The organism is Paenibacillus sp. FSL W8-0186 (genome assembly GCF_037969765.1).
Lineage (GTDB): Bacteria > Bacillota > Bacilli > Paenibacillales > Paenibacillaceae > Fontibacillus > Fontibacillus woosongensis.
This window is the reverse complement of record NZ_CP150207.1, coordinates 4,055,913-4,171,255: the sequence shown is the minus strand read 5'-3', so window position 1 is coordinate 4,171,255 and position 115,343 is coordinate 4,055,913. Positions and strand designations below refer to the sequence as shown.

Annotated in this window: 86 protein-coding genes (2 of these 86 cut by a window edge); 66 read left to right on the top strand and 20 right to left on the bottom strand. The window is 51.6% G+C overall.

Annotation, left to right across the window (positions count from 1 at the left end; genetic code table 11):
* From mltG to MKX50_RS18565, 8 genes are all read left to right on the top strand, one after another.
* Nucleotides 1-199, top strand: the 3' portion of a protein-coding gene (gene mltG / locus MKX50_RS18600) for an endolytic transglycosylase MltG (protein WP_339157561.1). 854 nt of this gene lie to the left of the window's left edge; only the last 199 of its 1,053 coding nucleotides appear in the window; its start codon lies beyond the left edge, outside the window; the stop codon is at nucleotides 197-199.
* Nucleotides 200-214: 15 nt separating this feature from the next.
* Entirely contained in the window at nucleotides 215-1,153 is a 939-nt protein-coding gene (locus MKX50_RS18595; RefSeq protein WP_213589618.1) for a peptidase U32 family protein, read from the top strand.
* A gap of 22 nt (nucleotides 1,154-1,175) precedes the next feature.
* Nucleotides 1,176-2,510: a U32 family peptidase gene (locus MKX50_RS18590; protein WP_339157560.1), complete on the top strand. Its 1,335-nt coding sequence runs from the start codon at nucleotides 1,176-1,178 to the stop codon at nucleotides 2,508-2,510.
* A gap of 353 nt (nucleotides 2,511-2,863) precedes the next feature.
* Nucleotides 2,864-5,035, top strand: coding sequence for a methyl-accepting chemotaxis protein (locus MKX50_RS18585; RefSeq protein ID WP_339157559.1), 2,172 nt, complete (start codon nucleotides 2,864-2,866; stop codon nucleotides 5,033-5,035).
* 88 nt (nucleotides 5,036-5,123) lie between these two features.
* Complete coding sequence (locus MKX50_RS18580) at nucleotides 5,124-5,864, top strand: Bax inhibitor-1/YccA family protein (protein WP_339157558.1); 741 nt, start codon at nucleotides 5,124-5,126, stop codon at nucleotides 5,862-5,864.
* Nucleotides 5,865-6,079: 215 nt separating this feature from the next.
* Nucleotides 6,080-7,138 carry an HD domain-containing phosphohydrolase gene (locus MKX50_RS18575; RefSeq protein ID WP_339157557.1) on the top strand — a complete coding sequence of 353 codons (1,059 nt, stop codon included), beginning with the start codon at nucleotides 6,080-6,082 and terminating at the stop codon, nucleotides 7,136-7,138.
* 185 nt (nucleotides 7,139-7,323) lie between these two features.
* The gene (locus tag MKX50_RS18570) at nucleotides 7,324-9,111 is read left to right on the top strand and encodes a penicillin-binding transpeptidase domain-containing protein (protein ID WP_339157556.1); all 1,788 of its coding nucleotides are present in this window, start codon (nucleotides 7,324-7,326) and stop codon (nucleotides 9,109-9,111) included.
* Between the two features lie 101 nt (nucleotides 9,112-9,212).
* Nucleotides 9,213-10,664, top strand: a complete 1,452-nt coding sequence (locus MKX50_RS18565) for a polysaccharide deacetylase family protein (protein WP_213589643.1) — start codon at nucleotides 9,213-9,215, stop codon at nucleotides 10,662-10,664.
* Between the two features lie 73 nt (nucleotides 10,665-10,737).
* Here the strand turns inward: MKX50_RS18565 and ilvD are convergent, their stop codons facing one another.
* The 3 genes from ilvD to MKX50_RS18550 all read right to left on the bottom strand — a co-directional run bounded on the left by ilvD (nucleotide 10,738) and on the right by MKX50_RS18550 (nucleotide 14,082).
* Nucleotides 10,738-12,423 carry a dihydroxy-acid dehydratase gene (gene ilvD / locus MKX50_RS18560; protein WP_339157555.1) on the bottom strand — a complete coding sequence of 562 codons (1,686 nt, stop codon included), beginning with the start codon at nucleotides 12,421-12,423 and terminating at the stop codon, nucleotides 10,738-10,740.
* A 192-nt stretch (nucleotides 12,424-12,615) separates the two neighbouring features.
* A complete protein-coding gene (locus MKX50_RS18555; protein WP_213589646.1) occupies nucleotides 12,616-12,879 on the bottom strand; it encodes a general stress protein in 264 nt (87 codons plus the stop codon).
* 144 nt (nucleotides 12,880-13,023) lie between these two features.
* Entirely contained in the window at nucleotides 13,024-14,082 is a 1,059-nt protein-coding gene (locus MKX50_RS18550) for an acyltransferase family protein (protein WP_339157554.1), read from the bottom strand.
* A gap of 225 nt (nucleotides 14,083-14,307) precedes the next feature.
* Between MKX50_RS18550 and MKX50_RS18545 the strand changes: the two genes are divergently transcribed.
* The 3 genes from MKX50_RS18545 to mgrA all read left to right on the top strand — a co-directional run bounded on the left by MKX50_RS18545 (nucleotide 14,308) and on the right by mgrA (nucleotide 16,954).
* Nucleotides 14,308-15,081, top strand: coding sequence for an HAD family hydrolase (locus MKX50_RS18545; protein ID WP_213589650.1), 774 nt, complete (start codon nucleotides 14,308-14,310; stop codon nucleotides 15,079-15,081).
* 5 nt (nucleotides 15,082-15,086) lie between these two features.
* A complete protein-coding gene (locus MKX50_RS18540) occupies nucleotides 15,087-15,842 on the top strand; it encodes an NAD-dependent protein deacylase (protein WP_339157553.1) in 756 nt (251 codons plus the stop codon).
* Nucleotides 15,843-15,949: 107 nt separating this feature from the next.
* Nucleotides 15,950-16,954, top strand: coding sequence for an L-glyceraldehyde 3-phosphate reductase (mgrA, locus tag MKX50_RS18535; protein WP_213589654.1), 1,005 nt, complete (start codon nucleotides 15,950-15,952; stop codon nucleotides 16,952-16,954).
* 58 nt (nucleotides 16,955-17,012) lie between these two features.
* On the opposite strand, the gene MKX50_RS18530 is transcribed toward mgrA, so the two are convergent.
* Nucleotides 17,013-17,864 (bottom strand): AraC family transcriptional regulator, encoded by an 852-nt coding sequence (locus MKX50_RS18530; protein ID WP_213589656.1) that lies wholly within the window; start codon nucleotides 17,862-17,864, stop codon nucleotides 17,013-17,015.
* A gap of 166 nt (nucleotides 17,865-18,030) precedes the next feature.
* Here MKX50_RS18530 and MKX50_RS18525 point away from each other — a divergent pair, with 166 nt between their 5' ends.
* The 16 genes from MKX50_RS18525 (at nucleotide 18,031) to MKX50_RS18450 (ending at nucleotide 43,178) form a co-directional block, all read left to right on the top strand.
* Nucleotides 18,031-19,209 carry a galactokinase gene (locus MKX50_RS18525; RefSeq protein ID WP_339160189.1) on the top strand — a complete coding sequence of 393 codons (1,179 nt, stop codon included), beginning with the start codon at nucleotides 18,031-18,033 and terminating at the stop codon, nucleotides 19,207-19,209.
* A 1-nt stretch (nucleotide 19,210) separates the two neighbouring features.
* Nucleotides 19,211-20,203, top strand: coding sequence for a UDP-glucose 4-epimerase GalE (gene galE, locus MKX50_RS18520; RefSeq protein ID WP_213589658.1), 993 nt, complete (start codon nucleotides 19,211-19,213; stop codon nucleotides 20,201-20,203).
* Nucleotides 20,204-20,238: 35 nt separating this feature from the next.
* Entirely contained in the window at nucleotides 20,239-21,795 is a 1,557-nt protein-coding gene (locus MKX50_RS18515) for a UDP-glucose--hexose-1-phosphate uridylyltransferase (RefSeq protein WP_339160186.1), read from the top strand.
* A gap of 205 nt (nucleotides 21,796-22,000) precedes the next feature.
* Complete coding sequence (locus MKX50_RS18510; protein ID WP_213589660.1) at nucleotides 22,001-23,164, top strand: iron-containing alcohol dehydrogenase; 1,164 nt, start codon at nucleotides 22,001-22,003, stop codon at nucleotides 23,162-23,164.
* A 218-nt stretch (nucleotides 23,165-23,382) separates the two neighbouring features.
* Nucleotides 23,383-23,925 (top strand): protease, encoded by a 543-nt coding sequence (locus MKX50_RS18505; RefSeq protein ID WP_339157552.1) that lies wholly within the window; start codon nucleotides 23,383-23,385, stop codon nucleotides 23,923-23,925.
* A 14-nt stretch (nucleotides 23,926-23,939) separates the two neighbouring features.
* The gene (locus MKX50_RS18500) at nucleotides 23,940-25,529 is read left to right on the top strand and encodes a flotillin family protein (RefSeq protein ID WP_339160183.1); all 1,590 of its coding nucleotides are present in this window, start codon (nucleotides 23,940-23,942) and stop codon (nucleotides 25,527-25,529) included.
* A 173-nt stretch (nucleotides 25,530-25,702) separates the two neighbouring features.
* Nucleotides 25,703-26,545: a PRD domain-containing protein gene (locus MKX50_RS18495; RefSeq protein WP_330163338.1), complete on the top strand. Its 843-nt coding sequence runs from the start codon at nucleotides 25,703-25,705 to the stop codon at nucleotides 26,543-26,545.
* A gap of 236 nt (nucleotides 26,546-26,781) precedes the next feature.
* On the top strand, nucleotides 26,782-28,842 hold the full coding sequence (gene ptsG, locus MKX50_RS18490; protein ID WP_213589665.1) for a glucose-specific PTS transporter subunit IIBC: 2,061 nt from the start codon (nucleotides 26,782-26,784) through the stop codon (nucleotides 28,840-28,842).
* Between the two features lie 85 nt (nucleotides 28,843-28,927).
* The gene (locus tag MKX50_RS18485; protein ID WP_155610719.1) at nucleotides 28,928-29,203 is read left to right on the top strand and encodes an HPr family phosphocarrier protein; all 276 of its coding nucleotides are present in this window, start codon (nucleotides 28,928-28,930) and stop codon (nucleotides 29,201-29,203) included.
* The gene (gene ptsP / locus MKX50_RS18480) at nucleotides 29,196-30,908 is read left to right on the top strand and encodes a phosphoenolpyruvate--protein phosphotransferase (protein WP_339157551.1); all 1,713 of its coding nucleotides are present in this window, start codon (nucleotides 29,196-29,198) and stop codon (nucleotides 30,906-30,908) included. Before MKX50_RS18485 ends, ptsP begins: the two co-directional genes overlap by 8 nt.
* Nucleotides 30,909-31,137: 229 nt before the next feature.
* On the top strand, nucleotides 31,138-31,779 hold the full coding sequence (locus MKX50_RS18475; RefSeq protein WP_339157550.1) for a 50S ribosomal protein L25: 642 nt from the start codon (nucleotides 31,138-31,140) through the stop codon (nucleotides 31,777-31,779).
* 240 nt (nucleotides 31,780-32,019) lie between these two features.
* Nucleotides 32,020-32,733: a thioredoxin domain-containing protein gene (locus MKX50_RS18470; protein ID WP_213589671.1), complete on the top strand. Its 714-nt coding sequence runs from the start codon at nucleotides 32,020-32,022 to the stop codon at nucleotides 32,731-32,733.
* A gap of 1 nt (nucleotide 32,734) precedes the next feature.
* Nucleotides 32,735-33,175 carry a disulfide oxidoreductase gene (locus tag MKX50_RS18465; RefSeq protein WP_213589673.1) on the top strand — a complete coding sequence of 147 codons (441 nt, stop codon included), beginning with the start codon at nucleotides 32,735-32,737 and terminating at the stop codon, nucleotides 33,173-33,175.
* Between the two features lie 158 nt (nucleotides 33,176-33,333).
* The gene (locus MKX50_RS18460; protein ID WP_339157549.1) at nucleotides 33,334-34,206 is read left to right on the top strand and encodes a hypothetical protein; all 873 of its coding nucleotides are present in this window, start codon (nucleotides 33,334-33,336) and stop codon (nucleotides 34,204-34,206) included.
* A gap of 160 nt (nucleotides 34,207-34,366) precedes the next feature.
* On the top strand, nucleotides 34,367-41,746 hold the full coding sequence (locus MKX50_RS18455) for a WIAG-tail domain (protein ID WP_339157548.1): 7,380 nt from the start codon (nucleotides 34,367-34,369) through the stop codon (nucleotides 41,744-41,746).
* A gap of 418 nt (nucleotides 41,747-42,164) precedes the next feature.
* Nucleotides 42,165-43,178, top strand: a complete 1,014-nt coding sequence (locus MKX50_RS18450; protein WP_213589677.1) for a LacI family DNA-binding transcriptional regulator — start codon at nucleotides 42,165-42,167, stop codon at nucleotides 43,176-43,178.
* Between the two features lie 57 nt (nucleotides 43,179-43,235).
* Here the strand turns inward: MKX50_RS18450 and MKX50_RS18445 are convergent, their stop codons facing one another.
* Nucleotides 43,236-44,180: a sugar kinase gene (locus MKX50_RS18445; RefSeq protein WP_213589678.1), complete on the bottom strand. Its 945-nt coding sequence runs from the start codon at nucleotides 44,178-44,180 to the stop codon at nucleotides 43,236-43,238.
* A 286-nt stretch (nucleotides 44,181-44,466) separates the two neighbouring features.
* On the opposite strand from MKX50_RS18445, the gene MKX50_RS18440 reads away from it, so the two are divergent.
* A complete protein-coding gene (locus MKX50_RS18440; protein WP_213589679.1) occupies nucleotides 44,467-45,105 on the top strand; it encodes a bifunctional 4-hydroxy-2-oxoglutarate aldolase/2-dehydro-3-deoxy-phosphogluconate aldolase in 639 nt (212 codons plus the stop codon).
* Between the two features lie 103 nt (nucleotides 45,106-45,208).
* Here the strand turns inward: MKX50_RS18440 and MKX50_RS18435 are convergent, their stop codons facing one another.
* From MKX50_RS18435 to MKX50_RS18420, 4 genes are all read right to left on the bottom strand, one after another.
* Nucleotides 45,209-46,312: a Gfo/Idh/MocA family oxidoreductase gene (locus MKX50_RS18435; RefSeq protein ID WP_213589680.1), complete on the bottom strand. Its 1,104-nt coding sequence runs from the start codon at nucleotides 46,310-46,312 to the stop codon at nucleotides 45,209-45,211.
* A 34-nt stretch (nucleotides 46,313-46,346) separates the two neighbouring features.
* Nucleotides 46,347-47,081 (bottom strand): ThuA domain-containing protein, encoded by a 735-nt coding sequence (locus MKX50_RS18430; protein WP_339157547.1) that lies wholly within the window; start codon nucleotides 47,079-47,081, stop codon nucleotides 46,347-46,349.
* A 15-nt stretch (nucleotides 47,082-47,096) separates the two neighbouring features.
* A complete protein-coding gene (locus MKX50_RS18425) occupies nucleotides 47,097-48,257 on the bottom strand; it encodes a Gfo/Idh/MocA family oxidoreductase (RefSeq protein WP_155610708.1) in 1,161 nt (386 codons plus the stop codon).
* Between the two features lie 160 nt (nucleotides 48,258-48,417).
* Nucleotides 48,418-49,242, bottom strand: a complete 825-nt coding sequence (locus MKX50_RS18420; protein ID WP_213589682.1) for an AraC family transcriptional regulator — start codon at nucleotides 49,240-49,242, stop codon at nucleotides 48,418-48,420.
* Nucleotides 49,243-49,418: 176 nt separating this feature from the next.
* Here MKX50_RS18420 and MKX50_RS18415 point away from each other — a divergent pair, with 176 nt between their 5' ends.
* From MKX50_RS18415 to MKX50_RS18390, 6 genes are all read left to right on the top strand, one after another.
* Complete coding sequence (locus tag MKX50_RS18415) at nucleotides 49,419-50,147, top strand: alpha/beta fold hydrolase (protein WP_213589683.1); 729 nt, start codon at nucleotides 49,419-49,421, stop codon at nucleotides 50,145-50,147.
* Between the two features lie 289 nt (nucleotides 50,148-50,436).
* Nucleotides 50,437-51,054 (top strand): helix-turn-helix transcriptional regulator, encoded by a 618-nt coding sequence (locus MKX50_RS18410; RefSeq protein WP_155610705.1) that lies wholly within the window; start codon nucleotides 50,437-50,439, stop codon nucleotides 51,052-51,054.
* A 13-nt stretch (nucleotides 51,055-51,067) separates the two neighbouring features.
* Nucleotides 51,068-51,865, top strand: a complete 798-nt coding sequence (locus MKX50_RS18405) for a pyruvate, water dikinase regulatory protein (protein WP_155610704.1) — start codon at nucleotides 51,068-51,070, stop codon at nucleotides 51,863-51,865.
* A 261-nt stretch (nucleotides 51,866-52,126) separates the two neighbouring features.
* Entirely contained in the window at nucleotides 52,127-53,101 is a 975-nt protein-coding gene (gene glpX / locus MKX50_RS18400) for a class II fructose-bisphosphatase (RefSeq protein WP_155610703.1), read from the top strand.
* Between the two features lie 298 nt (nucleotides 53,102-53,399).
* Entirely contained in the window at nucleotides 53,400-54,347 is a 948-nt protein-coding gene (locus tag MKX50_RS18395; protein WP_244996386.1) for a pectate lyase, read from the top strand.
* 164 nt (nucleotides 54,348-54,511) lie between these two features.
* Complete coding sequence (locus MKX50_RS18390; RefSeq protein ID WP_213589686.1) at nucleotides 54,512-55,477, top strand: radical SAM protein; 966 nt, start codon at nucleotides 54,512-54,514, stop codon at nucleotides 55,475-55,477.
* A gap of 675 nt (nucleotides 55,478-56,152) precedes the next feature.
* On the opposite strand, the gene MKX50_RS18385 is transcribed toward MKX50_RS18390, so the two are convergent.
* From MKX50_RS18385 to MKX50_RS18375, 3 genes are read right to left on the bottom strand one after another with little or no spacing between them, the layout of a single operon-like run.
* Entirely contained in the window at nucleotides 56,153-57,277 is a 1,125-nt protein-coding gene (locus tag MKX50_RS18385) for an ABC transporter permease (protein ID WP_339157546.1), read from the bottom strand.
* Nucleotides 57,237-58,271, bottom strand: coding sequence for an ABC transporter ATP-binding protein (locus MKX50_RS18380; RefSeq protein WP_339157545.1), 1,035 nt, complete (start codon nucleotides 58,269-58,271; stop codon nucleotides 57,237-57,239). Before MKX50_RS18380 ends, MKX50_RS18385 begins: the two co-directional genes overlap by 41 nt.
* A 2-nt stretch (nucleotides 58,272-58,273) precedes the next feature.
* A complete protein-coding gene (locus MKX50_RS18375; protein ID WP_339157544.1) occupies nucleotides 58,274-59,434 on the bottom strand; it encodes an NEW3 domain-containing protein in 1,161 nt (386 codons plus the stop codon).
* Nucleotides 59,435-59,663: 229 nt separating this feature from the next.
* Between MKX50_RS18375 and MKX50_RS18370 the strand changes: the two genes are divergently transcribed.
* From MKX50_RS18370 to MKX50_RS18320, 11 genes are all read left to right on the top strand, one after another.
* Nucleotides 59,664-60,278, top strand: coding sequence for a sigma-70 family RNA polymerase sigma factor (locus MKX50_RS18370; protein WP_213589694.1), 615 nt, complete (start codon nucleotides 59,664-59,666; stop codon nucleotides 60,276-60,278).
* Nucleotides 60,253-61,116 (top strand): anti-sigma factor, encoded by an 864-nt coding sequence (locus tag MKX50_RS18365; protein ID WP_213589702.1) that lies wholly within the window; start codon nucleotides 60,253-60,255, stop codon nucleotides 61,114-61,116. Before MKX50_RS18370 ends, MKX50_RS18365 begins: the two co-directional genes overlap by 26 nt.
* A gap of 215 nt (nucleotides 61,117-61,331) precedes the next feature.
* Nucleotides 61,332-61,562 (top strand): hypothetical protein, encoded by a 231-nt coding sequence (locus MKX50_RS18360; protein WP_339157543.1) that lies wholly within the window; start codon nucleotides 61,332-61,334, stop codon nucleotides 61,560-61,562.
* 101 nt (nucleotides 61,563-61,663) lie between these two features.
* Entirely contained in the window at nucleotides 61,664-62,707 is a 1,044-nt protein-coding gene (locus MKX50_RS18355) for an NDP-sugar synthase (protein ID WP_339157542.1), read from the top strand.
* Nucleotides 62,704-63,918, top strand: a complete 1,215-nt coding sequence (locus MKX50_RS18350; RefSeq protein ID WP_213589708.1) for a glycosyltransferase — start codon at nucleotides 62,704-62,706, stop codon at nucleotides 63,916-63,918. Before MKX50_RS18355 ends, MKX50_RS18350 begins: the two co-directional genes overlap by 4 nt.
* On the top strand, nucleotides 63,918-65,030 hold the full coding sequence (locus MKX50_RS18345; protein WP_339157541.1) for a glycosyl transferase: 1,113 nt from the start codon (nucleotides 63,918-63,920) through the stop codon (nucleotides 65,028-65,030). The genes MKX50_RS18350 and MKX50_RS18345 overlap by 1 nt, the downstream gene beginning before the upstream one ends.
* Before the next feature lie 302 nt (nucleotides 65,031-65,332).
* Nucleotides 65,333-67,105 carry a sensor histidine kinase gene (locus tag MKX50_RS18340; RefSeq protein WP_213589717.1) on the top strand — a complete coding sequence of 591 codons (1,773 nt, stop codon included), beginning with the start codon at nucleotides 65,333-65,335 and terminating at the stop codon, nucleotides 67,103-67,105.
* 32 nt (nucleotides 67,106-67,137) lie between these two features.
* Nucleotides 67,138-68,712: a response regulator gene (locus MKX50_RS18335; RefSeq protein WP_055107172.1), complete on the top strand. Its 1,575-nt coding sequence runs from the start codon at nucleotides 67,138-67,140 to the stop codon at nucleotides 68,710-68,712.
* A gap of 210 nt (nucleotides 68,713-68,922) precedes the next feature.
* On the top strand, nucleotides 68,923-69,843 hold the full coding sequence (locus MKX50_RS18330) for an ABC transporter permease subunit (RefSeq protein ID WP_055107173.1): 921 nt from the start codon (nucleotides 68,923-68,925) through the stop codon (nucleotides 69,841-69,843).
* Between the two features lie 19 nt (nucleotides 69,844-69,862).
* Nucleotides 69,863-70,807, top strand: coding sequence for a carbohydrate ABC transporter permease (locus tag MKX50_RS18325; RefSeq protein WP_083484907.1), 945 nt, complete (start codon nucleotides 69,863-69,865; stop codon nucleotides 70,805-70,807).
* A gap of 71 nt (nucleotides 70,808-70,878) precedes the next feature.
* Nucleotides 70,879-72,459 (top strand): ABC transporter substrate-binding protein, encoded by a 1,581-nt coding sequence (locus MKX50_RS18320; RefSeq protein ID WP_055107174.1) that lies wholly within the window; start codon nucleotides 70,879-70,881, stop codon nucleotides 72,457-72,459.
* A gap of 52 nt (nucleotides 72,460-72,511) precedes the next feature.
* Here the strand turns inward: MKX50_RS18320 and MKX50_RS18315 are convergent, their stop codons facing one another.
* On the bottom strand, nucleotides 72,512-73,351 hold the full coding sequence (locus MKX50_RS18315) for an AraC family transcriptional regulator (RefSeq protein WP_339157540.1): 840 nt from the start codon (nucleotides 73,349-73,351) through the stop codon (nucleotides 72,512-72,514).
* A gap of 148 nt (nucleotides 73,352-73,499) precedes the next feature.
* On the opposite strand from MKX50_RS18315, the gene MKX50_RS18310 reads away from it, so the two are divergent.
* The 4 genes from MKX50_RS18310 to MKX50_RS18295 all read left to right on the top strand — a co-directional run bounded on the left by MKX50_RS18310 (nucleotide 73,500) and on the right by MKX50_RS18295 (nucleotide 80,638).
* Entirely contained in the window at nucleotides 73,500-75,557 is a 2,058-nt protein-coding gene (locus MKX50_RS18310; RefSeq protein WP_339157539.1) for a beta-galactosidase, read from the top strand.
* Between the two features lie 122 nt (nucleotides 75,558-75,679).
* Nucleotides 75,680-78,100 (top strand): beta-galactosidase, encoded by a 2,421-nt coding sequence (locus tag MKX50_RS18305; RefSeq protein WP_339157538.1) that lies wholly within the window; start codon nucleotides 75,680-75,682, stop codon nucleotides 78,098-78,100.
* A 28-nt stretch (nucleotides 78,101-78,128) separates the two neighbouring features.
* Nucleotides 78,129-79,418 carry a galactokinase family protein gene (locus MKX50_RS18300; protein WP_339157537.1) on the top strand — a complete coding sequence of 430 codons (1,290 nt, stop codon included), beginning with the start codon at nucleotides 78,129-78,131 and terminating at the stop codon, nucleotides 79,416-79,418.
* A gap of 281 nt (nucleotides 79,419-79,699) precedes the next feature.
* On the top strand, nucleotides 79,700-80,638 hold the full coding sequence (locus tag MKX50_RS18295) for a glycoside hydrolase family 43 protein (RefSeq protein ID WP_213589721.1): 939 nt from the start codon (nucleotides 79,700-79,702) through the stop codon (nucleotides 80,636-80,638).
* A gap of 800 nt (nucleotides 80,639-81,438) precedes the next feature.
* Here the strand turns inward: MKX50_RS18295 and MKX50_RS18290 are convergent.
* Both MKX50_RS18290 and MKX50_RS18285 read right to left on the bottom strand, forming a co-directional pair.
* Nucleotides 81,439-83,205, bottom strand: coding sequence for a histidine kinase (locus tag MKX50_RS18290; protein WP_213589722.1), 1,767 nt, complete (start codon nucleotides 83,203-83,205; stop codon nucleotides 81,439-81,441).
* 16 nt (nucleotides 83,206-83,221) lie between these two features.
* Nucleotides 83,222-84,787, bottom strand: a complete 1,566-nt coding sequence (locus MKX50_RS18285; protein WP_213589724.1) for a response regulator transcription factor — start codon at nucleotides 84,785-84,787, stop codon at nucleotides 83,222-83,224.
* A gap of 268 nt (nucleotides 84,788-85,055) precedes the next feature.
* Here MKX50_RS18285 and MKX50_RS18280 point away from each other — a divergent pair, with 268 nt between their 5' ends.
* Genes MKX50_RS18280 through MKX50_RS18270 form a run of 3 tightly spaced genes read left to right on the top strand, consistent with a single transcriptional unit; the run spans nucleotide 85,056 to nucleotide 88,067 of the window.
* Complete coding sequence (locus MKX50_RS18280) at nucleotides 85,056-86,363, top strand: extracellular solute-binding protein (protein ID WP_213589725.1); 1,308 nt, start codon at nucleotides 85,056-85,058, stop codon at nucleotides 86,361-86,363.
* Between the two features lie 25 nt (nucleotides 86,364-86,388).
* Complete coding sequence (locus MKX50_RS18275; protein WP_213589727.1) at nucleotides 86,389-87,264, top strand: sugar ABC transporter permease; 876 nt, start codon at nucleotides 86,389-86,391, stop codon at nucleotides 87,262-87,264.
* Complete coding sequence (locus MKX50_RS18270) at nucleotides 87,261-88,067, top strand: carbohydrate ABC transporter permease (RefSeq protein WP_213589729.1); 807 nt, start codon at nucleotides 87,261-87,263, stop codon at nucleotides 88,065-88,067. The genes MKX50_RS18275 and MKX50_RS18270 overlap by 4 nt, the downstream gene beginning before the upstream one ends.
* Before the next feature lie 110 nt (nucleotides 88,068-88,177).
* On the opposite strand, the gene MKX50_RS18265 is transcribed toward MKX50_RS18270, so the two are convergent.
* Both MKX50_RS18265 and MKX50_RS18260 read right to left on the bottom strand, forming a co-directional pair.
* The gene (locus MKX50_RS18265; RefSeq protein ID WP_213589731.1) at nucleotides 88,178-89,698 is read right to left on the bottom strand and encodes a response regulator; all 1,521 of its coding nucleotides are present in this window, start codon (nucleotides 89,696-89,698) and stop codon (nucleotides 88,178-88,180) included.
* Nucleotides 89,695-91,476: a histidine kinase gene (locus tag MKX50_RS18260; protein ID WP_244996387.1), complete on the bottom strand. Its 1,782-nt coding sequence runs from the start codon at nucleotides 91,474-91,476 to the stop codon at nucleotides 89,695-89,697. Before MKX50_RS18260 ends, MKX50_RS18265 begins: the two co-directional genes overlap by 4 nt.
* A 281-nt stretch (nucleotides 91,477-91,757) precedes the next feature.
* Here MKX50_RS18260 and MKX50_RS18255 point away from each other — a divergent pair, with 281 nt between their 5' ends.
* The 6 genes from MKX50_RS18255 (at nucleotide 91,758) to MKX50_RS18230 (ending at nucleotide 99,196) form a co-directional block, all read left to right on the top strand.
* The gene (locus MKX50_RS18255) at nucleotides 91,758-93,122 is read left to right on the top strand and encodes an extracellular solute-binding protein (protein ID WP_339157536.1); all 1,365 of its coding nucleotides are present in this window, start codon (nucleotides 91,758-91,760) and stop codon (nucleotides 93,120-93,122) included.
* Between the two features lie 83 nt (nucleotides 93,123-93,205).
* Nucleotides 93,206-94,099, top strand: a complete 894-nt coding sequence (locus MKX50_RS18250) for a sugar ABC transporter permease (protein WP_055107188.1) — start codon at nucleotides 93,206-93,208, stop codon at nucleotides 94,097-94,099.
* Nucleotides 94,100-94,102: 3 nt separating this feature from the next.
* A complete protein-coding gene (locus MKX50_RS18245) occupies nucleotides 94,103-94,942 on the top strand; it encodes a carbohydrate ABC transporter permease (RefSeq protein ID WP_213589737.1) in 840 nt (279 codons plus the stop codon).
* A 55-nt stretch (nucleotides 94,943-94,997) separates the two neighbouring features.
* Nucleotides 94,998-97,514 (top strand): sugar-binding domain-containing protein, encoded by a 2,517-nt coding sequence (locus MKX50_RS18240; protein ID WP_339157535.1) that lies wholly within the window; start codon nucleotides 94,998-95,000, stop codon nucleotides 97,512-97,514.
* Nucleotides 97,515-97,569: 55 nt separating this feature from the next.
* The gene (locus tag MKX50_RS18235; protein ID WP_339157534.1) at nucleotides 97,570-98,118 is read left to right on the top strand and encodes a D-lyxose/D-mannose family sugar isomerase; all 549 of its coding nucleotides are present in this window, start codon (nucleotides 97,570-97,572) and stop codon (nucleotides 98,116-98,118) included.
* A 37-nt stretch (nucleotides 98,119-98,155) separates the two neighbouring features.
* On the top strand, nucleotides 98,156-99,196 hold the full coding sequence (locus MKX50_RS18230) for an NAD(P)-dependent alcohol dehydrogenase (RefSeq protein WP_339157533.1): 1,041 nt from the start codon (nucleotides 98,156-98,158) through the stop codon (nucleotides 99,194-99,196).
* 1,107 nt (nucleotides 99,197-100,303) lie between these two features.
* On the opposite strand, the gene MKX50_RS18225 is transcribed toward MKX50_RS18230, so the two are convergent.
* Nucleotides 100,304-101,257, bottom strand: a complete 954-nt coding sequence (locus tag MKX50_RS18225; protein ID WP_213589752.1) for an AraC family transcriptional regulator — start codon at nucleotides 101,255-101,257, stop codon at nucleotides 100,304-100,306.
* A 194-nt stretch (nucleotides 101,258-101,451) separates the two neighbouring features.
* Here MKX50_RS18225 and MKX50_RS18220 point away from each other — a divergent pair, with 194 nt between their 5' ends.
* The 8 genes from MKX50_RS18220 (at nucleotide 101,452) to MKX50_RS18185 (ending at nucleotide 113,986) form a co-directional block, all read left to right on the top strand.
* A complete protein-coding gene (locus MKX50_RS18220; RefSeq protein ID WP_213589754.1) occupies nucleotides 101,452-103,590 on the top strand; it encodes a glycoside hydrolase family 52 protein in 2,139 nt (712 codons plus the stop codon).
* An 88-nt stretch (nucleotides 103,591-103,678) separates the two neighbouring features.
* Nucleotides 103,679-105,439 (top strand): histidine kinase, encoded by a 1,761-nt coding sequence (locus tag MKX50_RS18215; protein WP_339157532.1) that lies wholly within the window; start codon nucleotides 103,679-103,681, stop codon nucleotides 105,437-105,439.
* The gene (locus tag MKX50_RS18210; RefSeq protein ID WP_339157531.1) at nucleotides 105,411-107,078 is read left to right on the top strand and encodes a helix-turn-helix domain-containing protein; all 1,668 of its coding nucleotides are present in this window, start codon (nucleotides 105,411-105,413) and stop codon (nucleotides 107,076-107,078) included. Before MKX50_RS18215 ends, MKX50_RS18210 begins: the two co-directional genes overlap by 29 nt.
* A gap of 107 nt (nucleotides 107,079-107,185) precedes the next feature.
* Entirely contained in the window at nucleotides 107,186-108,844 is a 1,659-nt protein-coding gene (locus MKX50_RS18205; RefSeq protein ID WP_339157530.1) for an extracellular solute-binding protein, read from the top strand.
* A 101-nt stretch (nucleotides 108,845-108,945) separates the two neighbouring features.
* Nucleotides 108,946-109,845 (top strand): ABC transporter permease subunit, encoded by a 900-nt coding sequence (locus tag MKX50_RS18200; RefSeq protein WP_055107198.1) that lies wholly within the window; start codon nucleotides 108,946-108,948, stop codon nucleotides 109,843-109,845.
* A 12-nt stretch (nucleotides 109,846-109,857) separates the two neighbouring features.
* On the top strand, nucleotides 109,858-110,739 hold the full coding sequence (locus tag MKX50_RS18195) for a carbohydrate ABC transporter permease (protein WP_339157529.1): 882 nt from the start codon (nucleotides 109,858-109,860) through the stop codon (nucleotides 110,737-110,739).
* Between the two features lie 42 nt (nucleotides 110,740-110,781).
* Nucleotides 110,782-112,272, top strand: coding sequence for a glycoside hydrolase 43 family protein (locus MKX50_RS18190; RefSeq protein ID WP_339160178.1), 1,491 nt, complete (start codon nucleotides 110,782-110,784; stop codon nucleotides 112,270-112,272).
* Nucleotides 112,273-112,315: 43 nt separating this feature from the next.
* On the top strand, nucleotides 112,316-113,986 hold the full coding sequence (locus MKX50_RS18185) for a hypothetical protein (RefSeq protein ID WP_339157528.1): 1,671 nt from the start codon (nucleotides 112,316-112,318) through the stop codon (nucleotides 113,984-113,986).
* Between the two features lie 74 nt (nucleotides 113,987-114,060).
* On the opposite strand, the gene MKX50_RS18180 is transcribed toward MKX50_RS18185, so the two are convergent.
* Together MKX50_RS18180 and MKX50_RS18175 are read right to left on the bottom strand one after the other, a co-directional pair.
* Nucleotides 114,061-114,873, bottom strand: a complete 813-nt coding sequence (locus tag MKX50_RS18180; protein WP_339157527.1) for an NPCBM/NEW2 domain-containing protein — start codon at nucleotides 114,871-114,873, stop codon at nucleotides 114,061-114,063.
* Between the two features lie 167 nt (nucleotides 114,874-115,040).
* Nucleotides 115,041-115,343 carry the 3' end of a bile acid:sodium symporter family protein gene (locus MKX50_RS18175; RefSeq protein WP_339157526.1) on the bottom strand. It continues 669 nt past the right edge of the window, so only the last 303 of its 972 coding nucleotides appear in the window; its start codon lies beyond the right edge, outside the window; the stop codon is at nucleotides 115,041-115,043.

The following is a 115,343-nucleotide window of genomic DNA, read 5'->3' as shown; positions in this document are numbered from 1 at the left end:
TACCTATATGTACAAGGGGCTTCCTCCGGGGCCGATCGCGGCACCCAGCTTGAAATCGATCGAAGCCGCGCTGGAGCCGGAGAAATCGGATTATTTATTTTATGTCACCAAAAAAGACGGCAGCGGCGAGCATTTATTTGCGAAGACGTATGCGGAGCATCTGCAGAATATTAAAAAAAGCAAAGAAACAGCTAAATAACGAAGGTGGTTGAATATGGGAAACAAACCGGAGCTGCTGGTCCCGGCAGGTTCTTTGGCGGAGCTGGAAGGCTATCTGGAAGCCGGAGCCAACGCTGCGTTAATCGGGGAAGAGAAATACGGAATGAGGCTGCCCGGCATTATGGCCGTAGATGAAATCGCAGAGGCCGTGAAGCTGGCTCACGCCCGCAGCGCTAAAATTTATGCCAGCGTAACAAATATTATTAGCAATGAGCTGCTGGCGGAGCTTCCGCTCTATTTGCAGCGGCTGGAACAGGCCGGAGTAGATGGCATCCAATTCGGGGATCCTGCGGTACTGCAGGCGGTAAGATCCATGGGGTTGAATTTAAAGCTCCACTGGAATGCGGAGATGACCTCCACGAACTATGCAACGGCGAATTATTGGGGGAGCAAAGGGGCATCGCGCGTCGTGCTGGCCCGCGAGCTCAATATGGATGAAATCACGGAAATGCAGCCTCACCTCAAACTTGATTCCGAGGTACAGGTTCACGGCATGACGAATATTTATCATTCCAAACGCCGTCTGGTGGACAGTTATTTGAAGCATCAGGGAAGAACGCTGGAGCATGGCAAAGACGAATTGGGCAAAGAGCGGGGATTGTTCCTTGTCGAAGCGGAGCGTCCTGGAGAGAAATTTCCGATTTTTGAGGATACGAATGGCACGCATATTATGAGCTCGGATGATATTTGCATATTGGAGGACCTGCATCATCTAATGGCTGCGGGTGTGAACAGCTTCAAAATTGAAACTTTGCTGAAAGACGTCAATTACAATACGACGGTTATTAAGGCTTACCGGAAGGCGGTCGACAGCTATTTTAGCAATCCGGACGACTATGAATTCAATGAAGAATGGCTGGATGCAATTCGGGAAGTTCAGGATCCCGAGCGTGAGCTTTCATTTGGCTTCTTCTACAAAGAGCAAGTATATTAATAAAGGCAAGAGGTGAACGAGGATGCAAACGGCACAGAAACATCAGCCGAAATATACCGGGAAACGCTATCGCTTGGATAAGCCTGAGCTGCTGGCTCCGGCAGGAAACTTGGAGAAGCTGAAATTTGCCATCCATTATGGAGCGGACGCAGTATATATCGGGGGACAGAAATACGGTCTTCGTTCGAACGCGGATAATTTCAGTTTTGAAGAGATGCGCGAGGGCGTGGAGTTCGCAAAGAAATACGGAGCTAAGGTATTTGTGGCTACGAATATTTATGCGCATAATGAGGATATCGAGGGAATCGAAGAGTATTTGCGCAACCTGGAAGCTGCAGGAATCAGCGCGATCATTGCTGCTGACCCGATCATTATTGATACGGCGCGCCGTGTAGCTCCGGGACTAGAGGTGCATCTTAGCACCCAGCAATCTACGATCAACTGGCAGGCGGTGAAGTTTTGGAAGGAAGAGGGTTTGCCGCGGGTCGTATTGGGCCGGGAAACCAGCATGGAAGAAATCCAGGAAATCAAGAAGCATGTGGACATCGAGATTGAATCCTTCATCCATGGAGCCATGTGTTCATCCTTTTCCGGAAGATGTGTATTGTCCAACCATTTCACGGACCGGGACTCCAACCGCGGAGGCTGCTGCCAGTCCTGCCGCTGGAAATACGATTTGTTCGAGGATGGACCGGGCGAGGAAGTTTGGGCATCGGAAGAGGAATTGGCTATGGCACAGGCAGGGCAGACGCCCAAGACAGGGGTTAAACCGCTTCCGCTCTTCCAGGAGGAGGATAATCCATTTACGATGGGCTCTAAAGATATGTGCATGATTGCCCACATTCCTGACCTGATCGATGTCGGCATCGACAGCTTTAAGATCGAAGGGCGAATGAAGTCGATCCATTACGTGGCCACCGTAGTCAACGTCTATCGCCAGGCGATCGACTCGTATATGGCCGACCCGGATAACTATGTATTAAAACCGGAATGGCTGGAGGAAATCAATAAAGCGGCAAATCGTCCGCTGAATACGGGCTTCTTCTACGATACGCCGGATCACGAGGATCATATTTACGAGCCGGAGGAGAAGGCGGTGCCGTACGACTTCGCTGGACTTGTCATGGAATATGATCCGGCTGAAGGCACGGCAGTTATCCAGCAGCGCAACTACTTCAAGCCAGGCCAGGAAGTCGAATTCTTCGGTCCGAACGGAACCTTCTTCAAGCAAACCGTCGGAACGATTTGGGACGAGGAAGGCAACGAGCTCGATGCGGCACGCCACCCGCTGCAAAGAATCAAAATGAAAGTAGATCACCCTGTAGCCTATTTCGATATGATGAGAAAAAGGAAATAGTGGGATAAAATATCAAAAAAAGAGTCTTTGTCCGAGTAGGACTAAAGACTCTTTTTTTGGTGTTCAGAAGCATAGATTTCAGTGGCTTGAGAACCTGAAAATGCAAGAAAAGCGGTAAACAACCGCAGTCTGGTCCCTTTGGGCAAGACCTCGGTAAGACGTTTTCCTTACTGTCATTTTAACTTTTTTGGCAGAACGTTAAACTCATAGGAGATTTTTACCGATAATAAAAAGGAAAAGGTGGTTTTTTGTCGAATATTAACAAGCAACAGAGGAAAAATTTATGAGGTTTGTAGCATGACCTCGAGTCCTACTTTCGTGGGGTTAATTATTATGAGCGGTGGGTGATCAACATGAAATTGGTTCCAAAGAAGGAGAACCAAGCTAAAGACAACAAGAAAGAGACAAAGAAAGGTACGGATGCAGCACAGCCTAAAAATAAAGCAGGCGGGGGCTGGAAGAAGAAATTCAGTTCTGCAATCGAGAACCTTCCGAAAGACTTCAATCCGTCAAGATCGGTAGGCATCCGTTTGTTTCTTATTTTCTTCATTGCCATTATGTCCTTTGTACTTGCGATAGGAATTCTATCCTATACAATGGCCAAAAACACGATTGAGAAGAATGCTGAAACAGCAAGCCAACAAACCATCGTGCAAACTTCGCAGAAGCTGGATATCATTTTCCAGAAATACGAAGAGACTTTGCAGCAGGTATTCCTTGACGATGAAATGCAGAAAGCAATCCGGGATGCCTCGCTTACTACTACATCAGATTATGACCGCTTCACAACTTCTAACCAAATGAGAAACCGTCTGAACTCCATGACCTTCTCAAGCAAAGGCGTTGTTGCGGTATACATGGTTCCAGGGGAAGAGGATCTGATCGGCCCGGTAACGTCGGGAAGTGCGGACAACAATTTCATCAACAATATTCGCAGCGAATCCTGGTTCGAGGACATGGCGAATACGTCTCAGGTGAAATGGATTACGGCTTCCAATGAGAATGCAAGCGGAACGCAGATCTTCAGATTGGTCAGATCCGTGCAAAGCGTAAGCAGCATGAAACGATTCATTCTCGTGGCGGATATTAACCTGGAAATTCTAAACGGATATTTGCAGGAGCTTAACCTTGGCAACGGCTCTAAAGTCCAAATGCTCACGGCTGATAACATGATCGTTGGTTCTTCGGCTGAAGGAGAGAACGGACAGCAATCCGAATTTACTATTCAGAAGAAGGAAGACGGAGCCCCAGGAAGCACACGCATCAAAAATGCGCAGGGCAGAACGGTGCTGGCCGTGTACAATACACAGCAAAATTCAGGCTGGACGCTGATGGGCGTGCTGCCTACGGATCAACTTACCAAGGATGCCAGAGGTATTCTGGTGACTACGTTCATCTCGCTGGCTGTCGTAGCTGCCATTGCGATCCTGATTGGCATGTGGATGGTCAGAATGATCGGCCGTCCGCTGGTTGAGCTTAAGAATTTGATGGAGGAAGGCGCGAAAGGGAACCTGAATGTCCGGATGAAGCCGAAATCCAAGGATGAAATCGGGATGCTGACCGCGAGCTTCAACGTCATGATGGAGCAGATTACAGAGCTGGTCAAGCAAACGAACAGCTCCGCACAGGATGTGCTGGATACAGCGGCTGAACTAACGCAGGCTTCGAATAAAACGGCTATTTCCGCTAAAGAAATCGCAATTGCAACTGAGGAAATTGCCAATGGGGCAACAAGCCTGGCCAATGAAGCAGAGCGGGGCAATGAGCTGACGGAGAACATTTCGCGGCAAATGGAGCATGTTATCTCCGCGAATAAAGAGATGGAAACGTCCGCACGTCAGGTGGAAAGATCCAGCCAGCAGGGTACGGAGTACTTGAACGAGCTGCTGCAGAAGACAAGCGTTACGGGTGAAATGGTCAATGCGCTAACCGAGAAGGTCGAAGCGCTGAAATCCAGTACATCCTCCGTGATGAAGGTACTCGATGTTATGCAGAACATTACGCAGCAAACGAACATCCTGTCTCTGAACGCCACGATTGAAGCGGCCCGGGCCGGAGCTGCAGGGCGCGGATTTATGGTTGTAGCAGACGAAATCCGCCAGCTGGCTGATCAGTCCAGACAATCCATCACGATGGTAGGGGAAATCACAGACAACATTCAGAAGGAAATGAACGAGACTGTCGAGGCCTTGTCGGAAGCAAGCCCGCTGTTCCAGGATCAAATCAAATCTGTGAAGGAAACAAGCCAAATCTTTGTATCCGTTCAGGAGCAAATGGAAGGTTTCGTGCAGCATCTGGATTCGGTAACAGCATCGATCGACGAGTTGAATCAATCGCAATCCGTATTGTCTGAGGCGATGAGCAACGTCAGCGCGGTAGCGCAGCAATCGTCCGCGACTTCGGAGGAGGTTGCTTCCTTAAGTAGCGAGCAGCAGAACGTCGGCGATCAACTTGTCAACCTGTCCGGCAAACTTGAGAATGTATCCACTGGCTTGAAGGAATCCTTGTCGAAGTTTACGGTATAACCTAAAGAAAAATATAGGCGTACTAATATGGACAAAATTGGAGTATATGTTAGTATGATTATAAAATCTTATCTGAGGTGATTGTAGGTTGATAGGTCGCAGCGGCAATCCGACATTGAATGACAAAACATTCGATCAAATCGGATATCATTCCGGACAGGATGCAATGACGATTGAAGGTACGGTCAACAAAGTATTTATTACACTTGCGGTACTCTTAGGTGGCGCATTTGCATCCTGGTCCATGCATTTCAACGGGCAGAACGTGATGCCTTACGCTATCGGCGGGGCGATAGGGGGCCTCGTTCTGGCTCTTATCATTAGCTTCAAGCCGACGACAGCTCCGTTTCTCGTACCGATTTATGGCGTTCTCGAAGGGTTGTTTCTAGGCGCGATTTCTGCGATTTTCGAAAATGTGCAGCGCGGGATCACGTTGCAGGCCGCACTGCTGACGATGGGCGTCTTTGTCGCCTTGCTGCTGGCTTACAAATCAAGGCTGATTAAAGCGACGGAGAACTTCAAGCTGGGCGTGTTTGCGGCTACAGGCGGCATTGCGCTTGTATATTTGCTGAGCTTTGTCCTAGGGTTTTTTGGAATATCGATTCCTTATCTGCATGAGAGCAATTGGATCGGAATCGGAATATCCGTCGTTATCGTTATCGTGGCCGCTCTGAATCTCGTACTTGATTTCGATTTCATCGAGAATGGCGCTAATCAAGGCGCTCCAAAATATATGGAATGGTACGCTGCGTTCGGATTAATGGTTACCTTAGTATGGCTTTATATCGAGATCGTTCGGCTGTTGGCAAAACTGGCGAGCCGGGATTAACGGACCGTGTTTCAAGATTGAGGTGGAGAGAAATCTCCGCCTCTTTTTTATTTTAAAATTTAGATAATGATCCAAAAGGCCTAGATCATGGTTAGGCTATAGTATTATAACAATTGCTTTTTGATATAGCCCTTAGCACTATTTAATTAATGACTTTAGCTTTCGATATTATAAATAAGGTGTAACAGATTAGATACGAAGGGAGGGTCTTTTCTATGAAAACTCATGTTATGGAGCTTAAGGCCGGAGACAGATTAAGGGAAGATACTTTTAATGGCGCTGGGCTTCACATATTGCCTAAAGGTACGGTTATCCAAACCGAGGAAATTGCCTTATTAATTCGCCAGAGCATTGATTATGTCGACATCGATCCGCGTGACAGGGGGAGCGAAGAGGCTTACTCTTCAAATGTCGCAGACAGTATAGGATTCAGCCAGGAATTGCGAAAAAACTTCGATAAGACGATTCAAGCTTTTCAGGCCATTTTCCTTGAAGCGTTAACGACGGGTAAATTCAATCAATCCATGGTTGACGAACAACTGCTGCCGACTTTGGAGGCGCTGGATGACCGCAAAAATATTACAACTCTGCTGTACATGCTCAGCAATGACGACGTGAACATTTATAATCATTCCCTGCAGGTTGGACTGCTGTCTTATTACATAGCTACCTGGCTCGGATACTCCAGAGAAGAGTGCCATGAGATCAGTAAAGCAGGATATTTGCACGATATCGGCAAAAGCCGTGTGCGCCAATCTATAAAAAACAAAACCGAGTTGCAGGGCGAAGAACTGGAGGAAATGAGGCGCCATACCCACTATGGCTACGAAATTATCCGGGAATCGATCAAGGACAATAAGACGATTGCACTTGCTGCTCTCCAGCATCACGAATATGAAGACGGCTCCGGATACCCAATGGGAACCGGAAGAACTGAAATACATCCATATTCGCAAATTGTAGCCGTTGCCAACGCATATGTCGAAATGACGACTTCGCCTAGGCGGCAACCGCATGATAGTTTAATCACTGTGCTGCGGAAAGTGTATGAGCTTGGATTCGGAAAACTAAACGAAAGGGCAGTCCAAGCCTTGACTCAAAACCTTCTGCCAAACTTTATTGGCAAGCGGGTGCAATTAAGCAATGGGGAAAATGCAACGATTGTGTATAATAACCCCACCGATATTTTTAAACCTCTTGTTAAGGTGGATGATTTCTTCAGAGACTTGGCACGGGAGAGAGATATTGAGATCGTCGAAATATTTTTTGAATAACTAATGTGAACAAGCCCGACTGAACCCTTTGACTCAGTTGGGTTTTTAGTTGTCCGTTTATAACGCCGCATGGCGTTTTTTTTCATTTCATGGCGAAATTCTATCAGCTCACCAAGCCAGATTACCCTGAAAGTGTGAATCTGCTTTTCCCAGGAAATAATGTGAAGACGGAAAGGTGGAGGACGATGACATTACTTCGCAAAAGACGCATATTTTATATTCTAATAGGTTTTATGCTGATGCTTCTTATATATGCAGTTCGCATGGTCTGGATTCAGATCGCTTCGGCCAATAAGGCCATTAGCGCGTCTGGGATGACGATGAATGAATTGGCCGTGCGCCAGCGGGAGGAAGGAATAGAATTGGATCCAGGAAGAGGACAATTCTTGGATCGGCATGGCGAACCACTGACAGGGAAGACGGTTTGGGTTCCCGTCTTATTTCCGCTCAAACACTTGCCGGATACAAGTCAAATACATGGTGTGGCTGACTTGCTTGGGGTTACGGCGGCTGAGTTGGAAGGGAAATGGAGCAGGCTTCAATATCCGTTCATATGGAAAAGCCCGGAAGGGCAAGCACCGCTCGTGCTGGCTGAGCATGAGGCGGAGCGATGGAGCCAGGTTAGCGGGTTTAGGATTCTCCCTTACATGCAGCGCTATTTGGAAGATAAATCGGGAAAACAATGGCTCGGATATGTTTCGCAGCGACCGGATTATATCCGCAGTCTCTATGGGCAAACGAATAGCCGGGGGCTTCCTTTATCGCTGCAGGTTGGAGCGTCGGGACTGGAACGCACCTTTGACCAGTTTCTGCGCGGCGTCGGATCTACCCGGGCCGCCTATACCGTAGATGGACAGAAAAGACCGATATCCGGTCTGGGAATGCGTTTAACAACGGCTAATGACCGTTATTATCCGCTGTCTGTCCGCACGACTGTGGATCGGACGATTCAGCAGCATTTAGAAGATTTGACCGAGCAGATGGGAATCCGTGAAGGAGCAATCGTTGTCCTGGATGCGGCGCAGGGAGATGTCGTGGCTATGGTATCGCGTCCTTTTTTTAATCCCCGGCAAATCGATTTGGAGCAGGGCAGTTGGAGCAACCATGCGGTGAAGGCTGCGGTACCGGGTTCGATCTTTAAGACGGTCATCGCTGCAGCGGCGTTGGAAGAGGGGGTAGCTTCACCGGGAGAAAAATTTCATTGTACGGGACATTACGGCAAATACGGTCTTTCTTGCTGGAAGGAAGGAGGGCATGGCATGATTACGCTCAAGGAAGCTTTTGCCCAATCTTGCAATATCGTGTTTGCCGAGTTAGGCGAGAGATTGACGGCCGACAGCATCGGACGTACCGCGGACAAATTGGGGCTCGGACGCATGGTCGGTTGGCAGAGCCCTTCTTTTCGCGAAGGTCTGGCGTTAAGGCAGATCGATCAAGAAGAGGCTGGAGTCGTGTTCGCCAAAGGGGGTAGTCCTGATGGGGGAACGAGGGCACAAACAGCTTTAGGTCAACGCGATGTGCTGGTGTCACCTTTGCAGGCTGCCAACCTGGTGGTAACCTTGCTCCATGATGGGAAAGTCGCGGCGCCGCGGCTAGTCCAGGATATTTATTTTAAAAATGGCGTCCGAATGCTTGAACTTCCTCCCCAGTCCGCTCCATCCAAATACGGGGCTATTTCCCCGGCTACGGCAAGAATACTCCGCGGCTGGATGAAGGAAGTCGTAAGTCATGGGACAGGGCAAGCCTTGCAGAATGCCCAGTGGCATCTGGCCGGCAAGTCAGGAACTGCGCAAACTGTCTCAGCCGGGAGGCCGGCCAATCATCAGTGGTTTATCGGATACGGGCCGGCCAAGCAGCCCCGTTACGCAGTGGCTGTTCTTGTGGAGAATCGAAGCCCAGGCGCGCCACATCAAGCTACTGAACTGTTCCGCAGAGTGATGGATCTACTGGCAGCAAGAATTCATGAAATTTAAGACCCTAAATTTGGAGTTAATATGATAAAATAAAAGGGATACACTAAAAGCCTTAGGGCCCGCCAAAGTCAGTGAATGAGATAGAAAAGTGGGGAAAAAACATGGAGACTTTGCTGCTGTGGTTATTTTATATTTCAACACTATACGCTTTTATACCCGGTTTGATTACGCGGTTGTTCGGTTTTCGCGTATTCAGGCGAGGGATCGGGATGAATGAGTTTGCTCTAACCTTCGATGACGGTCCGGACCCGGTATATACGTCGCAGCTGCTTGATTTGCTAAAGAAATACGGAGCGAAAGCCACTTTTTTTGTTGTCGGCTCGAATGCGGAGAAGTACCCGCATTTGATCAAGCGAATGCATGAAGAAGGCCATTTGATTGGCATTCATAATTATGTTCATAAGACGAACTGGCTAATGGGACCGGCAGCGGTTAAGAAGCAGATTCAACGAACGAATAAAATTATCCATGACATTATCGGCAGTAATACGCATTACTACCGTCCGCCTTGGGGAATCGTCAATTTGTTCGACTTCGCCAGACGCAACGAGACGCAGATTGTGCTCTGGTCGTCGATGTTTGGCGATTGGCGCCAGCGCCTGGGTGCAGATCGATTAACGGAGCGCATGCTGAAGAAGCTGAGGGGCGGCGAAGTATTTCTGCTGCATGATTGCGGAAATACGCTCGGAGCGAATGCGCAAGCCCCTATGGAAATGCTGAAAGCGCTGGAAAGAGTACTGCAGGTAGCCGAGAAGCAGGGAATCGGCACGATCCGGATTGACGATATGATCCAGCGGAGCGAAGCGGTGAAACGCGAGTCCCGCGGTCAAAAAAGCATGGCAGCCGCGCCAAAGGAAACTTCGAAGCAGAAGGCAAGCCTTTCCTTCGGTAAACGTATTGTTGTCTCGTTATGGCTGCTGTGGGAGAGACTTTTTCATTTTGTCTTCCAGCTGAGAACAACAAATAAGGAAGAACCGATCTTTCATTTCCGCATTCGCCCATACCGGGGAGAGCCGGTGATGATGAATGGCGATATAGAGCTTGCAAACGGCGATCGGGTATTGGAGCTTCATTTCGACAATAAGCGGCTGTTCGAAATTGGCTCTCGCTCGAGAACGTCCGTACAAATCGCCATCCAAATGATCCGCGGCGTCGAGAAGACGCTTCCCGAGCTTGCGCAATATGTTCAGACCCATCCGGAATTAATGGATGTCAAGGCCCTGTATGGCGTAAGCATGATCAACCGCGGGCCGGAGCAGTTCGGGTTTACGGTAACCGATCTGCCGGACAGCTTCTTCGCCCGCTCGACGCGCCTGTACTTGAAATTTCTGATGAGCGTCATTCATCCTTCCGGCGGGGATCGCCTCAAGCAGCGTTCCTCCCATGAACTGATACCTAAGCTTATCGTAATGCCAATGGAGCTCTTGCTTGATAAATACTCTGAGGATGGGTCGCATCGCCGTTTCTCTGGCAAAGAGAGCGGTGAGATCGCCTCCGACCAGGAGAGCGCGGAGCCCGAGGAGACTGCTTTAAGCGCAACGCAGCCGTGTTAGTCCTAACACTAAAGGGCGGTTCCACATGAAGATGTGGAACCGCCCCTTTCTATGCATATGAAGATGATTTCAATTAAATTTTCATAACTCCGCCGTTGCTCGCGTTGGTAACGAGCTTGGAATAGCGGGCAAGGTAACCAGTCTTCACCTTCGGCTCGAAGCCTTTCCAGTTCGCACGGCGACGGGCCATTTCCTCATCGGAAACATGAAGCTCGATTTTGCGGTTATTCAGATCCAGCTCGATGATATCTCCATCTTCTACGAAAGCGATTGGTCCGCCTTCGGCTGCTTCCGGAGAAATATGGCCGATACTGATGCCGCGGGAAGCTCCAGAGAAGCGGCCGTCCGTAATGAGGCCGACTTTTGCGCCAAGGCCCATACCGGCAATTTGCGAGGTTGGAGCAAGCATTTCCGGCATACCTGGTCCGCCTTTTGGCCCTTCATAGCGAATGACGACGACATGGCCTTCCTTGACCTTGCCATTTGCGATGCCTTCCAGCGCTTGCTCCTGCGAGTCGAAGCAGATGGCAGGGCCTTTATGGTATCCGCCAACCGAAGGATCAACCGCACCGACCTTGATTACGGAACCTTCAGGTGCAAGGTTGCCGTACAGAATGGCGAGGCCGCCTTTCTCGGAATGCGGGTTGTCGATGGAACGGATAACTTCACGGTCATGGACCTCGCTGCCGGCCACGTTCTCGGCAAGCGTCTTGCCCGTTACGGTCATTTGGCCGCCATGGATCGCTCCAGGCTTCTTCAACAGCTCGTTGATTACGGCACTTACGCCGCCAGCCCGGTGAACGTCTTCGATGAAGTGGTCGGATGCCGGAGCCAGCTTCGAAATATGAGGGACACGGTTGGCCACCTCGTTGATACGCTCCAGCGGGTAATCGATGCCTGCTTCCTGAGCCAAAGCCAAGGTGTGCAGCACTGTATTGGTTGATCCACCCATAGCCATATCAAGCGCGAAGGCGTTGTCGATCGATTCTTTCGTTACGATATCACGTGGTTTAAGATCAAGCTTGATCAGCTCCATCAATTGACGGGCGGATTGTCTTACGAAATCCTTCCGCGCTTCGTCAACCGCGAGAATCGTACCGTTGCCCGGCATGGCCAGTCCCAGCGCTTCGGCGAGACAGTTCATAGAGTTGGCCGTGAACATACCGGAGCAGGAGCCGCAAGTCGGACAGCCGTATTGTTCAAGCTCAAGCAGGTCAGCATCGTCGATCTTGCCCGCTTGATAAGCCCCTACGCCTTCGAAGACAGAAGTCAAGGACAGTTTGCGTCCTTTGCTGTCTACGCCGGCTTTCATCGGTCCGCCGCTGACGAATACAGTCGGGATGTTCACGCGAAGCGCGCCCATCATCATCCCTGGCGTGATCTTGTCACAGTTCGGGATGCAGACCATTCCGTCGAACCAGTGGGCGGAAACAACGGTTTCCAGGGAGTCGGCAATGATTTCCCGGCTCGGCAGGGAATAACGCATCCCGATGTGCCCCATCGCAATACCATCATCGACACCGATGGTGTTGAATTCAAAAGGTACGCCGCCAGCTTCGCGGATCGCTTCTTTGACGATTTTACCGAATTCCTGCAAATGCACATGGCCAGGAACGATATCAATATAGGAGTTACATACGGCGATGAACGGTTTACCGAAATCCTCGTCCTTTACGCCTGCAGCCCGCAGCAAACTGCGGTGAGGCGCGCGGTCGAAGCCTTTTTTGATCATATCTGAACGCATTTTCTTGGCAGTCATGGTTGCCTATCCCCCCATAAAATGTATATTGTGATTTTGGAACTTTACACCGCTAAAGGTTTTCTCTAAAGTCTATCATATGTATTCGGCTTTTTCTAGCGCTTGATAAGGATTGGAAGAAAGGTTTTTGATTAAAAAAAGAGCCCCAGTCTAATCTGGAACTCTTCCTTGCAAACGGATGGTTTTCCATCCTTATTTATTGTTAATGTTGTTACGGGCTTCCCCGCCCATGCGTCCTATACGGCGGTAGAACTCCTTATCGTGCTTCTCGGAGGTGGCTTCTCCGCCCTTTTGGCCGATCTCTTGATAGAATTCCTTGCTGTGGCTTCTGGAAGTAGCTTCTCCGCCTTTTTGCCCGATTTCCTGGTAGAACTCCTTGCCGTGGTTTTTGGAGGTGGCCTGTCCTCCCAAGCGACCGGCTTCTTGACGGCTCATTTTGCCGTTTCCGCGTGCCATTTCCAATCAACTCCTTATGCGAAAAATATTGTTTTGCGTATGATTTATTTACCACAGTCAGTTAGTTTGAAACGCCAGAAACCAAAAAAAGAGCCAAATGGCTCTAAAATTGGCAATATTCTTCAATGCTGCTGATTCGGCTGGTCAATGCTTGCTGACTGTACGGAAGGGGCGGAATGCCCGGCGCTCCAACTTCAGCAGCCATTGCACCGGCGGTTCAATGACCGGCGACGTCCATTTGCGTACAAGGGGATGGCTGAGCACAAGGGTCAGGAAGATAGCCCCGACAATAAGCATGGCGGAAGCTGCCGTATTCGTAATGCGATCATATAAAGGAGAGGCTGCCGCAAAGCGGATAATGAATCCATGCAGGAGGAACACATACAAGGTGCGCCGTCCCAGATCGGTCAGCCTGCTCACCCGCAAGGGCACGAAAGACAGAAAGGCGATTCCTGCCAGCAGCTGCAGGGCGTAAAGAGCCAGCCGGTAGGCCCCGGCATACCATTCGTCATGACCGAGCTGCCCGTACGTCATGCTGCCGTACAGCCATCCGGCATCGATGAGCTGCCCCCATAAAACGACGGCGACCAGCATAACACCGGCAAATGACATAATAATCGCACGGGCCAAAGGAGTGAAGAATTTCTCCAAATAGGCAAATGAAAAATGATAACCGGCAATAAAGAAAGGCAAGTACACAAAGGTCCGCGACAAGCTGAGCCATACTCCATCTACTTGCAAATATCCAACGAGCACGCCCAGAGCAAGCGATACCGCCAGCTGCTGGCGGGGCATCCATTTGTTCATGACGGTCAGCAGTACGCGCCAGCACAGATGACTGGCTAGGAACCAGAGCAGCAGGTACGGGGCAAAGAAGGAATGGTGGATGTTCTGTACCTTAAATACGGCAACGTCCAGTATCGAATACAGGCTTTGAAAGATCACGTACTGGAGGCTGATTTGCAGCATCAGCCTGCGGCCGGGCAGGCCGAGCAGATTGGTTTTGGCGAAGTAACCGGTGACGAATACGAACAGCGGCATATGAAAAGTAAAAATCCATACATATAGAGCATGCATGGCGTCTATGTCTTGGATCAGCGGCTCGATGGCATTGCCGATGAAGACGCAAATGATCAGTAAAAAGCGCAGGTTGAGAAAAAATGCCTCTCCGCGCGGATTCGATGGGATGATGTTCGTCTTCATGCTGACAGCCTCCTCAAGCCTTTCAATCATTCAAAATTTTAAGTATACGGTCTCTGTAATAAAGGTACTCTTTTTGAAGATCAGCACACGTGATAATTATCACAATAGAAAACGCTGTCAGTCCGCGCATTTGTGGCAAAGTATTGAATCATATACAATAGCGGTAATGTGAGTAAGCTGTACGAGGGCTGCATAAAGCGAACGATGAAACCGGGAGGAATGACTATGGCGATTGTTCAGGCAGGCGGACGCAGGGTGCCATGCCAGGCGATATTATTCGATAAGGACGGAACCTTGCTGGATTTCATGGCCCTCTGGGGAGAATGGGCGATGACGCTGCTGGATTTGCTGGACAGCCATTTGGAATTGCTGGGGGCGCGGCGGATCGACAGCAGAGCAGCGCTGCTGGGGCTCAAGCTGGATGAGCGGCAGCAGATCGAGGATTATGATAAGACCGGGCCGCTGGCGATGGGGAGCGAGGAAGAGGTCACCGCGCTGCTCGCCTGGCAGCTGTATGCGGCGGGAGTTCCCTGGAACGAAGCGCTGATTCAGGTTAGGCAGTTCAGCTCGTCGGCGATGATTGAGCTGAGAAAGCGCAGAAACGCCAGACCGATGCCAGGGCTCGCAGCTTTACTGGAGGCTTGCCAATCGCAGGGAATACGACTTGCTGTTGTCACGTCAGATACGACGGAGGCGGCGAGCGAGCATTTGAGCTGGATGGGAATCGAGCGGTATTTCGACGTTATTGTCGGCAGGGATCGGGTGAGCCTTGGCAAACCTTTTCCCGAAATGGCTGTGCTTGCTTGCCGCGAGCTTGGCGTATCCCCTGAGCATGCGGTCGTCGTGGGCGACAGCAACGGGGATATGCAGATGGGCAAGCAGGCTGGGGTGCGGATGACGGTTGGATTAGCTCCGGACGGCGGAGGAGAATCGTATCTGCTGGATGCAGATGCGGTTATCCGCAGTTTTATGGAAATGAAAGTGCTGGAGGAGGCATGAAAGCAATGACATTAAGCAAAATCGAGAAGCTCGCGTCCTGGGTGAAGGAGGGGCGGAGAATCGTATTTTTTGGCGGGGCGGGCATTTCTACAGAAAGCGGAATACCCGATTTTCGTTCTGCAGCGGGCATTTATCAGCAGGAGAAAGCTTCGCCGTATTCCCCGGAGGAAATTTTGAGCCGGCCGTTTTTTGACCGCCATCCGGAGGTATTCTATGATTTTTACAAAACGAAGATGATCCATCTGCATGCCGAGCCGAATCAGGCTCATCGTTGCTTGGCCTGGCTGGAGGACGAAGGCAAGCTGGATGCGGTTATTACCCAAAATATCGACGGCCTGCATCAAAAGGCAGGCAGCCGCAGCGTGCTGGAGCTGCACGGTTCCATCCACCGGAACTATTGCATGGACTGCGGGAGGTTCCATAGCCTGGAGGAAGTGATGAGTACGGGCGATCCTGTGCCCAAATGCGAGACTTGCGGCGGGACTGTCAAACCCGATGTTGTATTGTACGGGGAGAACCTGGATACGCAGGTGATCGAAAGGACAGTTGAGGCAATTAGCGAAGCGGATCTGCTGCTGATCGGCGGCACTTCACTGACCGTTCAGCCGGCGGCTCACCTGGTCACGTATTTTCGGGGACAACGGACAGTGCTGTTGAATGCATCGCCGACAGCTTACGATAACCAGGCCGATTTGCTGATTGCCGAGCCGATTGGCGCGGTGCTCGGGCAGGTGGAATCGCTGCTTAAAGCCGGGAGCTGAAGGGTTTGCCACGATGCCGAAAACGGTTTCTTCCTTCTTGCCAAAGGGTTTTGAACGAGATATGATATTTTTCGAAAGAAAATTACAGCAGGAAGGTAGGGAACTAAATGGCATATATTGCTAGTGAAGACCGGTACGAGTCAATGATATATAACCGTGTGGGTCGTTCGGGCCTTAAGCTTCCGGCCATATCGCTTGGATTATGGCATAACTTCGGTGGTGTAGATACGTTTGAGAACGGACGCGAGATGATTCGCAGAGCTTTTGATTTGGGCATTACCCATTTTGATTTGGCCAACAATTACGGCCCGCCCCCGGGTTCGGCGGAAGAAATGTTCGGTACTGTGCTCAAGAAAGACCTGGCACCCTATCGGGATGAATTGGTGATCTCCTCCAAAGCCGGCTACTATATGTGGCCAGGACCTTATGGGGAGTGGGGATCCCGCAAATACTTAATTTCCAGCCTCGATCAAAGCCTGAAGCGGATGGGCCTTGATTATGTAGATATTTTCTATTCCCATCGCTTTGATCCGGAGACCCCGCTAGAGGAGACGATGATGGCGCTGGATCACATCGTTCGCTCCGGTAAGGCGCTGTACGTGGGCATATCGAGCTATTCAGCGGAGCAGACGAAGGAAGCGGTCTCCATCCTCAAGCAGCTGGGCACGCCGCTGCTCATCCACCAGCCGAATTATTCGCTGCTGGATCGCTGGATCGAGAATGGCCTGCAGGACGTTCTGGAGGAGAATGGGGTTGGCAGCATCGCCTTTTGTCCATTGGCTCAGGGGCTGCTCACAAACAAATATTTGAACGGCATTCCGGAGGATTCCCGTGCGAAGAACCCAACCGGCGCTCTGCAGGAGTCGCAAATCACGCCTGAGATGCTGCGTAAAGTACGCGCACTGAATCAGATGGCGGCAGCACGGGGGCAGAGCCTCGCCCAATTTGCACTCGCATGGGTGCTCCGCGGAGGCAAGGTCACATCTGCGCTGATCGGCGCAAGCCGGGTGAGTCAAATTGAAGAGAACGTTCAGGCGCTAAGCAAGCTTGAGTTCACCGACGAGGAATTGAACCGGATCGAAACGATCCTTCATAACCACGGCGAGCATTAATTTTGTCCGTACCTATAGAAAGAGCCCGTTTCCCTGCTTATAGGGAAGCGGGCTCCGGTTATTTTCCAGAGGCGTTTCTCCGGTACTCGCTTGGCGATTGTCCGTAAAACCGGCGGAACTGCCGCGAGAAGTAGAGCGCATCGTTAAGGCCGACAGAGGAAGAAATCTGTTCGATGGACAGCTCAGGCCGCTCGCGCAGCAGCTGCCGCGATTTGTCGATTCTGAGCTTCAGCAAATAGGTAACGGGGGTCAGCCCGGTCTCTTTCTTGAAAACGCGTGAGAGATAAGCGCGGTTATATCCCAGGCTTGCGCACATTTCTTCAATGGATACATGATGGGCATATTGGCTTGAAATATAGTAAATCATCTGCTTGACGATTTTTTGCACGGCCGACTCGCCGGAGGGAAGCGTTGATTCCTTAAGATAAGAGTCCTCCGCCTCGGCCATTATTAAATACAGGCAGCCAAGAGAGTGCAAATGCGAGCTCGGCTTCTTGCTGCGGAATTCCTGCAGCACGGACGTGAGCAGCTCGGGAATACGGCTGTCCGCCGGGGCGTGAATGACGGGATGCTTGGGCGTTAAACCCGCACGCTCCAGGAGCGAGGGTACCTTTGCCCCCGTAAAAGCGATCCAGCGGTAACGCCATGGTGTCACCGTATCGGATGAATAGCTAACCAACTGATTCGGATGAATGAGAAAGCCGTCTCCGGGCTGGAGCTCGTATATGGAATACTCCGTTTGGAAGGTTCCGTTGCCCTCCTCGACAAAATGGAGCAGATAATAGTCATAAACTTTCGGCCCGACGCGGTGATCCGGTCTGGTCTGGCTCTCGCCAGCAAACAAAATGTGCAGGTCACTCTCATCAAATACTTCGGGGTTAGCAGCAGCGCTGTAGGTTTCTAGCAGCATTGGGGAGCCTCCTTCTTGCTTGGCGGATCATTTCATTCTATTTATATTCTACTTGGGAAGGTCATATTTATCCATACAAACCTCGCATACATACATTATCAAAATGGCGCGAAGTCTTTATACTGAGAGCAAGAACCGAATATTCCATGAAGATGGGGTGTGCATGTTGAACAAACAGGAAATGGAACAAATGTTCCTCTCCCGGAAAGGGAGCAGCCAAGAGAGCATATTTGTATTCAATGCGCCGGGACGCGTGAACCTGATCGGCGAGCATATTGATTATAACGGGGGTTACGTTCTGCCGGCAGCGCTGGAATTCGGAACGACGCTGGCGATCCGCCGCCGTCCTGACCAGAAAGTAACCTTTGCTTCCGCAAATTTTCCTTATGCCGCGGAGTTCGAGGCGAATGAGCTAGGGCAATCCAAAACAGGGGAATGGGTCGACTACCCGATGGGGGTCATTGCGGAGCTGGGCAAGCTAGGCACGACGCTGACTAGCGGTTATGACCTGCTGTTCCATGGAGAAATACCGAACGGCGCGGGTCTGTCCTCTTCCGCTTCGATCGAAGTCGTCACTGCATTTGCGCTGCTGACCATGGAGGGCAAAGAGACGGATACCGTGGAAATTGCCCGCCTGTCCCAGCGCGCGGAAAATCTTTATGTCGGTGTAAACAGCGGCATCATGGACCAGTTCGCCGTAGCGAACGGCGCCAAGGATCATGCGATTCTGCTCATGTGTGATACGCTGGAATATCAGCGGGTACCGTTCCGTACTGGAGCCTACAAGCTGGTGATCGGGAACACGAACAAACGAAGAGGTCTGGTTGACTCCAAATACAATGAACGCCGCTCGCAATGCGATGAAGCGCTGCGTCAACTGCAAGCTCATGAGCCGGGGCTGGAATACCTGGCGCATTTGAAGCCGGAGCGCCTGGGGGAGCTGGAGACGATATTTACGGACCAGGTGCTGCTGGACCGTGCCAAGCACGTCGTGTTGGAGAACGCTCGTGTGCTGGAATCCGTAGAAGCGCTAACCAACAACGATCTCCAGCATTTCGGCAAGCTCATGAATGCGTCGCATGATTCTCTGCGTGATTTGTATGAGGTGAGCTGCATGGAGCTGGATGTCCTGGTAGAGGAAGCGCGACGCATTGAAGGGACATTGGGGTCGCGGATGACTGGAGCGGGCTTCGGCGGCTGTACGGTATCCCTTGTACATGAAGATGCCGTAGATGACTTCGTCAAGCAGGTTGGCGAGGCTTATCAGCGCCGTACCGGTCTAGAAGCTGAATTTTATGTTTGTGGAGTAGGGCAGGGAGTACATGAAATGAAGGAGGAGAACTAAAATGGCTATTTTGGTTACTGGCGGAGCAGGGTATATCGGATCACATACGGTGGCAGAATTGCTGGACCGTGGAAAAGATGTCGTCGTCCTCGACAATCTGCAATCGGGCCACCGCGAAGCGCTGCTAGGCGGCAAGCTGTATGAGGGGGATCTGCGGGACAAGGCGCTGCTGGCTAAGCTGTTCGCCGAGAACGAAATCGAAGCGGTCATTCACTTCGCGGCTAACTCGCTGGTCGGAGAGAGCATGCAGAAGCCAGTGAAATATTATGACAACAACGTATACGGTACGCTTTGCCTGCTGGAAGCTATGGATGCAGCCAATGTGCGGCGCATCGTATTCTCTTCCACGGCCGCTACTTACGGGGAGCCTGAGAAGGTACCCATCGAGGAGTCGGACTTGACGCAACCAACGAACGTGTACGGAGAGACGAAGCTGATGATGGAGCGGATGATCGACTGGTTCGATAAGGTGCTTGGCATTAAATACGTGTCCCTTCGTTATTTCAACGCGGCGGGCGCGCACGATAGCGGACGAATCGGGGAAGACCACAGACCGGAGAGTCATCTCATCCCGCTGATTTTGCAGACTGCGCTTGGACAGCGGCCTTCGATTTCCGTCTTCGGCGACGATTACAATACGCCGGACGGCACATGCGTCCGCGATTATATCCATGTCAGCGATCTGGCGGACGCGCATTTGCTTGCGGTAGAGCATCTGATCGCAGGCGGAGAGAGCAACATCTTCAACCTGGGGAATGGACAAGGCTTCTCGGTTAAGGAAGTGATCGAACAGGTTCGTGAAGTGACCGGCCGCGACTTCGAGGTCGTCATGAGCCCGCGCCGCGCCGGAGATCCGGGCGTGCTGATCGCTTCATCAGATAAGGCGAGATCCGTTCTAAAATGGCAGCCGACGCGAAGCAGCCTGGATAACATCATTCGCAGCGCTTGGGCTTGGCACAGTGCGCATCCGGGCGGTTATGACGATTTCAAGTAAGGAGTGGGTGGACTGTGGCAGCGAAAGAAAGAACTATGCAAGAAGCGCAGCAAGCGATAGAGCGGCTGCTGCAATATGGGCTTGGGCATCGATTGTTTGATGATTGGGATCTGGATTATACGCGCAACCGCTTGCTAGAGCTGTTCGGGCTGGAGGAGCCATGGATAACGGAATTGGAGGAGCCTGCTGGCGGCGAGCTTCGCGAGCCGCTGGATATCTTGATCGATTATGGCTATGCGGTTGGCCTTATTCCGGATGAATCCGACACGTATCGCGACTTGCTTGACGCTAGAATCATGGGCCAGCTGATGGCCCGGCCTTCAGAGACGATCGCTGCGTTCAAGAAGACCGCGCGCGAGGAAGGCATCGAGGCGGCAACCCGAAATTTCTATGCCCTTGCAGTGGACAGCAACTACATTCGCATGGACCGGGTTGCGAACAATATTTACTGGAATCAGGCCACGCCTTACGGCGAGATGGAAATTACGATCAACTTATCGAAGCCGGAGAAAAGCCCGAAGGAGATTGCCATGGCCAAGCTGCTGCCTCCTCCGGTCTATCCGAAATGCCAGCTATGCCGTGAGAATGTGGGTTATGCCGGGCGGGTCAATCATCCGGCAAGGCAAAACCTGCGGGTCATTCCGCTTGAGCTGAACGATGAGCCGTGGCTGTTCCAGTATTCGCCTTACGTATACTACAACGAGCACTGCATCGTCTTCCATCATGATCATGTGCCGATGAAGCTGACGCGGAATACCTTCAAGCGCCTGCTGGATTTCACGGCGGAATTTCCTCATTATTTCATCGGTTCCAATGCGGATTTGCCGATCGTCGGCGGATCGATTCTGACGCATGACCATTTCCAGGGGGGCAGGCATACGTTCCCGCTGGAGAAGGCTCCGGCCGAAGCGGCATTCCGGCATGAAGCGTTCGAAGGCGTCACGGCTTCCATCGTGAAATGGCCGATGACCGTGCTGAGATTGAACAGCCACCAGCCTGATTTGCTGCTGGATGCTGCCGATGATTTGTATGAAAAATGGCAAAGCTATAGCGATCCGGAAGCCGAGGTGCTGGCATTCACCGAAGAGAACGGGCAAACCGTCCCGCATAACACGGTTACGCCGATCGTACGCCGCGGCGCGGACGGCAGCTATGAAATGGATATCGTGCTGCGCAATAACCGGACGAATGAGCAGTATCCGGAAGGGATATTCCATCCGCACCGGGAAATGCACCACATCAAGAAGGAGAACATCGGTCTGATCGAGGTGATGGGACTGGCGATTCTTCCTGGACGGCTAAAGGAGGAGCTTGGCCGCATCGCGGAAATTCTAAGCGGGAACCAAGGTTTGTATGAAGAAGTTCTTGCAGGACGTGAGGCTGCGCTTGCAGTTCACACCGAATGGATCCGGGAGCTTGTTGCCGCGCATGGGCACGGCATGAGCCCGGAAGAAGCCGAGGCGCTGCTCCGTAATGAGGTAGGGCTGAAATTCTCCGCTATTCTGGAGCATGCCGGTGTGTTCAAGACTACGCCGGCCGGACGCGAGGCCTTCCGCAGATTCGTTAGCGCGGCTGGGTATCGCGAAGCGTAGCATGATTTAGATTAAGACTGTCTTTCATTCGATGAATGGAAGGCAGTCTTTTTCATAAGAAAGCATGGCGTTCTTCTCCAAAGGAAATGGTCACTCGAAGCCGCTCCGCTCACTTTAAGCATGCCGATTGTTTCCTAAAAGGGGGAAGAGTATAATTTAGAGTGCAGTACATAATTTAAGGGATAAACTAAGGGAGGCATGTTGCATGAACTCTTTTCAATTTCATAACCCGACGAGGCTCATTTTTGGCAAAGGGCAAATCACAGCACTGAAGACGGAGGTTCCCAAATACGGCAAAAAAGTGCTGATGGTATACGGCGGCGGGAGTATTAAGCGGAGCGGGCTGTATGATCAGGTGATTGTCCAGCTTAAAGAAATCGGGGCAGAAGTAACCGAGCTGGCCGGTGTGGAGCCAAATCCTCGCTTGTCCACCGTTCACCGGGGAGTGGATCTATGCAAGACTAAGGAGATCGAACTGGTTCTAGCAGTAGGCGGAGGCAGTGTGCTGGACTGCGCCAAAGCGATTGCGGCAGGAGCCAAATACGACGGGGATATGTGGGATTTTGCCGAGCACAAGGCGGTTCCGAAGGCTGCGCTTCCGCTAGGAACCGTGCTGACGATGGCCGCTACCGGCTCGGAAATGAACGGTAATTCGGTCATATCCAACGAAGCGACCGAGGAGAAGCTGGGCTGGGGCAGCCCGCTCGTGTATCCTGTTTTCTCGATCCTGGATCCGGAGAACACCTTTACTTTGCCGAAGGACCAGACGGTGTACGGCATTGTTGACATTATGTCGCATGTGTTCGAGCATTATTTTCACAAGGAAACCAACACCTTGCTGCAGGACGAATTCTGCGAGGCGCTGCTTCGTACCGTAATTGAGACGGCACCTAAGCTGATCGAGGATTTAGAGAGCTTCGACCATCGGGAGACGATTCTCCTCTGCGGCACGATGGCTCTGAACGGAGTGCTGAATATGGGGCTTTCCGGCGACTGGGCAACGCATAACATCGAGCATGCCGTATCCGCCGTATATGATATTCCGCATGGAGGCGGCCTGGCGATTCTGTTCCCGAACTGGATGAGTCATAATCTGCCTCATGACGTAGCCCGCTTCAAGCGTCTCGCGGAGAAGGTGTTCGGGATCGATCCAATCGGCAAAAGTGACCAGCAGGTGGCCGAGGAAGGAATCGCCGCCCTGCGCGCGTTCTGGAACTCGATCGGCGCGCCAAGCAGGCTTGCTGACTACGATATCGATGGCAGCAAGCTGGAGCTGATGGCCGACAAAGCGATGCGGTTCGGACCGTTCGGCAATTTTGCGAAGCTGCAGAAAGAGGACGTTCTGGCCATTTACCGCCGTTCCCTATAACGCAGCGGTCAAGTAAGTGTACTATCGTGTACTGGCCGCTGCACAACATCAGGGCGGCCAAAATCCGAGATATATAAGCCGAGCAGGGACCCGCGGGTACCTTGCTCGGCTTTTGCGGTTCACCGCGATTCCTGCTAATCCTGCTAAATGAGCGAAACGAAACCACTTCCTGTAACGTATTACTAAATATATACACATCCAGAAAGGAGGGGCTGCAGATGGAGGCCATGTTCTGGAGCTGTCTGCTCGGCGGAGCCGTATTCGCTTTGCTCAGCGTCATCGTGGGGGATATCGTCGGCAGCTGGCTGGACGGGGTATTCGACATTTTAAACGTCGATTTTCTAAAGCCGATTATTCTGGCTTCCGCGGTGACTACGTTCGGGGGTGCCGGCGTATTGCTCGTTCGCTACACCAGTCTTAGTACTGTGGCCGTCATTGTATTTTCGATTCTAATCGCGTTGTTGATGTCGGTGATCATTTATTTTGCTTACGTTAAGCCGATGGAGAACAGCGAGAACTCGACAGGCTTCTCTGCAGCCGAGCTTCCGGGCAAGCTGGGTGAAGTGACCGTGCCAATCCCAAAGGCGGGGTTCGGGGAGATCATGGTCAATTTTGTGGCTGGCAACACGCTACATATTGCATCAAGCTGGGACAATACGGAAATTCCGGCAGGCACACTCGTCGTCGTTATTGATTCCAAGGACGGCGTCGTGCAGGTATCGCGGCTTTATGAGAATGGACAGGAAAGGGAGATGGTGTGATGTTATTTGAAGGGATGCCTGATTTTTTGTTAATTCCGTTAATCATTATTGCGGTCATTGTTGTGCTTGGCTTAGCGTTTTGGGCTCGGTATAAGACGGTAAGTCCGGATGAGGCGATGATTGTTACGGGTTCCTTCCTAGGCAGCAAAAATATTTCTGATGATGAAACGGGCCGCAAAATCAAAATCGTCCGCGGCGGCGGGGCTTTCATTTGGCCCATATTTCAAAAGGCGGAGTTCATGTCCTTGCTGTCGCATAAGCTGGACGTGATGACTCCGGAGGTCTATACCGAGCAAGGCGTGCCGGTATCGGCTGACGGGGTTGCCATTATCAAGGTGGGCAGCTCGGTAGAAGACGTGGCTACAGCGGCGGAGCAGTTTATGGGCAAGCCGATTGAATCGCTTAAAGGAGAAGCGCAAGAAGTTCTCGAGGGGCATCTTCGCTCAATTCTCGGATCGATGACCGTAGAGGAAGTATACCGCAACCGGGACAAATTCGCCCAGGAGGTTCAAGGCGTCGCTGCCCGGGATCTCAAGAAGATGGGGCTGCAGATTGTCTCCTTCACGATTAAAGATGTACGTGATAAGCACGGCTATCTAGAGGCGCTTGGTAAGCCGCGTATTGCCGCGGTAAAACGGGACGCCGAGATTGCTGAAGCCGAGGCGGTACGGGACTCGCGAATTCAAAAGGCGCTCGCAGAGGAGTCCGGTCAGAAGGCCGAACTGCTCCGCGATACGAATATCGCCGAGGCCTCCAAGGAGAAGGAACTGAAGGTCGCTTCCTTTAAAAAGGAGCAAGACACGGCGAAAGCAGAAGCTGACCAGGCTTATCATATCCAGGAAGCGCGTGCAAAGCAGACGATGGTGGAAGAGCAAATGAAGGTTGAGCTCGTGCGCAAAGAACGCGAAATTGACCTGCAGGATAAGGAAATTATGGTACGGCAGAAGCAATATGACGCCGAGGTGAAGAAGAAAGCCGACGCCGACCGTTATGCGGTAGAGCAGGCAGCAGAAGCTGAGAAGGCCCGAAAGATGCGGGAGGCCGACGCGCTGCAATACTCCATCGAGACCCAGGCTAAGGCTTCTGCTGAGCAGAAACGCCTCGAAGGTCTTGCGATCGCGGATGCTGAAAGGGCAAAGGGGACGGCCGACGCCGAGATTATCCGGCTGCGGGGGCTTGCTGAAGCCGAAGCGAAGGAGAAGCTGGCCGAAGCGTTCCAGAAGTTCGGCGAGGCCGCGATTCTGGATATCGTGGTGAAAATGCTGCCTGAGCTTGCGGAGAAAATCGCTGGTCCAATCTCGTCCATCGATAAGCTTACCGTTGTGGACACCGGCAAAGGCGAAGGCGCTGCCCGGGTGAGCAATTACGTGACCGAGCTCATGGCTACGGCGCCGGAAATGCTCAAAAGCGTATCCGGCATCGAGCTGGATCGTTTGATTAAAGGCCTGACCCAAGGCAAAGCCCTGCCGGCAGCTTCTTCTGCCCAGGTTCCGGCTGCAGCCTCCGCAGGGGCGGCTCATAGCTCGCCTTCTCCGCTGCAGACAGGGTCAGTCAAACCGCCTGTCGTACAGGAAAGCGCAGCTTCCTCGGAGCAGGATTCCTGATTTCATGGCGTGATTTGCTTGATAACAGGAAGTAATTATTGACATTTGTGCATAAGCTCGTTGTAAAGCGTCTCGCCGAAAGGCGAGGCGCTTTTATATTGCGCCGTACTATGGTAGAATTTAATATTCGTAAGCATGGAATTTTGTATTTTGGAGGCAAGTGAGGTGCAACTGTGAGCAGGCTGCATGTAGCCAAAGCGCTGAATAACAATGTAATCATTGCGAATCATCCTGGACATGGCGAGGTCGTTGTCATTGGCAAGGGCATCGGATTTAACCGCAGGCAGGGCGACTTGATTCCACTGGATGCGGTAGAGAAGATGTTCATTCTGAAGAACCAGCAGGAGCAGGAGCAGTATAAACAGCTTGTTCCCCAGGTCGATGAACATCTGATCGAAGTCATTGGGGAAATCATTATGTATATATCCCAGAAGACGAATCAAGAGTTGAATGAACATATTCACATTGCATTGACTGACCATCTTTCGTTTGCAATCAAACGGGCGGAGCAGGATATGGCCATCCATAACCCCTTTCTGTTCGAGACCAGAGAGATCTATCCTATGGAATACGAGCTGGCTGAGTATGCAATCGAGCTTATTCATGAAAGATTGGGCGTAGATTTAGGCCAGGACGAGATCGGCTTTGTCGCCCTCCACATCAACAGCGCGATGACCAATCGGCATGTCAGCGAGGTACGCGAGCACACGCAGCTGATCGCAGACCTTGTGAATATGGTAGAGGAGGAGCTGAGGATGAGAATATTGCGCCATTCCTTGGATTACTCACGCCTCTTGACTCATTTAAGGTTCGCGATTGAGCGCGTAAAGCGTGGCGAGAAAGTGGCCGTCGTCGAGAAGTTGGAAGCGCTGCTAAGTCAGGAATATCCGGAGCTGTACAAGCTGGCCGGGAAATTGACGAAAGTGATGGAGGCCAGGCTGAACAAGCCGGTATACCAGGCTGAAATCAGCTATCTGACCATGCATCTGCATCGTCTGACCGTCCATCATCGATAGAGGCTTGACACTGAATTGACCTTCTTGCTATACTCTAGTCGATAAACAACAATAGCATATGACAATGTGTTACTGATTCGATCAGGCATGAGTTGATTAAAGTACTTTGATTGCATTTCTATAATGCGGGGTATTATAACCGTAGGAGATGTGAGCCAGAAGTACCTTTTATTAGCTTATGCCTTTTTTGCTGTTGTTGGGCAGTTATATAGAGAAAAGCTTACAGGAGGATGGATATGTTTAAACGCTTTTTTGGCGTGCTGCAGCGGGTAGGTAAGGCCTTGATGCTGCCTGTAGCGCTGCTGCCTGCGGCTGGATTGCTGCTTGGTATTGGAAACATGCTGATCAATCCGGATTTCTTGAACCTCGTGCCGGCTCTGGATAACGCTACAGTAAATGCAATCGCTACGGTGATGATGAATGCTGGCGATATCGTCTTTACGAATCTGGCATTGCTGTTTGCCGTCGGTGTGGCGGTAGGGCTTGCTGGCGGAGATGGAGTTGCGGGACTTGCCGCGATCATCGGTTATTTGGTCATGAACGTGACCATGGGAACGGTGATCGGGGTCACGCCTTCCATGATTGGAGAAGATCCAGCCTATGCTAGCGTACTGGGTATCCCGACACTGGGGACAGGCGTATTCGGGGGGATTATTGTAGGGGTTCTCGCAGCCTCGATGTACAAGCGATTCTTTAAGATCGAGCTGCCGTCCTATCTTGGCTTCTTTGCAGGTAAACGCTTTGTGCCAATTATGACGGCTGCTACATCTTTGCTGCTAGGCTTGGCTATGGTCATCATTTGGCCGCCGATTCAGGGGGGGCTTAACACCGTATCCCACTTTATGCTGGAGCAGAACCGCACGCTTTCTGCCTTTATATTCGGCGTCATCGAGCGGGGACTTATTCCATTTGGTCTTCACCATATTTTCTATTCGCCGTTCTGGTTCGAGTTCGGAGAGTACGTAAACAATGCGGGACAAATCGTTCGCGGAGACCAGAAAATCTTTATGGCGCAGCTTCGCGATGGCGTAGGGTTTACTGCAGGTACGTTCATGACCGGTAAATTCCCGTTTATGATGTTCGGTTTGCCGGCTGCCGCGCTGGCGATCTATCACGAATCCAAGCCGCAGCACAGAAAGTATGTTGCCGGGATTATGGGTTCGGCCGCGCTGACTTCTTTTTTGACGGGGATTACAGAACCGCTTGAATTCTCGTTCCTGTTCGTGGCACCGCTGCTGTTTGTCGTACACTGCGTATTTGCGGGCTTGTCGTTCATGACGATGCATCTGCTCGATGTGAAAATCGGGATGACATTCTCCGGCGGATTGATCGACTTCCTGATTTTTGGAGTAATTCCGGGGCGTACGCCTTGGTGGAACGTCATTATCGTCGGCTTAATTCTGGCCGTTATTTACTATTTTGGCTTCCGCTTCGTTATCCGCAAATTCAACCTGAAGACGCCAGGCCGTGAGGATGACTCCGCTCAACAAGACGGCGGGGAACAAAGAGGGCAGACCACACAGGATGAGCTGCCGCAGAACATTCTTGCCGCATTGGGCGGCCAGGGCAACATCGTCCATCTCGATGCCTGCATTACCCGGCTTCGGGTCGAAGTGAAGGAGAAAGCAGATGTAGACAAAAACCGCCTTAAAGCGCTTGGGGCTTCTGGAGTTCTGGAAGTTGGCAACAACATTCAAGCCATTTTTGGCACAAGATCTGATACGATTAAGACCCAAATTGGGGATATAATGAGTGGTAAGACCCCAGTTATTTCGCCTGCTGCTGCGGCGGAGAAACCTGCCGAGGTAGAGCAGCAAGCAGCTCAGGACGGGAAAGCGATTATCGACGAGGATATCGTAATGCCGGCTAGTGGCGAGTTGATGGATATTACGAACGTTCCTGATCCTGTTTTTTCCGAAAAAATGACGGGTGACGGATTTGCGGTGCTGCCGGAGGAAGGGACGATTTGTTCCCCGGTTTATGGTAAAGTGTTTAATGTATTCCCTAGCAAGCATGCGATCGGCATCCTGTCCGATGGCGGCAAGGAAGTGCTGGTGCATATCGGCGTTAACACCGTAAAGCTGAAGGGCCAAGGCTTCAAAGTGCTTGTTGAGGAAGGCGACCTCGTAGCTGCAGGGCAGCCGATTATGGAAGTGGATATCGCTTATGTGAAGGAGAATGCGAAGTCGTTGATTTCGCCGATTATTTTCTCCAACCTTCCAGAAGGCTCTACGGTGGAGCTGAACAAAACGGGCAAGCTGAAAGCTGGAGAAGGCAACATTATTACGATAAAATAAGCACGGCCTGGGGTTACAGCATCCCTCATCTGGAGATGAGGGGTTCAAATAAACTAAACTTTAACAGAAAGCGAGTGTACTTATTATGGAAAAAGTATTCAGAATCACGGATGAAGATGGTATTCATGCACGCCCAGCCACAGCGCTGGTAAATACAGCAAACAAATTCAGCGGAGCTGAAGTATTCGCGGAAGCTAACGGCAAAAAAGTGACCTTGAAGTCCATTCTTGGCGTACTTTCCCTAGGGCTTGAAAAAGGCGATCTCATTACGTTGACTGTCGATGGAGACAATGCCGCAGAAGCGCTTCAAGCGCTCACTGACGTAATGGTTAATGAAGGGTTAGGCGAAGTAAATGCTTAACATCAATGGGATTGCTGCATCAGCAGGTGTAGCGATTGCTCCGGTTTTCAAGCTGGAGCACCCTGATTATACGGTAAAGCGCCGGGAGATCGAGGATCCTGCGGCAGAGAACGCTCGCCTGGATGAAGCTTTATCGAAGTCGCAGCAAGAGCTTGAGGCGATTAAAGCACGCACGCATCAAGAGCTGGGGGAGAAGAAGGCGGAGATTTTCGAATCGCATCTGCTCATTCTGAACGACCCTGAGCTGCTTACCCCTGTACGGGACAAAATCAATACGGAAAAAGTCAGCGCCGAATTTGCACTGAACGAAACCGCCCAGCAGTTCATCTCCATGTTTGAGAACATGAAGAGCGACTATCTCAAGGAGCGTGCGGCGGATATGAGGGACGTTACGAAGCGCGTGCTGACTCATCTGCTTGGTCTGAATTACGTAAATCCCGCTGAGATCAGCGAGGAGGTTATCGTTGTAGCGGAAGACTTGACGCCTTCGGATACGGCGCAGCTTAACCGCAAATATGTAAAAGGCTTTACAACGAATATCGGCGGCCGTACTTCGCATTCGGCCATTATGGCGCGTTCCCTGGAAATTCCGGCTGTCGTTGGAACGAAGGATGTGCTGAGCCAGGTAAACAACGGTGATCTGCTGATCGTCGATGGACTGGACGGAACCGTCATCGTAAATCCTTCGCCTGAGGTTGTTGAGCAGTATATAGCGAAGCGTGACCAGCATCTGCAGCAAATCGAAGAGTGGAAGAAGCTGCGTGAGGTGCCGACGGTTTCCCGCGACGGGGTTCATGTGGAGCTGGCGGCCAACATTGGAACGCCAAACGATGTGGCTGGCGTACTGGAGAACGGCGGCGAAGGCGTAGGGCTGTACCGTACCGAGTTCCTTTATATGGGCCGGACGGAGCTTCCTTCGGAGGAAGTGCAATTCAACGCCTACAAAACGGTGCTTGAGAAAATGGAAGGCAAGCCGGTAGTCGTCAGGACGCTGGATATCGGCGGCGACAAAGAGCTGCCATATTTGGACTTGCCGAAGGAAATGAATCCATTCCTCGGTTTTCGGGCCGTACGTCTCTGTCTGGAGCGGACGGATATTTTCCGGACACAGCTTCGAGCTTTACTGCGGGCGAGCATTTACGGGAATTTGCGGATCATGTTCCCGATGATCGCTACGCTGGATGAATTCCGTCAGGCAAAAGCCCTGCTGCTGGAGGAGAAGGATAAACTAGCGGCTGAAGGCGTCACCGTATCGGAGGACATCCAGATCGGGATTATGGTGGAAATTCCGGCAACGGCGGTGCTGGCTGATCAGTTTGCCAAAGAGGTTGACTTCTTCAGCATCGGCACGAATGATCTTATCCAATATACGATGGCTGCCGACCGGATGAACGAGCGCGTTTCCTATTTGTATCAGCCATACAATCCGGCGATTTTGCGCTTGGTGAAAATGGTTATCGATGCCGCTCACAAAGAAGGGCGCTGGGCAGGCATGTGCGGAGAGATGGCGGGAGATTCTACAGCAATTCCGCTGCTGCTTGGGCTTGGATTGGATGAGTTCAGCATGAGCGCCACTTCGATTCTGCCTGCGCGTTCGCAAATCGCCAAGCTCTCCAAGGCAGAAATGCAGGAGCTGGCGGCCAAAGCGCTGCAGCTAAGCACGGCCGAGGAAGTCGTGGAGCTTGTCAGAGGCATCCAACAATAAAGCGCTATTCTAAAGCTTATCAGGTATACTTTTCAGGTTTCAGCTTTTCCAACAATATATTTGGGTTTCTTTCCAGCCGGCGCATCTGCGCCGGTTTTTTTCGTATCTGCGTATTTAGCACATTTAGCGAATAAGGAATTATAAGGTGGTAACGTTAGGAATAGCGGAGAATTGGGTAAAATAACAATGTGGTTTCAGCCATGGCATTACAATGAGGAGGGTGTTACGTATGACTGCGAGTACGAATCAACGAACCCAGTACTTAGACGTCTCAAAGAGGACGGAGTTTACCCGCTCTTCACTTCACCAATTAAGGAAAAATGGGGGCATTCCCGCTAGCGTGTACGGAGGCGGAACGGAAGCCCAGTCTATTTACGTGGACGAGAAACAACTGGCCAGAGTAGCTCGTACGGGACGCACCGAATTTTTTGAGCTGCGGATCGACGGTGCGCAGGGCATTCCGGTATTGATAAAGGATGTTCAGCAGCGAGGCGGCAAAGTACTTCATGTCGATTTTCAGAAGGTGTCGAAAAATAAACCGATACGTGTTAAGGTGCCGCTGATTTACAACGGGACGGCCGAAGGAACTAAGGTTGGCGGAGTTCTGCAAATTCAAGCGACGGAGCTTGAAATCGAAGGTTTGCCGGATGACCTGCCGTCCGGGCTCGAGGTGGATGTGACTCCGCTTGGCACCGGAGACAAGCTGGTTGCCGCTGATGTCCAGCTCCCTGAGGGCATTTCATTGATTGCCCTGGAGGATGAGCTGCTGGCTTCTGTCGTACTCCCGCGTGTAGCAGAGCCCGAGGCAGAGGCGGAAGGCGACGCCAGAGCGGAGCCGGATGCTGCTGACGGAGCCGGGGAAAAAGAATAATTTCCAGTTTGTCTGTGTCAGGAAAGGCGGTCTATCGGGCCGTCTTTTTTTAGGTTTTGTCTTAAATTTAGATTTATCGAATCTAGCATTATGTCGTTAGATGTTTTTTCATAATGATAGTATAATATATTCATGTTATGTATTATAATTCCAATATAACAAAGCGAAAACATTCCTTTGTAACAAGGTTGGTTACACTGTATAATGTGAATATGCAAATTTAAAGAAAGAGGGGATGACATGCCGCCGAAAAAGCAAACTAATGCGTTGGCGCAGCGCAAATCGGAACAGATGAAGCAGCAGCAAAAACAGAAGACAAGACGGGTGATTTGGTTTTCCACGGTGGGGGTGCTGTTGGCGCTCTGTATTATTGTTTTACTGATCCCGACGAAACCCAAAGCAGAGGCGTTTGAATATGCTGGCCTTCCGGTATTGGGAGATCCGAACGCTCCTATTAAAATTGTGGAATTTGGAGATTATAAATGCCCGGCATGCAGCATTTTCAATGAACTTGTCAAGCCGCAAATCCAAAGCGATTATGTAGATCAGGGCAAGGCAGCCTTTTATTTTATGAACTATCCTTTTCTAGGACCTGATTCAGATACGGCTGCATTGGCAGCGCAGGCTGTATACCATCAAAGCAACGAAGCATTCTGGGCTTATTTTGATGCCTTGTACACAAATCAAGGGAACGAGAACGAGCAGTGGGCGACGGTCGATTATCTGGTCGAGCTGGCGCAGAAGGAGAACATTGGCATCGACTACGATCTTCTCCGCAAGGATATCGAAGAGAAGACGTACCAGAACGAAGTGGACGAGCACCGAAACAAAGCGAATCAGCTCAGAGTTCAGGGAACACCTACGATATTCATTAACGGCAAGCAGTATAACGGAAACTTTGGAGACTACACCGAGATCAAGAAAGCGATAGAAAACGAATTGAAGGGTGAGTAGGATGGTCCAAGGCCCGGTACGCTCTTTTTTTAGGGAATATGGCATTTATCTTGCTTGGCTCGTATCGATGGTAGCTGCCGCAGGAAGCCTGTATTTAAGTGAAGTGCTGTACTATGAGCCCTGCAAGCTGTGCTGGTTTCAGCGCATATTCATGTATCCGCTCGTGATTATGCTCGGCATGGCCGCGTTTCGCAACGACCGCAGAATGATTGGATATGCCCTTCCGCTCAGCATCATCGGAGGATCTATCTCGATCTATCATTACGCCCAGCAGAAAATTCCCGGTTTGGCGGAGCTGCTGCCCTGCAAAGTAGGGATTCCGTGTAATATCGATTATTTGAATTGGTGGGGATTCATCACGATTCCTTTTATGGCATTAATTGCATTTTTATTAATTACCGTATGTCTGTTCCTCGCCAGAACGGCCTCAAACAATGAATAAGCTTTAACCAGGCGCCCTCAGCCATAAAATGGCTAAGGGCGTCTTTTTGCTTGAACGAAGGCGGGATGGCTTATCGACTAGCTGCAGACGGCGAATTCGGGTAATAAATAGTGCAACATTTCTAGAGCTTGAAACGTTATCGTAGGTGGAGGTGCATAATGAATAAGAGCAGAAAAGTATTAACATTATTGGCGGCAGTGGTGTTAACGTTGTCTTTGTCGCTAACCGCGTGCAGCAAGACGGGAACGAACCAGCCGGGAAACTCGAATAACGGGAATGGCCAGATACAAGATGAGACCAAACCTCCCGAAGATGCCGGAAATGAGGTAACAAAACAGGGAACAGGCCGGTTTATAGGATTGATGGATAATCATTCGCTAGAAATAGAGGTAAACGGGGAACCGACGCCATTTCAGATGGATGCCTCGATTTCCGCCATCGCTGAAGGATTGATACCCAGTGACCTGGTCGAATTTGAATACGTAGAAAAGGCGGTCCCCGGGGATGATCCGCTGAAACAGCTGGTTCTTACACGACTGGAGAAGGCTGAGGCGCCCCGGGCGTCAGGAGAGCTGCCCGCGACCAAGGAGCTTGAGGTTGAGCTTGAAGGAATGAAGGAAGAACGGACTGCCAATTTGGCTGAGGGCCAGGGATATGCGCTCTATGTGTTTGATATTTTTGACTTTGATTCGCAATCGGATACTTTGAGCATGAAATACGACTCGAATTACAAGGTGAAAATTACTAAGCTCCCTTCCGATTACAACACGGATGACCTGCGGAGTGAAGCGAAGGAAAGGTTGTCAAAGACAGGCAATGTCGAGGAAGTTACAGGCGAAGTCATGAACAGGTTTATGCCGGATACTTCCGTGTTTTTGCAGGCTGCCGGAAATGATCTGAGCCAGCAATATATTGTCAAGGAAATTGGCGGACAGGGGTATGCGTTCGAAGTGAATATCCCGCAAGGCGAGCCGTCAGAAGGCTTTGTGCCGCTTGCCTATGCTTCCTTGAATTCTATCGTAACTCAATAAATTGAAACGGAAATAGCCTTAGCGAGAAGATCTTGCTAGGGCTATTTGCATGGTGCTGCGTTGAATCGGTCGGCTGCAGAGAATGCAGCTGTGACAAGTGCCTAGCCGTTCGCATATGATGCCACAGACGATTTAATTACTGGGCAAAGGAGAGAACGGCTTGAAGAAGAACAAACCCCCGAGAAGCGGTAAGAAGAAAAAGTCGCTTTATTACGTGGATAATCCGGATATTAATGAGCTTAAACTGCTGGAGACGGAAATAAGCGAGCGGCGAACCGAGCCGAAGGATATGAGGATCCATCAGTCTGCTGCGCCTGCAATATTTTCACCTGATGATGATTTGATGGCGGACGATTTTTTTATCGAGGAGGATGAGTTAGCCGATACAGCGGAGGCGGCTGAGTCAGTAGCGACGGAAAACGCCGAGCATACGGATGATGAAGCATCGTCACCCAACCTGGATTTGGCGGCACATCTGGCGGAGAAGAAGACACCTCTTGCTGACGAAGGGATCGTCTATACGAACGATTTGAGGGATGCCGCCGTAACAGGGCCGAAAATCGCTCCTTATACGATCGATGCATCGAGGATCAAGTATGGGACGATCGGCACGGCCTGGCTAGCCGATTATGCCGTCCAAGGCATCAAGATTGCCGATGGGGCGGTAACCTCATCCAAAATTGCACCTGAATCGATTACAGGTGAGCATCTGGTAGAGGGCTCCATCGAAGGAAGAACGATCAGGAATCGTTCCATTGGGGGGGAGAAGCTTCAGGAAGGCAGCATTACTTCAGATAAGCTGGCTGACGGCATCATCGTAGCTGACAAACTGGCCGATCATTCGATTCAGAGCCGCCACTTGAGCGATTGGATTGTGACCACGGATTTACTGCAGGATCAAGCCGTGACCTCGGATAAAATTATGAGCGGCAGTATTCAAACGATCAATTTGGCCAACGGTGTCATCGATAACTCCAAGCTTGCTGACCAGTCCATCACATCTTCCAAGCTTCGCGACGGCGCTGTGACTGGGGGGAAAATTCAAGACGGGGCTATTCAAAGCCGCCATTTGGCCGAGGATGCGATTAATGTGCGCAATTTGGCTCCCGGTTTGATTGGGAAAGAACAGCTGGCCTACTCTAGCGTCGGAACAGAGCAATTGGAGAACAAGATCATCTCATCGCAGCATATTAAGGAGAACGCTGTCCAATCGGAGCATCTCGCGCCGGAATCGATTGACCGGGTTCATATTCGTGCAAGCAGCATTGGCGAAGAGCATATCGGGGCAGGGCAAATCAAAGGCAAGCATCTGGCCGATCGCAGCATTCTTTCGACAAAGTTGTCTGATCAATCGGTAGGCACGATGCAAATCGTCGAGCAGGCAGTCACCTCATCGAAAATCGCCGACCAAAGCATTTTACCGCAAAAAATAGCGGATGAAGCTGTATTGACCAGGCATCTTGCCCCCGGTTCGATTCAATCAACACAGCTTGCCCCCGGCGCGGTGAAGTCTCCGAACATCGCGGCTGAATCCGTACAGGGAGGACATATCATGTCCTATGCCATTGAGGAGTGGCATATCGCAGAAGATGCTGTGACCGGAGATAAGATTGGTGAAGGTGAAGTTGGGGATCGGCATTTGGCGCAAAACTCCGTTTCAACGCCCCATATTCAGAAGGGGGCAATTATCTCCGAGAAACTGAAGGATGGGAGCATCACTGGAAGTAAGATTGCTGACGGAGCTGTCACAGCAAAGGCTATCGATGCCGGGGCAATCCATTCTTACCATCTGGCTCAAGGAGTTGTTCATGCCCCTCATATAGCACCGGAGAGCGTCGGAGGGATTCAACTGCAGCCAGGAGCCGTTGAAGAGGAGCATATTAATCATGGAGCCGTATTTACCCACCATTTACAGGATCATTCTATCACTTCGCTGAAACTGTCTCCCGAATGCGTTACAAGCGACAAAATTAATGATTTGGCTGTAACGGTATCCAAGCTTGCTGAAGGAAGCGTAGTCTCCTCCAAGCTTGCTCCTGCTTCTATCCTGACCCGGCATATATCAAGAGAGGCCGTCCAAAGCGACGCGCTGGCACCGGGAGCCGTATTGTCCGAGCATGTTGCAACAGAAGCTGTAACTAGCAGGCATCTCGGTACGGGCGTATTGAAGGGTCACCATTTCTCAGATGGTTCGGTATCGGAAAAGGCGTTGAATGATGGAGCGGTTACGGCTGCCAAGCTAAGAGAGAACGCTGTGCAGGATCGGCATTTGGGCGAGGAAGCCATTAAGGGTCGGCATATCGGCAACGCAGTGCTAGAATCGCGGCATATAAGCCCTGAATCGATTACAGGTGATCATTTAGCACCTGAATTACGCCGTGACGGATTGCTTCCCGAGGGCGGAGTCAGCGGAGATGACTTGATGCCGGGCTCAGTAGGCCGAGAACATCTTCAGCCTCGATCCGTTGATGGAGCCGTGCTGCAAACCGGAGTAGTCGGTTCTCTGCATATGATGCCAGATTCCATACAACGCCAACATATTAGTGTAGAATCTGTGCTTAGTCAGCATTTGACCGACAGCGTGATACAATCCCGCCACGTATCGGAAGGGGCTGTCGGCGGACAGCATATTGCTGCCGAAGCGGTCGAGGCATGGCATATCCGGCAGCAAGCTGTGCAGAAGGGGAATTTGTCCGCCGAGCTGCAGCAGCGGGGACTTCTGCCGGAGGACGGAGTCTCTGGGGCCGATATTGCGCCGGGAGCAATTGAACGAATACATCTGCAGGCAGGCATTGTGGATGGCGATGTATTACAGAACGATGCCGTACAATCGGTTCATTTGCAGGCTGATGCGGTGCAGAGCAATCATCTGGCACAGCAATCCGTTCACGGCGGGCATCTCGCGAATGGAGCGGTAGCGGGGCAGCATATAGCTTTGGGCTCCATAGATGGACAGCATATCGCCGATGCTTCGCTGGGATCCCGCCATCTTCAGCCGAAGGCGGTGGAGGTTGAGCACTTATCTGCCGAGCTGCGGGAGGAAGGGCTGCTTCCGGCGACAGGAATTGCGGGAAAGGACATTATGCAGGGCGCGATCAGCCGGGTTCATTTGCAGGAAGGGGCGGTAGACAGCGATGTATTGCAACGGGAATCCGTAAGCTCGTCGAAATTGCAGCCGCGTTCGGTGCTGCCCCATCATTTGAGCGATGAGTCGGTTAACGGACAGCATTTGACGGAAGCCGCAATTGAAGCCCGACACTTAACAGAAGGCAGCGTGGAGGAGAAGCATCTTGCCGATTCTTCGGTTGATGCCCGGCATATTCGTCCACATGCAGTGCAATTAGAGCATTTGTCGTCTGATTTGCATCGCGAAGGATTGCTTCCAGAGGGAGGAATTGTCAGCAAAGATGTGGCAGCAGGCGTGATTGGGCGCATTCATTTGCAGTCAGGCGTTGTGGATAGTGATGTTCTGCTAGGGGAGAGCGTAAATTCTTCGCATATTCAGAGCGAGGCGGTGCAGGGCCATCACTTGGCGGAGGGAGCGGTACAGAGCCGCCATTTGTCGCCTGGTTCGGTGAAGATGGAGCATCTATGTGAAAATAGCGTGAACGGCAGACACCTCGCGGATTCCTCCGTCGAATCGAGGCAGATTTCTCCTCAAGCCGTTCAAGTAAAGCATTTATCTATTGACCTGCAGCGGAATGGATTGCTGCCGGAGGCCGGCGTAAGGGGAAGCGATTTAGCAGCAGGCTCGGTCAGCCGTGCTCATCTGCATCCTGGGGCGGTAGACAGCGTTGTGCTCCAAGAAGAGTCCGTCGGGGCAGCGCATCTTCAGGCAGGAGCCGTTCAGAGCTATCACTTGGCAGAACAACTGATCCAAAGCCAACATCTGGCATCGGGTCAAGTGGAATCCCGCCATTTGAGCGAAGGCATTGTATCAGCCAGCCATATTGCGGAAAGAGTGGTGAGCTCCCGTCATATTGATGCCGGCACGTTGAAGGCTGAACACTTATCTGTCGAGCTGCGGCAGGAAGGATTATTGCCAGAGGACGGTGTGAAAGGAAGCGACTTGGCAGCAGGGTCGGTCAGTCGTGTGCATCTGCAGCCGGACGCGGTGGACAGCGCAGTGCTCCAGGAAGAGTCCGTAGGGACGGCACATCTGCAGGCAGAGGCAATTCAGAGCTATCATCTGGCGGATGAATTAATCCAAAGCCAACATCTGGCGGCAGGTCAGGTGGAATCCCGCCATCTGAGCGAAGGCATTGTATTAGCCAGCCATATTGCGGAAGGCGCGGTGAGCTCCCGTCATATTGATGCTGGCACGTTGAAGGCTGAGCATTTATCCGCCGAGCTGCGGCAGGAAGGATTATTGCCAGAGGGCGGTGTGAAGGGAAGCGACTTGGCAGCAGGTTCGGTCAGCCGTGCTCACTTGCAGCCAGGCGTGGTAGATGGCGAGGTGCTCCAAGAAGAGTCCGTGGGGACGGCACATTTGCAGGCAGGAGCGGTGCAGAGTTATCATCTGGCGGATGAATTGATCCAAAGCCATCATCTGGCGGCAGGTCAAGTGGAATCCCATCATTTGAGCGAAGATAGCGTGTTAGAAAGCCATATTGGGGAAGGCGCGGTGAGCTCCCGCCATATCAGCGCTGGCACGTTGAAGGCTGAACACTTATCTGCCGATCTGCGGCAGGAAGGATTGCTGCCAGAGGGCGGTGTGAAGGGAAGCGATCTGGCAGCAGGTTCGGTCAGCCGTGCTCACTTGCAGCCAGGCGTGGTAGATGGCGAGGTGCTCCAGGAAGAGTCCGTGGGGACGGCACATTTGCAGGCAGGAGCGGTGCAGAGTTATCATCTGGCGGATGAATTGATCCAAAGCCAACATCTGGCGGCAGGTCAAGTGGAATCTCGCCATTTGAGCGAAGGTATCGTCTTAGAAAACCATATTATGGAAGGCGCGGTGAGCTCCCGCCATATCAGCGCTGGCACGTTGAAGGCTGAACACTTATCTGCCGATCTGCGGCAGGAAGGATTGCTGCCAGAGGGCGGTGTGAAGGGAAGCGATCTGGCAGCAGGTTCGGTCAGCCGCGCACATTTGCAGTCAGGTGTAGTAGATAGCGAGGTGCTTCAAGAAGAGTCCGTCGAGGCAGCGCATCTTCAGGCAGGAGCCGTTCAGAGCTATCATCTGGCGGATGACCTGATTCAAAGCCAACATCTGGCTGCTGGTCAGGTGGAATCCCGTCATTTGAGCGAAGGCCTCATCTCAGAGAGCCATATTGCGGAAGGCGCGGTGAGCTCCCGTCATATCGGTGCTGGCACGTTGAAGGCTGAACACTTATCTGCCGATCTGCGGCAGGAAGGATTGCTGCCAGAGGGCGGTGTGAAGGGAAGCGATCTGGCAGCAGGTTCGGTCAGCCGTGCTCACTTGCAGCCAGGCGTGGTAGATGGCGAGGTGCTCCAGGAAGAGTCCGTGGGCGCATCACATCTTCAGGCAGAGGCGATTCAGAGCCACCATCTGGCGGATGACCTGATTCAAAGCCAACATCTGGCTGCTGGTCAGGTGGAATCTCGCCATCTGAGCGAAGGCCTCATTTCAGAGAGCCATATTGCGGAAGGCGCGGTGAGTTCCCGCCATATCAGCGCTGGCACGTTGAAGGCTGAGCACTTGTCTGCCGATCTGCGGGAGGAAGGATTACTGCCAGAGGGCGGCGTGAAGGGAAGCGATCTGGCAGCAGGTTCGGTCAACCGTGCGCATCTGCAGCCGGGCGTAGTAGATGGAGAGGTGCTCCAGGAAGAGTCCGTGGGCGCATCACATCTTCAGGCAGAGGCGATTCAGAGCCACCATCTGGCGGATGAATTGATCCAAAGCCAGCATCTGGCTGCTGGTCAGGTGGAATCTCGCCATCTGAGCGAAGGCCTCATTTCAGAGAGCCATATTGCGGAAGGCGCGGTGAGTTCCCGCCATATCAGCGCTGGCACGTTGAAGGCTGAGCACTTGTCTGCCGATCTGCGGGAGGAAGGATTGCTGCCAGAGGGCGGCGTGAAGGGAAGCGATCTGGCAGCAGGTTCGGTCAGCCGAGCTCACTTGCAGCCGGGCGTAGTAGATGGAGAGGTGCTCCAGGAAGAGTCCGTGGGCGCATCACATCTTCAGGCAGAGGCGATTCAGAGCCACCATCTGGCGGATGATCTGATTCAAAGCCAACATCTGGCTGCTGGTCAAGTGGAATCCCATCATTTGAGCGAAGGCCTCGTGTCAGAAAGCCATATTGCGGAAGGCGCGGTGAGTTCCCGCCATATCGGTGCCGGCACGGTGAAGGCTGAGCACTTGTCTGCCGATCTGCGGCAGGAAGGATTGCTGCCAGAGGGCGGCGTGAAGGGAAGCGATTTGGCAGCAGGTTCGGTCAGCCGTGCTCACTTGCAGCCAGGCGTAGTAGATGGCGAGGTGCTCCAGGAAGATTCCGTGGGGGCGTCACATCTGCAGGCAGAGGCAATTCAGAGCTATCATCTGGCGGATGATCTGATTCAAAGCCATCATCTGGCGGCAGGTCAAGTGGAATCCCATCATTTGAGCGAAGGCCTCGTGTCAGAAAGCCATATTGCGGAAGGCGCAGTGAGTTCCCGCCATATTGGTGCCGGCACGTTGAAGGCTGAGCACTTGTCTGCCGATCTGCGGCAGGAAGGATTGCTGCCAGAGGGCGGTGTGAAGGGAAGCGATCTGGCGGCAGGCTCGGTCAGCCGAGCTCACTTGCAGCCAGGCGTAGTAGATGGCGAGGTGCTCCAGGAAGAGTCCGTGGGCACGCCGCATCTGCAGGCAGAGGCAATTCAGAGCTATCATCTGGCGGATGATCTGATTCAAAGCCATCATCTGGCGGCAGGTCAAGTGGAATCCCATCATTTGAGCGAAGGCCTCGTGTCAGAAAGCCATATTGCGGAAGGCGCGGTGAGTTCCCGCCATATCGGTGCCGGCACGGTGAAGGCTGAGCACTTGTCTGCCGATCTGCGACAGGAAGGACTATTGCCAGAAGGCGGTGTAAAGGGAAGTGATCTGGCAGCAGGTTCGGTCAGCCGAGCTCACTTGCAGCTCAGTGCAGTAGACGGAGCCGTACTGCAGGAAGAGTCCGTGGGGGCGTCACATCTGCAGGCAGGAGCTGTTCAGGGCAATCATTTGGCGGATGCAGTCATACAAAGCCAACATTTGTCCGCCGGAGCGATCGAGAGCCCGCATATTAAGCAGGGTGCGGTTCAATTGGAGCATTTGTCGGTAACACCTGTGGTTGCCATACGCGATCAACCAACGATGCAGCAGTTTGGAATGGCAGCATTTCTTCTTCAGAATCACGAAGAATCGACAGAAGTGATGGTGTTGCTTGAGGAGCCCTTTGCCCATGCGCATTATGTCATCGTAGCGATGGCGAACAATCCGGGGTATTACGTCTCGTTGAAATCGCAGGCGCCTGACTCAGCAATTCTTGAAATCTCGAGGCTGAAGCCCAGCTCTAGAAATTATGGATTCGTCACATGGATCGCTATTGGCAGTCTGAACTAGCCGTAAATTTGGGATATCAGGTATAAGGATAGGATCAGAGGGACATCTCTTTTGTATGAAAATCGCGGGTTGCAGCCTGCAATTTTAGTACGGAGGCAGATGTCTCTTTTGCTTGGAATTATATCGTATCTGCCGTCTAGTCAACAGACTAGAGAATTGAGGGGAATACCCAGAGCAGGCAATCACCACAAGCTATCTATAGAAATGGGCTTATGGGTCACTCGTCATCTTGCCGAGCCGCTCAGAGGGAAAATGGCCAAGCAGAAAAATTTGCAGCAGGTAATTAGATGCAGGTGAACCATAGCTATAGATTATTTACTAAAAGATAGGTATACTTTTTTAGTAATATAGATGAATTGAGTGACGATATCCGATTAGTATTGTTCCTCACGGGTTGGACAAGGAGCGGAGAAGGTTGATGAAAAAACCGACAATCGAAGATGTGGCCAAAAGAGCCGGGGTTTCCAAAAGCACGGTCTCCCAGTATTTAAACGAACGATATCAATACATGAGCGAGGATACAAGAAGGCGGATCAGCGAGGTTATCGAGGACCTCAAATATCAGCCGAACGGGCTTGCCCGTAGCCTGAAGCAGAACCGAACCTTCATGGTTGGCATCATTGTGGCCAATATCGATTACTCGTTATCGATCAAATGCATACGCGCCATCGAAAATGAGCTGCAGCAGCATAAAACGCAGGTGATTATATGCAACGCCGATGAGAGTCCGGAGAAGGAGCGCGAATATATCGAAATGCTGGCAGCTCGCCAGGTCGACGGCCTGATCGTGTTCCCGTCCGGGAACGGTAACAGTTCCTATCGCAGGGTGATGGAGATGAAGCTCCCGCTTGTATTTCTGGATCGGCTCGTTGAGGGAGTAACGACGCAAAGCTTGCTGCTTGATAACGAAGCTGCGGCAAAAATCGCGATTCAGGAACTGGCCGAGCATGGACATAAACGGATTGCGATTCTGTCGCTTCCGCTTGGCGATTACGCCATTACACCCCGCAAGGAGCGGATCAGCGGGTATAAAAAAGCGATGGAAGAGCTCGGCCTTCCGACCGACGAAGCCTATATTTGCCATGCACCAAAAGAAAATATAGCCGAGGTGCTGGAAAGGCTGCTGGCACTGCCCGAACCGCCAACAGCGCTGCTGGCAGGCAATGATATTGTGCTGGCGGAAATTTTGAAGTTCGCCAATCAGACAGGCCTGCGGATTCCCGATCAGCTGTCCGTGATTGGCATCGATGATGCCGAGTTTGCGCATATCTATAATCCGGTCATTACAACGATATCTCAGCCTGCTTACGACATGGGGACACAGGCTGCAAAAATATTGCTCTCTTCGATCGAACAGAAGGGGACGGAGCTGCCGATTACATACCGTTTCCCGCCGATGCTGCAGCAAGGGCAATCCGTACGGACAATATAAAAAAAGAACATGCTCCCGTTAGCGATGGGACATGTTCTTTTTTTATCATATCAAGATTTATTGCTTCATGAATTTCTGCAGCTTCTCCTGGTCAGGCAAACCGTCCATGTCCCCCGGAGACATGACATTGATGGCACCGATCGCATTGCCGCGCCGGACGGCCTCCTGCAGCGGCAGCTGCTCCAGCAATCCGCTGATGACGCCTACGGCAAAGCCGTCTCCTGCTCCAACGGTGTCCACGACTTCTTTGACCTTGAAGCCCGGAACATATCCTTCCCCGTCTGATGATTTGAAATAAGCGCCTTCCGGTCCAAGCTTGATCACCACGAGCGAAACGCCGCGCGCCAGATAGAAATCGGCGATGGCTTCCGGCTTATCATGCCCCGTAAGCAGCTTGCCTTCGCTAATCCCCGGGAATACCCAGTTGGCGCGGGCGGCCAGGCCGTTAATCGCTTTCACCATCGTATCTGTATCCGGCCATAGGGAAGGGCGCAGGTTTGGATCGAAGGATACGGTTTTTCCCTGGGACCGCATGAAATCGACAGCGTGAAGAGCAAATTCATGACAGGATTTCGAAACCGCCGGGAAAATGCCAGTTACATGCATATGCTTCGCGGATGCGAAATAATCACCGTCAAAATCGGATAAGCTGATTGTAGAGGCGGCTGAATTTTTGCGAAAATATTCAACGACAGGATCTCCTGTCAGTACTTTCGATTTGACCAGCATACCCGTTCTATATTCATTCGTAAATTTTACGTTGGAGGTGTCGATGTTCTCCTTGTTCAGGGTATCGGTAATAAAATGGCCGAAGTTATCCTCCCCGAGCTTGGTGACCAGACCGACGGAGTGGCCCAAACGGGATAATCCGACGGAGACGTTGCATTCGGCGCCGGCCATCCCCTTGGAGAAAGAAAGCGCTTTATGCAATTCCCCGGGTTCATTGGCGTAAAACATCGCCATCGGTTCGCCGAAAGTGACTACGTCAAGCTTCTTGTTCATTTATGCTTCCTCCTAAATCTAATTGTGAGATATGAACTTATTTAGCATATTCAAAATAATCGGTTATCTTGAAATTAACACATAAATCGGTTTTGTACAATAAAGGAATTAAGGAATCGTGCTTTGACACAGATCCTCCATAAGAATCCGTAGAATTTAGCGAATAAACGATAATTATTCAAGAAATATAGTGCATTTAAAGCAGAGTTGTTGTTTAATATGATGTAGATAATCATAAATAGCAAGGTAAATAAGATAAAAAAGTTTAGTTGAGAGGGAGATGGCGATGAAGAAAATAAAAGTGCTGCAAAATATTACAGAGTTGGGCGTCGTCGCGGTAATCCGCGGAGACGATGCGGAGTCCGCCTATCAAATGTCCAAGGCTTGCATCGAAGGCGGTTTGAATAATATTGAGGTTACTTTTACGACGCCGGACGCCGACGAGGTTATCAAACGCCTGATTAAAGAATACGAAGGGCAGGCTGTGATTGGTGCGGGAACGGTGCTGGATCCGATCACCGCGAGAATCGCCATTTTGGCAGGAGCCGAATTCGTTGTAAGTCCTTCCTTTGATGAGGAGACAGGCAAGCTGTGCAATCTGTACAGCATACCTTACATGCCTGGCTGCATGACGCTTAATGAGATGAAGGAAGCGTTGAAGCTCGGCGTGGATGTGCTGAAGCTGTTCCCGGGCAATAACTTTAATCCGGGTTATATCAAGGCTGTCAAAGGCCCGATGCCGCATGTGAACATCATGCCAACCGGCGGCGTCGATCTCGACAATATGGAGCAGTGGGTTCGCAGCGGATGCATTGCGGTAGGGATTGGCGGAAACCTGACGGCACCGGCCAAGGAAGGGCGTTACGATCTGATCGCTGAGCTTGCCGCTAAATACGTGGCCAAGTTCCGCGAAATCCGTGCATAAGCAATCTGCATCAAAAATAAAACAGCAACTAATAAACCGGGCAGGGGATATCGCAACCCCTGCCCGGTTTTTATATGTCGTGTATCTATTAAAGTTTTAGAGTCTAATCCAGTGTATAAGGCGCAAGATCGGCTGGAAGAGCGGCAGGGCGCTCGCAGCGGCTGTGCATCTCGTAATAGCGGCCTGAGTCGGATGATTCATGGAACGCCCACATCGCTTCCAGCACATGGTAAGCTAGCTCTCCGCTGGCCCGGTGCGGACGGCCGCGAAGCAGAGAATAGGCCATGTCTGCCGGGCCAATTCCACGGCTGTTCTCTGTATAGCCTGGAAGAAGCGGCTGCTCTGTCCATTCGGCTTCCCCAATTTTACGGTATTTCACCGGGCCGCCGAACGTGTTCGGATCAGGCACGAGCAGCGTTCCTTCCGTCCCATGGATTTCGATCGGCGGCAGGCTGCTGCCGCCAAAGATATCGAAACTCGTAATCAGGGTCGCGATGGCCCCGTTATCGAAGCGAAGCGTGCCGGCAACATGGGTGGGAATGTCGACGGGAATCATTTTGCCGTATTTTTTGTCGCTCGTAATGATTCGCTCTTCCATGGCTTTGCCTGTCATCCCGGCAATGGAATGAATCGGGCCGAGCAATTGCACCAGGGCGGTCAAATAATATGGCCCCATATCGAACATTGGACCCCCGCCTTGCGCATAGTAAAACTCTGGATCCGGATGCCAGAACTCGTGCCCGCGGCTCATCATGAAGGCTGTTGCCGATACGGGGCGGCCGATCACGCCATCCTCGATCAATTTGAGGGCGGTTTGGATGCCAGCGCCCAGGAAAGTTTCCGGAGCGCTGCCAACGATAAGGCCAAGCCTTTTCGCCGTATCCAGCACGAGCCTGCCTTCCTCCAGCGTAGCGGTAAGCGGCTTTTCCACATACACATGTTTGCCGGCTTCCAGAGCTTTAAGGCTTACCTCGGCGTGCACCGCTGGAATCGTCAGGTTGATGACGATGTCGATATCCGGGTCCGCGAGCAGCTCATCCGTAGTATAGGCGCGAGGAATGCCGTATTTCTCCGCCTGTTCCCGGGCGCGGCTTACATCCAGGTCAGCGCAGGCCGCAAGCTCTAGGACGCTGAATTTTTTGCAGTTCTCCATATAAATGCTGCTGATTTTCCCGCAGCCGATAATGCCAACCTTCATTTTGTCCATGATACGCCTCTCCTCTTCCGTGCAGCTTGGCGGTTTATTGGCTGTCGCCCATGCCGGTATAGTGATTTTGCTGCTTAAGCGCCTGACCGCCATACATTTCTCTAGCGAGCTGCTTGCCTTCCGCTGCCCAGAGGAGGCCGCGGGTCATCAGCTCGGTGACCTCCGGCATCGCAACGATGTCTGCGTGATGTCCGAGGGAATTATAATATACGCGCCCGATTCCCCAGCGCTTCGTCCAGACGACCGGCATATCGACGGCTTTGTTCAATCGGTGAGGGCCGTCGGCTACGGGAAAACGGGTGGTCGCCAGCACCTCGACTGCCGGGTCCACATGCAGGTAATATTGCTCGCTCACTACCTTAAAGTCTTCCATTCCGGCGACAAGCGGGCTGGAGGACTGCTTGATTTCTACCATATATTCTATGCCGTCATTCCCCGGGTGGGCCACCCATTGGCCTCCGGTCATAAACTGCCAGTCTACATTATGGCGGAAGGAGTCGCACATGCCGCCGTGGCACCCGGCGAGCCCAGTACCGTTCTGAACGGCTGCCGATACGTTGTTGACATATGCTTGCGGGATTTCCCCCATCGTCCAGACGGGCACGATTAGATCAAGACCCATCAGCTTCTCTGCATCTGCATACGCTTCCAATGTATCCGCGACTTCCACGTCGAATTGATGGTTTCGCAATATATTTGCGAAGATGCCAGCGACTTGCTCCGGTTCGTGTCCGTCCCAGCCGCCCCAGACAATTAATGCCTTTTTCATATCTCTATGTCTCCTTTACATTTCCGAGATTTCGACCCAGCGGCGCTCGTCAATGGAGCGCTCTACAGCCTCCAGGACAGCCTGGCATTTCACGCCGTCACGGAAATTCGGCTGTGGCAGCCTCTCTTCCCGAAGAGCGTTGGTTAGCTCCAATATTTCATGAATGAACGTATGCTCGAAGCCGATCGTATGTCCTGGCGGCCACCAAGCTTCCGCATATTCATGGGCCGGATCCGTAGCCAGCACTCTCCGGAAGCCTTGGACATCCTCTTCATCCGAGTTAAAATACACTTCCAGCTCGTTCATCCGTTCAAAGTCAAATTTTACGCTGCCCAAGCTCCCGTTAATTTCAAAGGAATTGGTCGACCGGTGTCCTGCCGCGAAACGGGTCGCTTCGAAGCTGCCGAGCGCGCCGTTGGCGAACCGCGCCAGGAAGAGCGTTGCATCGTCGACGGTAACCGGTCCCCGTGGAGCATCTTTGCTGCCCTTGGCGCTGAGTCCCGTCATTTCCTCGGCGATCGGGCGCTCTTTAATGAAGGTCTCGCTCATCCCGATGACCTCATGAATGTCCCCGACCAAGTAGTGGGCCAGATCGATCAAATGGGCGCCGAGATCGCCATGCGAGCCCGAGCCGGCAATTTCCTTCTGCAGCCGCCAGACGAGCGGGAATTCGGGGTCCATGACCCAATCCTGCAGGAACCAGGCTCTGAAATGATAAATTTTGCCGAGCCTGCCGCTTTCTACGAGTTTTTTGGCCAGCTTGACCGCCGGTGAAAAGCGATAGTTGAAGCCGATCATATGGGCTACTTTGGCTTCCTCCGCCGCCTGCAGCATCTCGCGGGCGTCGCTTAATGTCAGCGCAAGCGGTTTTTCGCAGAAAATATGCTTTCCGGCTTTGGCCGCAGCGAGTGCAATTTCTTTATGAACATCGCTTGGGGCATTGATATCGATCAAGTCAATGTCGTCACGCGCGATCAGATCCTTCCAGTCCGTTACGACATCAGACCAGCCCAATTGTGCGGCAGCCTCGGTTACGGCTTCCTTGTTTCTTCCGCACAGGGCGGTCATTTCAGGCTTCATAGCCTCAGGAAAAAACATCGGCAGAGTCCGGTAAGCGTTGCTGTGTGCTTTTCCCATAAATTTGTAGCCAATCATTCCGACGCGCAGCTGCTTCATTGTATCCCTCCATCGATAATAAAATTGAATTCAATATTATTATAGGAATTACCCCGATGAATCTCTCGCCAGTTTATGCTTATTCATAGACAAAAAATGCACTTTAAACGTAAAGTGCATTCCAAATTGAAATTAAATATGATGAACAGACAGTTTAGCATTAAGAAACACCGTCACGCGAGCTGGAAGGGACGCAGCCCTTCAATTCTTTATATACCCGATTGAACGTACGGATGCTGTTAAAGCCGCATTCCAGCGCTATATCCATAATGCTGGCATCGCTGCTGATCAGCTTGCGTTCCGCCTTGAGCACGCGGATCGTATTTAAGTAGGTCCGAAAATTCATACCCACAGCGCTTTTGAACGTGCGGCAAAAATAAGACGGCTCCATTTGAAAATGGGTCGAGATCAATTCCACGGATAAATCATCCTGATAATTTTCTTCAATGAACGACAAAATTTGCTGGATTCTCGCCCGCTTTGATTCGAGCTTGCTTCGTGAGCTGCGGCTCAGCCTGTGGGACGGCCAGTTTCTCTGCAGCGTTCCGCATAGTTCGAGCAGACGGGCTTTGATGAACATTTGATAACCTGGTTTGGCGTTTTCTTTTTCCTCCATTATGTCGTACAGCAGCGGCCTGATATGCTTGAATGCAGGGTCTCCCCCCGGCATGAAAGGGGAAACAAAGCTGAAATCATTTGGCCAGTTCACGGATAGGCTGATCATTTCCGGCTTAAATATGAGAATGATAACCTGCGAATCTTCTTTACTCTCAAAATGATGAATGTCATTACTGCAGCAAATGACCATATCGCCTTGCGTGAGCAGACGCTTTTCCTCATTGACTCCGACAAGGATACTTCCCGACTCCACATAGATGAATTCAATCTCAGAATGATAATGTGCGTAGAACGTCAGGTTATGCCCGTGGTGGATAACTAGCGGCAATTCGTAATCCAGTATCCAATTCTGATAGAAAGATTTCATGCGCTCACTCCCGTGCTTTGAACATTACACACTTTCATCATATCGGTAAGTACAATTAATGTCTAATACGGATTGTTCTATCACTGTTGGCAAGGTTGAAGTATAATAAATCTATTACAGGAAAATTATAGGAAAGTCCGGAGTGTTCACCAGAATCGGGAGGGGAAGGAGTACGTATGTCTATCGGAAAATTGATCTGCCTTGCGCATGCCGGAGGCAGTGCGTCATCTTATTTACGCTGGAGCAGTCGTTTTGATTCAAGCCTTAAGCTGGTTCCTCTTGAGTATGCAGGTCGCGGAATCAGATCGAACGAGCCTTTATATGAAAAAATGGACGAGACTGTGGCGGATTTAATCCAAATGCTGAGGCCACAGCTGGCTGATCGCATTCCGTATGTCCTATTCGGGCATAGCCTCGGGGCGCTGGTCGCTTACGAGCTCGCTTATGCGCTCCAGCAGGCCCGGCTGCTTGGGCCCTCTATATTGATTCTATCCGGTAAAAATCCGCCTCATCTGCACTCGCGAAACAAGCGTCACTTATTACCTGACGCGGAATTTCGCCAGGAGCTCGCTTCCATGGGCGGGACGCCCCCTGAATTGCTGGAAGATTCGTCTTTTGCTGAATATTTCATGCCGATTGCCCGTTCCGATTTCAAGCTGGTGGAGACGTACCGTCTGGAGGCCGGAAGGCCTAAGCTGCATACAAATATTTGCGTGCTCAATGGCATGGAGGATAACTTCGTCGATTTAAAGGAGATGGAAGGATGGGGACGCTACTGCGAGGGGGAGTTTTGGCAGCAGCAATTCCCTGGAGGGCATTTTTATCTGCACGAGCATATTGAGCAGGTAGCTGTGTATCTGAAGCGATTGCTTGCTCAATCATCGGCTTGGCAGCCGCAGATTTGAAGCTTGTTTTGATCATAAATGAACATGGCCGGGCCTTTAAGGCGCCGGCTTATTTTGCATGAGAACATACCAATTTACACATTAATCGTTTCAAATCAATAAATAGTGCGTATTATATATTGAACAATAATTAAATATGACGTATTATATACACAATAAAACTTTTCATACAGGAAGGAGGAATCAAAATTCGCCAATATGACATTCTAATGAATGACGAAGGAATGTTATACTAGGAGCGAACCTATCTGAAGCGGAGGGATTTATTATCAAACTAACATCCCGTCAATTGGAAATCATTGACATTGTGAAGAAGCATGCTCCGATTACCGGAGATCTCATAGCGGAAATGCTGAATTTGACTCGCCCGACAATCCGTTCAGATTTGTCCATTCTCGTCATGCTCGATTATATCGATGCAAAACCGAAGGTAGGATATTTTTTGGGCAAGAGAAGAACGCCGGAAGAAGAGAGCAAGCTTCGGCTGCTTGATATGAAGGTCGGGGATCTTCACGGCGTACCTGTGATTGTTCGTGAAACGACGACGATTCAAGAGGCGGTCGTCTCGCTTTTTCTAGAGAATGTAGGCCATTTGATTGTTACGGATGAGCAAGGAAGATTGGCAGGGATCGTATCCCGCAAGGATTTACTCAAGGTTACGCTAGGCAACGCCACTGCATCCTCAATGCCCGTAAGTTTCATCATGACTCGGCGGCCTAATATCATCACCGTCTCACCGGAGGATTCGGTGCTTGAGGCGGCGAGGAAAATTATCGCTCATCAAATTGACAGCTTGCCTGTAGTCGTGCCGGCGGAGACCGGCGAAGAGGGAGACGTAAAAGTGGTAGGGCGAATTTCTAAGACAAATATTATAAAAATGCTGCTAGACACGATAGCTGAGGATTAGTGGGAGGAATGGGATGAATCAGTCTCCAGCTCATTTTATAGCAATCTGTTCAGATTCCATCGGAGAGACTGCGGAAGCAGTTGTCCGGGCCACTCTTGAGCAATTCGAATTACCCAACACCGAGATTAAGAGATTCATGAACGTTCGCAATGAAGAAGAGTTAAGTCGGTTAATGGAGGAAGTATCTGAACGTGGAGGTTTTGTCGTATATACGTTAGTGCAGCCTGAGCTGCGGGAGGCGATGAGGGAAGAAGCCGTCCGCTTAAACGTTCGTGCTGTGGATATTATGGGGCCGATGATGCAGGCTTTTGTGGATACATTTAATGATACGCCCAAGCGTACGCCCGGCCATAAGCTCGATGAGGATTATTACCAGCGGGTGGACGCTATCGAATTTGCTGTGAATAACGACGACGGCAAAGATGTGGGCGCTATACTTAAAGCGGATATCGTCATTCTTGGCGTTTCGCGCATTTCCAAGACGCCGCTGTCCATGTTTTTGGCGCATAAGGGGAAAAAAGTCGTCAACTACCCGGTCGTACCAGAATTAACACCCCCGAGCCAGTTGAAGGAGGTCAGCAGCGATAAAATTATCGGATTAACGATTGACGCGAAGCACTTGGTCAAAATCCGCTCGGAACGGCTAAAGGCGCTGGGTTTGCCGGATGATGCCGAATATGCCTCCTTTGAGCGTGTGCAGTATGAATTGAAATATGCCCAGTCGTTGTTTGCCTCGCTGGGCTGCCAGGTGATTGACGTCACCGACAAGGCGATCGAAGAAACGGCAGGGCTCATTATGAAGCACTTATAATTTTATAGAGAAACATCGTGAATCAAAGAAGAGGAGTTTTTAACTACCTTTAAAAAATAAGTTCAAAAACTTAACTTTTCAGCACCGAGAAGGTTGCGGGAACCTGAAGAAAGAGGAGCGGAATGTAGGAGAAGCCTACATGAGCACCGGAGTTCGAAGGTGAGTGCAAAATTCGAAGCCGAGATACACCTAGTGAAGCGTCGTGATCAAAAGAGGAGTTTTTGAACTACCTTTATAAAAAATTGGGTGGAGGGAGAAAAAATGGAGCGTCACATAGCACTGGAATTAGCACGCATTACGGAAGCGGCTGCCCTTGAGGCGGCGCGCTGGACAGGTCGGGGCGATAAGAATAGCGCAGATGAGGCGGCGACGATGGCAATACGCAGCAAATTCAATTCCGTTGCTATTGACGGGACGGTAGTTATTGGCGAAGGGGAGATGGACGAAGCACCGATGTTATACATCGGTGAAAGAATCGGCAACCGCCGCGGACCGAGAGTCGACATTGCCGTCGATCCTTTGGAGGGTACGGAGACGGTTGCCAATGGGCTGAATAACGCTATCTCCGTCATCGCCGCAGCTCCCGAGGGCAGCCTGCTTCATGCTCCCGATATTTACATGGAGAAGCTGGCCGTCGGCCCAGCGCTTGCCGGACAGCTCTCGCTGGATGATCCGATCGAGACGACGCTCGCTAAAGCCTCCCGCATACTGGATAAGCCACTGGCGGATATGACGGTATCGATCCTGGACCGGGAGCGGCATTCGGTACTGATCGACGCGCTGCGCAAATCCGGAGTCCGGATCAAGCTGCTGAGCCATGGCGATGTGATGGGTGCCATTGAGGCGGCAATGGAGAAGGAAGTCGATATGTATGTAGGCTCCGGCGGAGCGCCGGAAGGAGTGCTTGCAGCAGCGGCTTTGAAATGCCTTGGCGGGGAAATGCAGGGGAGATTGCTTCCTAACGGGCTTGAGGAATACAACCGCTGCGTCCGTATGGGGCTCTCCAAGCCGGATCAGCTGCTCCGGATGGAGGACATGATCGGTCATGACAACGTCTTGTTCGTGGCTACCGGCGTCACATCAGGTGACTTCCTGCACGGGGTGCGCTACTTGCCGAAGCATAAAGCCGAGACACATTCCGTTATTATGGGTTCCGAGAATAGAACGATCAGTTACATCCAGACGACCCATCATTTCACGGAGCAATTCAATTCGGTGAGAGGGGCCGCTATCTAAACGCTAGATGCTATAGAGCAACACAAAATCGACAGGGACTATTTCTGCAGATGGCACAGTTTGTAGAATAGTCCCGTTTTTTCGGAATAATTTAAATAAATTATAGAAAAATATTAAAATTATGGTAAAATCAAATAGGAGGTGATCATGAGGACAATAAAAGGGAGAAAGGAGGTTGCAAGGCCAATCTATCGGCCCGGAAATTGAAAGCGCTTACTAGTTTTTGTGCTTACTATAATTTATAAAGGACGTGAATAGTATGAAACAAAGATTAGCTTTATTGTTGGTATTAACAGTAATGATAAGCATGTTTTCTCTTCCATCTTCCCAGGCAGCCGATCCCGGATACGTTGGATTTGCAACCATGAACGGCGGAACGACCGGCGGAGCAGGCGGTACCTCTGTTACGGTAACCACAGGGGCCGCGCTTCAAACTGCCCTCAAGAATAAAGGCAGCCAGCCGCTGACCATTTATGTGTCGGGCAAAATTACGCCGGCCAATTCCTCGGATAACAAAATCAGCATCAAAGACGTTAATGACGTCTCTATACTTGGCACAGGCGCTGGTGCTGAATTCGAGGGCATTGGCATTAAAGTGACCCGTGCGAACAATATCATTATTCGCAATCTGAAAATCCACCATGTCAATATTGGCGACAAGGACGCCATCAGCATCGAAGGCCCGGCAAATAATGTCTGGGTTGACCACAACGAATTATACGCTACCCTCAATTCCGACAAGGATTATTATGACGGTCTGATCGATGTGAAGAAAAACGCCCAATATATTACGATCTCCTACAACTATATCCATGACAGCTGGAAAACCTCGCTCATCGGCTCATCCGACAGTGACAATTACGACCGGAAAATCACGTATCACCATAACCGCTTTGAAAATATTAATTCCCGCGGTCCGCTGTTTCGCTTCGGCCAGGGCCATTTATTCAACAACTATTACAACAATATTATAGATACGGGCATCAACTCCAGAATGGGAGCCAAGCTCCGCATCGAGCATAATGTCTTTGAAAATTCCAAAGATCCAATTGTTACATTGTACAGTAAGGAGCAAGGATACTGGGACGTGAAAAATAACCTGTTCGTGAACAGCACCGGCAGTATGCCGACGACTTCGACGACCAGCTACACGCCTCCGTATAGCTATACGCTGGATGCGGTTAACACGGTGAAGAATCATGTGATTGCCAACGCAGGCGTAGGCAAGATTAACGTTGGAAAGTAAAAGGGTGGGATGTAGGACGCGTGTCCCGACAGGGACACGCGTTTTTCTTGTCTGGTTTGATCCGTTGTGATGTTCGCTTTATGCAGTAAGAAGGGTCACAGACGATGCGGAGCAATTATTTTAAGATGTAAGCTGGCCTAATTTTGCATTAAAGGAGTCCAAGCATGAAATATAAATCTTTGGAGCTGGAGAAGCCTCTGAGCTACGAATTGGAAGGGCTGGAGATCGGCATGACCTCCAATTGCAACTTTCGCTGCGACTATTGCTGCGCCTATCAGCGAAACGATGGGAACAGCATTGGCGCCAAGGAGGTGATCCCTCTGCTGGAGCAGCTGCCGTCCCTGAAGCGGGTTAGGTTGTCCGGCGGGGAGGTCACCCTGAAGTATGAGGATTGCGTCGAGGTCGTAAGCTATTGCTCGGCTCGCGGCATTCAGACTCAGCTTAATTCCAACGGCAGCCTGCTGAATGAGGAACGGATTCGGCGGCTGGCCGACGCGGGATTGACGACGATCCATATTTCCTTCAACTTTACGACGGCGGAGGAGTTCTCCCGGTATTATCATCTTCACCCTAGCGTATATCGCAAAATCAGAGATAACATTGCCATGTTTGCTTCTACCAGAGTGGACACCGTGCTGGAGACGCTGCTATTCAGCGAAACCGAGCATCATATGAAGGAAATTCACGATCATGTCTATGACATGGGGGTTCGTACGCATGAGATACAGAACAGCATCATTATGAATCACAGCGGGTGGAAGGCTATTGCGGCCCGGGATGCGTTAAAGGAGGCAGTCAACGAGCTGATTGCGCGTAGAAAAAACGGCATGACGCTGTATTTCACCTGCATGGACCGGTTTATGGAGGAGCTTGGCTTCCAGGAGCAGCCTGGCGTATATTTTCCGCACTGCATAGAAGGGAAGAAGCAGCTTCACCTGCATGGCAACGGCGATATTCTTATTTCGGAGCTGTGCCATCCCGTCGTCATTGGCAATATTTATGCAGGCGCTTCGCTGCGAGATATCTACAGCGATATGCCGGCGGCCTTGAGGGATTATCTGGACCGGGAGCCATGCCCCGCGCGCGAGGCCTTGTTTCCGTCCAGTCTCCATACGGACGAAATGATGTAGTGATAGGCGGGCCGGAGGAGGCTAACTGGAGCTACAATGTGAAGAGACTGTCCCCAGAGTAAACTTAACGACTGTTTGCCCTTGATGTGACTAAACACGCTCCACCCCCATTCCGTTGAGCATGAATCGCGGATTTCTGGTTCTAGCGAGTATGAATCGTGGATATAGCGAGCATGAATCGCGAATTTTCCGTTCTAAATGGATTTATAGTAGTTAGTTTCTGCGGCAAGGAAAGAAAAGTAGATTTAAATGATTTCATGTCGTTATAAGGAGGGAGATCGCCATCATAGGCGGGATACTTGATTTTAGGGGCATAAAATCCATCTAATCCATTGAACCATTCGTTTAGAGCATGATTAGATACATGAATTCCATTTAGTGTTCGAGTTCGCTAACTATGTTAAAGTATGTTCGTGTTACAGAGCTCTGTTAGAGTTCGATAGCTAATGATCGAGCTCGACAGCTTATATAAGCAGCCAAAGAATGGGCAGGCAAGAGAGAAATAGATTCCGCATAAATTGATTCCACAGAAACAGATTCCGCAGAAATTGATTCAGGCAGACGGATAGCCATCCAAAAGAAAGGGGCGCCCCGCGGTCATATAATGACGAGGGACAGCCCCTTTGTCGTTTGTCGGTATGCCCATTCGTTCTGTCCGGTGCTCCAGCCGGACCGTTAGGAGCGGCCGCGGATCTCCTGGCGGAGAAACAGGACATAGGAAAGGGCGAAGCAGATCAAGGTCAGCGCAATAAGGCCGGTCACCTGCGGCCAGACGAGCAAGAGGCTTTGCCCAAAGGGCAGAGGGCTGGCAATGGCGCCATAGACCTGCTCGGTCGTCAGCGGCCCCAGGTTGCGCACCGAGGGCATGAGCAGCGTGGTGGTTGCCTCATTAAACAGCGTGTAAGGCGATATTCTGCTTAGCCACAGCATCTGGTTCTGGAAGCCGACGATGTCCTCGACCGTGGCGGTTCCGGCGTTTGGCGCGATTCCTTTGGACACGATATTCAGGATCATGTCGTAGAAGAAGCTGAAGAACAGCCAGACCGAAATTCCCGACAGCGCGGAGGTAGCCGGCTGACGGAAGCGCACGGAGAAAAGGATGGACAAATTAAGCCAGAACCCGATGTAGAAAATAATGATGAAAATGAAGCTGATCATTCTTAAGAACTCCTCCAAGGTCGGGGGAATGCCTAAAATGATCGTCCCCAGCGCCATGATCAGAAAGCTGAGCATCAGGAACATCATGCTGATGACGCTAAGCGAGGCGACGAACTTCGCGTTAAGCAGCGCGTCGCGGTGCAGCGGCTGGGCCATGATCCGGCTTAAGGTGCCTTTATTGCGCTCGCTGTTGACGGCGTCGAAGCCGAGGCCAATTCCAAGGAGCGGACCCAGGAAGCCGATGAAGCTGATAAAGGACGGCAGGGTTCCGTCTGACAGCGTGAACAGCTTCAGGATCACGAATTCATTCGCCGAGCTGTCCGAATGAATGGCCTCTTGTATACTGTTCATAGCCGTATAGAGAGAGGCGATGCAGGTAAGCAGAATGATGCCGAGCAGCAGCATGAACCGCCAGCTGCGGATATGGTCGGAGATCTCCTTGCGCACCAATACGCCAAAGGGCGAGGTTCTCCAGCTTCCGGCTTCCTTGCTTCGCTCGAAGACGGAGCCGCGGCCTTCGCCTTCGCTTCTGCGGAACAGCGGCTGGCGCCGGAGCCATTCCCGCACGCTATTCGCCAGGCGGCGCAGGCTGCCCTTCAGGTCAGGCCTGCTGTGCTTCAGGTCGGCTGCTTCCTTGTTCATGCTGTTCACCCCCTTCAAAATAACGATGATAGATCTCGTCGAGCCCGTATTCCTTCCGCTGCAGGCCGAACAAGGCTACGCCGTCCTCGATGATCATCCGGGCGATCGCATCGCTGCAGTCGGTATCCGAGCCGACGATCATCCGGCTGCGGCCGGCGGACTCTGCTTCAGCCGAAGCGGCAGCAAGGTCCGTTCCGTCCCCCTCCGCCGGCTCGGCATGCCGCACGCCCGGGATGGCGCGGATCCGCTCCAGCAGTCCGTGATTCAGCGGACCGCTCTCCACGGTAATCTGCAGCGGATCATCAGCGAACAGCGACCGGGACAAGCTGGCGATATTGCCTTCGGCAAGCAGCCGGCCCCGAACGAATAGTCCGACCCGGTCGCAGATTTGCTGCACTTGATGCAGCTGATGGGAGGACAGCAGCACGGTCAAGCCCTGCTCCTCGCTCAGGCTGCGGATCAGGGCCAGCAGCTCATCCATTCCCTTGGGGTCAATCCCCAGCGTCGGTTCATCCAGGATGATGATTTCCGGCGCCTTGATCAGGACGTCGGCCAATCCGAGCCGCTGCCGCATACCGCGGGAGTATGCCCCCGTTTTTTTATGGGCGGCATGCTGCAGGCCCACGCTCTCAAGCAGCTGGTAGGCCCGTTCCTTTGCCTCCGCCTCCGGCACCTGGTTCAGCCTTGCCGTCAGCACCAGATTTTCCAGGCCGGTCCGGTCCTCATAAAAGCCGACGTCATCGGGCAAATATCCGACCTTGCGCTTGACGGGAATAGGTTCCCTGGCCGGATCGAGGCCGAGAACGTTGATGCTGCCCTCGTCAGGCTCGCTGAGCCCGAGCAGCATGAGAATTGTCGTCGATTTGCCGGCTCCGTTCGGCCCGAGCAGACCGAAGATTTCGCCGCGTTTAATCTGCAGGGACAGCTGGTCTACGGCTTTTACGCCGTTATAGCTTTTCGTCAACGCTTGAATGTCGATGACCGTCTCTGCCACGGTTATCGCCTCCCGTATTTGCGAATCAAGTAGTAGATGCCGCCGAGAATCGCAGCGATGACGAGCACTCCGATCCAGCCCCACAGCATGGAGCCCTTAACAGCGATCCGAAATTGCGCCGAGGAGCTGGATTCCGGGGAGGATGCAGTCATACCCGTGACATAGTCTCCGGCTATCGCCTTTTTGCTGGCGGTAATTTTGGCTTCTACCGTGGTGGATTGGCCGGCGGCCAGCTTGTCGACCGTTTTCGGATTGAAGCTGACTTCCCAATCGACCGGGGCGTTGGAGCTGAGATTAATGTCCGTGAGATCGGCTGTTCCGGTATTCTTGACCAGCAGATCAATCGTTTTGCTGCCGCCTGCAGTCACATCGGCACTCAGCAGACCGTTTGGCGTCGTCAGCACCAGGCCATAAGTGCCGGTTATAACGGCCTCCAGCTTCAGCTCCGAGGAGGTGGACTGGTTGGAGGCGCTGACAGGAATGCTGTACGTGCCTTCCTTGACCTGCTCCGGCGGCTGTACCTTGACCGAGATCGACTGGCTGGCGCCAGGCTCCACCTCGACGGAGGAGACCTGATTGTCTCCAGAGGTAAAGGTCACATTCCACCCCGGATCCGCCTGGGCCTGCAGAGCGTAGTTTTGTTTCTCCGCCGTCCGGTTCTGCAGCTTGAGCGAGTAGGTAAAGCTGGAATCGGAAGGTCCCTGCAGATTGGCCTGATCGGTGGTTAGCTCAGTCTGGTAGGTTCCTTTCTCCGTAATTTCTACCGTAAAGGGCAGGCGTGCCGCCGAGCCGGCCGTCAGCTCGAAGCGATAGATTCCTTTATCTATTTGTAGAGGAACCGTCACGTTCAGCGAGACGGTGCTGGATTCGCCGGGCTTGACGGACACTTCCTTCACCCGCCAGCCGCCGCTGTTCAACTCGGCTGTCCAGTCCTTGGGCAGATTGTTAAGCTCCAGCGGAACCGTTACGACGTCGGACGTGTTATTCATGACCTCGACGCTGTAATCCAAGGCTTCGCCGGGTGGGACGGAAATCGAGGTGTACGCTGAATACAGCGTGACTCCTCCGGCAGCAGATGCTGGCATTCCCCCGAGCAGGCCGGCTCCGAGAACAAGCAGGAGCAGCATGCTCACCAGTTTCATTTTCCTTCCCCACGATTTCATCGTATGAACCCTCCTTAATATTTTTGTTCATAAGAATTACGTAGGAAGCAGCCGATTTGGATTTATCGAAAGCTTAAAATTAGCTAAATATTTGCTTAAAAGCAGCTAAAAAATGATCGGGCAGGCAAAAAGCCGGAAGAAATTTGTTACAATATGCGTAAAATAACTGGCCCTAAGATAGGCCCAATATGATCCTAAGTTACAGGTTATGGTCAAGGAGGGACGGGGGATGAAGGAGAGCCCCGAATTATGGCTGGCGGAGATTGCGGAGGGATCGGTAACGGCGTTCGGCCGTTTCTACGATGCCTATGCTCCGATGGTGTACAGGTTGGCAGAGCAGTGCATGAAGAATGCTGCCGAGGCGGAGGACGTGTGTCACGATGTATTCATTGAAATTATGGATAAGGCAGGCAGCTATAATCCGGCTCGGGGCAGTGTGGAGGCCTGGCTTGCGGTACGCACGCGCAGCCGGGCCCTGGATCGGCTGCGGAAGCAGCAGCGGTGGTCTGTGGCGGAGGAATGGAGCATGGATCAGGAAGCGGATATCCTCTGGAGCAGGGGGATGGAATCCGCTGAGTATGAGGCGCTGCGCAAATGGGAGCAGGAGCAGCTGAAGCAGGCGATGCAGGCTATCCCGCCGATGCAGCGGATGGCGCTTCATGGAAGCTATATTGAGCAGCTGTCGCATCGCGAAATCGCCGAGCATATGAAGAGGCCCGTTGGAACGGTCAAGTCGTTAATCCGTTATGGCATCCGCAATTTGCGGCGCCGGCTGGACGAGATGAACCTGGGCAAGCTGGGAGGGGGAGTGGAGCCGTATGCGCAGGATAAATTGCATAAATAATCCGATGGATCCGCTTCATGACCGGGCTGAGCCCTGCGGCTTGTTTGCGGAGGAGCAGCTGGCCGATTTCGCAATGGGACGGCTGCCGGACGGAGAGAAGGCCAGGATGGAGGAGCACCGGCGGCAGTGCCGGTCCTGCGATGCGATGATTCATGAATGGACGGGGCTGCTGGGTCAGGCCGCCATCGGCATCGGACCGATCTTAAACGATTCGGAGGGCGGCGGGGAGACTCCTGCGAATTGGCAGGCCCATTTGGGCCCGCATGCACCAGTGTACTCATTGCCGCATCCGCCGCGCAGGCTGCGCCGCAGGCTGATCTTCTCATTCCGCCTGCGTTCAATTCACCGCAAATGGGCAGCGGATCGAAGCCGATATACCTTCGGCGCCATAGGCGGGCTGGCGATGATCCTCCTGCTCGGCGGCTTGTTTGCCCTTCGTCCGCAGAACTGGCCCGGCGAGCAGCAAAGCCGGATTGAACGGGATATTTCACATCAAATCCATCTGATCCAGAGCGCTGATACGGAACGGTATGCGATTGAGCCTCACCCTCCTTATTACGGGGAAGGCACGGTCTGGCTGAAGCGGAAATCCGGCGAAATGCTGATCGTTGTGGACGGGCTCCACTCGGTGGTGGAGAAGGATTATCAGATTTGGCTGCAGATGGAGGACGAGGCGAGCAGCCCGGGAATTCTTCCGGTGCAGCATCCCCAGGGGAAAACCTATTACCACGGATACGGGGCGGAGGAAGCCGAGCGGCTGATCATTAGCCTGGAGCCGAAGGGCGGCAGCAGGGTGCAGACCGGTCCCGAGGCGGTATGGGTAGAAATGAAACGGTGATAGTGTGGGAAGAAAAAGCCCTTTTAGAGGTGAATCCAATAGAATTTAAGAAATATCGCATCAAAGGATAGGAATAAGACCCGCATTTTTCGGTTAAATCGGCCAACAGGGGAATTTTTGTCCAAATTCGCCGGTTGAAATCGAGGCGGGTCTTATTTTTATAATAATATTAGCAGCCGACTTCATTGAGTGCTAATATCGAAAGGAGGATACGTATGTGGCTGACAAAAGGGGCAAGCCCGCAAAGCTGCCTGCAGCTGCCAGGCAGCGGCGCAGCAGTCGGAGCCATCGCTATATTTCAGGCGGAACATACGATGCTGTCCTGGAATATGGGATTCAAGCAGATGGCTATTCGAACGGGAAATCAGGCCAAGCGCCTGAAAAAAAGCATAAAGCGGATGCTGCGGCTTGAGGACAAGCCGGAGACAACAAAGCAAGGAAGCTGAAGATGACGTGAATTTTCACTATTATGGCAACATGATCGTTGAAAAATCGACCGCCATGATTCAGCTTTTTTAATATCGATCAAGGAAGGGTGATGTTTGTAATGAAGGCATTGCTGTTAGCGGGAGGAATGGGCAGCCGTCTGCTGCCATTAACGGGCCAATACCCGAAACCCATGGCTCCGGTTGGGAACCGGCCTTGGCTGGAGCACTTGATTACTCAGCTCCGGGACCAAGGTTTCCGTGAAATCGTCATTGCCCTCAAGCATTATCCCGAGCTGGTTCGCGGATATTTTGGCAGCGGGAGGAAGTGGGGAGTGAGCATCGACTACACGCTGGAGAAGGAGGCGCTGGGCACGGCCGGGGCGATCAAGCACGCTGAATCGAAGCTCGGCAATTCATTTATCGTTCTTAATGCCGATGTGGTGCAGGAGCTCGACCTGAAGCCGCTCGTCGATTTTCATGCCGGGCACGGGCAGGCGGTGACCATTGGGCTGACGGAGGTAGAGGATCCTTCGCAATTCGGTGTCGTTGAACTTGCTGAAGGACAGCGCATCGTCCGCTTCGTGGAGAAGCCGCGGAAGGAGGAGTCGCCGTCCCGGCTCATCAATGCGGGAATCTATGTCATGAACAAGGAGGCGCTGCAGCTTATTCCCGCCGGAAGGGAGGTTTCCATCGAGCGGGAGGTCTTTCCGAAGCTGATTCGTACGGGAATGGGCGTCTATGGTTATCAGCTTAAAGGCTATTGGCTTGATATGGGCACAAGGGCGAGATACCGCCAGGTGCATTGGGATGTGCTCGATCGAAAGCTGCCGATTCCGATTTATGGCGAGGAGATCCGTCCAGGGGTCTGGGTCGGGCGGCAGTGCAGAATTTCGCCCCGGGCCACGATCGTTCCTCCGGTGCTTATCGGGGACAAAGTGCGGATTGAGGACGGCGTAACCATTGGGCCGTATTCCGTAATCGGGAACGGCTGCATCATTAAAGAGCAGGCGGAGCTGTCCGAAACGATTCTATGGGAAGGCTGCCGCGTCGAGTCCGGGGCGCAGCTTCATCAATGCGTCTTCGGCACGGGCGCGGAGGCTGGCCCGAATTATGCGCTCTATGAAGCCGTCGTTAATCGGATGAAGGAGGCGGTGTCGTTATGACGAAAATCGCTTTTATCGGTACTTATATTCCCCAACGCTGCGGCATTGCCACATATACTCATCATTTGCGCCAGAGCATCCGGGGGGCGAGAGGATGGCGGGGCATCGATCCGGTCATTGCCCTGCGGACGAGCGAGGCTACAGGACTAGAGACAGCTCCCGGCATCTGGGAGCTCGACAAGCATGACCGAACCGCTTATATCCGGGCGGCCGACCGGCTGAACCGCAGCGAGGTGGCTGTAGTATCGCTCCAGCATGAGTTCGGGATATTCGGCGGAGAAGCCGGAGGATATGTGCTGGATCTTGCCGAGCGCTTGGAAAAGCCACTGGCCGTGACTTTCCATACGGTCTTCGAGCAGCCGGAGGAGCCTTACCGCAGCGTGCAGGAGCGTCTGGCGAAGCGAGCCGATATGATCATGGTCATGAACCGCAGGGCGGTAGATTTCCTGCACAGCGCCTTCCGGATCCCCCGGGAGAAAATCCAGGTCGTCCCCCATGGCACACCGGAGCCGGCTCCTGGCAAGCGGATATCGTACCGCCGCAAAATGGGCTGGAACGGGCGGAAGGTCGTGATGACCTTCGGGCTGCTCGGCCGGGGTAAGGGATTGGAGACGGTCATACATGCGCTGGACAAAGTAGCCCGCGAGGTGCCGGACGTCCTGTACGCGATCGTCGGACAGACGCATCCCGAGGTGAAGAAGCAGGAAGGAGAGGCCTATCGCGAGGAGCTGCAAGCGATGGTTCAGCAGCGCGGGCTGGAGGACCATGTAACGATGATCGACCGTTACGTGGAGGAGGATGAACTGGTTGGCCTGCTGTCGGCCTGCGATCTCTACGTGACGCCTTATCCCGGGCTGCAGCAAATCACGAGCGGCACGCTGGCCTATGCCGTAGGATTGGGGCGGCCGGTGCTGAGCACCCCTTACGTATATGCGGAGGAGCTCCTGGGAAGCTATCCGGAGCTGCTGCTTGCGCCCGGCGACGCCGGGCAGTGGGCCGAGCGGATGTGCAAGCTTCTCGGTAGCGAGGAGGAACGGCTGGAGCTTGAGCGCAGCATGATGAACATCGCCCGTGCCATGCACTGGCCAAAAGTCGGCAAGCTGCACCTGAGCTTGTTCGGCCAGCTCGCCGCCAAGGCAAAGGCTGGCGCAGCCGCCTCCAGCCTTAAGCAGGATCGGCGGGAATTGGCTCCGAAGGTTGTGGAAGCGTAATGACAGCCACGATAAGCAGAAGGCTTCCCGGGCTGGCCCATCTTCAGCGACTGACCGACGATACGGGGATTACAGAGCACGCACTCGGGAAAATTCCCCGGCGGAAAGAGGGCTACAGCACGGATGACCAGGCCCGCGCGCTCTGGGCCAGCCTGGAGCTTCTGGAATTGTCCGGCGAGCAGGATCGCCCGCTGCTCTTGACGCTAATCGATACTTATTTGGCGTTTATGTTGTGGGTGCAGAAGGAGGACGGCCATTATCATAACAATATTGCTTATGATCGCTCGAAGGAGCCGGAAGTCCCTTCGGAGGACTGCCTGGGCCGGTGCCTGTGGGCGTCCGCTCTGGCTTACTGCCGCCTGGAGGATCCCGGCAGGCGGCTGGCTGCAGAAACATTGCTCGCCCATTCACTCCCGCTGGTCTCCACGCTGCGGAAGCCCCGGGGATGGGCTCACGCGTTGGCAGCGCTGGGCCTGCTCAAAAGACATGGTTACCACGATGGTCGAATCCATGGCGGAGCAGCAGCTTATGCATTTTCAGCAGAGCTGGCGGACTCCGCGATCCAGGAGCTGACGCGCCGCCTTAAGCAAAGTTACCGCAGCCATGCGGCGGCGGATTGGCAGTGGTATGAGGCCGAGATGACTTACAGCAACGGGCTTCTGCCTTGGGGGATGCTGTGGGCCTATGAATCGACCGGTGACAGGGAAGCGCTCGACATCGCCTTGAGCAGCCTCGACTTCCTCATCCTGCGCAGCCGCAGCCCTAAGGAACATCATATTCGTCCGATCGGCAACAGGGGCTGGTGCTCGCGGCATTCCCGGGCCTTATGGGATCAGCAGCCGATCGATGTCATGAAGCTGATGCTGGCCTGCACCAAGGCGGGCGAACTGACGGGCGAAATTCGTTACCGTGAGACGGCACGGGCTTGCCATGCCTGGTTCTACGGCGACAACGATGCCGGGGTGCCTCTTGCTGATCACGAAGAGGGCAGCTGCTGCGACGGTCTGCAGGAGTGCGGGGTGAATTTGAACCGGGGTGCAGAATCGACCATCTCCTATTTGCTGGCTGAGGTTATGTATGAGGGGCATTTGGCAAACGAGAAACAGCCATAGGAAAATAAGTTAAAGAGAACAATGAACATAGAAGCAGTGGAAGAGGGTAAGAGAAAAGTAGATAGTCATAGAGAAATAACATCGTAGCTGATGAAGATATTAGTCGGAGCAGCATGGACAGCAAGGCAGCGGCCAAGCCTGTCCATGCTGCTTTTTTATTGATAGTTTGGCTGGCGTACAATTAATAACAGGAAAAATCCTGGCCTATCCAGTAAATATACAAAGATTGATATACATATCTGGGCGATCTGTTACGATAAGATAAATATCCAACATCATCGTTTAAAAGGGGAGTCATAGCGATGCCTAACTTGAAAAAGCGTTACGTGCCTTTTACATATAAAATGATGATCCCTTACTTGCTCCTAGTGCTGCTGACGGATGTGCTCATTGGATATATCTCTTATACGATGCTGACGCAGTCGCGGACAGAGATGGCGGAGACGAATATCCGTACCGGGATGGAGCAGGCCAGATACAATATTCAGTACCAAATGGATGAAATCCAGCGCATGTCGGATACACTGTTCGGCAGCGTGGCTTTTCAAAGAGCGCTGCAGAAAAAGGGAGAGCCGCTGGACATTTATTTGACGATGAAGGATGAGATCATCCCGCAAATCGTGTCGCCGCTGCAGCTGTTCGGCAACAACATCCGCTTCATGCTCTACACGCCCAATAGCGACATGATCATAATCAATGGCGATAATTTGGAAGAACCGATCAAGCAAAGTGATTATTATATCCTGCCTTTGCGGGACATCGAGGCAACCGACTGGTATCAGCTGTACAAAAATTCGGAGCGCAACAATCTTTGGGTCCAAATCGATACGGATAAAAAACTGGACCATATTTCCCACATCCGCAAGCTCGTATCATACAGCGACTACGGGGCAATCATCGGCTATGTGCGGATTACTGTGCCTCTCGACGCTTTGTTCGGCAATTTAGCTACTTTTCCGGTAGAAGAAGGGATCACAGTCCGGTTAATCCATCAGCTGACAGGAGAGCGGGTGTACCAGCGCGGCCCTGCGGAATTAGCCGAACAAGCTGAACTGGGGGAACAGACAGGAGGCAGCGATGCCTATCTTCGTCTTCATGAGCCTATCTCAGGGACTGATTTTGCTATCGAAACGCTTGTTCCGAAGGCATATTTGACGAAAGATGCTGGAAAGCTGCAGCGGGTGATTCTTGGGGTGTGCGCAATCAGCTTTATCGGGATGACCTTAATTGGATTCATGGTAGCCAGGCTTAACGGACGAAAAATGACCCGGATCGTCATGCTTGTCCGTTCTTTTCAGGAAGGAAATTTTCAGAAGCGCATCCGCTTTTCGGGAAATGACGAGTTCGTGCAGATTGCCGAAGCTTTCAACATGATGGCGATGAATATCCAGGAGCTGATCGATAGCGTGTATTTGCAAGGGATTCAGAAGAAGCAGGCCGAACTGGAAGCGCTGCAGGCACAGATCAATCCCCATTTTCTCTATAACACATTGTCAACGATCAATAGTTTGGCGAACCTGGGGGAGATCGGCAAGGTCACGGAGATGGTCCAGGGTCTCTCCCGCTTTTACCGGTTAACACTGAATCAAGGAAATGTACATATTCATTTGGGAAAAGAGTTGGAGCAGGTCGAGACGTACCTGGAAATTCAGCGCGTCAAGTACGCCGACGCATTTACTGTGCAGGTCGATGTCGAATCTGAGATACTGGACTATCAGGTCATCAAGCTGATTTTGCAGCCCTTCGTCGAGAACGTATTCAAGCATGCCTGGTTCGGAGAAACGATCGCGATTCGGATTACGGGCCGTCGCATAAACAATGACGTCGAACTGAAGATCATCGACAACGGGGTAGGTATGCGTTCCGAGCAGGTCAGGCTGCTTATGACGGGGCCCAGCCAAACCGGAGGCTATGGGGTAAGAAATGTGGATGAACGAATCAAGCTCAGGTACGGCGAAGCCTACGGTGTTCAAATCGCTAGTATTTACGGCGGGGGGACGACGGTGCGGCTTCTCCTGCCGGCCGGTCACGGTGATGCTGCCGATACGCCCGAATTGCCAAATATGCCGTATTAACGATAATACTTCTTAGAGAGGAGTCGCAAAAGATGAGCGTAAATGTATTGCTGGTAGACGATGAGGCCGTCGATTTGGAGTGGCTGCGCCGCAGAGTCCTGGCAAGCGGACTGGACATCCATGTCGCCGGAACGGCCAACAGCGGTTTTCTGGCTTTGAAAGTGATGGAGGAGCAGCGCATCGACCTGATCCTGTCGGATATCCGGATGCCGATCATGTCGGGAACAGAGTTTGCACGTAAAGCCAAAGTGATTAACCCCGAGGTTAAGGTCGTGTTCATTAGCGGCCACGAGGATTTCAATTATGCCCGGGAAGCAATAGAAATCAACGCGTGTGATTATTTGTTGAAGCCGGTAGAAGACAAGGAGCTGTATGATCTGCTTAGCAAGCTTTGCGCAGAGGTGGAGGAAGAGAAGGAACAGGCGCGTTCTTACTCCGAGACGTTATCGCTGGTTAGCGAGGAGCTGCTGCTGAGGTGGCTGGAACACGACGATCCCGGTTTTCCCGAGCCGCATCTGCAGAGCATTCTCCACCCGCTACTGTCATCTGGCTGCGCCGCCGCGTTCATCGAAATCGATGACTTGGAGTGGAAGCTGCGGGATTTATCCGAGGATGTTCGCCGGGTGGAGACGCGCACCATTATTCAGCGGATTAAATCGCTGGCGATGGGTACGGAGCTTGGCGCCCTAACAATAGCTAGACAGACTAGGCTGATTGTTTTGTCGGCATTACCCGAGGACCTGTTCGTAAAGCGGCTCAATGAGCTTATTCAAGAAGTCGCACAGACTACTTCTTATACAGTTACTGTAGGCGTAGGGAAATATACAAATGACGCCCAAGGCCTGCATGAATCCTTTCAGCAGGCCCAAGCCTCGCTAAGCGCGAAATGGCTGCTCGGCAAGAACCGTCTCCTGCGCGATCCGATGGAGCCGGCGAGGCAGGGAGCTCCCGGCACGCCGATTGACGGCACCATTTCCGCCATGCTGAATGCCATTATGGACTATGATCTGGTCGTCATCGATGACTGTTTGCTTGATCTGCTGCTCTACAAGGACATGCCGCTGGCCAGCAAGAAGGAGGTGTACGAGCTCATTATTCGCATCACATCAAGCCTGCATGCCGAATTGCTGCAGCGCAGCGAGAATTTGTACGAGCTCTTGGAGTGGGAATCACATCAGCCCGATGTGCTGTTTCAGTTCGAGACGGTGCATGACGTTGTATCCTGGCTGAGACGGAGGTTCTTCGAGCTGTCGGAGAAGCTGTACGTGAAGCGGCAGCGGCAGAAGCGCAAGCTGATCGACGAAATCATGGGCTATGTCGAGGAACATTTGGAGAAGAAGATCACTTTGAAGGAAGTGGCGGCGCATTTTGATTTCACGCCGAACTACCTGGGTCATCTGTTTAAGGAAGAGACAGGCATGCTGTTTAGCGAATATTTGAACGAATGCAAGATGAACCGGGTCTGCCAGCTTCTGCGCGATCCGACCCTTAAGGTGTATGAGGTGGCCGAATTGATGGGCTACAAAAACATTATTTATTTCAACCGGCAATTTAAAGCGAGCATGGGAATGACGCCCGGGGAGTATAGAAAAAAGAACAAGATCTAGCTTTGGAAAGAAAGCGAATAGTTGAATGCAAGCTGCCCTCGGCAATTGGCCGGGGGCTTTTTAAGATGACAGAATTTTTGTATTTTCGGTGAATCGGTGAATTAGTATTAGTTTTTGTTGTTTGCCTGAATCCTCACGCGGGAACCGCCTCCTTATAATGAAAAGTAAGGACATTAGAGAGAATACTGAGATTTCGAGAGGGGAGTAGACATGAAAAATCAGGGCTTTTTCAGCGATCTAAAGAAATACAGAGCATTGCTGCTGATGCTCACCCCCGCTGTATTGTTTTTCCTGCTGTTTGCCTATGTACCTATGGCCGGCATCGTTCTTGCCTTTAAGCAGTTCAACTATCAAGGGGGCATATTCGGAAGCCCATGGAACGGATTGGAGAACTTTCGATTTTTCATGGAATCGGGCGACGCTTGGCGTGTAACCCGCAATACGGCACTATATAATATTGCGTTCATCATCGTCAATAATCTACTGCAAATAGTTACGGCAATCCTGCTGTTTGAGGTAGCCGGTAAATGGTTCCGTAAGGTAACCCAGACGGTGCTGTTCCTGCCGTACTTCATTTCCTGGGTCGTGGTTGGGGCTATCGCTTACAACTTGTTTAACTACGACGTCGGTACACTGAACGTAATGCTAAGATCAATTGGTCTCGGGCCTATCGACATTTATAACACAGCTGCTTATTGGCCGCTGATTCTTATCGTAGTGTCAGCATGGAAGGCACTGGGCTACGGCTCCATTATGTATCTGGCGGCGATTACGAGCATCGATACGGAAATGTACGAGGCGGCGGAAATTGACGGGGCGAATATTTTTCAGCGAATTTTGAAAATAACCGTACCGAATCTCATGCCTACCGTCATTATCTTGTTCCTGCTGGCCATCGGCAATATTTTCCGCGGAGACTTCGGCATGTTCTACAATATGGTCGGCAATAACGGACTGCTCTTCTCGTCCACGGACGTCATCGACACCTATGTGTTCCGTTCGTTAACGACATCCAATGAAATCGGCATGTCTGCGGCGGCAGGGTTCTACCAATCCATCCTGGGATTCGCGACGATTCTGCTGGCCAACTATGCGGTGCGCAAATACGACAAGGATCGCGCCTTGTTCTAAAAAGGGAGGCTTGATGCAAATGAGTGCGACAACAGCAAATCCCGGCCGTTTCGATCCGGAAATCCGTGCCGGGAAAGGCAAGGGGAAATCTTCGGACCGTCTGCTGCTCGCGATTATCGGATATACGTTACTCACTATTTTAGCGCTATTTTGTATCTTTCCGTTCATACTGATTATCTCTTCCTCGTTCACTGAGGAAAGCTCGATTATCGAGCATGGGTTCACAATCATCCCGACCCAATTTTCCTTGGAAGCCTACAGCATATTGTTCAAGTATCCTGCGGATATGCTCAAAGCTTACGGGGTTACGATCAGCGTGACTTTGATCGGAACGGCTGTCGGATTATTCCTGACTTCGATGACAGCTTATGTGCTGTCCAGAAAAGATTTCAAATGGCGCAACCACTTTTCCTTCTTCTTCTTTTTTACGACCTTATTCAGCGGCGGGCTTGTTCCGTGGTATTTGATGATCGTCAACTACCTGCAGCTGAAGGACACATTGGTCGTGCTGATTGTGCCGATGCTCATGAACGTGTTCTATATTATCGTCATGAAGTCATTCATGAGCAGTATTCCAGAGGCGATCACAGAATCGGCAAAAATCGACGGGGCCAGCGATTTCCTGATTTTCCTGAAGCTCATTATTCCGCTGTCCAAGCCGGCGCTGGCAACGATCGGCCTGTTTATCGCCCTGGCTTACTGGAACGACTGGTATCATGCCCTGCTCTTTATTTCAAAATCCGATCTAATGCCGCTTCAGTACTATCTTTATAGGCTGTTAGGCAATATGGACGGCATGCGGAAGGCGATGATGGAATCGGGGGCGGCAATCAATCTTGAAATCCCGACAGAGAGCTTAAAGATGGCAATGACCATCGTTGCGACCGGTCCAATTCTGATCGCTTACCCGTTCATTCAACGCTTCTTCGTGCAAGGGCTGACGATCGGGGCCGTTAAAGGGTGACCTCAGGGAAACCTGGTTATCAATATATAGCTGTACTCTTGATTACATTAATTGATTGGGGGAAACATGCCATGAAACAGACTAAAAAGACGGTAACACTTCTGCTGACGGTTTTTCTGGTGCTGGCAACGCTGTTAAGCGCTTGCGGCGGAGGGAAGAATGCGGCAGAGAATGGCGGGTCCGCGAACGCAGGACAAGGAAATAGCGGAGCAAACAGCACAGAATCTACAGATACGATCGATATATCCAAGGAAGTCAAACTGAAAATGCTTCTAGTCGGCGGCAAGCCGGTGGACTACGAAGAGGTTTTTGGCGAGCTGAACAAGCTGTTGAAGGAGAAAATCAACGCTACGGTAGAAGCGGAATTCCTCGACTGGTCCGACTGGACGCAGAAATATCCGCTGAAGTTCGCAGCGAACGAGGACTTCGACATCGCTTATACGGCAAACTGGGCATTTTACAATGATCAGGCGATCCGCGGCGGCTTCCTAGAGCTGACGGAGGAAATGCTTGCGAAATACACGCCGAAAACGTGGGAGGCGCTGCCAGCGGCTGCGTGGGATCAGGCAAAGGTATCCGGCAAAGTATACATGGTACCGCAAAACAGTAACGAGGTTGTAGACAAAGTGGTATTGATCCGCGAGGATCTGCGCAAGAAATATAATCTTGAGCCGGTAAACAGCCCGGAGACGTATGCCGCATATCTTAAAACGATTGCAGCCAACGAAAAAGGAATGAATGCATTCGGTGCCAAACCGGGCGACGGCTGGAAATGGCATGAGCTTGACGAGGTGCTGCTGGAGCAGCAAAACAACTGGAAGGTTGTTGATCCGAACGTGCCGTTTGCATTCAAAATGGACGATCCGTCCGGAAAGGTGTTTAACGTTTATGATACGCCTGAATTTACGGAGCTGTTGAAATATTATAAAGATCTCGTGGATAACGGAGTATGGTCGAAAAACGTCATCAGCTATAAAAATGACGTATGGCAGGACATGAAGGCCGGCAAGTTTGCATCCCGTGCGCAGAACCTGGGTACGCTTGCGTTCAACGTGGCAGAACAGCGCCGGGATAAGCCGGAATATGAGATGGCGGTCGTCGACTTGACACCGGACAAGATGAAATCCGCGGCGGTCTCGACTCAGAACGGCATGGCGATTCATGCTACCTCCAAAAACCCGGAGCGTGCGCTGATGCTGATCGATTTGCTGCAAAATGACAAGGAAATTCACGATTTAACGATGTACGGCATTGTCGGCAAGCACTATGAGCCAGTGGGCGATGACCAATTTACGCCGGGTCCGAGCTCTACGAACTACACCGGCTTCTCGAACTGGGGATGGAACTCCCTGCTGAACCGTACGGATACGACGTATCCGAAGGAAGCTGACGAAATGCTCAATCAGTGGCAGGAGCATGTATACCATTACCCTCTCGAAACTTTCGTGTTTGATGACAGCAAGGTGAAGAACGAAGTATCGAACCTGGGGAACGTGATGCTGCGCTATGCGATTCCATTGGAATACGGCCTAATCCAGGATATCGAAAAAGGCCAAGCCGATCTGATCAAGCAGCTGCAGGCGGCAGGCATCGATAAAGTAGGCGCTGAGATGCAAAGCCAAGTTGATGCATTCCTGGCAGCGCAGAAATAAAAGGTTCAAGGCTGTCCCAAACGCCTGTTTGGGACAGCTTTTTAAATGAATTTTACGATTTGTCTTTGTATTTTTTGGGTGTCAGGCCGTAGGTACGTTTGAACATGCGGATAAAATAGCTCGTTTCCATGCCGAGCTTCTCGGCCACGCTCTCCACTGTTATGTCGGGGTTCTCTTGAAGGAGCTGGGTCGCCCGGCGCATCCGCAGCTGCAAAATGTACTGCTGGGGCGTCATGCCGTAGCTGGTCACAAACAAACGGTGAAAGTGCTGGGGGGAATAGCCAGCGGCCCTGGCTACGTTCGTCAGCAGCAGCTTTTCGTTGTAGTGGTCGTGGATGAGCTTTACTGCGGCTTGCAGAGCAGGCTGCGGGCTGCTGGAAGCAGTAACGCCCTTCAACGATTTTTTGTCACTGGTCTGCCCTTCAAGCAATGAGATGGTCATGCCGTAAATGCGTTTGGAGGCTTCCCAGTACGATTGCTCCCCGTTCAGGCTGATGAGGTGCCATAGCGACTCAAGCTGGCTCCAGAGCAGCTCGAAGTTGGGCACCTGCAGGGCCGACAGCATCAATTCGTGCATTTGCTCCAGCAGCGGCTTGGCCGCATGGCCGTCGAAAGCGACGAAGCCCAAATCCCAATTTTCCGTAGATTCGTAAGGGAAATAAGCGTGCGGGAGATTGGCTGGCAGAAGCAGCGCGGTACCGGGAGTCAACAAAATATCGGCACGGCCTGGGATGCGGAAGATCCCTTGACCGCTGCGGGACAGGAACAGCTGATGGGCAGGGTAGCCATCGGGCCGCTCGAGGTGCTTCTGTTCATGGCTGCCGACGCAATAAACGTACAGCGGGAGTATTTGCTCCAAATTGGTGAATTCCGCAAGCAGGAAAGGCATCATGGCTTTGAGTGACCTCCAAATCAAAAATAGTCCAATGTTAAGATAAGACGATTATTAGTTGTATATGTTCTATGATTATAAGAGGATTTTGGTCTATTATCAAAGGTATATAAGTGAATATGACGATTTTACAAGGAGAGATACAGCGATGACGAAGAAATTTCCACCGATCAGCGACAGGCTTCCCGTATTGATGCACGGAGCGGATTATAACCCGGACCAATGGCTGCATGATCCAAAGGTGCTGGAAGAGGATATCCGCATGATGAAGCTCGCCAACTGCAATGTAATGGCGCTTGGCATGTTTTCCTGGGCTGCTCTTGAACCTGAAGAAGGGGTATTTACGTTTGAATGGCTGGACCGGGTACTCGATTCGTTCGCGGCGAACGGCATTTATGCCTGGCTGTCCACGCCAAGCGGCGCACGCCCGGCCTGGATGTCGGCGAAATATACCGAAGTGCTGCGGGTGGAGAAGAACCGCGTCCGCAATTTGCATGGCATGAGACATAACCATTGCTACACCTCCCCGGTTTACCGGGAGAAGACAGCGATCATTAACGGCAAGCTGGCGGAGCGCTACGGAAACCATCCTGCCGTCATCGGCTGGCATATTTCGAACGAGCTGGGCGGAGACTGCCATTGCGACTATTGTCAGGAGGCGTTCCGGGCATGGCTGAAGGAGAAATACGGCACGCTGGAGAAGCTTAATTTTGCCTGGTGGACATCCTTCTGGGCCCATACGTACACCGATTGGAGTCAGATCGAGTCACCTGCTCCTCACGGGGAAAATATGGTTCACGGACAGAACCTGGACTGGCGCCGTTTCGTGACCGATCAAATGACGGATTTCTGCAATCATGAGATCCAGTCCGTGAAGAAGGCGAATCCTGCCTTGCCGGCGACGACGAACATGCATATGACGGAAGGGCTGGACTACCGGAAACTGGCTAAAATTCTTGACGTCATTTCCTGGGATGTGTATCCGACCTGGCATGATTATAAAAATGACATTGAGCTGGGCGCTTCGATTTCTTTCTGGCATGATCTGTATCGTTCGCTGCAGCAGAAGCCATTCCTGCTGATGGAGAGTACGCCGAGCCTGACAAACTGGCAGCCGGTCAGCAAGCTGAAGCAGCCGGGTATGCATAAGCTGTCCTCCCTGCAGGCGGTCGCTCACGGCTCGGATTCCGTGCAATATTTCCAGTGGCGCAAGAGCAGAGGCTCCAGCGAGAAGTTCCACGGTGCAGTCGTAGATCATGTGGGACATGAACATACGAGAGTGTTTAAGGACGTCGCAGATTTAGGTCGTACGCTTGCCGATATTTCGGAGATTGCGGGCACGCCGACTCCGGCGAAGACAGCGATTCTTTTCGATTGGGATAATCGCTGGGCCGTACAGGATGCGCAAGGACCGCGCAATTCAGGCATCCATTACGAGGAGACGGTTATCGCGCATCACCGGGCGATTTGGGAGCAGGGCGTACCGACGGATATTATCGGCTCGGAGGATGACTTTAGCGGATATAAGCTGATCGTTGCTCCGATGCTGTACCTATGCCGGGAGGAGACGGGCCGTAAGCTGGAGAAGTTCGTGGAGCATGGCGGAACTCTGGTTACGACCTACTGGTCCGGTATCGTCGATGAGCATGATCTGTGTCATCTTGGCGGCTTCCCGGGGCCGCTGCGCAAGACGCTTGGCATCTGGGCGGAGGAAATTGAAGGATTGTACGATCATGACCGGAACGGCGTAGCGATGGCCGAGGGCAATGAGCTGGGTTTCACGGGCAGCTTCGAGTCCCATGAAATTTGCGAGCTGATTCATACAGAAGGCGCTGAGGTACTGGGAACCTATACGGACAGCTTCTATGCGGGCCGACCGGCACTTACGGTGAACCGCTTCGGGCAAGGCCGCGCTTACCATATGGCGACGCGCCTGAAGGACGATTTCCTGGGCGAGTTCTACAAGCAGATCGTTGATGTCGCAGGCGTTGAACGGGTTATTCATACTGATCTGCCTGCCGGCGTGACCGCTCAGGTCCGGACGGATGGGGAATCCGATTATGTGTTCGTGATGAACTTCAGCGGACAGGAGCAGCATGTACAGCTGGATGATCGTCAATATGTGAATATGGAAACAGGCGAAGCGTTAAGCGGAAAACTCATCTTGCCTGTTCACGGAGTAGTCGTATTGAAACGTCCGGCTTAAGCCGCAAACCTGTCAATAATACTTGAAATTTGCATGTTAGCCTAACAACAAGCCGGAGCGAATGCCCGGCTTGTCTTCTCTGATCGATTTGCCCAAATTGCCCATTGAGAGGAGTTTTGACGATGCCATATTCCATTCAAGCCAATCTTAAGCCCAAAAAAATAACCCCTTCCACCTTGAGGCTGGGCGGACGAAATCCGGCTGGAGACGAAATCAGCTTTACGAACTACTATATGGAGCTCAACGGAAAGCCGTATTTTGCCATCTGCGGTGAATTTCACTATTCCCGCTACCCGGAGGCGGATTGGGAAGCAGAAATCAACAAGATGAAAGCATCGGGCATCAACATTCTTGCGACTTATATTTTCTGGAATCATCATGAGGAAATCGAAGGGCTATACGACTGGCGGGGGAACCGCAATTTGCGGAAGTTCATTGAGCTGTGCCAGCGCAGCGGCCTATACGTCATTTTGCGCATCGGGCCGTTCTGTCATGGGGAGGTTCGCAATGGCGGATTGCCGGACTGGCTGTTTGGCCGGGCGTTCGATGTCCGTTCGAATGATGAGGATTATCTGCATTATGTCCGGCGCTTATACGCGGAGATCGGCCGTGAGGCGTCCGGGCTTATGTTCAAGGACGGCGGACCCGTCGTTGGCATTCAGCTGGAGAACGAACTTAACGCCGCCGCGGCGTTATGGGAGATGACGGCAAAGCAGGGAGACGAGTATTTGAGCGGAGGCAGCAGGGGAAGCGGAGGGGTGAGGCATATGCGGCACCTGAAAGAGCTGGCGATCGAAGCCGGGCTTGAAGCGCCGGTTTATACGAGCACAGGCTGGGGCGGTGCTCCGGTGCTGGAGGATGAGGTGCTGCCGCTTTATGGAGGCTATGCCTATACGCCTTGGAGCATCAGCGCGCAAAATCCGCTGCAGCAGCCGACGCGCGAGTATATTTTCGACAGCTATCATGACGATCGGGTAGCCGGAGATTTTGCACCGCCGTACCCGAAGGAGAAATATCCGTTCGCCTGCTGCGAAATAGGCGGGGGCATGCAGACCTGGTATTTGTCCCGCTTTCAGGTGGAGCCGGAGAGCGTGTCGGCCATGAGCCTGATGAAAATTGCGGGCGGCTGCAACTTTATCGGGTATTACATGTTTCATGGCGGAACAAATCCCGTGGGACAGAGCGGTTATTTGAACGAGAGCACGACTCCGCGGATTACTTATGACTTCCAGGCCCCGATCGGGGAATTCGGTCAAATCCGGGAATCGAACCATCGGCTTCGCCTGCTGCATTATTTCCTGAGAGCCTTCGGGGATCGACTGGCACCAATGTCGACGGTTTTGCCGGAAGGGGCGGCCGGGATTGAGCCGGACAATACAGAGACGCTTCGGTATGCCGTGCGTACCGATGGAAGCTCGGGATTTGTTTTCGTGAACAACTACCAGGATCATGTCGAAATGAAGGAGCATCGGGGCGTTCAATTTGACATTCAACTGGGGGAAGGCAGCATCCGCTTGCCGCAGAATAATACGTTGACGATTCGCAAAAACGCTTCGTTCATGCTGCCGTTCCAGTTCGACTTATCCGGCTTGCTATTGCGTTATGCCACGGCACAGCCTGTAACGGTGACGGGTTACGGGAAGCTTAGCACTTACTTCTTCGCTATGCCGGAAGGCATCGACGGAGAATTCATGCTGGCGGCGGACGGGATAACGAGTGCCGAGACGGATGCAGGAACGGTTCGGCGGGAAAAAGACGGAAGCTATTGTATCATCGTGCCTCATTACGCACCGGCAATGATTCGTATTTACCGCACGGACGGCAGCGAGACCCGCATTTATGCGATGTCATCCAAGGAAGCTTCTATGCTGTGGGAAGTGGAAACGGAAATGGGAGGAGTCGAAGATGCATCGGTCTCAGCCTTAGCCTCGACAGCAGGTAGAGGCAGAAGACGCATTCTGTTCTCGGATACCCCGCTTGCCGGAACTGCGTACGGATTAGAGTTTTTCAGTTATGGTGCGAATGAATTTTCATTCCGGGAATATACGGATGAAAGGAACAAGCAGGAATGGCAGGCCGATGGAGAGGGCTGCCGGATTGCGGCCGAGCGGGATGGCTGGTTTGAAAACTGTCATATACAGATGCCGGCCAAACCCATTACAATGGAAGTGAAGCGCATTCATGATCATAAGGTGCTGATTTCTCTAGACCAGCGCATTCTGGAGGATGCCCAGGATGTTCTTCTTAAGATCGATTATACGGGGAATGTCGGCTATGCCTTTTCGGAGGGCAGGCTGTTCCACGACCATTTCTATAATGGCGCCCCATGGGAGATTGGCTTGTCGCGATTTCAGGAAGCCATTGAAGGCAGGGAAATTGTACTGGAAACGACGCCGCTGCGCAAAGGTGTCATGAATGCGGCACAAGACGCTGCCATGGCGGTGGAGCAGTTGTTCGAGGGAGAGCAGACGGCGGAATTTCACGAGGTATCGGCTGAGGTCGTGTACCACGTTGCGGTAACTAGCAGAATTAGAGAGTTGTAAGTGTTGTAAGAGACAGGAGGATCTCAAGATGCAAAACGCAGAGCAAACGATGGAGAAATTGCAGAGCAGCAAGGGGAAAGCATTACTGTCCAAAATGTACGGCGAAGGACAGCTAGCAGATCAGATTGCCCGTTACCGCTCTTTGGTGCAAACCTATAAGGAGCATTTCGGAGACGGGGAGCTGGCTTTGTTCAGCGCGCCCGGCCGCTGCGAAATTGGCGGGAATCATACGGATCATAACCATGGAAAGGTGCTGGCAGGCAGCATTAATCTCGATACGATTGCCGCTGCCGTGAAGGTGGACGAGCCGGTTATTACGTTCATTTCGGAAGGTTATGAAGGGAAGTTCGAAGTTGATTTGACGCAGCAGGAACCGGTTGCGGACGAGGCCTCAACCTTGTCGCTGGTTCGCGGTATCGTAGCGGGCTTCCAAGAGATGGGCTGTGAGGTCGGCGGATTTAAAGCCTATATTTCGACAACGGTCATTCCCGCGTCCGGCCTAAGCTCCTCGGCTTCGTTCGAGATGCTGATCGGCAGCATTCTGAATACGTTCTATAATGAATCCAAATTGGATGCCGTGGCTTTGTCCAAAATCGGCAAATACGCCGAGAACAAGTACTGGAATAAGCCGTCCGGCCTGCTGGATCAAATGGCCTGCGCGTACGGCGGTTTAATCACGATCGATTTCGCCGATCCTGAGCAGCCTGTCGTTCAGCCTGTAAACTATGATTTCCAAAACAGCGGCTACTCTCTGGTTATCGTCAATACCGGCGGCAACCATGCTGACTTGACAGAAGATTACGCCGCGGTGCCAAATGAGATGCGGGCCGTAGCCAAGGCGCTAGGCACCGAGGTCTGCCGGGATTTGGCACCGGAGGATATTTACCGCAATCTGAATTCCCTCCGCGAACAATGCGGGGATCGGGCGGTGCTGCGGGCGCTGCACTTTTTTGCGGAGAATGATCGGGTAGATGCCCAGGTAGAAGCCTTGCAGGCCGGACAATTGGACAGATTTCTGGAGCTGATCACGGACTCAGGGAACTCCTCCTGGAAATGGCTGCAGAACTGCTACCAGGAGACAGACGTTCGCCATCAAGGGATTACGGTTGCGCTGGCGCTGACGGAATCATATTTGAAATTGATCGGCAAAGGAGCCTGCCGGGTCCATGGCGGCGGGTTCGCCGGAGTGATCCTGGCGATTCTTCCAAATGAAGAGGCGGCCAAGTACGCCGAGTTCATCAATGACACGATCGGCACCTCGACATTCATTATCAATGTCCGGGAGCAAGGGGCCATTTGTCTGGACTTGGAAGGTTAGTTAGAGTGTATTTTCAGCAACGAGGAAATGAATGCATCATACTCGCAATTTTGTTTCCTGGTGAATAGTAGAACGCGTAATGAGAAGTTTAAATGTTAAGGAAGCAGTTATCTCCCGAAATGGTCAGGGATAGCTGCTTTTTTTTACGAAAACCATTTTACAAAAACATATATTGTTTTAAAATTTTATATTCCAAATTATTTACTTTTCTAGTATATTGTAGTTGAGAGAAAGCGCTATCATTTTTTCTCTTCAAATTCAATAAATTGGAGGAATGTCAAATGCGTTATCGGAAATTGCTTTTATCGGTCATCTGCAGTGTCGTTATCCTGGGATCAGCCGTCGGAACAGCCCTGGCGGCGCATTGGAACTTGACCGGCGATGTCGCCGTTCATGATCCATCCATCATCAAGGAAGGATCGGCCTGGTATACGTTCTCGACGGGACAGGGCATCCAAGTACTGAGGTCGGATAACGGCACCAATTGGTACCGTGTTCCCCAAATTTTCCTGAGCCCGCCTTCCTGGTGGAAAACCTATGTGCCGAATATGACCACAAACGATGTGTGGGCACCGGATGTTCAGCTGTACAATGGCCGGGTTTGGCTATATTACTCGATCTCCACCTTCGGCAAGAACACCTCAGCGATCGGCCTCGCTTCAGCGACGAGTGTAGGCGCGGGCAGCTGGCGGGATGACGGGCTGGTCATTAAATCAGACCCTTCGGTGGACTATAACGCGATTGACCCGAATCTCGTCATTGACGCCTCCGGCAATCCTTGGCTGGCCTTCGGCTCCTGGTTCAGCGGCATCAAAATCACGAAGCTGGACAAAACGACGATGAAGCCGACAGGCAGTCTCTATTCGATCGCTAAGCGAAGCAACGGCATCGAGGGCGTGTCCATCGTTTACCGCAACGGCTATTATTACATGTTCGCCTCCATTGATAATTGCTGCCAGGGATCGAACAGCAACTATAAAATCGTCGTCGGAAGATCGGCGAGTATCACCGGGCCTTATAAGGATAAGAGCGGGGTGGACATGATGAACGGCGGGGGAACGGTATTCGATGCAGGTAATACACGCTGGGCCGGCCCAGGCGGTCAGCATGTGTACAATAACGTCATCGCAAGACATGCCTATGACCGGAACGACAACGGCAACCCAAAGCTGCTTATCAGTGATTTGAACTGGGATTCCAGCGGCTGGCCGACGTATTAAGGCAGAGGTTTATCCATCGCGTATTGTCTGGGTGTGAGGAGATTTGTTTTATAAAAACTTGAAATAAACGAATTTTCAGTCGATTTAATTTCTCAGCTAACCCGCAATGGATATTTGAAGGTGTTAACCTATAACAACGCTAAAGAATCTACAAAACGACTAAAGAATTATTTGAATAGTTCAATTTATATAATTGGATTATTAGTAGTTAATTTCTGCGGCAAGAAAGGGAGGGCGGATTTAAATGTATTTCATGTCATTAAAAGAAGGGGGATTGCCTATCATATGCTCGATTCTTGATTTTAGTTGCATTAAATCCATTTAGTCCCTTGAAATGTTCGTTTAGGGCTTAATTAGATACATGAATTCCAGTTACGATACAGCCTAGTGTTATAGATCTTAGGTGTGCTCTTAGTGTACGCTACAGTCTAGTGTATAGACCTCAGGTGTGCGTCGTAGTAGTATGCGACCATCCTAGTGTGTAGATCTTAGTGTGCGCCTTAGTACACGATACAACCTAGTGCGCACAGCATATATAAAATGAACTAAAGAATGGGTTGCAGGCAAGGGAGAACAATGAATCCGCAAAAACGAAGCAGCTTTCTGAGAAGAAAGCTGCTTCGGGAACATAAGCTCAGGGTCGCCTTTGGGACAGAAATTTGCCTCTTATGAACGCAATTTCATCCAAAAAATCTGGGAGCAGCACGATTATAGGAACATTTCGTATTTGCCCGCATTCATTCCAACAATTCATCTTAAACAAGTGGCTTTTATGCCGCTGTATTTTTTTCTGTTTGTCTTTAATTATTCATCTGCTCTACAGATTGCGTAACCGGCAGCGTAATCTTGATTGCCGTTCCGTAGCCTGCTTCGCTTTCGATTTGGACGCCGTAATCGGCGCCGAACAACAATTGAATCCTTGCATGTACATTGTTGACCCCGATCCCGGACAAGTGGTGTTTTTTCTTCTCATTGATCTGCTCCACCGTTGAGGACATGCCGACCCCGTCATCCATAATCTCGATCATGAGCCTCTCCTCCAGCCTGCGGATAAATATGTGAATATTTCCGCTCGCGGTTCCGGGAAAGGCATGGAAGAACGCGTTCTCCACAAAGGGTTGAATGATCAGCTTCGGAACGAGCAGTTGAGAGCAGTCCTCCGCAATCTCGTAATGAACCCCGATCTGCTCGCCGTATCTGATCCGGTTAATGAATACATAGTGCTTTAGCGTCTCGATTTCTGTTTCTACCGTAACCATATCCTCGGTTGAACCCAAGGTGCTCTGCAGCATGGAGATCAGACTGTCGATCGTTTGGTCCACCTCGTCCGTACGATGCATTTTTGCTAAATATTTGATCGAGCTAAGCGTGTTGTAAAGAAAATGCGGGTTAATTTGCATCTGCAGCGCATTGAGGTCGGCCTTTCTGCGCTCCTGCTGCTCGTACACCAGCTTATCCGTATATTGATCGATTTCGCGGATCATCCGATTGTACGCTTTGGTCAACACATTCGTCTCGTAGCTGTCGCCTTCCTTCAGGGGATGAAATTTCAGATTATCCCCTTTACTCGTCTGCATCGTCTTCACGAGCTGGCTGAGGGGGCGGGTAATCCGCCGGCTTAAGGAGTAGACGAACGGCATGGTGACAAGCAGTACAACGCTGATGACCGTGAGGATCTCGGTGGAAATGCGGTATAAGGGTGCGAAGGCCGCTAACTGATCGATCTCTTCAAGCAAATAGGCATTGAATTCCGGCAGATAATAGGAAATATAGGTCTGCTTGTCTTCCGAATCCGACCATACGCCTCCTTGCTCGGACACCTGGCCGGCCAAAGACAGCAGGGTCGTGTTTTTTTTGCTGATCGAATCCTTCCGGCTGCTGGACAGTATCGTGCCATCCGAGGAGATCAGAGAAATATGGATGCCTTCGGAAATGTAGGGGCTGTATTTGCGATAAATGTTCTGCTCGTCCATCACGACGGCGGCATACCCGTACATCCAGCCTGTGCCGCTGTGCACAAGGGGCTTGGTCGCAAAAATATAGTTGTCGTAAGGCACGGTCTCTACGAATAAATCCGGGCTGCTGTTGTAGCGGATACGGTTAGGGATTTTGCTGTCCTCGGTCATATAGGTCGAGACGATATCCTGGGGGATTTTGTCCCACTTCAGAGCGTTGCTCGAGTAGTGGCGGCCGCCTAGCCCTGGCAGCGCCGACACGATAATATGCGATTTCTCCGGGCTTAAATAATCCTTGTACAAATCGATATATTTGCCCAGGGACATCACCAGATTGATTTGCTCCTGCGGCGTATTGGCCGGCTTCGTAATATAGTTCCTAAACTCGCTGCTGCTGCTGATTTGCAGCATCGTATTGACGACTTGATCATTATAATTCAGCAGCTCGTCTTTCACGTGATTCATGTTGGCCGAGGCGTTCTTGACGACTTGGTTCAGCAGAATCCGCTCTGAGATCGTAGAGGATGCCAGCGTCAGCAGCAATGAAATAACCAGGATGCCCGAGAGCATCAGGACGAGAATTTTAATAAAAATGCTGTTCTTGCGCAGCACGATTAAACACCTGTCTTTATGATGGGATTTTATTGCGATATTCCACGGGAGTCATCCCGGTTATTTTCTTGAATACTTTAGAGAAATAGTTGTGATCCGAAAATCCCGTCAACCGGCTGATTTCCGACACCGACAGCTTATGATCCATGAGCAGCTCCTTGGCCTTGTCCGTCCGCACCCGGTTGATGTACGAAGTCAGATTCTCGCCCGTGCGCTGTTTGAAATAGGAGGACAAATAGCTATAATTCAAATGCAGACTGTCGGCCATTTCCGATAGCGATATTTCGTTGGCATAGTTCTTGTGGACGTATGCGTAAATTTGCTGGAGAATCGGCGATTGCTGCTGTTCCGGCGCTGGGAGAATTTCCTTCAGATTCTGCAGGAACTGCAGGATGATGCCTCTAAGCTCTTCGATATCATAAGCGAGATCGATTCTTTTGAACAGCTTCAGCTTAGACGAGCCTAGCTCGGCTACGGGCTGCTTCATTTGCTCCAGCGTGCTCATTGCCGTATAAATGAGATTCTGGCATAGGCGCTTCAGGCTGTATTCGTCATAGGCCATGCTGTCTGTACTTTCCGAGAAAAGCGTTTCCAATTGCGCGCTAGCTTCATCGATGGAGAAGCTGCGCAGCGCTGCCGTAAAATGCTCCTGATTAAACTCCGCCTTTTCGCTCTGCACCGTGATATCATCCTCGGCAACGAGCGCTTGCCCCGTAAAATATAGCAGCTTCCCGAGATAAGGAGTCAGCCTGATATGCTCTGATTTCATTTGCCGTAGGTCTTGAAAGGGATTTGAAAGAACGAATGACATGTAGGATAGGGCTTCCGAGGCCGAGTCTGCAAACCGCTTGAGGGCGGATAATATCTCAACGGACCGATCAGACTCATAGTTGACGAGCAATAGACATTCGTTTTTCAAAAATACGAGAGCATAATTCAGCCCGTGTAAATGCTTCGCTGCCAGTTCGAGGAGGATCTGCTCCAGTTGGCTCTGCGTATAAGTGGTTCTTAAAAGCAGCAGGCTTGTACTGGCTTTGGCCATGACGAAGAGCTCGGAATCGAAGCGCCGGCCAAGCTCCTGAAGCAGGGCATCATTGTGCTTGTCTTCCTCTATATGGCTGCTGCCAAGCCATTGTCCCAGCAGCAGGGCAGGATCATTTTTCACAGAAGGCTGGTTCTGTTCGCTTAAATCCATCCCGCTGCACAGCGATTGAATCAATGAAATCAATTCAGCAGCAGAGACTTTAGGCTTAAGCAAATAGTCAGTAACTCCATATTTGAATACCTCGCGCACGTAATTGAATTCGCTGTAGCTGCTCAGCACCACGATTTTAATTTCAGGGTGCTCCATGCCCATGATTTTGGCAAACTCGACGCCGTCCATGATCGGCATGACTATATCGGTAATCACCACATGGGGATGAACGTCTTCTATATATTGCAGCGCCTCCAAACCATTTGAAGCTTGGGCAACAATTTCAATTCCATATTCGCTCCAATTACATAGATGCAGCATGCCTGTGCGCAGGATCGCTTCATCATCCACGATCATGACCCGATAGTTTGCGGAGCGTTCTTCCATGATTACACCTCTCCTGCAAAGTCTTTTGTCCTAATCATATACCAATCCCTGTGATAAAGGTATGATTGGACAGGGGAAATCCTGAAAATACAAAATAACTGCTAACACCCATAATTATTACTAGGAAATTATTGGAACCCGGATAGAGAGCAATAATTACTGCTAATATAGAGCTAATTTTAATTATACTTCGCATTTTTAATTTTCTAAAATAGATAACGAATTACATGAAACGCTTACAAAAACATATCAAAAGGGGTTGTAAAGAGTGAAAAAATGGTTATCCATGTTGCTGCTGGTTTCTATGACAGCATCACTGCTGGCGGCGTGCGGTTCTTCGAATTCGGGCTCTGCGGACAAGGGTGGCAATGAAGCCGGAAGCGGCGGAACAAAGAAAGTCGTTGCCTGGGCGTGGGATCCTTCCTTTAACGGAGCTGCGCTGAAAATTGCCGAGGATCTGTACAAGAAAGACCATCCAGATTTCCAGCTGGAAGTTATCGATATGGCGAAAACGGATCTGGAGCAAAAGCTGAACACGAACCTGGCTGCAGGCGTTAAAGACGGGCTGCCGGACATCATTCTGGTGAACGATCCGAACATTCAAAAATACGTTACCGCTTATCCGGGAACGTTTGCTGATTTTAAAGAAAAGGTAGACTTTACGCAATTTTCTCCATATAAGGTAGATGCGCTGCGGATCGAAGATAAGATTTACGGCGTTCCGTTCGACATCGGCGTAACGGGCATGTTCTACCGCGTTGATTATTTGGAGGAAGCCGGCTATAAGGCCGAGGACCTCGAGAACATTACTTGGGATGAATATATTGAAATCGGTAAAGTCGTCAAAGAAAAAACAGGCAAATACATGGCGACCATCAACCCGAACGACGAAGCCTTGACTTCGATTCTGCTTCAATCCGCCGGATCCTGGTACATTACGCCGGATAACAAAGGCAACTTCGTAGACAATCCGGCCATGACCGAGACGCTTCGCGTGTATAAAGCGATTGCTGATTCAGGAATTGCCAAGCCGGTAACGGGCTGGAGCGAATTCGTAGGCAGCTTCAACGCCGGCGACGTGGCTACGGTCGTATCCGGGGTATGGCAAATCGCTTCGATCATGGATGCCCAGGATCAAAGCGGCAAATGGCGTGTAGCACCCATTCCGAGACTGAATGTGGAAGGCGGCGTCAATGCTTCCAACGAGGGTGGTTCCAGCTGGTTTGTACTTGAGGAATCCGCAAATAAAGATTTGGCGATTGACTTCCTCGCTTCCACGATGGGCAGCAGCACGGAATTTTATGAGCGTTTCCTGACTGAAAACGGAGGAGTCGGCTCCTTTATCCCAGCTTTCTCCAGCGAAGTATACAATCAGAAGCCTGAATTCTTCGGTGGTCAGGCAATTTACAGCGATTTCACAAGATGGTCGACCGAGGTTCCGGGTATTTCTTTGGGAATGTACACGCAAGAGGCCAAGGACGCCCTCAAGAACGAGCTGCCTAACATTTTGAACGGTGCGGACCTGACTCAGAGCTTGGCTAACATTCAGAAACATTTTGGACAGCAGGTGCAATAAATACTAAGTTAGCGGGTGGTAACCTATGGGCAGTAAATGGAATAAATCTTCTTTGATGGGATGGCAGTTCGTGCTGTTGCCTTCAGCGCTTATTCTTTTGTTCAGCTTCTATCCCATGCTGCAATCCTTGCTCTTGTCGTTTCAGTCCGGCAAAGGAACGGTGTATCAATATGTAGGACTAGCCAATTATGGGCGCTTGTTCTCAGATCCGATGTTCAAGCAAGCGGTCCTTAATACGCTGTTATACCTGATTGTCCAGGTACCGATCATGCTGATGCTCGGGCTGGTGATCGCTTATTTTCTGAACATGCCGAAGCTCCGCTTCAAAGGGTTTTATCGTACGGCCATATTTCTGCCCTGCGTAACATCGCTCGTATCTTATGCGGTGCTGTTCAAGAGTATTTTTGCCGTCGACGGCATTCTGAACAAGATGCTGATGTCCATCCACCTGATCCAAGAGCCGGTTGCCTGGCTCATGGATCCTGTATGGGCGAAGGTCGTCATCATTGCGGCGATTACCTGGCGCTGGACCGGTTACAATATGATTTTCTATCTGTCGGCGATGCAGAATATTGATCCAAGCGTCTATGAGGCGGCTTCGATTGATGGCGCGTCGAAGACACGGCAATTTTTCAGCATTACCGTTCCGATGCTAAAGCCGATCATCTTATTCACGGCGATTATTTCGACGAACGGGACCCTGCAGTTGTTTGATGAGGTTGTCAACATTACGAACGGCGGTCCGGGCAACTCGACGATGACGATTTCTCAGTATATCTATAACCTGTCCTTCGTCTATACGCCTAACTTCGGTTATGCGGCGACAGTGTCCTATGCCATCGTAGTGATGGTGGCGGTGCTGGCCTTCCTTCAGCTCAAGGTCGGAGGTGAGAAACAATGAGAAAATTAAGCTCGCTGGGTATTCATTTGTTCCTGATTATCGCGTCTGTCGTTTCTCTGTTTCCCTTCGTCTGGATGCTGATTGGCATGACCAACACATCCTCGGATATCGTGAAGGGCAAGTTCAGCTTCGGTACGATGCTGCAGAGCAATATCACCAAACTGCTGGATATGACCAACCTCGGGGCTGCCTTCGGGAACTCGGCGCTGATCGCGATCGTCGGCACGGTTGGAACGCTGGTCTTGAGCTCCATGGCCGGGTATGGCTTTGAAATTTACCGTTCCAAGGGCAAGGACAGGCTGTTCGGCCTGCTCATGCTCTCCATGATGATGCCGTTCGCGGCTGTCATGATTCCGCTGTTCCGCATGTTCAGCAACATGGGCATGCTGAATACGCCGACCGCGGTCATCCTGCCTTCGATTACGACGGCATTTATGATCTTCTTCTTCATGCAGAATACGAAGTCGTTTCCGCGGGAGCTGCTGCAGGCCGGGCGGGTCGACGGATTAGGCGAGTGGCGCTTGTTCGCCCAGGTCTACGTTCCAACGATGAAGCCGACCTATGCGGCCGCAGCGATCATTACGTTCATGAACTACTGGAACAGCTTCCTGTGGCCTTTGATCGCTTTGCAGACGCAGGATAAGAAGACGCTGCCGCTGATCGTATCGTCGCTGGCCTCCTCCTATAATCCGGACTACGGAATTATTATGGTGGCCATCGTGATTACGACGCTGCCGACGGTGCTGATTTTCTTCCTGCTGCAGAAGCAATTCGTGCAGGGTATGCTTGGTTCGGTGAAATAGCAGACAAAGAAAGAAACAAAAGGGATTTGTTGATCCCCAAATCAAAAAAACAGGGCTTCCTATCTGTCGTAAACGACTGCGGGAAGTCCTGTTTTTTCAAGAACATGATTCTAACGATGAAGCATCGGGCTGTTCAGCACTTTATATTCCTTCGCGCTGACTCCGCATAATTTGTTGAAATAGGCGGAGAAATACTTGTAATCCTTGTACCCTACCAATTCGGCGATTTCATAGTATTTCAAATCACTGTTTAGAATGAGTTCCTTCGCTTTTTCGATGCGAATGCGATTCACCCACTCTTTAAAGGAATAGCCGGTTTCGCTTTTGAAGATTCTGCTCAAATAACCGGTGGAAATGTAAACGGCCTTGGCGACATCGGTCAGCTTGAGATCCTTGTTATAATTTTGGCTGATATAATCCAGTGCGGCCGCAAACTGCACATTTTTATAATCCGTCTCCATGTTTGGCTTGGCCAGGCTCAGCAACAGCTCAATCACTTCCTCGGGCGTTTCCGTTTCAGCAACAATTTCTGCGGTTTTGCGGGCATCGTTGTGCCTTTCCATCACGGCCTCCATCAGCACGATGATCCGGTTCACCGATTCCAGAAAGCGCGACCGGGAGACGGCATTTTGACGCATAAACTCAGCGTAATCCTGGATAGCGCTTTCAATATGGGCAGCATTTTTGGACAAGACCGCGGAGATGACCTTGCTCTCGCTATTCCGTATTTCACTGAGTCCCACGCTAGAAAACATATCTGTTGGCGCAACCTCCGTATATTCCCGCTCCGTGTTCCAGAAGCAGGCATCCAGCGCACCATCCAGCAGCGCATAAGCGCAGGAGAGCTTCTCCAGCGACTCGATCCGGTTCATTAACACCATACTGTTGCCGAAAATATAAGGCTTGAGATTGGCCAGCGTCTTGTCCATAACCTCCTCTGAAACACCTTGCGCACCGACATTCAATACCGTTACGAGCTTGCCGTCATCCATGAAGAATACGAAGGGCTCGAACTCCTGAAAAGCCTGCGCAAAATGGTTGTACACCAGCCAGTCGTCATGCGCAACACAGCGGGAGAGCAGTACTGAATAGCAGGGGCCCGGCAGCGGCATATCCAGTTTTTCCGCCTTCTTCTGAAACGTGATCAACGGGATTTCGTTTTTTAAAAATTTCGCAAACAAGGCGGATTTAATCAAATGCTGGTTTTCCTTATAGATCGTCTGCATCAGCGCCTGGCGCCCAAAGGCGGCATTTTCTTCCGCAATAGCGTCCTTTGCCCGGAGGGCCGCCTCCAGTATTTTGCCGGAATCGGCATTTTTCAGGACGAAGGAGCTTACCTTTACTTCAATCGCACGGGTAAAGTTTTCGGTATTGCCATATGCGGAGAGGATAATCACCTTCGTACGCGGCAAATATTCATTTAATTTTCTCGCCAGCTCAATTCCGCTCATGATTGGCATCTGGATGTCTGCAAAAACGATATCAGGGGAGAGCTGAATGGCCAGCTTCAGGCCATCTTCTCCGTTAGCTGCCTCTCCGACAATTTCCATCCCATGCTTTTCCCACGGAATCGTATAGCGAATTCCCTGACGGATAAATGCTTCGTCGTCAACGAGCAGGATTTTTATCATCTCTTCAGCCCCTTTGTTTGTTCACTGTTGTAGTCTGCCAGCGTAATTTCCCGGGCATCGGCCTCTTCAACCCTCAGCTTTTGCGTAATTTGGAAGACGCTGAATCCGTCACGCAAAAAACAACCTAGATGAAAGCCCTTTCCATTTTTCAGAGCGATCCGCTCCTTAATGTTCCGTAAAGCAAAGCCCCGCATGCCGCTGCCCTCTACCTCCAGCAGGCGGTTAATTTCAGTAACGTCCACCGGTGTGCCATTATTCATCACCTCGTAAACGAGCGTATTTTCGTTTTCGTAAATTCGCACCTTTACGATGCCATGGGTGCTGTTCTTCAGCCCGTGAAGCAGTGCGTTTTCGACCAGCGGCTGCAGCAGAAGGCGCAGAACGTAATAGGACTTCAAATGCTCCGGACAATCGATGTCGAACACGAACTGGTCGCCGTAGCGGATTCGTTGGATATGGATGTAGCAGCTTAGATGCTCCAGCTCTTCCGACAGCGTCACCATGTCACTATTGTTGGGGGAGAGTGTCATGCGCATCATTTTCGACATATTTGAAACCATGGAGCTGACATTTTTGGTGTCGCCCATCTCCGACATCCAGTAGATCGTGTCCAGCGTGTTATATAAAAAATGGGGGTTGATCTGTGTTTGCAGGGCGCTTAGCTGCGCTTGCTGTAATTTCAAATTCCCCATGTAGACTTCCTTATACAGAAAGTCCAGCCGCTGCGCCATACGGTTGAAATTGTTGGCCAGCACCGCGATTTCATCATTTCTCTTAACGTCGATGCGCACGGAGAAATCCTCGTTGGAGATCGACTTCATGCGCTTGCCCAGCTTGACGAGCGGGGCCGTGATAATCTGGGAAAAAGTGAAGGACAATAGCAGCGTAAACAGGAGCACCAGCACGACGGTCAGCGACAAGCCCTTAAGAAGCGTTTCCTTAATAATAGTTAGAATATTCGGTTTTACAATGCTGTATAAAACGAATGGAGTTCGTTCTATTTTATGGGCGGAAATGAAATATTGCCCGTTGATCTGCGTATTAGCCGAGCTGGAAGCCAACTGGAGAAGATGCGGATAGGAAATGTCCCCCTTCAGGTTGGCGTAGCTTTGACCGGAGCTCGTATCTACAAGGAGCTTGTTATTTTCATCAATGATAAAATAGGAGACCTCGTGGTTGATCCGGTCCGACATCAGGGTATCGATAAGCTGCTTCCGGCTCATGGCGATCTTGATAAAGCCGAGCTCCTCGGACAAATTGCTCGGATTCCTCAGCAATCGGGTTAGAGTAATATGGCTGTATGTTTCCTTTGGCGTATCCTGCAGGCTGGAAACGTCGCGATAATCCCAATAGGGTCTCGATGCCCCGGCTCGAGCAGCCTCCAGATCCTCCTTCGATATTTTTAACGAAATGCCTACATTAATAGAGGCTTGATCCCGCGAAAGGAGAGAAATGCCGCGAATGCCGTTGGAGAAACCGTAGGGCATAGAGAGCAGGATGCTATTGGCGTTGCTGGTCAGCGCGAAATAGTTCTCATCATCCTTCGGCTTGCTTAAGAAAGCTTTTAGATTCGTTTCCATTAATGGATAGGTCGTAAGATCCAGCGCATCGGTAAAAAATTGATCCGCGCTTTTGCCGATTCCATGGATATGGTTCGAAAAAAGCGCTTGCAAATCTTTTTTGGTGCTCTCATAAAAGATGTTGATGGCTACGGAATAAATCGTAAGAATCGGGATCATGACGAGGCAGATGAAGAATAGCATAAGCTTTTTACGCATGGTCACAGGGCGCACACTCCCCCCTTGATGTTATGAATTTATTCTGTCATTGCGCCGGACAAGTGTCAATTGTCCTATGCTAATTTAATGAGATGGTCATTTTTTACGATAAATATCAAATTTTAAGGATATCATTTGCCTCAAGGGCAGAGGTTGATCCGATTTTTCTTTTGATTATGACAAAATACGAGGATAATGAAGACAAGAAAGCGGATACAAAATGAATCTCACGTCTTCTATAGTTAGGTTATGAAATCAAATATACATTTTGGAGGGGCAACATGAAAAAGAAAAAGATCATTCAAATCATCTCATTTCTGGCAGCTCTCTCGCTAATCCTTTCTGCCTGTGGCAGCGGTAGCAATGGAAGCGGCAATGGCAGCGCGAACCCCGGAAATTCCGGTGCGGGCGGAGCCAAAGGAGAACAGATTCAATTGACCTTCTCGCACTATTATTTGGAGGAGGAACGTCCCACAAGCGCAGAAATGGACAGCTACATGACACTTGTTGAAGAGTGGGAAGCGAACAATCCGAATGTCAATTTGGTTCAGTCGGTCATGTCGCAGGCGGATTATTCGACAAAAATCCAGGCACAGGCCGCCGTTAACGAAATCCCGGACATCTTCTTCTTAAAAGGTTCTTGGGTGAGCAACTTTGCAAACAATGACTTGCTGATGCCGATCAACGACTATTTGGACCAATATGAGCACAAGGATCAGTTCCGCAAAGGCGTGTTTGATGCGGCTACGCGGGACGGCAACATTTACGGGATTCCGAATCAGCTCTCGATCACCTCGGTTGTTTTTTATAACGAACAAATGTGGAAAGAAATCGGGTATGACCGTTTTCCGGACAATTGGGAAGACATTTATAAGGCCGCTGAGAAATTTAATGAAAAGGGAATCTCCGCTATCGCACTGGGCAATAAGGACAAATGGCCGGCCGAATCCAGCATCCTATCGACCATGGGCGACCGTTTCACAGGCACCGATTGGACAAATTCGATTATAGCCCGTGACGGCAGCGCGAAATTTACCGACCCTGAGTTTGTAAGCGCACTCGATCAGATGCAGAGCATTGCCGCCAACAAAGTGTTTAACCCTGATTTCAATATCATCTCGAATGCACAGGCTGAGGAATATTACGCACAGGGCAAGGCGGCGGCTACCATTGACGGCCATTGGGCGCTTAGCTACCTGCTGTCCAATGCCTCGGAGGAAGTGTTAGGCCAGACCAAGGTTGCGATCCTCCCGCCAGTGGATGGTGGAAAGGGCGATAACAATACGATCTCCGGCGGAGCCGGCTGGTATGTGGCGCTCAACAAAAATCTGGAAGGCGCGAAGCTTGATGCAGCTATGGATTTCCTGTTCAGCACGGCGGGTTATGACTTTTCCAGAGTTTATGCCGAAAAATACGGCATGACCGGCCCAAGCTTGATTGAAGGCACCGATTTGACGCAGTTCCCGCAGTTGACGCAGGATTTTGCCGCATTGACCGGCTCCCTGACGTTTACTCCGATCTACGACATGCTGATGGAAGGCTCGATTATCGAAAGCATGAATACGGGGCTTCAGGAAGTGCTGAACGGTACGAAAACAGGCCAGGAGCTGGCCGCGCAGCTTCAGTCCGGGCAGGACAGCCTGTAACCGCCGCGATGGTTCAAGCTGCTGGCGCCCACTAGCGTGCCGGCAGCTTGCATCCATGCGCTAATGAAGGAGGAAGCAGCTACATGAACCAGGCAATTCGCCCGTCAAGAAAGGCTTTCATATTGTACATGCTGCCGGGCTTTATCCTGTACACCTTTATCGTATTTGTTCCGATCGTCCTGGCCTTTTATTACGGGTTCTTTGACTGGTCGGGCGGGACGAAGATGAATTACATCGGTTTGGATAATTTTATAGCACTGGCTAAGGACGACATTTTCATCCAATCTTTTGTCAACAACATTTATCTTACGGTGCTGTGCATTGTCGGACAAATCGGCTTCGCCTTCTTGTTCGCCATACTGCTGAATACAAGAGGCGTAAGATTCAAGGCTTTTCATAGAACGATGTCTTACTTTCCGTCGGTATTATCGGCGGTCGTGATCGGCTTTATTTGGACGATGCTGTATGACTACAACTACGGTCTGATCAATATTTTTCTCAAGCAAATCGGAAAAGCGGAATGGATTCAGCCCTGGCTGAACAACGAAAGTCTTGCGCTGACACTGGTTGCGATCCCCCTGATTTGGCAATATATCGGATATTACATGATCATCATCCTTTCCGCTCTAGCTTCCATTGACCCGCAGGTGCTGGAAATGGCGGAGATCGACGGGGCGAACGGCTGGAAAAAGGCGATCCATATCACGCTTCCGCTCGTAAAGAATACGCTGATCGTCTGCGTGACGCTCTGTATCGCAGGGACGATGAAGGTCTTCGACCACATCTATGTCATGACCGGCGGAGGGCCGGGAACCTCAAGCAACGTGATGGCGCTAAACGCATATAAGACGTCCTTCCTTAGCTATAAGATGGGTTACGGCAGCGCGATGTCGATCGGCATCCTGATTCTAAGCTTGATATTTATCGCCGGAACGAGATGGCTGCTGCTGAGCTTTACGAAGGACAAGGAGGTGTGAGTGATGGGGGAGAGCAGTAAACGCCGTTTTTTGTCCGGGCTGGTTCCTAATCTGGTTTTGGCCGTTTTCTCCATTACCTGCATATTTCCGGCGATATGGCTATTCTATTCTTCGCTTAAAGGGAAGGCCGAGTTTTACGCCAACCCTATTTCGTTGCCGCACAGCCCGAACTTTCAGCAGTACATGGCGATTCTGACCAAAAGTAAAATCCTGCTGTGGATGGGCAACACCATCCGGAACAGCGTGCTGTCGCTGGCGATCATCCTGATTCTTGGCTTTATTATCGGATACTTTCTTTCCCGCTTCCGGTTTAAAGGGAAAAATGCGCTTTACAACTACTACCTGCTCGGGATGCTTGTTCCGATTCATGCCCTAATGGTCCCGATGTACGTGCTGTTTACGAAAAGCGGGATGGGCGATCAATGGTACACGCTGATTTTGCCGTATGCGGCCTTCGGTTTGCCGATTGCGATTTTCCTGGTAGAGAGCTATGTGCGAAGCATTCCTATTGAAGTGGAGGAAGCCGCCAACATTGATGGCTGCAGCTTCCATCGCACTCTGTTCAGCATCGTGCTTCCGATGTGCCAGCCGATCCTCGTTACCGTCGGCATCATTCAATTTTTTATCGTATGGAATGAATTTACGTTTGCGCTGATCCTGATCAGCAAGGAGACCCTGATGACCGTGCCGGTCGGCATCACGCTGTTCAAAGGACAGTTCGTTACCGATTATCCGAAAATGATGGCCTCGATGCTGATCGCTATTTTTCCTGCTATGGCTCTATATTTCGCGTTCTCCAAGCAGATCATCAAGGGCATGGTCGCCGGTTCGGTCAAGGGTTGATTCGCACCAATGAAATAGGAATGACAACAATTACACATCAAGGATGGGGAGACTTATGAAAAGATTTGATTTAAACGACGCATGGCTTCTTCACGAGGCGCCGCTGCACTGGGGCAGAGACAGCCTGGCGGCTGTAAAGGCTTTGAAGGAAGGCTGGTATCCCTGCGCGCTTCCAACCGATGTTCGTATTCCTCTCATCGAGCATGGCATTATTCAGGAGCCGCTTGAGTCCGATCATGCGCTCGCCAGCGAATGGATCGAACAGCGTTCCTGGTGGTACACCAAGGAATTCGATGGCGCGGGCATCGATTTTGACAGTGACATTATCGAGCTTGTGATCGAAACGATCGACACGAACAGCGATATTTTCGTCAACGATCAATATGTCGGCAGCCATCGCAATGTGCATTATCCTTTCGTTCGCAATATCAAGGACATTCTGACCGCCGGGAAAAACACGCTTACGGTGCGCGTCACTACCGGGCTGGAGGACGTTACCGATAGCGACTTGTCGGAGCTCAACTGGGCGACCTGCCGTGAATACGATAACGGCGGCAAAGACCGCGGCGACTATCGCCGTTCCTACGTAAGACGTCCGCAATATACGGTGGGCTGGGACTGGGGGCCGCGCGTTGTCACCTGCGGACTTGGCGGAAATGCATACCTGCGCTGCGAGAAAGAGATCGCGGTTCGCGAGGTGAAGCTTGTTACCGTTAGCGCCGCCCAGACAGCCCGGCTTAAAGCGACCGTTAACATCGAGAACCTGGACATCATCGGGACGATTAACTGCGATCTGCAGATCGACATTTCCTATGACGGGCAATCCTGTGTGACGAAGAAGCTCGAGAACCTGCTTCTGACCTCCGGCACGAACTATTTTGACGTGGATCTCGAGGTGGAGAATGCCCGGCTGTGGTGGCCTGCGGGACATGGCGATCATCCGCTGTACGATGTGCGGGTATCTGCAACGAGTGCGAACGCGAAGACCGAATATCCTGCATTCCAATTTGGCATCCGGACGGTCGAGCTGGATACGTCCATCCTGCGCGGCGAAGAGCGCAATTTCCGGCTGATCGTCAACGGCGTTCCTATTTTCAGCAAAGGGGGCAACTGGGTTCCAGCCGATTTCATCCATGCCCGCGTTACCGACGAGAAGTATGAAACCTTGATCCGCGAGGCGGTGGAAGCGAACTTCAACATGCTGCGCGTTTGGGGCGGCGGACTGTTTGAGCGGGATATTTTCTACGATCTATGCGACCGGAACGGTCTGCTGGTGTGGCAGGATTTCATGATGGCCTGCTCCACTTATCCTGACCACAAACGGGAATTCCGCGACGAGATGCGGGCCGAGATGGACTATCAGACCAAGCGCCTGCGCAACCGGGCATCCATTGCCTTGTTCTGCGGAACCAACGAAGTCCACTGGATCTTTAACAAATATGACAATCCGAGATGGCAGATCGAGTTTAAGCATGAGAAGCAGTATGGCATGTACATCGCGAATATTCTCGCCAAAGAGATCATGTACAACAACTGTTCCCACATTCCTTACTGGAACAGCTCGCCATACGGCGGGGCGCTTCCGAACGACGATACGGTCGGCGATGTCCACCGCTGGCATAACGCCTTCATGAGCCTCAATATGGACGAGCGCATCGAGCCGATGGACTTCGATACAGTGAACTCCAAATTCGTGAGCGAATACGGCTTCGTTGGCCCGTGCTCTCTGGAGAGCACGAAGAAGTATTTGGGCGGGGAAGAGATCGACTTCGACAGCGAAGTGTGGCAAATGCACTGCAACGTGTTTGAGAAAGGAACCGTCGTCACGGGCATCGCTAAAAACTATCTTGACCGCACCGACAATTTATCCATCGAGGACTATCTGCTGTACGGCGGCATGGTACACTCGCTCATGCTGGAGTATTCGCTGGAAGCGATCCGATTCAAGGAAGATTGCGGCGGCGCGCTGTTCTGGATGTACAACGATGCCTGGGGCGAGGTCGGCTGGACGATCATCGATTATTATCTGAGCCGCAAAATCCCGTATTATGGCGTAAAACGCGCATTGGCTCATACGAAGCTGTCGATGCGCGTGGTGGATGGCAACGTCGTTGTTCAAGGGATGAACGATACGGCAGAGAAGGTGAGCTTCCAGGCGGAATACGGCTATATTTCGTTCGACGGAACAGTTCGGCAGACGAGAACGCTGGAGATTTCCCTTGAGCCGCATAGCCGGGTTTACCTGCTTACGGAGAAGCTGCCGGATCAGGACTACACCAAAGGCAGCATGATGCTGATTCCAGATTCGGATACCGTGAACTCCATATCCCTGCGGACAGGCGATATGAAGACGATGGTATTCGATCCATCGCCGGTTGAAATCGTAAGCGATGAGCAGGTCGGATCGGATCGCAAAGTTACGCTGACCAGCAAAGGGTATGCGCACGGTGTGTATGTTGCGGGTGGTTATGACTGCTCCGACCTCTACTTTGATTTGCTGCCGGGTGAGGTGAAGACGATTACCGTCTATTCCGCAGGCAGTGAAGCGCTAAAATTTGCTTCGGTCAGATAAACATTAGTAAATTGCTAGATTTTTAAAACACTGGAGATAAGGAGGGGCGGCCGTTATGAAAAAATCAGTATATCAGCATTTTAAGCCCATCATTCTGGATTATTTCGACAAGGCCCATATCGTGCTGACCGAACAGGAGAAGGACAATCTGGAGATCGCCGACTTCGGGCTGGATCAATTCGCGCAGGTGGGGCTTTCCATCGTTACCCTGATCAATACCGACCGCTGCTGCGCAAAGGAAATGGTGCTTTTGCCGGGACAGACCTGTCCCGAGCACCGGCACCCGGCGATTCCCGAGCTGAATTATCCGGGCAAGGAGGAGACCTTCCGCTGCCGCTACGGCACGGTGTACCTGTACGTGGAAGGCGAGCCCAGCTCAAGTATTCGCGGTATTCTGCCGGAGAGCGGCAAAGAGCATTACTCCGTATTCCATGAAATCGTACTGAACGAGGGCGAGCAATACACGATTTATCCGAATACGAAGCACTGGTTCCAGGCAGGCCCGGCAGGTGCGGTCGTATCTGAATTCAGCACCAGAAGCCTGGACGAATACGACATTTTTGCCGATCCCCGCATTGACCGAATTCCTCGCATCGAGGACTGATGAATTGAAATAATAATGCAAGATGGAGGCGTTTCTGTTGAACAATCGCGCAGCATTTATGACCGGCCTGAAGCGAATGGAAATCCGCGAAATTCCAGTTCCCGAGCCAAAAGAGAAGGAGGTGCTCGTCAAGCTTGAATACGTCGGCATCTGCGGGTCGGACGTGCATTATTACGAGCATGGCAAAATCGGCGACTTTATTGTCAACGGCGATTTTATCCTCGGGCACGAGTGCGCGGGCACGGTCGTCGCTATCGGGAAGGGCGTCAAGCAGCTGCAGGTAGGAGACCGCGTAGCTCTGGAGCCGGGCGTGACCTGCGGACAATGCGAATTTTGCAAAAGCGGACGCTACAATCTTTGCCCCGATGTGGAATTTCTCGCTACCCCGCCTTATCATGGCTGCTTTGAAAACTACATTGCATTTCCGGAGAACATGGCGTTCAAGCTTCCTAGTTCTATTACGACCAGAGAGGGCGCGCTCGTCGAGCCGCTTTCGGTTGGCATGCACGCTGCCAAGCAGGGCGGCGTCACGCTCGGCAGCTCCGTGGTCATTCTTGGCGCAGGCTGCATCGGCCTGACGACATTGCTGGCCTCCAAAGCGTTTGGCGCTATCGACATTACCGTTGTGGACGTCATTCCAAAGCGGCTGGATAAAGCGCTAGAGCTTGGCGCAACGCGAGTCATCAATGCGGCCGAGATGGACGCAGTCAAGCTGATTTACGAGCTGACGGACGGCGTAGGCGTGGATGTTGTCATGGAGACCGCAGGGGCGGTAAAAACGGTACAGCAGACAGCGTACATGGTCAAGCGGGGCGGCACTGTCGTGCTGGTCGGCATGGCGCCGCAGGATATCATTGAATACAACTTCGCCAAGCTGCTGGGCAAGGAGGCGGAGATCAAAACGGTGTTCCGCTACCGGAACATCTACCCGCAGGCGATCAAGGCGATGGACGAAGGGCTTATCGACGTGTCCGGCATTGTGACCCACGAGTACAGCTTCGATGAAATTGCCGAGGCGTTTGACGTCAATATCAACCAGAAAAACGACGTCGTAAAGATTATCATCAAAATCGATTAATTTAGTAAGCTAGATGTGAGAGACTGCTCCAAAAGTAGTTGTCCAAAGCAGGAACAGATGAATCGAATCGAGCAACACGAATTCAATGTATATGACAAAAAGCGCAAGTTCTCGGGCTATATCAGCCTCGGAATTTGCGCTTTTTGCTTCATGGTGGCCCATTTGAGCATATTATCGATGGGCAAGTGAAGTGAAGGTCGCCCGACCTCTAGGTTTACTTTGGGCAGGCCGAGTAGCAGGGAGCGCCGAAATTCTCGATTTGACGCTTTTATAGCGGCGAATACCCCCTTTTAATAGTTCAACCCTTGTCTAAATGGATTTATAGTAGTTAGTTTCTGCTGATACGAAGAAAATGTAAATTTAACTGGATTTCATGTCGTTAGAATTAGAAAATTGCCAATCATGGAATGGATTCTTGATTTTAGCAGCATGAAATCCATCTAATCCCCGTAGGCATTCGTTTAGAGCATCATTAGATACATGAAATCCATCTAATCCCCGTAGGCATTCGTTTAGAGCATCATTAGATACATGAAATCCATCTAATCCCCGTAGGCATTCGTTTAGAGCATCATTAGATACATGAAATCCATTTATGGTATGACCTGTACGACGGGTTAGTATATCCAACAGTTTATATCAGGGGACTTAAAGAAACGGGTGCAGGATTCTGGAGAAACAGAGAGCTTTTTGAAAGAAGGGGGGCCTCAGCCATCTATGACCACTTTCGGGACAGCACCTTGCTTTCTTCCTGCCCCTCTCCAGGAAAAGAATAACGAATCGCAGGGAGTTAACGTCCGCCTTTAGGAGCATTTGTTACATCAAATTCTAATCCAAAAACAAATGGCGGATAGCAGCGCCCGTAGATCGTTATTATTTTCCCCTAATTAGAGGTTGTCAAAAAGTCAATCTTTGATCACGAAGTAAAACAGGGAGTGTACTCGACATCGAATCTTGAATTCAGCCGAGACTTCCGGTGCTCACGTAGGTTTCTCCAAGCATATGCTTTCGGAGTCGTTTTCTTCGAAAACGTGCAGCTCCGCTCCTCAGCCTCTAGCTTCATCCAACCTTCTCGGTGCTGAAAGACTTACTTTTTGAACACTTATTTTATATAAACGGATTATCGCGATAATGCTGCTCGGCATCAATCTCCCGGCGGTCGGGATGGTTGAGCTTGCGATAGCCCTGCGGAGAAAGGCCGGTCCAGCGTTTAAACTGCTTGCTGAAATGAGAGGCGTCCCGGTAGCCGAGGCGCAGGGCGATTACCTCTACGGACAGGCTGTAATTCAGCAGCAGCAGCTTGGCCTGGCGGATAATCAGCCCCGACAGATACTGGCGCGGCGATTTGCCGTAGACCTGCCGGAACACGCGGTTGCAGTGGGCGGGGCTGTACCCCAGCTTAGCGGCTATGTCCTCGATGCCGACTCTCCCTTCACCGCCAGCTGCTGAAGCGTAGACAAGCTCCTCAAGGTGCTTTTCAATGGCATTGGCGAGCAGAATCGCGTTCTCAGGCGGGCTTGGCTCGTACGCCGGCGGGTTATCGGACAGCTCCGATAATGCCCAGCCGCTAAGAGCGGTGAGCAGCCGAAGCGAGGCGCGGAGCGCATTTAGGCGCTGGCGATGCGTATCCGGTTCACCGGAAATCGTAGAACGGATGAAATCGTCCAGCGCCTGCCGAACATCCGCTATTTCTGCGGTATCTCCCGTAAGAATGACCGAATCGGCCATCATGAGGGAGCGTCTTAGGGATGAATCATCGATATCAAAATTAAGAGCGTAATACGTCATTCCCTCCGGCCCGCCGGAGCCTTGGCTGGAATGCTCCACGCCGGGCCGGATAAACAGGATGTCCCCGGTATGCTGCAGGAAGGGGCGGCCGGCAACAGTCATATGCTGCTCGCCTTCCAGCACGATGTTGATTTCAAACGCGCGGTGCTGATGAACAGGATAACGCCAGGCGGCGTTGACCTTGCGCCAGTGGGTGGCATAAATGCGGAAGGCGGCCTGAATATCCGGAGACATGATGCTGTCCATGGTGTTAGGTGTGCCGGTATAATCCATCGCGATCGGAACCTCATCTACTGTAAATTGGTAGCTTTATTATATCATACAGCACTAGGGCAATCTGGACGGCGGGCGTCCGTTTTGCCCATTTTGTCGTAAGGTTTGACCCTGTTCCTCCTCGAATGTAAGCCTTACCATAGATTTTAACCCTATGGATTTTAGGAGAATTGCATTAAAGGAGTGTCCGAGGCATGACGCCGAAAAACCAGTTTTTTAACGCCCATCACTCCCCGATCGGGGCATTTGCCAGTTTTACCTTAGGTTTTCCCGAGGCAGGCGGGGGATTCGATTTGGAGCTGGGCCAGTCGCCTATGCAAAATGTATATATCGGCCTTGAACGGGAGGATGGCAGCGGATACGATTCACTGCCGTTCCATGAAATGACGGGAGAGGATGACCGCAAGCGCTATGACGTAGAGAAGGAAGACGATCCTGCTGTTAAAAAGAAGCGGAGAATCATCCATCATTTTCCCCGGGAAGAGATCAAGCGGGATTTCCGGCTGGCGACCGACAGCTGGAGCGCAGGCGGCCTGACCTTCCGCATCATTTCGCAGGTGCGCTCCGTTCCCGATCCGAAGACCGCTTCCGAGCAGGAATTGAAGGATGTGCTTGTCCCCGCGGTTCTGATAGAGATGGAAGTGGATAATACGGGATGCAGCCGGTCAAGACGAGCCTTTTTTGGCTTTCGCAAGAACGACCCTGCAGGCTCCATGCGCAGACTGGACGATGTGTCGGATCGGCTATCCGGAATCGGACAGGGCCGATTCATCGCGATTGCAGCCAAGCGCGGGACGGCGCAGTCCGGGCTCTACTTCAATATAGAGGAAATTCTCAGACCGGCACATGAAGAGAACTGGGGTTTCGGGCTCGGTTCGTCCGGGGCGATGCTGATGGATGTTCCGGCCGGGACGAAACAGACCTATCGTTTTGCCGTATGCTTCCACCGCGCAGGATATGTAACTACCGGAATCGATGCGAGCTATTACTATAACCGCTTCTTCCCGAATATCGAGTCGGTCGCTGAATATGCCTTATTCAGGTTTGATGCTCTGAAGGAGGAGGCAGAACGGGCGAATGATTTAATCGATAAATCCCCTTTGAACGAGGATCAGGCTTTCATGCTGGCCCATGCCATTCGCAGTTATTACGGCTCCACACAGCTGCTGGATTATAACGGCGAGCCCTTCTGGGTGGTTAATGAAGGCGAATACCGGATGATGAACACCTTCGATCTGACGGTGGATCAGCTGTATTATGAGCTGCGGATGAACCCGTGGACAGTGCGCAATGAGCTGGACATGTTCGTGAAGCGCTACAGCTATGAGGATACAGTTACGTTCCCGGGGGATCGCACCGAGTATCCGGGAGGCATCAGCTTTACGCACGACATGGGAGTCAACAATTCCTTATCCCGTCCCGGCCATTCCTCCTATGAAATATACGGCCTGGACGGCTGCTTCTCGCATATGACCCATGAGCAGCTGGTAAACTGGATACTTTGCGCGGCGGCGTATTACGACAAGACGAAGGACTCCGCCTGGATAATGCATAATATCGGCATGATGGCACGGTGTCTCGACAGTATGCTGAACCGGGATCATCCCGATCCGTCCCAGAGAAACGGTATCATGGGTCTGGACAGCACCCGCACGAAGGGCGGCGCGGAAATTACCACGTACGACAGCCTGGATGTCTCCCTTGGCCAAGCGCGCAACAATATTTATTTGGCGGGCAAATGCTGGGCGGCTTATGTGGCGATGGAGAAGCTGTTTGCCGAGTTTGGGATGGCTGAGAAGGCTCAGACCGCAGGGGAACAGGCTGTCAAATGCGCAGCAACGCTTGTGTCCAGCGTTACTGAGCAAGGCTATATTCCCGCCGTCATCGGGGAAGGCAATGATTCTAAAATCATACCAGCCATTGAAGGGCTGATATTCCCGTATGTGACGGGCTGCCGTGATGCATTGGAGCGCACCGGCCGCTTCGGAGCATATATCGGGGTGCTGGATCGTCACCTGCGCAGCGTGCTGCAGGACGGCATCTGCCTGTTCGAAGACGGGGGCTGGAAGCTGTCCTCGACGAGCAACAACAGCTGGCTCAGCAAAATCTACCTCTGCCAGTTCATCGCCCGGCAAATACTCGGGTTAACCTGGGATGAACAGGGCCGCCATGCCGACAGGGCCCATGTGGAATGGCTGACGCATCCGGAGCTTTCGGTCTGGAGCTGGAGCGATCAGATCATCTCAGGGCAAATCACGGGCAGCAAATATTATCCTCGGGGCGTAACAGCCATATTGTGGCTGGAAGAGGATGCGGCGGAGAAGCAGGCGTAACGATTGCCGTTACAAGTTCATCGGCCTTCAGTAGGGAACACTGCCCTACAGCGAAGGCTCTTTTCTATTCTAGTGAGGGAGGGAGAACATGAACCTGAATCATCCATGGAAAAAAAACGTGCTCAACAGACTGATCCTCTCGTTTATTTGCATTCTTCTTCCTCTCTATATCCTCAGCATGATCATTTATAACTGGGGAGTCCGCACCTTGGAGGACGAAATCTCCAAATCGATGATTTCACAGGTATCGCAATATTACAGCGGCCTGGAGGAGGAGTTCAAACGAATTCAAACGCTGCAGTATGATGTCTTGAGCGATGATAATTTGAACGCGCTGGGCGCGATCCCGGAATCGATGAATGATATCGAAAAAATGCAGAGCATTCTGCGCTTGCAGCAGCGGCTTAACGCCATACGGAACAGCAGCGCTTATATCGTCGATGTGTATGCCCATATTCCGGCGATCCAAAAAAACGTATCCGCTCTAACGATCTCCTCTTTTAATTCGGAGGAATATGACGATTTCAAGAATATTCCGCTATCTCTGGATTCGAAGCTGATCAATATGAATGGCAAAACCTATTTGAGCGCCTCTTATCCTTTTGTGACGCCGGAGAGCAAGAAGTGGCCGCTCTTTATCGTGGTCATCGAAATTTCCAAAGACAAGCTCAAGGAAAATATGAAGAAGATGGTCAACTCCCCGGGGGAGGGGCTGGTATTTAAAAGCTCGCAGTTTGAGATTACGACCAGTCATGACGCTCATTTCGATCTTGCGGCTGCTGCGCAAATGTTAAGCGATGTCGACCCCAATACGGCGCAGACCGTGACGATTACGAACAAGCAGTATTTGGCCGTGTACAGCTACTCGCATTTCTTTGGGGCGGTGCTCAGCAAATACGTTCCGGTCCATGCCGTATTCCAGCCGCTCGAGAAGTACCGAAGCTGGTTCGTGCTGCTGCTGCTCGTATCTTTTGCCATCATCGTCGTGTATTCCCTTTATGTCTATAAGTATATTCACAAGCCGCTGTACAAGCTGGTCAAGGCTTTCCGCAAAGTCGAGCACGGCGATTTCAACGAGCAGATCGACCATGATTTCAATGATGAGTTCCAGTATATTTATACGCGTTTTAACGCCATGCTGGAAAACCTGAAGTCCTTGATCGATCAGGTGTACAAGCAGCAACTATTAACGCATAAGGCCGAGCTGAAGCAGCTGCAGTCCCAGATCAACCCGCATTTTCTGTACAACAGCTTCTTCATTCTTAATACGATGACGCGCTTGGGCGATTATGACAATCTCGAGCGGTTCACGAATCAGCTTGGGGAGTATTTCCAATTCATTACGCGGGGCGATTCCGACGAGGTGCTGCTGGGGAGGGAAATCAATCATGCCAAGGTGTACTCCGAAATCCAGGCGATGCGATTCGCGAAGCGCAACCGGATCGAGTTCGGCGAATTGCCGGAAAATGTGGGCCATATTATGGTGCCAAGACTGATTGTGCAGCCGATTATTGAGAACGCCTTCAAATACGGGCTGGAGAAAAAAAGCGCCAACGGCATTTTAAGTGTCCATTTTGCCCGAACGGAAAACGAGCTGCTATTGATCGTAGAGGATAACGGCGAGGAGCTGACGGATGAGCAGATCCGTGCTCTGAACGAGAGCCTGTCGCGTCCGGATGAGGCGGAGACGACGGGGCTGCTCAATATACACCAGAGAATTCGCCTGAAGTTTGGACAGAACAGCGGATTATATGTGGAGCGAAGCGAGTTGGGCGGATTAAAAGCGACGATTCGGATCGTCATTTCGGATGGAGGAATATATGATGTACAGACTTTTGGTCGTCGATGACGAAATGATTATAGCGGACGGGTTGTATGAGGTGTTGTCGAATCTGCCCCAGCTGGAGCTGGATGTTTACAAGGCCTATTCCGGTGATGAGGCGGTGCGGCTGTTCGACCGGACGCGCTTCGATATCGTGCTTACGGATATCCGGATGCCCGGCCTGAGCGGACTTGAGCTGCTGGACAAAATCAGGGAGAGATGGCCTAGCTGCAGGGTCATTTTTCTGACGGGACATAATGAATTCTCCTATATTTACTCGGCCTTCCAGTATGAGGGCGTGAGCTATTTATTAAAGACCGAAGGGTATGAAAAAGTGATTCAAATGGTCGAGCAGGCGGCTATGGATATCGAGACGGAGCTGAAGGCGGAGGCGTTGCTCCAGAAGGCGCAGGAGCAGCTTGACGCGACAAGGGAATTGCTGCAAAAAGACTACGTCAAAGGAATTTTAAACGAGCAGCTCGGCGTGCAGGAGATCCATCAGAAGCAGTTCGATGAACTGGCGATTCCCCTGCGCGCGGACCGTCCTGTGCTCATTATGCTGGGCAGGGTCAACAGCTTCGCCGGCGGGCTAAGCTATGCGACGAAATCCAGGCAGCTCTATAGGATCAGGCTTATTGCCAGTCAATATTTGTCCGCTCGCGTCTCGTTCGTTGACGTCGTCAATGAGAGCATGGACCCGGTTTGGCTGATTCAGCCGCTGCAGGAAAGCAGCAAAGCCGAGAGCTGGGAGCGGGCCATAACGTTCATGAAGGGAAATCTGGAGCTGATTCAGTCGGCGTGCCGCGAGTCCCTCGGCGAAGTGCTGTCGTTCGTGCTCGATGATAGCCCGGTGATGTGGAAGGAGGCGGCGGAGCGCTTCTCCACGCTGAACATGCTGATGAATTACCGGATCGGGCAGGGCTGCGGCATGCTGCTTCTCGATAAGCAAATGATCGAGCAGAAGCTTCAGCCGCCAGGGGAGGAACAGCGCGGGAAGCCGCTTCTGCGCCATGCCAAGCCGGCCGTGCTTGCTGATCAATTGGAGTATGGACAGCGGGCCGAATTCAGAGCTATTCTGCTCGATTGCGCGGCAGCGCTGGCCGGCATCGACAGCATGCATCATGTCCCGGCCCAGGAGCTGTATTACTCCATCGGGCTGGTATTCCTGTCTTACATGAATCGCTGGAACCTGGTCGAGACGGCAGCGACCCGGGTCGGCCTGCACAAGCTGATGCAGCCGGGGGAGCATGAGTCCTGGCAGCAAGCATTCGACTATTTGCTCCATGTCGGGGACATGCTGTTCAACCTTCAGAGTCAGGAGGAGGAGAGGCGGGCAAGGGACGTTATCACCGTTATTCAGAAGCATGTCCAGGACCATCTGCATGATCCCGACGAGATATCGCTGGTCCGGCTGGCAGAGCTGGTCTTTTTTAACCCGTCTTACCTATCCCGGCTGTTCAAGCAGGTGACCGGCACGAATTTATCCGAATACATCTCGGCGTGCCGAATGACGAGGGCCAAGCGGCTGCTGGAAAATCCGGACGTAAAGATCCAGGATGTGGCGGAGCTTGTCGGATACGGAACGGCCACGAACTTCACGCGCTCCTTCCGCAAGGCGACCCATATGACGCCCCAGGAATATCGGGCTACCATATTCAACAGGTAAACAGCTGATTCAAATGTCAAGAGATGAATATTGAATGAGAGCGGTTTCAAATCTAACATTAAACCTATAAGGGCCCTATACCACTTACAGCTTTCAGGGAGGTTCATATGAAAAAGAGAAGAACAATGAAGAAATCGGCAATTGTATGCTTGGCAGGTTTCATGCTGCTCACAGCCTGCGGAGGCGCAAAGGAAGCGAATTCGCCCGCAGCTGCTCCGGATCCGGCCAAGACAGATGTGGATTTGATGGCGAAGTATGATCCGCCCGTGGACATTACGGCATGGCGTTATACAGAATCAACTTACAAATACGAAAACAACGATACGATCGAGGACAATATTTATACCCGCACTTATTTAAGCGATCTCGGCATCAATTTGAAGTATGTCTGGACGGTTCCTGTAGAGCAGTTCGATCAGAAAATGAACGTGTCGATCGCCTCCGGGGACTTGCCCGATATTATGTGGCTGAAGAACAAGCAGCTGACCGATCTGGCGGAGAACGACATGCTGTACGATTTGACGGACTTGTTCGAGAAATACGCATCGCCAATTACGAAGGAAATCATGCTGCAGGATGAGGCCAGCTTCAACACGGCGAAGATCGGCGGCAGATTAATGGCGATTCCGCATACGTCCTCTGCGGTCGACGGGCTGCCGATATTGTATGTCCGGACGGACTGGCTGGAGAAGCTCGGACTGCCGGAGCCGCAAACGATGCAGGATGTGCTCGCTATTGCGGAAGCGTTTACAAAAAATGACCCGGACGGCAACGGCAAAGACGATACATTCGGCCTGGCCTTTACCAAAACATTTTTGACGGATGCTCATTTCGGTACGTCGGGATATTTCTCTGGTTATCATGTGAATCCGGGCAAATGGGTGAAGGACGAATCAGGCCAACTCGTATATGGAAGCATTCAGCCCGGCGTGAAGGATGCACTGAAGCAGCTTCAGGAGCTGTACGCCCAGGGCATGCTGGATCGAGAGTTCGGCGTGAAGGATCGGGCGAAGGTGACCGAATCGGTGGCCAGCGGCAAGGTAGGCATGTTCTACGGTTCCATGTCTGCTCCGCTGTCCATTATCCAGCAGAATGTCGACAATGATCCGAAGGCTGAGTGGAAGGCATTGCCGCTTGTATCCGTGGATGACAAGAAGGCAACCCCGATCGGCAAAATGCCGATTACGAGATATTACGGGGTGAGCAAGGACAGCAAGCATCCGGAAGCGATTATCAAGCTGCTGAACTTCAGCATGCAGGGTTATGATCCGGAAGTCGCTCAAGAGAACAGTAAATTCGGGATTACCGATACGAACATTCCGGTCTATCTGTACAGTTTGATCAGTGCCGACCCGGCCAAGAAAAACCTGAACGCGCACTTGAATACGATGCAGGCTCTGGAAACGAATGACCCATCCCAGCTGTCTGTTGAGGAAAAGGGCTACTATGACAGAATCGTCGACTACCGGGGCGGCAACAGAGCAAACTGGGGAACAGAACGCGTATTCGGTTCGCCAAGCAGCTTCGACGTAATCGATCATTATGTTCAGGAGGATAACTACATTTTCGATGCCTTCTACGGGGCGCCAACGCCGACAATGGTGGAGAAGCTCGCTACCCTGGAGAAGATGGAGGAAGAGGTATTCACGAAAATCATCATGGGACAGTCGCTGGATAACTTCGACAAGTTCGTAGAGGACTGGAAGAAGCTTGGCGGAGAGCAAATTACGAAGGAAGTCAACGAATGGGCTGAGAAGAACAAATAAAAGTTTGGCTCGGATTGGATAAGAGGACGATGAAAAGGGAAGAAGGGGGCAACTCTAATTTCCCTTTTTATTGTCAGCATGGCATGAATGGAGGGGCCGCAATGGGAATGAAGAAGAAACTGCAGGAAATTCCTCTGCATCTGATGATTTTACCCGGCATTATTTTAACAGTTATTTTTAGCTATGTCCCGATTATGGGGACGGTGATCGCTTTTCAGAAGTTCGTTCCCTCCAAGGGGATTTTCAATTCCAAATGGATCGGGTTCGACAATTTCCGCTATATGCTGGACATGCCGAACTTCACGAGCGTACTATGGAACACCATCTTTATCGCCGTATTGAAAATTATCGCGGGACTGATCGTCCCGATTATATTTGCGCTGCTGCTCAATGAGCTGGCGGGAGCCTTTTTTAAACGCACGATTCAAACGATTATTTATTTTCCTTACTTCTTGTCCTGGGTTATCCTGGGCGGGATTCTGATCGACATATTGTCTCCTTCGAGCGGGATCGTAAATCAATTTCTGGGCGTATTCGGCATCAAGCCGATCTTTTTCCTGGGGGATGATAAGTGGTTCCCTTATACGCTCGTCTTGACAGACACCTGGAAAACCTTCGGTTACGGCACGATCGTATATTTGGCCGCCTTGACGGGGATCGATCAGAGCCTGTATGAAGCGGCCACCATGGACGGCGCGAACCGCTGGAAGCAGACGATTCACATTACGCTGCCCGGCATGCTGCCGATCATTACCCTGATGACCGTGCTCAGCTTGGGGAATGTGCTTAATGCGGGATTTGAGCAGGTGTTCAACCTGTACAGCCCTATGGTCTACAGCACAGGGGATATCATTGATACGCTAGTGTACCGGATCGGTCTCGTGGACGCGCAATACGGCGTGGCGACGGCGGTTGGCTTGTTCAAATCGCTGATCTCCTTCGTCTTGATCGTCCTGTCCAACAAGCTGGCCAACAAATACGCCGGATACAGGGTTTTCTAGGAGGGAGAAGGCATGCACAAAATATCAATCAGCCGAAAAATATTTCTGACGTTCAACTACATTCTGCTAACCGTTACGGCCATTGTATGCATTCTGCCGTTAATCAACGTGCTCGCCATTTCCTTCAGCTCCAGCAGCGCGGCTGCTGCCGGGTATGTTAAGCTCTGGCCCGTTGATTTTACGGTCGCCTCATATAAATACGCGCTGACCAAAAATGAATTTTTGACCGGATTTTTCGTTTCGGGCAAACGAGTGCTGCTCGGCTACATCGTCAACATGCTTATTACCATTTCGATCGCCTATCCGCTATCGAAAGAGAAAAAGGCGCTCGGGATGCGGAACGTGTATGCCTGGTTCTTCATCATTACGATGCTGTTCCACGGCGGGCTGATTCCGACCTATATGACGATCAAGTCCTTGGGGCTGCTGGATACGATCTGGGCGCTTGTACTGCCTGGCGCCGTACCCGTATTTAATGTCATTCTGCTGATGAATTTCTTCCGCAACCTGCCCAAAGAAATCGAGGAAGCGGCTTATATTGACGGGGCCGGCCATTGGCGCGTACTGTGGAGCATCTATTGTCCGCTTTCGAAGCCAGCCTTGGCGACGATATCGCTGTTTGTTCTCGTGGGGCACTGGAACTCCTGGTTTGACGGCTTGATCTACATGAACTCGCCTGCCAACTATCCGCTGCAGAGCTATCTGCAGACGATCATCATCGAGGCCGATCCGAGCATCGTCAGCTCCAATGAGCTGCTGGATATGTCGGAGATTTCAAACCGGACGTTTAAATCGGCTCAGGTATTCTTGGCCGCCTTCCCGGTACTGATCATTTATCCGTTCCTGCAGAAATATTTCATGAAGGGGCTCGTGTTTGGAAGTGTGAAGGGATAAGGATAAGCTTTTTTAGAATAGAGGAGTGGAAAAAGGGTGGATATGAACCGAACGATGACAATGCCTGCGTGGGGGGATCTTGGCAACGGCTATTATCGCAATCCTGTGCTGAACGCGGATTTCTCCGATCCGGACGCCATCCGCGTAGGCGATGATTTCTATATGGTGTGCTCGGATTTTCATTTCATGGGCATGCCGGTGCTGCATTCAAAGGATTTGGTCAACTGGTCGATCATCGGCAAAGTATATGAACGGCTGGATATCGATCCGGCGTATGACGACATGCGGGCTTATGCCAAAGGCAGCTGGGCGCCTGCGCTCCGCTATCACAATGGGCTGTTCTACGTGTATTTCTGCACGCCGGATGAAGGGCTGTACATGAGCACGGCTCAGGATCCGGCCGGTCCCTGGAGTCCGCTTCATGAAGTGAAGCGCGTTGCCGGCTGGGAGGACCCCTGCCCATTCTGGGATGACAACGGCCATGCCTATCTGGGTCACAGCACCGTTGGCGCCGGCCCGATTATTATTCATCGCATGAGCGCGGACGGCAGGACGCTGCTGGATGACGGCGTCATCGTCTATGTAGGAAAAATTGCCGAAGGAACGAAAATATACAAGAGAAACGGATATTATTATTTGGTTATTCCCGAGGGCGGCGTAGAGACGGGCTGGCAAACTGTGCTTCGCGCCAGGGATATTTATGGCCCGTATGAACGCCGGGTCGTCCTGCAGAAGGGAGCGACCGATATCAATGGCCCGCACCAGGGAGCATTGGTGGAGCTGGACAGCGGGGAGACGTGGTTCATGCATTTCCAGAGCGCGGGTGCGATCGGAAGGGTGTGTCACCTGCAGCCAGTGGAGTGGGTGGACGATTGGCCCGTCATTGGCGCGGCTGGAGAGCCCGTGGCCGTGTATGCGAAGCCGTCTGTCGCCGGGCGTCACACGGTCCGGCTGCCGCAGACCTCGGATACGTTTGAGGGGCCGGAGCTCGGACTGCAGTGGCAGTGGAACCATAATCCGGTCAATGACGGCTGGTCTTTGCGCGAAAGGCCGGGATATTTGCGGCTGAAGGCAATGCCGGCGCCGGAGCTTCTGCAGGCGAAAAACACTTTGACCCAGAAGCTGATCGGAAGCAAAGGCATCGTATGTACCGAGCTCAGCGTCCTGCATATGAATCCAGGACAGCGGGCGGGCTTGGCCTTCCTCTGCGCCCGGGAAGAGAACTGGATCGGTGTTGTGACAGAGGAAGGCGGCAATTATCTTCAAGCCGTTACAGGCGGAACGGTATTTCACGGTCCGAAGCTTGCCGGCGAAACGGTCTGGCTGAAGAGTCGTATCGATTTATCGGGCGAGACCAGTTTCTTCTTCAGCCTGGATGGAATAACGTTCATCCCGCTAGGCGGCGAGTGCCGCATGAGCGCAGGCTTCTGGAAGGGAGCGAGAGTCGGGCTGTTTAGTTATACGATCGGTGAGAAAGGCGGCAGAGCCGATTTTCAAGGCTTTCGCTACGAGCATGATGGACCGTGGGCGTAAGCGGTGAAAGAAGAGCATCGATGATTACATTGTAAAGAGGCTGATGAGATTGAATGAGAGCTTATTGACAAAGCTGCGGGGTCTGGACACGGTAGCGCGGATTGGGGAGGAAAAGCAAAGTTCTCACGGGTCAGTAGTTGAGGAATGGCAGCGCTCAGGCGTTAAGTTTGCATCCTCGGCGGAACGGTTCGAAGGCGTCTATTACTCTGCAGCCCGCAAGCTGCTGGATTGCATCGTTGCGTCCCGCGGGGGTGCTCACGTCCTGCATGAAGGCGGAGCTTATCCAGGCACCTGGCTGGAGAGCACGGGGACGATCAATGCCGAGCTGCTGTCACGATTCATACCCGGCGTGGCGGAGGCTACGTTCCGCCTGTTCGCCGATTATCAAAGGGACGACGGCCAGATGCCCTATAAAGTAACGGCACAGGGGCCGGCCTACAGGCAAATCCAGATGGTAACTCCGCTGGCCAGAAGTGTATGGAATCACTATATGCTGAACGTAAGCGGTACAAGTGATCAGGTCTTCCTGAGGGAAATGTACACCGCCATGGCCCGGTTTGACGAATGGCTCGCCCGGTATCGGAACACTCGGGGCACCGGCTGCGTAGAAGCATTCTGCACATTCGATACCGGCCATGATCTATCGCCGCGCTTTTGGCATGTTCCTGATACCGCCCATTTGGACGATGCCCGGCAGTATAACCCGGATTCGCCCATACTTCCATTTCTGGCGCCTGATTTGACAGCTAACGTATATTGCCAGCGCCAATATTTGGCCAGGATGGCGCGGCAATTGGGAGCAGAGGCGGAAGGAGCCGGATGGGAGTTGAAGGCCAAGCAGAGCGAGCAGAGCTTGTTCAGGCACTGCTTCGACGAAACCGACGAGTTCTTCTATGATGTGGATCGGAACGGGGAGTTCGTCCGCGTCCAATCCGATGTATTGCTGAGGGTATTAGCCTGTGAGACAGGGGACCGTGCATTATTCGACAAGGCGCTGAGACGTTACTTGCTGAATACGGGCAAGTTTTTTGCTAAATATCCTTTAACCTCAGTAGCGATGGATGATCCGCGCTTTGATCCGTCCTCGGCGTATAATAGCTGGGCTGGGCCCACGAATTTCTTGACTTTGATTCGAACGCCGCATGCTTTTGAGCATCACGGTCGATACGTGGAGTTGACCTGGGTGATGCAGCCGATATTAAGTGCGATGTCCCGTATGACCCGTTTTTCGCAAACATTAAGCCCATGGACGGGAGAAGAAGGATACACGGATACCTATTCACCATCGCTTTTATGCGTCCTGGATTTCGTAGAGCGGATGTGCGGGATTATGCCTACGCCTGAAGGAGAGGTGTGGTTTACAGGGCTGCTGCCGTATCCGATGGATCATGGAGAAGAGGTGGCCGGGGAAACAGCGTATTCCCGATTAGTCGACGGCGTGCTGTATGAATTGGTGAATACCCGAGCGGGCGCCACAGTTCACCGGAACGGCGAGGTCTATATGCGTTTTCCTTACGGCACAAGGGCAGTAACGGACCGCTATGGACAACTGCGGGAAATGGTCGGGATGACGTATGCGCCGGTACAAGGCGAGATAGAGTTCGATGGCCGGATTTATACGCTTGAAATTAAAGGGAATGAACGAAAGACCTGGACAGGGGATACATTTGTAACCTGTGCAGACATCGGTACGGTAGTGCCTGCATATTGCTAGTGTAAGATTTGAAAAGGGAAACAAATAAAAGGGGCCTTGCCGCGGATGCGGCAAGGCCCTTATGAATAAGAGAACTACTTCTTAAACCCGGCGTTAACGATTCCGAAGTAGAGCTTATCTTTGTAATCCATGTCGGAGTCGGTGTTGGTAATGACGATTTTTAGTTTACTGATATTTGAGACGTTAACATCGAAATCAATCGGAAGCACGCCCTTCTCCAGTTTGTCGGAAGTATAGAGGAGTTGATCGTCTCCGTAAACTTTAAGCGTAGCGTGAGCCTCCTCCGAGGAACGGCTGTCATAGTGGAGGACAAAGCTGCCGCTAAAAGATTTGTATTTCTGGTTCAGCAGGTATTCTCTCTCCATAGCCAGACCATGCGTAGCACCCGTACCGGAGCCGACAAGCTCGAATTTCAGGCCGTCATTATAATTCATTCCGGTATTATCCTTGTCGTTTTCCAGGCTCCAGGCTATTACTTTGCTGCTGCTGTGGCTCTGCCAATCTAAATGTCCCCATTTGATACTTTGACTTTCGCTAAGAAAGTCGAGTGAAGACAAGGAAACATCGTGATCGGTTGCATTGACTTTGCCTATATAAATGCTGTTGCCTAGAGCATCCCATGTTACTTTGCTGTTGAAGGCTTCCCCTACTGCCCGGACGGGAAGATACGTGGTTCCTTCATAAACGAGCGGTTCGATTTTGTTGCCTTTGGCATCAGTTGATTGGACGAGCCTGCCGTCGACGTAAATTTTCGTACCGTTAAAGAAGGCGGTAATTTGCTTTTGAAGCGGGGCCGCCCATGCAGAGGTAGCTGTCGTCAGTACGGCAGCAGCCACGAAGCCTGTACTAAAGATAGCGATTTTTTGTTTGAAGTTTTGTTTGTTCATGCTGTTATCCCTCTTTCTTTAAATGTAGGATGATCATCCCTACTTTGTATATCGGAAAAGAGAATTTGTTTTTTTAATGGAGTCGGATAACTTTTACCCAGGAAGTGAATGGGCTGGGAGCTTGTAATAAATGGCCTGCTATTTCAACGATGAGTATGATAAACGGCTTAAAGTCCCACAGCATTTTTCGATTGCCCCTTATCTGCCGGAGCACTGCGGCCCAGCAAATAACCGACAAGGGAGGCGATCATTTGCTGGAATACCATACCGAGGACGACCGGTACGGCAACAGGAGCGGGAAAATAAGTAACGGCCAGCACCGCCCCCGCGCTGATGTTACGCATGCCGCCATTGAAAATAAGCGCAATTCTATCGGCATAATTCCAGCCCATGAGCCTGGAGAAGGCCAGGCCGAGCAAGTAGCCCGTAGAAGCAATGATCACGATGACGACGGCCAGACCTGCCAATTG

What these genes read in the sequence shown, in the direction of transcription:
- MKX50_RS18485 (WP_155610719.1), top strand. Translation starts at nt 28,928, where the DNA reads ATGGAAAAAGTATTCAGAATCACGGATGAAGATGGTATTCATGCACGC.
- MKX50_RS18300 (WP_339157537.1), top strand. Translation starts at nt 78,129, where the DNA reads ATGCAAAACGCAGAGCAAACGATGGAGAAATTGCAGAGCAGCAAGGGG.
- MKX50_RS18265 (WP_213589731.1), bottom strand. Translation starts at nt 89,698, where the DNA reads ATGATAAAAATCCTGCTCGTTGACGACGAAGCATTTATCCGTCAGGGA.
- MKX50_RS18470 (WP_213589671.1), top strand. Translation starts at nt 32,020, where the DNA reads ATGCCGCCGAAAAAGCAAACTAATGCGTTGGCGCAGCGCAAATCGGAA.
- MKX50_RS18565 (WP_213589643.1), top strand. Translation starts at nt 9,213, where the DNA reads ATGGAGACTTTGCTGCTGTGGTTATTTTATATTTCAACACTATACGCT.
- MKX50_RS18370 (WP_213589694.1), top strand. Translation starts at nt 59,664, where the DNA reads ATGAAGGAGAGCCCCGAATTATGGCTGGCGGAGATTGCGGAGGGATCG.
- ptsP (WP_339157551.1), top strand. Translation starts at nt 29,196, where the DNA reads ATGCTTAACATCAATGGGATTGCTGCATCAGCAGGTGTAGCGATTGCT.
- MKX50_RS18515 (WP_339160186.1), top strand. Translation starts at nt 20,239, where the DNA reads ATGCAAGAAGCGCAGCAAGCGATAGAGCGGCTGCTGCAATATGGGCTT.
- MKX50_RS18195 (WP_339157529.1), top strand. Translation starts at nt 109,858, where the DNA reads ATGCACAAAATATCAATCAGCCGAAAAATATTTCTGACGTTCAACTAC.
- MKX50_RS18225 (WP_213589752.1), bottom strand. Translation starts at nt 101,257, where the DNA reads ATGGATTATACCGGCACACCTAACACCATGGACAGCATCATGTCTCCG.
- MKX50_RS18285 (WP_213589724.1), bottom strand. Translation starts at nt 84,787, where the DNA reads ATGGAAGAACGCTCCGCAAACTATCGGGTCATGATCGTGGATGATGAA.
- MKX50_RS18585 (WP_339157559.1), top strand. Translation starts at nt 2,864, where the DNA reads ATGAAATTGGTTCCAAAGAAGGAGAACCAAGCTAAAGACAACAAGAAA.
- MKX50_RS18320 (WP_055107174.1), top strand. Translation starts at nt 70,879, where the DNA reads ATGAAACAGACTAAAAAGACGGTAACACTTCTGCTGACGGTTTTTCTG.
- MKX50_RS18440 (WP_213589679.1), top strand. Translation starts at nt 44,467, where the DNA reads ATGAAGAAAATAAAAGTGCTGCAAAATATTACAGAGTTGGGCGTCGTC.
- MKX50_RS18305 (WP_339157538.1), top strand. Translation starts at nt 75,680, where the DNA reads ATGCCATATTCCATTCAAGCCAATCTTAAGCCCAAAAAAATAACCCCT.
- MKX50_RS18570 (WP_339157556.1), top strand. Translation starts at nt 7,324, where the DNA reads ATGACATTACTTCGCAAAAGACGCATATTTTATATTCTAATAGGTTTT.
- MKX50_RS18420 (WP_213589682.1), bottom strand. Translation starts at nt 49,242, where the DNA reads ATGAAATCTTTCTATCAGAATTGGATACTGGATTACGAATTGCCGCTA.
- MKX50_RS18500 (WP_339160183.1), top strand. Translation starts at nt 23,940, where the DNA reads ATGCCTGATTTTTTGTTAATTCCGTTAATCATTATTGCGGTCATTGTT.
- MKX50_RS18245 (WP_213589737.1), top strand. Translation starts at nt 94,103, where the DNA reads ATGGGGGAGAGCAGTAAACGCCGTTTTTTGTCCGGGCTGGTTCCTAAT.
- MKX50_RS18315 (WP_339157540.1), bottom strand. Translation starts at nt 73,351, where the DNA reads ATGATGCCTTTCCTGCTTGCGGAATTCACCAATTTGGAGCAAATACTC.
- MKX50_RS18385 (WP_339157546.1), bottom strand. Translation starts at nt 57,277, where the DNA reads ATGAACAAGGAAGCAGCCGACCTGAAGCACAGCAGGCCTGACCTGAAG.
- MKX50_RS18545 (WP_213589650.1), top strand. Translation starts at nt 14,308, where the DNA reads ATGGCGATTGTTCAGGCAGGCGGACGCAGGGTGCCATGCCAGGCGATA.
- MKX50_RS18590 (WP_339157560.1), top strand. Translation starts at nt 1,176, where the DNA reads ATGCAAACGGCACAGAAACATCAGCCGAAATATACCGGGAAACGCTAT.
- MKX50_RS18350 (WP_213589708.1), top strand. Translation starts at nt 62,704, where the DNA reads ATGACGAAAATCGCTTTTATCGGTACTTATATTCCCCAACGCTGCGGC.
- MKX50_RS18330 (WP_055107173.1), top strand. Translation starts at nt 68,923, where the DNA reads ATGAAAAATCAGGGCTTTTTCAGCGATCTAAAGAAATACAGAGCATTG.
- MKX50_RS18555 (WP_213589646.1), bottom strand. Translation starts at nt 12,879, where the DNA reads ATGGCACGCGGAAACGGCAAAATGAGCCGTCAAGAAGCCGGTCGCTTG.
- MKX50_RS18430 (WP_339157547.1), bottom strand. Translation starts at nt 47,081, where the DNA reads ATGAAAAAGGCATTAATTGTCTGGGGCGGCTGGGACGGACACGAACCG.
- MKX50_RS18310 (WP_339157539.1), top strand. Translation starts at nt 73,500, where the DNA reads ATGACGAAGAAATTTCCACCGATCAGCGACAGGCTTCCCGTATTGATG.
- MKX50_RS18340 (WP_213589717.1), top strand. Translation starts at nt 65,333, where the DNA reads ATGCCTAACTTGAAAAAGCGTTACGTGCCTTTTACATATAAAATGATG.
- MKX50_RS18425 (WP_155610708.1), bottom strand. Translation starts at nt 48,257, where the DNA reads ATGAAGCAGCTGCGCGTCGGAATGATTGGCTACAAATTTATGGGAAAA.
- MKX50_RS18260 (WP_244996387.1), bottom strand. Translation starts at nt 91,476, where the DNA reads ATGCGTAAAAAGCTTATGCTATTCTTCATCTGCCTCGTCATGATCCCG.
- MKX50_RS18375 (WP_339157544.1), bottom strand. Translation starts at nt 59,434, where the DNA reads ATGAAATCGTGGGGAAGGAAAATGAAACTGGTGAGCATGCTGCTCCTG.
- MKX50_RS18275 (WP_213589727.1), top strand. Translation starts at nt 86,389, where the DNA reads ATGGGCAGTAAATGGAATAAATCTTCTTTGATGGGATGGCAGTTCGTG.
- MKX50_RS18530 (WP_213589656.1), bottom strand. Translation starts at nt 17,864, where the DNA reads ATGCTGCTAGAAACCTACAGCGCTGCTGCTAACCCCGAAGTATTTGAT.
- MKX50_RS18270 (WP_213589729.1), top strand. Translation starts at nt 87,261, where the DNA reads ATGAGAAAATTAAGCTCGCTGGGTATTCATTTGTTCCTGATTATCGCG.
- MKX50_RS18445 (WP_213589678.1), bottom strand. Translation starts at nt 44,180, where the DNA reads ATGAACAAGAAGCTTGACGTAGTCACTTTCGGCGAACCGATGGCGATG.
- MKX50_RS18435 (WP_213589680.1), bottom strand. Translation starts at nt 46,312, where the DNA reads ATGGACAAAATGAAGGTTGGCATTATCGGCTGCGGGAAAATCAGCAGC.
- MKX50_RS18295 (WP_213589721.1), top strand. Translation starts at nt 79,700, where the DNA reads ATGCGTTATCGGAAATTGCTTTTATCGGTCATCTGCAGTGTCGTTATC.
- MKX50_RS18205 (WP_339157530.1), top strand. Translation starts at nt 107,186, where the DNA reads ATGAAAAAGAGAAGAACAATGAAGAAATCGGCAATTGTATGCTTGGCA.
- MKX50_RS18335 (WP_055107172.1), top strand. Translation starts at nt 67,138, where the DNA reads ATGAGCGTAAATGTATTGCTGGTAGACGATGAGGCCGTCGATTTGGAG.
- MKX50_RS18185 (WP_339157528.1), top strand. Translation starts at nt 112,316, where the DNA reads ATGAGATTGAATGAGAGCTTATTGACAAAGCTGCGGGGTCTGGACACG.
- MKX50_RS18390 (WP_213589686.1), top strand. Translation starts at nt 54,512, where the DNA reads ATGAAATATAAATCTTTGGAGCTGGAGAAGCCTCTGAGCTACGAATTG.
- MKX50_RS18325 (WP_083484907.1), top strand. Translation starts at nt 69,863, where the DNA reads ATGAGTGCGACAACAGCAAATCCCGGCCGTTTCGATCCGGAAATCCGT.
- MKX50_RS18450 (WP_213589677.1), top strand. Translation starts at nt 42,165, where the DNA reads ATGAAAAAACCGACAATCGAAGATGTGGCCAAAAGAGCCGGGGTTTCC.
- MKX50_RS18200 (WP_055107198.1), top strand. Translation starts at nt 108,946, where the DNA reads ATGGGAATGAAGAAGAAACTGCAGGAAATTCCTCTGCATCTGATGATT.
- MKX50_RS18365 (WP_213589702.1), top strand. Translation starts at nt 60,253, where the DNA reads ATGCGCAGGATAAATTGCATAAATAATCCGATGGATCCGCTTCATGAC.
- MKX50_RS18460 (WP_339157549.1), top strand. Translation starts at nt 33,334, where the DNA reads ATGAATAAGAGCAGAAAAGTATTAACATTATTGGCGGCAGTGGTGTTA.
- MKX50_RS18210 (WP_339157531.1), top strand. Translation starts at nt 105,411, where the DNA reads ATGATGTACAGACTTTTGGTCGTCGATGACGAAATGATTATAGCGGAC.
- MKX50_RS18345 (WP_339157541.1), top strand. Translation starts at nt 63,918, where the DNA reads ATGACAGCCACGATAAGCAGAAGGCTTCCCGGGCTGGCCCATCTTCAG.
- ptsG (WP_213589665.1), top strand. Translation starts at nt 26,782, where the DNA reads ATGTTTAAACGCTTTTTTGGCGTGCTGCAGCGGGTAGGTAAGGCCTTG.
- MKX50_RS18510 (WP_213589660.1), top strand. Translation starts at nt 22,001, where the DNA reads ATGAACTCTTTTCAATTTCATAACCCGACGAGGCTCATTTTTGGCAAA.
- MKX50_RS18355 (WP_339157542.1), top strand. Translation starts at nt 61,664, where the DNA reads ATGAAGGCATTGCTGTTAGCGGGAGGAATGGGCAGCCGTCTGCTGCCA.
- mgrA (WP_213589654.1), top strand. Translation starts at nt 15,950, where the DNA reads ATGGCATATATTGCTAGTGAAGACCGGTACGAGTCAATGATATATAAC.
- MKX50_RS18550 (WP_339157554.1), bottom strand. Translation starts at nt 14,082, where the DNA reads ATGAAGACGAACATCATCCCATCGAATCCGCGCGGAGAGGCATTTTTT.
- MKX50_RS18190 (WP_339160178.1), top strand. Translation starts at nt 110,782, where the DNA reads ATGAACCGAACGATGACAATGCCTGCGTGGGGGGATCTTGGCAACGGC.
- MKX50_RS18180 (WP_339157527.1), bottom strand. Translation starts at nt 114,873, where the DNA reads ATGAACAAACAAAACTTCAAACAAAAAATCGCTATCTTTAGTACAGGC.
- MKX50_RS18360 (WP_339157543.1), top strand. Translation starts at nt 61,332, where the DNA reads ATGTGGCTGACAAAAGGGGCAAGCCCGCAAAGCTGCCTGCAGCTGCCA.
- MKX50_RS18395 (WP_244996386.1), top strand. Translation starts at nt 53,400, where the DNA reads ATGATAAGCATGTTTTCTCTTCCATCTTCCCAGGCAGCCGATCCCGGA.
- MKX50_RS18255 (WP_339157536.1), top strand. Translation starts at nt 91,758, where the DNA reads ATGAAAAAGAAAAAGATCATTCAAATCATCTCATTTCTGGCAGCTCTC.
- MKX50_RS18405 (WP_155610704.1), top strand. Translation starts at nt 51,068, where the DNA reads ATGAATCAGTCTCCAGCTCATTTTATAGCAATCTGTTCAGATTCCATC.
- glpX (WP_155610703.1), top strand. Translation starts at nt 52,127, where the DNA reads ATGGAGCGTCACATAGCACTGGAATTAGCACGCATTACGGAAGCGGCT.
- MKX50_RS18575 (WP_339157557.1), top strand. Translation starts at nt 6,080, where the DNA reads ATGAAAACTCATGTTATGGAGCTTAAGGCCGGAGACAGATTAAGGGAA.
- MKX50_RS18465 (WP_213589673.1), top strand. Translation starts at nt 32,735, where the DNA reads ATGGTCCAAGGCCCGGTACGCTCTTTTTTTAGGGAATATGGCATTTAT.
- MKX50_RS18215 (WP_339157532.1), top strand. Translation starts at nt 103,679, where the DNA reads ATGAACCTGAATCATCCATGGAAAAAAAACGTGCTCAACAGACTGATC.
- MKX50_RS18250 (WP_055107188.1), top strand. Translation starts at nt 93,206, where the DNA reads ATGAACCAGGCAATTCGCCCGTCAAGAAAGGCTTTCATATTGTACATG.
- ilvD (WP_339157555.1), bottom strand. Translation starts at nt 12,423, where the DNA reads ATGACTGCCAAGAAAATGCGTTCAGATATGATCAAAAAAGGCTTCGAC.
- MKX50_RS18240 (WP_339157535.1), top strand. Translation starts at nt 94,998, where the DNA reads ATGAAAAGATTTGATTTAAACGACGCATGGCTTCTTCACGAGGCGCCG.
- MKX50_RS18415 (WP_213589683.1), top strand. Translation starts at nt 49,419, where the DNA reads ATGTCTATCGGAAAATTGATCTGCCTTGCGCATGCCGGAGGCAGTGCG.
- MKX50_RS18540 (WP_339157553.1), top strand. Translation starts at nt 15,087, where the DNA reads ATGACATTAAGCAAAATCGAGAAGCTCGCGTCCTGGGTGAAGGAGGGG.
- MKX50_RS18235 (WP_339157534.1), top strand. Translation starts at nt 97,570, where the DNA reads ATGAAAAAATCAGTATATCAGCATTTTAAGCCCATCATTCTGGATTAT.
- MKX50_RS18475 (WP_339157550.1), top strand. Translation starts at nt 31,138, where the DNA reads ATGACTGCGAGTACGAATCAACGAACCCAGTACTTAGACGTCTCAAAG.
- galE (WP_213589658.1), top strand. Translation starts at nt 19,211, where the DNA reads ATGGCTATTTTGGTTACTGGCGGAGCAGGGTATATCGGATCACATACG.
- MKX50_RS18220 (WP_213589754.1), top strand. Translation starts at nt 101,452, where the DNA reads ATGACGCCGAAAAACCAGTTTTTTAACGCCCATCACTCCCCGATCGGG.
- MKX50_RS18505 (WP_339157552.1), top strand. Translation starts at nt 23,383, where the DNA reads ATGGAGGCCATGTTCTGGAGCTGTCTGCTCGGCGGAGCCGTATTCGCT.
- MKX50_RS18595 (WP_213589618.1), top strand. Translation starts at nt 215, where the DNA reads ATGGGAAACAAACCGGAGCTGCTGGTCCCGGCAGGTTCTTTGGCGGAG.